At 64.1% G+C, this 115,343-nt stretch carries 92 protein-coding genes, 1 tRNA gene and 6 pseudogenes (2 of these 99 cut by a window edge); 36 read left to right on the top strand and 63 right to left on the bottom strand.

Annotation, left to right across the window (positions count from 1 at the left end; translation table 11 throughout):
• From OG203_RS35045 to OG203_RS35030, 4 genes and pseudogenes are all read right to left on the bottom strand, one after another.
• Positions 1–6,595, bottom strand: partial view of a non-ribosomal peptide synthase/polyketide synthase gene (locus OG203_RS35045; RefSeq protein ID WP_405168107.1) — the beginning only. It extends 13,466 nt beyond the left edge of the window; 6,595 of the gene's 20,061 nt are visible here — the first part of the coding sequence; the start codon lies at positions 6,593–6,595; the stop codon falls past the left edge of the window.
• Between the two features lie 57 nt (positions 6,596–6,652).
• A pseudogene (locus OG203_RS35040) lies at positions 6,653–7,882 on the bottom strand (condensation domain-containing protein); the annotation flags it as partial.
• A gap of 339 nt (positions 7,883–8,221) precedes the next feature.
• A complete protein-coding gene (locus OG203_RS35035; protein WP_405161494.1) occupies positions 8,222–8,449 on the bottom strand; it encodes an MbtH family protein in 228 nt (75 codons plus the stop codon).
• Positions 8,450–8,514: 65 nt separating this feature from the next.
• Positions 8,515–9,195 (bottom strand): condensation domain-containing protein, encoded by a 681-nt coding sequence (locus OG203_RS35030; protein WP_405161493.1) that lies wholly within the window; start codon positions 9,193–9,195, stop codon positions 8,515–8,517.
• A gap of 995 nt (positions 9,196–10,190) precedes the next feature.
• On the opposite strand from OG203_RS35030, the pseudogene OG203_RS35025 reads away from it, so the two are divergent.
• A pseudogene (locus OG203_RS35025) lies at positions 10,191–10,405 on the top strand (transposase domain-containing protein); the annotation flags it as partial.
• Positions 10,406–10,440: 35 nt separating this feature from the next.
• Here the strand turns inward: OG203_RS35025 and OG203_RS35020 are convergent.
• Both OG203_RS35020 and OG203_RS35015 read right to left on the bottom strand, forming a co-directional pair.
• Complete coding sequence (locus OG203_RS35020; protein WP_405168106.1) at positions 10,441–11,679, bottom strand: MFS transporter; 1,239 nt, start codon at positions 11,677–11,679, stop codon at positions 10,441–10,443.
• 29 nt (positions 11,680–11,708) lie between these two features.
• Complete coding sequence (locus tag OG203_RS35015; RefSeq protein WP_405161492.1) at positions 11,709–12,665, bottom strand: ornithine carbamoyltransferase; 957 nt, start codon at positions 12,663–12,665, stop codon at positions 11,709–11,711.
• Between the two features lie 166 nt (positions 12,666–12,831).
• Here OG203_RS35015 and sbnB point away from each other — a divergent pair, with 166 nt between their 5' ends.
• The 9 genes and pseudogenes from sbnB (at position 12,832) to OG203_RS34970 (ending at position 19,520) form a co-directional block, all read left to right on the top strand.
• Positions 12,832–13,830, top strand: coding sequence for a 2,3-diaminopropionate biosynthesis protein SbnB (sbnB, locus tag OG203_RS35010; RefSeq protein WP_405161491.1), 999 nt, complete (start codon positions 12,832–12,834; stop codon positions 13,828–13,830).
• A gap of 1,314 nt (positions 13,831–15,144) precedes the next feature.
• Entirely contained in the window at positions 15,145–15,417 is a 273-nt protein-coding gene (locus OG203_RS35005) for a hypothetical protein (RefSeq protein WP_405161490.1), read from the top strand.
• A 6-nt stretch (positions 15,418–15,423) separates the two neighbouring features.
• A pseudogene (locus OG203_RS35000) lies at positions 15,424–16,416 on the top strand (tyrosine-type recombinase/integrase); the annotation flags it as partial.
• Positions 16,417–16,474: 58 nt separating this feature from the next.
• Positions 16,475–16,675, top strand: a pseudogene (locus tag OG203_RS34995) (transposase); the annotation flags it as partial.
• Positions 16,676–16,917: 242 nt separating this feature from the next.
• A complete protein-coding gene (locus OG203_RS34990; RefSeq protein WP_405161489.1) occupies positions 16,918–17,280 on the top strand; it encodes a DEAD/DEAH box helicase in 363 nt (120 codons plus the stop codon).
• Positions 17,281–17,284: 4 nt separating this feature from the next.
• The gene (locus OG203_RS34985) at positions 17,285–17,575 is read left to right on the top strand and encodes a hypothetical protein (RefSeq protein WP_405161488.1); all 291 of its coding nucleotides are present in this window, start codon (positions 17,285–17,287) and stop codon (positions 17,573–17,575) included.
• Positions 17,576–17,752: 177 nt separating this feature from the next.
• A complete protein-coding gene (locus OG203_RS34980) occupies positions 17,753–18,322 on the top strand; it encodes a hypothetical protein (RefSeq protein WP_405161487.1) in 570 nt (189 codons plus the stop codon).
• A 33-nt stretch (positions 18,323–18,355) separates the two neighbouring features.
• Positions 18,356–18,901 carry a hypothetical protein gene (locus OG203_RS34975; RefSeq protein ID WP_405161486.1) on the top strand — a complete coding sequence of 182 codons (546 nt, stop codon included), beginning with the start codon at positions 18,356–18,358 and terminating at the stop codon, positions 18,899–18,901.
• 328 nt (positions 18,902–19,229) lie between these two features.
• Positions 19,230–19,520: a hypothetical protein gene (locus tag OG203_RS34970; RefSeq protein ID WP_405161485.1), complete on the top strand. Its 291-nt coding sequence runs from the start codon at positions 19,230–19,232 to the stop codon at positions 19,518–19,520.
• Here OG203_RS34970 and OG203_RS34965 read toward each other — a convergent pair.
• The 25 genes from OG203_RS34965 to OG203_RS34845 all read right to left on the bottom strand — a co-directional run bounded on the left by OG203_RS34965 (position 19,500) and on the right by OG203_RS34845 (position 59,576).
• The gene (locus OG203_RS34965; RefSeq protein ID WP_405161484.1) at positions 19,500–19,775 is read right to left on the bottom strand and encodes an RraA family protein; all 276 of its coding nucleotides are present in this window, start codon (positions 19,773–19,775) and stop codon (positions 19,500–19,502) included. The genes OG203_RS34970 and OG203_RS34965 overlap by 21 nt on opposite strands.
• Positions 19,776–19,960: 185 nt before the next feature.
• Complete coding sequence (locus tag OG203_RS34960; RefSeq protein ID WP_405168105.1) at positions 19,961–21,676, bottom strand: CocE/NonD family hydrolase; 1,716 nt, start codon at positions 21,674–21,676, stop codon at positions 19,961–19,963.
• 512 nt (positions 21,677–22,188) lie between these two features.
• Positions 22,189–22,437 (bottom strand): phosphopantetheine-binding protein, encoded by a 249-nt coding sequence (locus OG203_RS34955; protein WP_405161483.1) that lies wholly within the window; start codon positions 22,435–22,437, stop codon positions 22,189–22,191.
• A gap of 201 nt (positions 22,438–22,638) precedes the next feature.
• Positions 22,639–23,382, bottom strand: coding sequence for a DUF4097 family beta strand repeat-containing protein (locus OG203_RS34950; protein WP_405161482.1), 744 nt, complete (start codon positions 23,380–23,382; stop codon positions 22,639–22,641).
• Complete coding sequence (locus OG203_RS34945; protein ID WP_405161481.1) at positions 23,379–24,041, bottom strand: response regulator; 663 nt, start codon at positions 24,039–24,041, stop codon at positions 23,379–23,381. The genes OG203_RS34950 and OG203_RS34945 overlap by 4 nt, the downstream gene beginning before the upstream one ends.
• A complete protein-coding gene (locus OG203_RS34940) occupies positions 24,032–25,309 on the bottom strand; it encodes a sensor histidine kinase (RefSeq protein ID WP_405161480.1) in 1,278 nt (425 codons plus the stop codon). Before OG203_RS34940 ends, OG203_RS34945 begins: the two co-directional genes overlap by 10 nt.
• Before the next feature lie 579 nt (positions 25,310–25,888).
• On the bottom strand, positions 25,889–27,046 hold the full coding sequence (locus OG203_RS34935) for a homoserine O-acetyltransferase (RefSeq protein ID WP_405161479.1): 1,158 nt from the start codon (positions 27,044–27,046) through the stop codon (positions 25,889–25,891).
• Positions 27,047–27,070: 24 nt separating this feature from the next.
• The gene (locus OG203_RS34930; protein WP_405161478.1) at positions 27,071–27,937 is read right to left on the bottom strand and encodes a hypothetical protein; all 867 of its coding nucleotides are present in this window, start codon (positions 27,935–27,937) and stop codon (positions 27,071–27,073) included.
• Positions 27,938–28,333: 396 nt separating this feature from the next.
• Entirely contained in the window at positions 28,334–29,137 is an 804-nt protein-coding gene (locus tag OG203_RS34925; protein ID WP_405161477.1) for a thioesterase II family protein, read from the bottom strand.
• 40 nt (positions 29,138–29,177) lie between these two features.
• Entirely contained in the window at positions 29,178–30,119 is a 942-nt protein-coding gene (locus tag OG203_RS34920; RefSeq protein WP_405161476.1) for a TauD/TfdA family dioxygenase, read from the bottom strand.
• A gap of 164 nt (positions 30,120–30,283) precedes the next feature.
• Complete coding sequence (locus OG203_RS34915; RefSeq protein WP_405161475.1) at positions 30,284–43,324, bottom strand: amino acid adenylation domain-containing protein; 13,041 nt, start codon at positions 43,322–43,324, stop codon at positions 30,284–30,286.
• Complete coding sequence (locus OG203_RS34910) at positions 43,324–48,342, bottom strand: amino acid adenylation domain-containing protein (RefSeq protein WP_405161474.1); 5,019 nt, start codon at positions 48,340–48,342, stop codon at positions 43,324–43,326. The genes OG203_RS34915 and OG203_RS34910 overlap by 1 nt, the downstream gene beginning before the upstream one ends.
• A 50-nt stretch (positions 48,343–48,392) precedes the next feature.
• Positions 48,393–48,611, bottom strand: a complete 219-nt coding sequence (locus OG203_RS34905) for an MbtH family protein (protein WP_405161473.1) — start codon at positions 48,609–48,611, stop codon at positions 48,393–48,395.
• A gap of 201 nt (positions 48,612–48,812) precedes the next feature.
• Entirely contained in the window at positions 48,813–48,938 is a 126-nt protein-coding gene (locus tag OG203_RS34900; protein WP_405161472.1) for a hypothetical protein, read from the bottom strand.
• On the bottom strand, positions 48,932–49,921 hold the full coding sequence (gene sbnA / locus OG203_RS34895; RefSeq protein WP_405161471.1) for a 2,3-diaminopropionate biosynthesis protein SbnA: 990 nt from the start codon (positions 49,919–49,921) through the stop codon (positions 48,932–48,934). The genes OG203_RS34900 and sbnA overlap by 7 nt, the downstream gene beginning before the upstream one ends.
• Before the next feature lie 440 nt (positions 49,922–50,361).
• Complete coding sequence (locus tag OG203_RS34890; protein WP_405161470.1) at positions 50,362–51,426, bottom strand: fused (3R)-hydroxyacyl-ACP dehydratase subunits HadA/HadB; 1,065 nt, start codon at positions 51,424–51,426, stop codon at positions 50,362–50,364.
• 356 nt (positions 51,427–51,782) lie between these two features.
• The gene (locus tag OG203_RS34885; protein WP_405161469.1) at positions 51,783–52,802 is read right to left on the bottom strand and encodes a beta-ketoacyl-ACP synthase 3; all 1,020 of its coding nucleotides are present in this window, start codon (positions 52,800–52,802) and stop codon (positions 51,783–51,785) included.
• Positions 52,803–53,625: 823 nt separating this feature from the next.
• Positions 53,626–53,883 carry an acyl carrier protein gene (locus tag OG203_RS34880; protein ID WP_405161468.1) on the bottom strand — a complete coding sequence of 86 codons (258 nt, stop codon included), beginning with the start codon at positions 53,881–53,883 and terminating at the stop codon, positions 53,626–53,628.
• Between the two features lie 46 nt (positions 53,884–53,929).
• Complete coding sequence (locus tag OG203_RS34875; protein WP_405161467.1) at positions 53,930–54,883, bottom strand: beta-ketoacyl-ACP synthase 3; 954 nt, start codon at positions 54,881–54,883, stop codon at positions 53,930–53,932.
• 34 nt (positions 54,884–54,917) lie between these two features.
• Positions 54,918–55,670 (bottom strand): 3-oxoacyl-ACP reductase FabG, encoded by a 753-nt coding sequence (gene fabG / locus OG203_RS34870; RefSeq protein WP_405161466.1) that lies wholly within the window; start codon positions 55,668–55,670, stop codon positions 54,918–54,920.
• Positions 55,671–55,737: 67 nt separating this feature from the next.
• Positions 55,738–57,117 carry a condensation domain-containing protein gene (locus OG203_RS34865; RefSeq protein WP_405161465.1) on the bottom strand — a complete coding sequence of 460 codons (1,380 nt, stop codon included), beginning with the start codon at positions 57,115–57,117 and terminating at the stop codon, positions 55,738–55,740.
• Between the two features lie 282 nt (positions 57,118–57,399).
• Entirely contained in the window at positions 57,400–58,191 is a 792-nt protein-coding gene (locus tag OG203_RS34860) for a BTAD domain-containing putative transcriptional regulator (protein ID WP_405161464.1), read from the bottom strand.
• Between the two features lie 54 nt (positions 58,192–58,245).
• Entirely contained in the window at positions 58,246–58,773 is a 528-nt protein-coding gene (locus OG203_RS34855; RefSeq protein ID WP_405161463.1) for a hypothetical protein, read from the bottom strand.
• A gap of 73 nt (positions 58,774–58,846) precedes the next feature.
• Positions 58,847–59,062 (bottom strand): hypothetical protein, encoded by a 216-nt coding sequence (locus tag OG203_RS34850; RefSeq protein ID WP_405161462.1) that lies wholly within the window; start codon positions 59,060–59,062, stop codon positions 58,847–58,849.
• A 190-nt stretch (positions 59,063–59,252) separates the two neighbouring features.
• Complete coding sequence (locus OG203_RS34845) at positions 59,253–59,576, bottom strand: LysR family transcriptional regulator (protein WP_405161461.1); 324 nt, start codon at positions 59,574–59,576, stop codon at positions 59,253–59,255.
• A gap of 742 nt (positions 59,577–60,318) precedes the next feature.
• Between OG203_RS34845 and OG203_RS34840 the strand changes: the two genes are divergently transcribed.
• A complete protein-coding gene (locus tag OG203_RS34840; protein ID WP_405161460.1) occupies positions 60,319–60,963 on the top strand; it encodes a nucleoside deaminase in 645 nt (214 codons plus the stop codon).
• Between the two features lie 696 nt (positions 60,964–61,659).
• Here OG203_RS34840 and OG203_RS34835 read toward each other — a convergent pair.
• The 3 genes from OG203_RS34835 to OG203_RS34825 all read right to left on the bottom strand — a co-directional run bounded on the left by OG203_RS34835 (position 61,660) and on the right by OG203_RS34825 (position 65,070).
• Entirely contained in the window at positions 61,660–62,757 is a 1,098-nt protein-coding gene (locus OG203_RS34835; protein ID WP_405161459.1) for a group II intron maturase-specific domain-containing protein, read from the bottom strand.
• A gap of 6 nt (positions 62,758–62,763) precedes the next feature.
• Positions 62,764–64,026, bottom strand: coding sequence for a site-specific integrase (locus tag OG203_RS34830; RefSeq protein WP_405161458.1), 1,263 nt, complete (start codon positions 64,024–64,026; stop codon positions 62,764–62,766).
• 201 nt (positions 64,027–64,227) lie between these two features.
• Positions 64,228–65,070 carry a reverse transcriptase N-terminal domain-containing protein gene (locus tag OG203_RS34825; protein WP_405161457.1) on the bottom strand — a complete coding sequence of 281 codons (843 nt, stop codon included), beginning with the start codon at positions 65,068–65,070 and terminating at the stop codon, positions 64,228–64,230.
• Between the two features lie 1,136 nt (positions 65,071–66,206).
• Here OG203_RS34825 and OG203_RS34820 point away from each other — a divergent pair.
• Positions 66,207–70,154, top strand: coding sequence for a hypothetical protein (locus tag OG203_RS34820; RefSeq protein WP_405161456.1), 3,948 nt, complete (start codon positions 66,207–66,209; stop codon positions 70,152–70,154).
• A gap of 275 nt (positions 70,155–70,429) precedes the next feature.
• Entirely contained in the window at positions 70,430–71,491 is a 1,062-nt protein-coding gene (locus OG203_RS34815; protein WP_405161455.1) for a glycosyltransferase family 4 protein, read from the top strand.
• Positions 71,492–71,743: 252 nt separating this feature from the next.
• Here OG203_RS34815 and OG203_RS34810 read toward each other — a convergent pair whose 3' ends face one another.
• From OG203_RS34810 to OG203_RS34795, 4 genes and pseudogenes are all read right to left on the bottom strand, one after another.
• A complete protein-coding gene (locus OG203_RS34810; protein ID WP_405161454.1) occupies positions 71,744–72,187 on the bottom strand; it encodes a hypothetical protein in 444 nt (147 codons plus the stop codon).
• A 134-nt stretch (positions 72,188–72,321) separates the two neighbouring features.
• On the bottom strand, positions 72,322–72,708 hold the full coding sequence (locus tag OG203_RS34805) for a transposase (RefSeq protein ID WP_405161453.1): 387 nt from the start codon (positions 72,706–72,708) through the stop codon (positions 72,322–72,324).
• 189 nt (positions 72,709–72,897) lie between these two features.
• On the bottom strand, positions 72,898–73,380 hold the full coding sequence (locus tag OG203_RS34800; protein ID WP_405168205.1) for a hypothetical protein: 483 nt from the start codon (positions 73,378–73,380) through the stop codon (positions 72,898–72,900).
• Between the two features lie 112 nt (positions 73,381–73,492).
• Positions 73,493–73,861 (bottom strand): annotated as a pseudogene (locus OG203_RS34795) (recombinase family protein); the annotation flags it as partial.
• A 466-nt stretch (positions 73,862–74,327) separates the two neighbouring features.
• Between OG203_RS34795 and OG203_RS34790 the strand changes: the two are divergent.
• From OG203_RS34790 to OG203_RS34775, 4 genes are all read left to right on the top strand, one after another.
• Positions 74,328–74,597: a hypothetical protein gene (locus OG203_RS34790; RefSeq protein ID WP_405161452.1), complete on the top strand. Its 270-nt coding sequence runs from the start codon at positions 74,328–74,330 to the stop codon at positions 74,595–74,597.
• Positions 74,598–74,609: 12 nt separating this feature from the next.
• Positions 74,610–74,849, top strand: a complete 240-nt coding sequence (locus tag OG203_RS34785; RefSeq protein ID WP_405161451.1) for a hypothetical protein — start codon at positions 74,610–74,612, stop codon at positions 74,847–74,849.
• Between the two features lie 61 nt (positions 74,850–74,910).
• Positions 74,911–75,123 carry a helix-turn-helix domain-containing protein gene (locus OG203_RS34780; RefSeq protein ID WP_405161450.1) on the top strand — a complete coding sequence of 71 codons (213 nt, stop codon included), beginning with the start codon at positions 74,911–74,913 and terminating at the stop codon, positions 75,121–75,123.
• 66 nt (positions 75,124–75,189) lie between these two features.
• Positions 75,190–76,509: a hypothetical protein gene (locus tag OG203_RS34775; protein WP_405161449.1), complete on the top strand. Its 1,320-nt coding sequence runs from the start codon at positions 75,190–75,192 to the stop codon at positions 76,507–76,509.
• Positions 76,510–76,609: 100 nt separating this feature from the next.
• Here the strand turns inward: OG203_RS34775 and OG203_RS34770 are convergent.
• A tRNA-Ala gene (locus OG203_RS34770) sits at positions 76,610–76,682 on the bottom strand.
• 122 nt (positions 76,683–76,804) lie between these two features.
• On the opposite strand from OG203_RS34770, the gene OG203_RS34765 reads away from it, so the two are divergent.
• A complete protein-coding gene (locus tag OG203_RS34765) occupies positions 76,805–78,235 on the top strand; it encodes a DUF222 domain-containing protein (RefSeq protein WP_405161448.1) in 1,431 nt (476 codons plus the stop codon).
• A gap of 896 nt (positions 78,236–79,131) precedes the next feature.
• On the opposite strand, the gene OG203_RS34760 is transcribed toward OG203_RS34765, so the two are convergent.
• From OG203_RS34760 to crcB, 7 genes and pseudogenes are all read right to left on the bottom strand, one after another.
• Positions 79,132–79,935, bottom strand: a complete 804-nt coding sequence (locus OG203_RS34760) for an SAM-dependent methyltransferase (RefSeq protein WP_405161447.1) — start codon at positions 79,933–79,935, stop codon at positions 79,132–79,134.
• 108 nt (positions 79,936–80,043) lie between these two features.
• Positions 80,044–80,781: a DsbA family protein gene (locus OG203_RS34755; RefSeq protein ID WP_405161446.1), complete on the bottom strand. Its 738-nt coding sequence runs from the start codon at positions 80,779–80,781 to the stop codon at positions 80,044–80,046.
• 815 nt (positions 80,782–81,596) lie between these two features.
• Positions 81,597–82,799 (bottom strand): annotated as a pseudogene (locus tag OG203_RS34750) (MFS transporter); the annotation flags it as partial.
• The gene (pgm, locus tag OG203_RS34745) at positions 82,792–84,432 is read right to left on the bottom strand and encodes a phosphoglucomutase (alpha-D-glucose-1,6-bisphosphate-dependent) (RefSeq protein ID WP_405161445.1); all 1,641 of its coding nucleotides are present in this window, start codon (positions 84,430–84,432) and stop codon (positions 82,792–82,794) included. The pseudogene OG203_RS34750 and the gene pgm, both read right to left, overlap by 8 nt.
• A gap of 47 nt (positions 84,433–84,479) precedes the next feature.
• Complete coding sequence (locus OG203_RS34740) at positions 84,480–84,842, bottom strand: fluoride efflux transporter FluC (RefSeq protein WP_405161444.1); 363 nt, start codon at positions 84,840–84,842, stop codon at positions 84,480–84,482.
• Positions 84,839–85,180 (bottom strand): DUF190 domain-containing protein, encoded by a 342-nt coding sequence (locus tag OG203_RS34735; RefSeq protein ID WP_405161443.1) that lies wholly within the window; start codon positions 85,178–85,180, stop codon positions 84,839–84,841. The genes OG203_RS34740 and OG203_RS34735 overlap by 4 nt, the downstream gene beginning before the upstream one ends.
• Positions 85,180–85,653, bottom strand: coding sequence for a fluoride efflux transporter CrcB (gene crcB / locus OG203_RS34730; protein WP_405161442.1), 474 nt, complete (start codon positions 85,651–85,653; stop codon positions 85,180–85,182). The genes OG203_RS34735 and crcB overlap by 1 nt, the downstream gene beginning before the upstream one ends.
• A 343-nt stretch (positions 85,654–85,996) precedes the next feature.
• Between crcB and OG203_RS34725 the strand changes: the two genes are divergently transcribed.
• The gene (locus tag OG203_RS34725; protein WP_405168104.1) at positions 85,997–87,106 is read left to right on the top strand and encodes a lipase family protein; all 1,110 of its coding nucleotides are present in this window, start codon (positions 85,997–85,999) and stop codon (positions 87,104–87,106) included.
• A 66-nt stretch (positions 87,107–87,172) separates the two neighbouring features.
• Here OG203_RS34725 and OG203_RS34720 read toward each other — a convergent pair whose 3' ends face one another.
• Positions 87,173–88,672, bottom strand: coding sequence for an MFS transporter (locus OG203_RS34720; RefSeq protein ID WP_405161441.1), 1,500 nt, complete (start codon positions 88,670–88,672; stop codon positions 87,173–87,175).
• 117 nt (positions 88,673–88,789) lie between these two features.
• Between OG203_RS34720 and OG203_RS34715 the strand changes: the two genes are divergently transcribed.
• Together OG203_RS34715 and OG203_RS34710 are read left to right on the top strand one after the other, a co-directional pair.
• Positions 88,790–89,461, top strand: a complete 672-nt coding sequence (locus OG203_RS34715; protein WP_405161440.1) for a TetR/AcrR family transcriptional regulator — start codon at positions 88,790–88,792, stop codon at positions 89,459–89,461.
• Between the two features lie 53 nt (positions 89,462–89,514).
• Complete coding sequence (locus OG203_RS34710; protein ID WP_405161439.1) at positions 89,515–90,813, top strand: D-arabinono-1,4-lactone oxidase; 1,299 nt, start codon at positions 89,515–89,517, stop codon at positions 90,811–90,813.
• 84 nt (positions 90,814–90,897) lie between these two features.
• Here OG203_RS34710 and OG203_RS34705 read toward each other — a convergent pair whose 3' ends face one another.
• Complete coding sequence (locus tag OG203_RS34705; RefSeq protein ID WP_405161438.1) at positions 90,898–91,650, bottom strand: SIR2 family NAD-dependent protein deacylase; 753 nt, start codon at positions 91,648–91,650, stop codon at positions 90,898–90,900.
• 124 nt (positions 91,651–91,774) lie between these two features.
• Between OG203_RS34705 and OG203_RS34700 the strand changes: the two genes are divergently transcribed.
• The 3 genes from OG203_RS34700 (at position 91,775) to OG203_RS34690 (ending at position 94,134) form a co-directional block, all read left to right on the top strand.
• Positions 91,775–92,677 carry an oxygenase MpaB family protein gene (locus OG203_RS34700; protein ID WP_405161437.1) on the top strand — a complete coding sequence of 301 codons (903 nt, stop codon included), beginning with the start codon at positions 91,775–91,777 and terminating at the stop codon, positions 92,675–92,677.
• A 511-nt stretch (positions 92,678–93,188) separates the two neighbouring features.
• Positions 93,189–93,602, top strand: coding sequence for an arsenate reductase ArsC (locus OG203_RS34695; RefSeq protein ID WP_405161436.1), 414 nt, complete (start codon positions 93,189–93,191; stop codon positions 93,600–93,602).
• 130 nt (positions 93,603–93,732) lie between these two features.
• A complete protein-coding gene (locus OG203_RS34690) occupies positions 93,733–94,134 on the top strand; it encodes a VOC family protein (protein ID WP_405161435.1) in 402 nt (133 codons plus the stop codon).
• A gap of 242 nt (positions 94,135–94,376) precedes the next feature.
• On the opposite strand, the gene OG203_RS34685 is transcribed toward OG203_RS34690, so the two are convergent.
• The gene (locus OG203_RS34685) at positions 94,377–95,150 is read right to left on the bottom strand and encodes a helix-turn-helix domain-containing protein (protein ID WP_405161434.1); all 774 of its coding nucleotides are present in this window, start codon (positions 95,148–95,150) and stop codon (positions 94,377–94,379) included.
• A gap of 15 nt (positions 95,151–95,165) precedes the next feature.
• Positions 95,166–95,561, bottom strand: coding sequence for an alpha/beta fold hydrolase (locus OG203_RS34680; RefSeq protein ID WP_405168204.1), 396 nt, complete (start codon positions 95,559–95,561; stop codon positions 95,166–95,168).
• On the opposite strand from OG203_RS34680, the gene OG203_RS34675 reads away from it, so the two are divergent.
• Both OG203_RS34675 and OG203_RS34670 read left to right on the top strand, forming a co-directional pair.
• Positions 95,461–95,763, top strand: coding sequence for a helix-turn-helix domain-containing protein (locus tag OG203_RS34675; RefSeq protein WP_405161433.1), 303 nt, complete (start codon positions 95,461–95,463; stop codon positions 95,761–95,763). The genes OG203_RS34680 and OG203_RS34675 overlap by 101 nt on opposite strands.
• A gap of 18 nt (positions 95,764–95,781) precedes the next feature.
• Positions 95,782–96,363, top strand: a complete 582-nt coding sequence (locus tag OG203_RS34670) for a dihydrofolate reductase family protein (protein WP_405161432.1) — start codon at positions 95,782–95,784, stop codon at positions 96,361–96,363.
• A 3-nt stretch (positions 96,364–96,366) separates the two neighbouring features.
• Here OG203_RS34670 and OG203_RS34665 read toward each other — a convergent pair whose 3' ends face one another.
• Positions 96,367–96,873 (bottom strand): hypothetical protein, encoded by a 507-nt coding sequence (locus OG203_RS34665; RefSeq protein WP_405161431.1) that lies wholly within the window; start codon positions 96,871–96,873, stop codon positions 96,367–96,369.
• A gap of 229 nt (positions 96,874–97,102) precedes the next feature.
• Between OG203_RS34665 and OG203_RS34660 the strand changes: the two genes are divergently transcribed.
• From OG203_RS34660 to OG203_RS34640, 5 genes are all read left to right on the top strand, one after another.
• A complete protein-coding gene (locus OG203_RS34660; RefSeq protein WP_405161430.1) occupies positions 97,103–97,873 on the top strand; it encodes a dienelactone hydrolase family protein in 771 nt (256 codons plus the stop codon).
• Between the two features lie 213 nt (positions 97,874–98,086).
• Positions 98,087–99,478, top strand: a complete 1,392-nt coding sequence (locus OG203_RS34655) for a bifunctional lysylphosphatidylglycerol flippase/synthetase MprF (RefSeq protein WP_405161429.1) — start codon at positions 98,087–98,089, stop codon at positions 99,476–99,478.
• An 8-nt stretch (positions 99,479–99,486) separates the two neighbouring features.
• A complete protein-coding gene (locus tag OG203_RS34650; protein WP_405161428.1) occupies positions 99,487–100,428 on the top strand; it encodes a threonine/serine dehydratase in 942 nt (313 codons plus the stop codon).
• A 105-nt stretch (positions 100,429–100,533) separates the two neighbouring features.
• Positions 100,534–101,079 (top strand): thioredoxin family protein, encoded by a 546-nt coding sequence (locus tag OG203_RS34645; protein WP_405161427.1) that lies wholly within the window; start codon positions 100,534–100,536, stop codon positions 101,077–101,079.
• An 88-nt stretch (positions 101,080–101,167) separates the two neighbouring features.
• Complete coding sequence (locus OG203_RS34640; protein ID WP_405161426.1) at positions 101,168–102,091, top strand: hypothetical protein; 924 nt, start codon at positions 101,168–101,170, stop codon at positions 102,089–102,091.
• Here the strand turns inward: OG203_RS34640 and OG203_RS34635 are convergent.
• Positions 102,088–103,263 carry an MFS transporter gene (locus OG203_RS34635; protein ID WP_405161425.1) on the bottom strand — a complete coding sequence of 392 codons (1,176 nt, stop codon included), beginning with the start codon at positions 103,261–103,263 and terminating at the stop codon, positions 102,088–102,090. The two genes, OG203_RS34640 and OG203_RS34635, sit on opposite strands and share 4 nt — an antisense overlap.
• 83 nt (positions 103,264–103,346) lie before the next feature.
• Between OG203_RS34635 and OG203_RS34630 the strand changes: the two genes are divergently transcribed.
• Positions 103,347–103,787, top strand: coding sequence for a MarR family winged helix-turn-helix transcriptional regulator (locus OG203_RS34630; RefSeq protein WP_405161424.1), 441 nt, complete (start codon positions 103,347–103,349; stop codon positions 103,785–103,787).
• A 43-nt stretch (positions 103,788–103,830) separates the two neighbouring features.
• Entirely contained in the window at positions 103,831–104,544 is a 714-nt protein-coding gene (locus OG203_RS34625; RefSeq protein ID WP_405161423.1) for an SGNH/GDSL hydrolase family protein, read from the top strand.
• Here OG203_RS34625 and OG203_RS34620 read toward each other — a convergent pair.
• The 3 genes from OG203_RS34620 to OG203_RS34610 form a co-directional block, all read right to left on the bottom strand.
• Positions 104,538–105,149 (bottom strand): dihydrofolate reductase family protein, encoded by a 612-nt coding sequence (locus OG203_RS34620; RefSeq protein WP_405161422.1) that lies wholly within the window; start codon positions 105,147–105,149, stop codon positions 104,538–104,540. The two genes, OG203_RS34625 and OG203_RS34620, sit on opposite strands and share 7 nt — an antisense overlap.
• 79 nt (positions 105,150–105,228) lie before the next feature.
• Complete coding sequence (locus tag OG203_RS34615; RefSeq protein WP_405161421.1) at positions 105,229–105,942, bottom strand: class I SAM-dependent methyltransferase; 714 nt, start codon at positions 105,940–105,942, stop codon at positions 105,229–105,231.
• A gap of 108 nt (positions 105,943–106,050) precedes the next feature.
• Entirely contained in the window at positions 106,051–107,007 is a 957-nt protein-coding gene (locus OG203_RS34610) for a GlxA family transcriptional regulator (RefSeq protein WP_405161420.1), read from the bottom strand.
• 153 nt (positions 107,008–107,160) lie between these two features.
• Between OG203_RS34610 and OG203_RS34605 the strand changes: the two genes are divergently transcribed.
• Positions 107,161–107,610 carry a hypothetical protein gene (locus OG203_RS34605; protein WP_405161419.1) on the top strand — a complete coding sequence of 150 codons (450 nt, stop codon included), beginning with the start codon at positions 107,161–107,163 and terminating at the stop codon, positions 107,608–107,610.
• 3 nt (positions 107,611–107,613) lie between these two features.
• Here OG203_RS34605 and OG203_RS34600 read toward each other — a convergent pair whose 3' ends face one another.
• From OG203_RS34600 to OG203_RS34575, 6 genes are all read right to left on the bottom strand, one after another.
• Positions 107,614–107,967: an HPF/RaiA family ribosome-associated protein gene (locus tag OG203_RS34600; RefSeq protein WP_405161418.1), complete on the bottom strand. Its 354-nt coding sequence runs from the start codon at positions 107,965–107,967 to the stop codon at positions 107,614–107,616.
• Between the two features lie 132 nt (positions 107,968–108,099).
• Positions 108,100–108,759 carry a VC0807 family protein gene (locus OG203_RS34595; RefSeq protein ID WP_405161417.1) on the bottom strand — a complete coding sequence of 220 codons (660 nt, stop codon included), beginning with the start codon at positions 108,757–108,759 and terminating at the stop codon, positions 108,100–108,102.
• Between the two features lie 117 nt (positions 108,760–108,876).
• The gene (locus OG203_RS34590) at positions 108,877–109,692 is read right to left on the bottom strand and encodes a mycofactocin-coupled SDR family oxidoreductase (protein WP_405161416.1); all 816 of its coding nucleotides are present in this window, start codon (positions 109,690–109,692) and stop codon (positions 108,877–108,879) included.
• 25 nt (positions 109,693–109,717) lie between these two features.
• Entirely contained in the window at positions 109,718–111,247 is a 1,530-nt protein-coding gene (locus OG203_RS34585) for a flavin-containing monooxygenase (RefSeq protein WP_405161415.1), read from the bottom strand.
• A 14-nt stretch (positions 111,248–111,261) separates the two neighbouring features.
• Entirely contained in the window at positions 111,262–111,867 is a 606-nt protein-coding gene (locus OG203_RS34580; RefSeq protein WP_405161414.1) for a TetR/AcrR family transcriptional regulator, read from the bottom strand.
• A gap of 105 nt (positions 111,868–111,972) precedes the next feature.
• On the bottom strand, positions 111,973–112,311 hold the full coding sequence (locus OG203_RS34575) for a hypothetical protein (RefSeq protein ID WP_405161413.1): 339 nt from the start codon (positions 112,309–112,311) through the stop codon (positions 111,973–111,975).
• A gap of 142 nt (positions 112,312–112,453) precedes the next feature.
• Between OG203_RS34575 and OG203_RS34570 the strand changes: the two genes are divergently transcribed.
• Entirely contained in the window at positions 112,454–113,209 is a 756-nt protein-coding gene (locus OG203_RS34570; protein WP_405161412.1) for an AAA family ATPase, read from the top strand.
• A 6-nt stretch (positions 113,210–113,215) separates the two neighbouring features.
• On the opposite strand, the gene OG203_RS34565 is transcribed toward OG203_RS34570, so the two are convergent.
• Both OG203_RS34565 and OG203_RS34560 read right to left on the bottom strand, forming a co-directional pair.
• Positions 113,216–113,620 (bottom strand): hypothetical protein, encoded by a 405-nt coding sequence (locus OG203_RS34565; protein WP_405161411.1) that lies wholly within the window; start codon positions 113,618–113,620, stop codon positions 113,216–113,218.
• A gap of 101 nt (positions 113,621–113,721) precedes the next feature.
• A complete protein-coding gene (locus OG203_RS34560; protein ID WP_405161410.1) occupies positions 113,722–114,645 on the bottom strand; it encodes a phosphotransferase family protein in 924 nt (307 codons plus the stop codon).
• A gap of 361 nt (positions 114,646–115,006) precedes the next feature.
• Here OG203_RS34560 and OG203_RS34555 point away from each other — a divergent pair, with 361 nt between their 5' ends.
• Positions 115,007–115,343, top strand: partial view of a hypothetical protein gene (locus OG203_RS34555; RefSeq protein WP_405161409.1) — the 5' portion only. It continues 275 nt past the right edge of the window; only the first 337 of its 612 coding nucleotides appear in the window; it begins with the start codon at positions 115,007–115,009; its stop codon lies off the right edge, out of view.

Genomic DNA, 115,343 nt, shown 5'->3' with positions numbered 1-115,343 from the left:
CCTGCGCCTCGAACAGATCCGGAATCGTCACCGCCGGCAACAACACCACGGTGTCGTTCCAAACCCGCAGGATCCGGTCACGCTCCTCAGCATCGAGCAGATCGACACTTCCGACCACACCCGCCGGATCGGTAGTGATCTGAGACAACACTCGCACGAACCGGGCCACCAGTGTCTGGATAGTTTCTCGGTCGAACAGGTCGGTCGCGTACTCGACGAACCCACCCCACCCACTGCTGGATCCGTTGCCGGTAGGTGTGTCGGTGATGTTGAAGAACAGATCGAACCGCGACGTGCCGGTCGGGGCCGCGATCCATTCGATCTGTGCCTGCGGGAACCGCAGATCGGGCAGGGTGTTGTTCTGGAAGGCCAGCGACACCTGAAACAACGGGTGGTGCGCGGGAGACCGGACCGGGTTGAGTAGTTCGACCAGCAACTCGAACGGTGCGTCCTGATTGTCGTAGGCGGCCAACGCTTTCCGTTTGACCTGCGTCAGGACCTCGGCAAACGACATCGCCGGGGTCAAGGTCGTGCGCAGCACCCATGTATTGACGAAAAACCCGACCAGATCGTTCAACGCCTCGTCGGTACGACCGGCGATCGGGGACCCGATCGCGATGTCGTCCCCGCCCCCCAGCCGCGACAGCAACACCGCCAACCCCGCCTGCAACACCATCGATACCGTGGCGTTGTGTCGCCGCGCCAGTTCTTCCACCGCTGCCCGGGTCCGGACATCGATCTCGAACGCCACCAGGTCTCCCCGATACGAGGCCACCGGCGGGCGCGGCCGATCGGTCGGCAACGCCAGCACCTCGGGCAGTCCTGCCAGCTCATCTCGCCAGTAATCGAACTGTTGGGACAGCAGCGACTCCGGATCGTGACGGTCACCCAACAACTCCCGCTGCCACAGCGTGTAATCGACATACTGCACCGGCAACGGCTCCCACCCCGGCGCCACACCCTGCCGCCGCGCCACATACGCCTGGACCAGGTCCCGCATCAACGGCGACAGAGACCACCCGTCACCGGCGATGTGATGCACCAAAAGCAACACCACGCACTCGTCGGGCCCGCACCGCAACACCGCGACCCGCACCGGCACCTCGACGGCCAGGTCGAACTCGTACCGCCCCGCCTGCACCAGTGTCGTTTCCATATCCGCCGGGTCGACGTCGACCACCGACATCGGCACCGCGGTATCGGTATCGGTATCGGTATCGGTATCGGTATCGGTATCGGTATCGGTATCGAGGATCTGCTGTACCGGCACCCCGTCGTTCTCGACGAAGATCGTGCGCAGTGCCTCGTGCCGGGCGACCACATCTCCCACCGCCGCCCGTAGCGCCGATACATCCATCACGCCGGTCACCCGCAACGCCATAGGCATGTTGTAGGTCGCCGACACGTCTTCCAACCGATGCAGGAACCACAACCGCCGCTGAGCAAACGACAACGGAATCCGTTCCGGCCGTTGCCGAACCGACAGTGCCGGACGCACCCGAACGCCGGTGTCGAGGCGTTCGGCCAGTTCTGCCGGTGCCGGTGCCTCGAACAGCACCCGGATCGGGACCTCGACCCCCAACACCGCCCGGATCCTGCTCACCAGCCGGGTAGCCAGCAGCGAATGTCCACCCAGATCGAAGAAGTTGTCGTCGATACCGACCCGCGCCAGGCCCAGCACCTCGGCGAACAAACCGGCCAGCACCTGTTCCTGCTCGGTACGCGGAGCCCGATACTCGACCCCCGACACGAACTGCGGATCCGGCAACGCCGCCCGGTCCAGCTTCCCATTCGGTGTCAGCGGAAACCGCTCCACCACCACAACCGCCGCCGGCACCATGTACTCCGGCACCCGCGACGACACAAACCGCCGCAACCGCGCCACCAGCTCACTGCCACCGCCACCGGCCTCGACGGCGTCGGCAGCGGGGTCAGCGGGCACCACATATCCCACCAACTGCTTACCCAGCTCACCCGCATCGCGGGCCACCACCACCGCCTGCGCTACCAGCGGATGCGACGCCAACACCGCCTCGACCTCACCCGGCTCGACCCGGAACCCCCGCACCTTCACCTGATCATCGACACGACCCACGAACACCAACACCCCGTCTGCCCGCCACCGCACCAAATCCCCCGTGCGATACAACCGCGACCCCGCAGGACCATACGGATCGGCCACAAACCGCGCCGCGGTCAACCCCGCCCGACCGTGATACCCCCGCCCCACCTGCGCACCACCCACATACAACTCACCCACAACCCCCACCGGAACCGGACACAACCCCGAATCCAACACAAACACACACACATTCGACAACGGCGACCCAATCGGCACTGTGTTGATGTCGGCGTCGACGACCGTGTGGTGGGTAACGTCGACAGCGGCTTCGGTCGGGCCATACAGATTGTGCAATTCGGCGCCGGTTAGCTCGCGCAGGCGATGGGCGAGCTCCGGTTGCAGGGCCTCACCGGAGGTGAACACCATCCGCAGCGAACTGCACTGCGATGCGGCCGCCTCAGCAACAAACGCCGCCAGCATCGACGGAACGAAGTGGGTGACGGTCACGCCTTCGGTCGCGATCAGCCCAGCTAGATACACCGGGTCGCGGTGCCCGTCCGGCTTAGTAACCACTAAGCGTGCACCGTTCTGCAACGGCCAGAAGAACTCCCAAACTGACACGTCGAATGTTGCCGGAGTCTTCTGCAGCACCACATCGTCGCCAGCAAGACCGTAGGCAACCTGCATCCAGATGAGACGATTGACAATCGCGCGGTGACTGACCGCCACCCCTTTAGGGCGGCCAGTCGAACCAGAGGTAAAGATCATGTACGCGGTGTTGTCCGCCCGCACCAGAGTCCGCCGTTCCACGTCGGTCACCGGCGCGGCTGAATAGCCGGACAGGTCGAGCGAATCGATGCGCACCTGTGTGCTATCGATGAGAATGTCGTCGCTGGAAGTGAGTACGCATGCTGGTGCTGTGGCTGCGAGGATGTATGCGGTGCGCTCGATTGGATGATCCGGGTCCAGGGGCACGTAGGCACCACCGGCTACGACCACTGCATATACGCCGACCGCTAGATCAATCGAGCGGCGTATGCCCAGGGCTACAAACGATTCCGCGCCGACGCCTCGCTGTATGAGCCAGCGTGCCAGCTTATGTACACGTGCGGAGAACTCCGCGTAGGACAAGCTCGTGCCCTCGGACGTGACTGCAATCGCGTCGGGGGTGCGGGCGACCTGGGCTTCGAACAAGTCGGACAGAGTGGCCTCAGCCGTCACGGGGATGGCGGTGTCGTTCCAAACCCGCAGGATCCGGTCACGCTCCTCAGCATCGAGCAGATCGACACTTCCGACCACACCCGCCGGATCGGTAGTGATCTGAGACAACACTCGCACGAACCGGGCCACCAGTGTCTGGATAGTTTCTCGGTCGAACAGGTCGGTCGCGTACTCGACGAACCCACCCCACCCACTGCTGGATCCGTTGCCGGTAGGTGTGTCGGTGATGTTGAAGAACAGATCGAACCGCGACGTGCCGGTCGGGGCCGCGATCCATTCGATCTGTGCCTGCGGGAACCGCAGATCGGGCAGGGTGTTGTTCTGGAAGGCCAGCGACACCTGAAACAACGGGTGGTGCGCGGGAGACCGGACCGGGTTGAGTAGTTCGACCAGCAACTCGAACGGTGCGTCCTGATTGTCGTAGGCGGCCAACGCTTTCCGTTTGACCTGCGTCAGGACCTCGGCAAACGACATCGCCGGGGTCAAGGTCGTGCGCAGCACCCATGTATTGACGAAAAACCCGACCAGATCGTTCAACGCCTCGTCGGTACGACCGGCGATCGGGGACCCGATCGCGATGTCGTCCCCGCCCCCCAGCCGCGACAGCAACACCGCCAACCCCGCCTGCAACACCATCGATACCGTGGCGTTGTGTCGCCGCGCCAGTTCTTCCACCGCTGCCCGGGTCCGGACATCGATCTCGAACGCCACCAGGTCTCCCCGATACGAGGCCACCGGCGGGCGCGGCCGATCGGTCGGCAACGCCAGCACCTCGGGCAGTCCTGCCAGCTCATCTCGCCAGTAATCGAACTGTTGGGACAGCAGCGACTCCGGATCGTGACGGTCACCCAACAACTCCCGCTGCCACAGCGTGTAATCGACATACTGCACCGGCAACGGCTCCCACCCCGGCGCCACACCCTGCCGCCGCGCCACATACGCCTGGACCAGGTCCCGCATCAACGGCGACAGAGACCACCCGTCACCGGCGATGTGATGCACCAAAAGCAACACCACGCACTCGTCGGGCCCGCACCGCAACACCGCGACCCGCACCGGCACCTCGACGGCCAGGTCGAACTCGTACCGCCCCGCCTGCACCAGTGTCGTTTCCATATCCGCCGGGTCGACGTCGACCACCGACATCGACGGATCGATCTCCTCGATCGGAAGGATCTGTTGCATCGGTACCCCATCCACCTCCGGGAACACCGTGCGCAATGTCTCGTGCCGGGCGACCACATCTCCCACCGCCGCCCGTAGCGCCGATACATCCATCACGCCGGTCACCCGCAACGCCATAGGCATGTTGTAGGTCGCCGACACGTCTTCCAACCGATGCAGGAACCACAACCGCCGCTGAGCAAACGACAACGGAATCCGTTCCGGCCGTTGCCGAACCGACAGTGCCGGACGCACCCGAACGCCGGTGTCGAGGCGTTCGGCCAGTTCTGCCGGTGCCGGTGCCTCGAACAGCACCCGGATCGGGACCTCGACCCCCAACACCGCCCGGATCCTGCTCACCAGCCGGGTAGCCAGCAGCGAATGTCCACCCAGATCGAAGAAGTTGTCGTCGATACCGACCCGCGCCAGGCCCAGCACCTCGGCGAACAAACCGGCCAGCACCTGTTCCTGCTCGGTACGCGGAGCCCGATACTCGACCCCCGACACGAACTGCGGATCCGGCAACGCCGCCCGGTCCAGCTTCCCATTCGGTGTCAGCGGAAACCGCTCCACCACCACAACCGCCGCCGGCACCATGTACTCCGGCACCCGCGACGACACAAACCGCCGCAACCGCGCCACCAGCTCACTGCCACCGCCACCGGCCTCGACGGCGTCGGCAGCGGGGTCAGCGGGCACCACATATCCCACCAACTGCTTACCCAGCTCACCCGCATCGCGGGCCACCACCACCGCCTGCGCTACCAGCGGATGCGACGCCAACACCGCCTCGACCTCACCCGGCTCGACCCGGAACCCCCGCACCTTCACCTGATCATCGACACGACCCACGAACACCAACACCCCGTCTGCCCGCCACCGCACCAAATCCCCCGTGCGATACAACCGCGACCCCGCAGGACCATACGGATCGGCCACAAACCGCGCCGCGGTCAACCCCGCCCGACCGTGATACCCCCGCCCCACCTGCGCACCACCCACATACAACTCACCCACAACCCCCACCGGAACCGGACACAACCCCGAATCCAACACAAACACACACACATTCGACAACGGACCACCGATCGGGCTGTCGCTGCGGGCAAAGTCGTCTACGGTCAGTTCCCGTTTCGTCGCGTGCACCGTGATCTCGGTGATGCCGTACATGTTCACCAGAACAGGACCGGTGAACGAAGCAGACGAATACCAGCGGCGCAGCCTGAACGGATCCAAAGCTTCGCCACCGAATATCACCATGCGCAGCGCAGACTGGTTGATTGCGGTTTCGTCGAGTGTTTCGGTCAGTGCATAGAAGGCAGACGGGGTTTGATTCAGGATGGTCACGCCCTGCGCGACGACAAGCTTCCACAGGTCGATGACCGACCGCACGGTGTCTCGCGGTACTACCACGAGCTTGCTCCCGTGCAGGAGCGCACCCCAGATCTCCCAGGTCGAGAAATCGAACGCCGCGGAATGACACCACGCCCACACATCCTCCGGCCCCGACCACCGAGCCGTCCCTTCGAACAACGACACCAGGTTGTGGTGGGTGATAGCGACGCCTTTGGGGGTGCCGGTAGAGCCGGAGGTGTAAATCAGATAGGCCAGATTATGCAGGGACAACCCGGTACGGGTGTCGACCTCGACACGGTCTTGACCGCTATCGTGGTCACCGCCAACGTGGAATCGGTCGAGGAGTAGCCGGGGAGTGTCGGTATCGGGCAGTGTTGTTACCGTGGCCTGGTCGGTGAGCACGACAACCGGTACGGCGTCGGTGAGCATGAACTCGAGCCGTTCGACCGGATACTCCGGATCCAACGGCAGGTAGGCCCCACCGGCCTTCCACACCGCCAGCAACGCCACGACCAACTCCACCGACCGCGGCAACGCCACCGCCACGATGCTGTCGGGACCCACCCCGTGCCCAATCAGCTCACCGGCCAAACGGTTCGCCCGGGCATCGAGTTGCCGATAACTCAACCGCGCCCCACCGGAGATCACCGCGACCGCGTCCGGTATCCGCCGGGCCTGCGCCTCGAACAGATCCGGAATCGTCACCGCCGGCAACAACACCACGGTGTCGTTCCAAACCCGCAGGATCCGGTCACGCTCCTCAGCATCGAGCAGATCGACACTTCCGACCACACCCGCCGGATCGGCACCTGAGGCCAGAGTTCGTAACAGTCGAATAATCCACAGATGATGGCCGATAACACTATCTTCGTGACATAGCTCGTCGTTAGCTTCGAAGTCTACCCGGGTACCAGCATCTCCTCGCCGATCGTAAATTGTCAGCGCAGAACCATGTATGTATCCTATCGAGATATTGTGCTCAAGAACACGATGACCTCCGAAAGTGAAATCGTAGTCGAATGCCATGAAATTGACGTCGAAACCAACCAGGCTGCGAATACCACCCTTCAAACCAAGATCACGTGCAATATCCTCAGCTCTATAACGCTGATGACGAATCGCATTGCGAATCTCTTTGTCGGCACTACGGATCGCATCCGATATCATAGTATCTGCACGCACCTGGAGACGTAGCGGCACCATATTGGAGACCATTCCAGGGATACTCTTCAATGCAGCCGTTGGTCTGGCGGTGACGGGAAGGCCGAGCAGAATATCCGACTCGCCTGTCATACGATGCAAGTATATGGCCGCCACCGCAACGATCAATGACGAATACCGAGAGCCGCACTTTGCAGCTAAACGGCGAAGTGAACTGGTCTCTCCGGCGGTAAGATATCCCGTTTGCCGCAGCGAGGGCCGCGCCGATAGAATTCGATTGCTTCCGAGCGAAAAATCTTTGGAGGCGCCGGCTAAATAATCATGCCAATAGTCACGATCTAACTCCAATTGCCCTGAGGCGCGATACGACTCATCTTCACGAATCAGCGTATGAAGCGAGTCGAGTGATGCTTCCTTCACAGGCATCGGATCGCCCTTGGCTAATGCCGAATAGATACCAGCGACCCGTCTAGCAATCAAGGCTGCTCCGGCACCATCAACGACGAGATGATGATACCCATGGTACCAAATATAATGATTGCGTCGGATCTTGAACAGCGCGAATGTGAATAGTAAACCACTTTGCGGTTGCATCGGATTGCTCACCTCTGAACGCATCCAAACCTCAGCCTCAGTCAACGGATCTTCGGCCTCGCTGAAGTCGAATACACAAAACGGCCAGTCAAATACGCGGGAGGCGTACTGATAGATCTCACCATCTTCTTCAACAAAGCGAACCTGAAGACTATCCGCTTCCGAGACTGCCATCCTCGTCGCTTGTTCGATTAGAGCCGGATCAACCTCGCCGCAAATATCAAGATACTGCCCGATACGATGAGCAGACGATTGGGGATCCAGCTCATGATCTATCCATATCTCACGCTGAGCAGCGGTTACCGAAAGTCGGGCGACAGACATCTCTTAACTCTCCCAATGCGCAAACTACACCGATAATGAGCAACAGAAAGTGATCGATATTAACGCCAATACAGTCAACGATACGCAGCTACACCTACAGGTAACCAAATCACCGGACTCTAGGCGCCCGCGACCGCAATACCATGACTGTTATTCACTCAGCCGATTCAGCGAGAAACTGGTTGCCTTCGTGTCGGGAGCAATGCCATCCGACTGCCGCAACGGCATCGTCCGCAGCAGATTGCCTCCACGAAACCATATATCTTGCGAGCCTCTCGCACGCGATATCCAGCTCCTCAACTATGGATAATGGTTCTCTTGACCTAAGATCTCTACACGTCAGGCTCTGGTCAACGCCGCATGCATAGCTTCCCTCAGACTCTTCGGTCGCATATCTTTCCAACTCTTTTCGACATATTCGATACAGTCAGCACGACTGGCTTCGCCCAATACGATTTTCCACCCTGAAGGCACCTCCGCAAAAACTGGCCACAGTGAGTACTGTTCTTCCTCATTCGTCAGCACATGAAAGATGCCAGACTCGTCGTCGAACGGATTCGTATTCATTTGGAAGCTCCTACTCTCCCGCGTCCGGCCGCTGTTTCTTCCGGACCTACGCTTATTTACGGGCACTAGAAATACTTGGCGGGACATCGTCCAGTTGCATGATGTCGGTATCGAGGTTGGGCGGCGCAACGCGGACCGCGGTCAGCTCCATTAGCACGTTGCGGCAGCTCGGCGGCCAGCAGCCCGTCGTATAGCCCACGCCGATATCGCTCTAGACGTTCGGCGCGGTCAGAGGGCAGCAACTCGGCTTCCCCAGCGTAGGTCGCAGTGGGCGTGAAGAGGGTGTTGCCGTCGTTGTGGGCCAGTCGGTCGTAGACGTCCAGCAGGCCGCCCATGAGTACCGTGTTGGATGTGGCGTCGGTGGGGATGTGGTGGCCCCTGATGAGGAGCACGGACTCGATGCGCGCACGCCCCAGCAGCACGAATCGGAACGCACCCTCCTCGCGCAATGCAAACACCGTGATGAACTTGACATACACGGCCCGCCGCAGCTCCTCGTCAGTGGCGCTCGGAAGGTTGCGGACCGAGGGGGTAGTGGTCATGCCATGCTCGGCGGTAACCGGGGTCGGTTTCCCATCCATTTCGGTGATGCTGGTGCGAACCGGCGGGTGTCGCTCGGCTGTCACCATGACCGCAGCCGCCAAGACGTCCAGGGCAATCGCCGACCGCCCCCTCAGGGCCACGCCGATGTTGAACGCGCCGCTGGTAGGCACCATCTTGTACAAAAACCAGAGTACCTGCTGCACGTACGAGAATTGGCAGCTAGACGTTCCGCCCGCTGACACGCCGACCTGAGCAGGACGACCCGGCCGTCGCCTTGTTCGCATAGGCCGGACAGTAATGACCACGGCTATATTCGACCCATACTCGCCGGTATCAGCGTTCAGTGTCGCAGTGCGCAATTTCTAGCCCCAGGACGACAATCCGCTGTCTGTCGGCACTTTCGATGATCTTGGCGGGTCGATCCGGTTAGCATGCAACAGGTTGCCTGCGGTGAGAAGCCGAACCGCAATCGTATGGCCACCCTCGCGGCGGTCTGCGACGCGCAGCCCGCGCCCGCCGACAAGTTGATGGATTCGGCGTTGGCACCAGGCATTGTGCCTGGCGGCGGGAGGGTCTGCGGGTTGTGCCGAGGCGTTGCCACGTGCGCGGCGACCCGCATCAACTCCCCGGCCAGCACCGCGCGCTCGGTATCGCTGACCATCCAGCGCCGCTTCGACGACCGCGGGATTAGTAGGGCCGATTCGCCGAATATCCACCAACAGATCGTTTTCCCAGCAAATGGCGTCGTCCAGCATGGTGCCCCTCATTCCGTCGTCGCAGTATTGACTCCGCTGAGGTCCGGCACTCGGCGGAAACCTCAGAAACCATGTCGCCGTAAGCAACTGAGGGTTCCGCCAGCCGCTGCCAGGCGTAGTGACGCTCAACCTCAGAAGTTGAACTCACGAGAACCACGTGCGCGGCGACACAGAACCGAGCCAGACGATCGACGACTGCACCGACGGTTGCAGCATAGTGGTTGTTATCATCGAACCGCGTGGACTCCGCGGCGAGCATGTGGACAATCGCACTAAAAGTGTCTTTCCGATCTGGTCTTGATTGTTGCGTAAAGAACATCAATCATCCCAGTTCAGAAACCACTTTCCCTATTTCAAGACACCCTCACCCGCACATTTCCACGTTGGATCGAGGCTAAATTCAATACCGTTCAGTTAATGGCACGGATGATAGGATGATCGCCATGCCTCGTTCAGGATGGGTGAAGCCGGAATCGGATCGCCGATTGTCAGATTTGGTATCAATCGGCCTCTTGACCAGGGTCTTCCCTGCTGATGTCGTCGACGAGGTGATTGCGGAGGCAGGCCGCACCGAGCAACGCAACCGGCACGGGTAATGGCGTACTTCTCGATCGGGATGGCGTTGCATTCCGAAGGTTCCTACGAAGGCGTGTTCGCGCACCATCCGAGTTCCTTAACTGAACGGTATTGAGGCTAAATTGCTTGACAGCCCGGGCCCCGGGCTTCGACGGCGTCGTCGCGCAGTGCGGGGGCGACAACAGCGGTCAGCGCCAGCAAGCCCATCGCTGCGGCGACGGCCAAGGCCGTGGCACACGTGCCGAAGGCGCTCAGCAGCAGTCCGCCAACGAGCGCACCGGCCGACCCCAAGCCGGAACCGAGGAGCGCGAATACGCTGGTGACTCGTCCCTGCAGCGCGTTCGGGGTGACTCGCACCTGGCGCACCCCCGCCACCACGTTCATCAGCGCACCGGCGAAACTCATCCCAGCCAGTAGCAGTCCGAGCAGCCATGGGTCGCTGGTGAAGGCGACTGGCACCATCAGCGCCGTCCAGGCGCCGAGCGATCCGGCGAGCACGGTGAACAGCCGCACCCGGTCGACCGCCCACGCCCCTGCCAACGCCCCTACCACGCCGCCCAGCCCGGCCACCAGACCGATGAGACCGACGGTCAGCGCCGATCCGCCGTGCTCCTTGACGATGAGCGCAAGGGTCAAGACAAGGACCTGGAATAGCAGATTGCTCCCGGAGATCAGCCCGACGGCGGCCCGCATAAACCGCTGCCGCCACACCCACTGCACTCCTTCGGCCACTTCAGACCGGACGTTTCGGGTGGGTGCGGTCCGCTCCCCTTGGAGGTCCTTGCGGATGAACAACAGGGTGACGAGGGCGATGAGATGGGACACGGCGGTGAAACCGAACGGCACCCAATGCCCGAGGGTGAAAAAGCCGCTGCCGGCCGGCTGGCCGAGCAGCCCGGCCGCCTGTCCGCGCGCCTCGTTCTGCCCCAGGGCCCGAGGCAGCTGGGAGGAAGGCACAACATGGCTAATGGCAGCCCGCTCGGCAAGCCGGTAGGTGAGCCCCGCCGCTCCGTCGACGAACGCCGCCCCCATCAGTGCAGGCAGCCACAGCCGCCCCGAGGCCAGCATCATCACGACGGCGCCCATAACCAGCATCCCGGCAATGTCGCATCCGATCAGCAGCCGCCGCCGGTCCCAGCGGTCGACCAGTGCGCCAGCGGGCAGTTGCACCAACAACTGCGGCAACAGGACGGCGAATCCGACCATCCCCGCTCCTATAGGGCTGTCCCCGTACCAGAGCATGAGCAGCGGGTAGGCAACTACGCTCGTGCGGAGGCCGAGGAGCGAGACGCCAGCGCCAATCCACAGCAGGAGGAAGTCACGATTGCGGCGCAGAGGGAGTGTCTCGGCTTGCACCGCACCCTGTGCGGATCCGTCGAGCAGACTCACCGGGGACCGCCGGCGGCTTCGTCCGCGATGCTGCCGGCCCGACACCACTCCAGCACCGCCATCGCGCTGTGCATCTTGTTCTCGGCTTGGTCGAAGGCGATACTGCGCGGACCGTCCAGCACCCCCGCCGTAACCTCCTCGCCCCGGTGGGCGGGCAGGTCGTGCAGAAAGACGGCCTTGGGGCTGCCCTCCCACAGTGCCTCCGTGACCTGGAATGGCGCGAAGGACCGCCGCCAGCCGGGATCGGGCTTGCTGGTGCCCGTGGTCTGCCATCGCGAGGTGTAGATGACGTCCACGTCTGCAGGGAGGCCCGTCATGTCGTGCCGCTCGCAGATGGCCGACCCATGTGTGGCGGTCAGGGCCGCGGCCCGCAGCCGCACGTCTTCGCTGACCCCATAGTCCTCCGGCGTCCGCAGTTCAAGCTCGGTGCCTGGGAAACGGGTCAGCCCCAGGGCGAGCGCGGCGGCGGTGTTGTTGCCCTCGCCGACGTAGAGCACACGCAGTCCTTCTATCCGGCCGAAATGTCGCAGCAGCGTGGTGAGATCGGCCAGTCCCTGGGTGGGGTGTTCGTCCGCGCTCATCGCGTTCACCACCGACATACGGTCCTGAGCGGCCCAAGCCCGCAGCTCGGCCGGGTCGCCTGAGGTCCGGGCCACCAGCGTGTCGAGCATGCGTGAGAAGACCCGACCGGTGTCCTCGCTGGTCTCCCCGGTGTTCGTCTGCAGATCGTTGCCGTTGTACGCGATGATCTGCGCGCCGAGCCGCAGAGCACCGGAGGAGAAGGCGGTACGGGTCCGGGTGGAGGTCTTGCGGAAGTAGATTCCGACGACCGTCCCCTCCAACGGTAGCGCGGGCGCCAACGCGCCCGATGAGAACCCGGCACCGCGGGTCACGATCGAACGCAGGTCAACATCGGTCAGGTCATCGAGAGAGATGAGATGGCGGATGGCCACAGCTTGCTCCTTGTCTCCAGCATGTCCGTCCTCCAGCGTCGGGAACGGCTCTATCCGCTTTCTATTTAAAGACGCGGTATAGGCGGCGGAGGCAGGGTCGGCACAGGACTGGATTGGGCTGTTGATCGTCCAGTCACAACCGTGCTATCGAGAGGAACGAACCGGCATGCTTATCCTTCGGCGATCCGACGTGGTGGAGACCCTGAAAGGCCGGGAACTGGACATCATCGACCTTGTCGCCGAGGCATACCGGCTGCACGATGAGGGCAGCACGGCGCTACCACACTCGACTTTCCTGCGCTTCCCCGAGGAGGAACACGAGCGCGACCGCATCATCGGCCTGCCCGCCTACCGGGGCGGCGCCTCGCCCGTCGCGGGGATGAAGTGGATCGCTTCCTTCCCCGGCAATGTCGCAGCCAACCTAGAGCGGGCGAGCGCGACCGTCGTCCTCAACTCCCTGGAGAACGGCCGCCCTTCGGCGTTTCTCGAGGGTTCGGTTATTTCCGCCAAGCGCACGGCGGCCAGTGCCGCCCTGGCCGCGCGCGTCCTCAGCGGCCACGCTCCGCCCACCGGAGTGTCGCTCGTCGGCTGTGGTGTGATCAACCTCGAGATCCTGCGCTTTCTCAAGGCTGCCCTGCCCAGCCTCGGTCAGGCCGCACTCTACGACCAGGATCCAGCGCGTACCGAGGCGTTCGCGCAGACCTGCGCCAAGGCAGTGCCAGGAGTGCGAGCGGTGACCGTGACGGACCTCGACGAGGCCCTCGCCACACACCCGCTCATCTCCCTGGCCACCACCGCAGCCGAGCCTCACCTGGACCTGTCGCCCTGCGCACCGGGCACCATCGTGCTGCACATCTCGCTGCGTGACCTGACCGTGGAGACCATCCTTGACGCGGTCAACGTCGTAGACGACACCGACCACGTCTGCCGTGAGCGCACGTCACTGCACCTCACCGAACAGCACACCGGGAACCGGGACTTCGTCGCGGCGCAGATCGGGGCGTTGCTGCGCGGCACCGCGCACATCCGGCATAATCCAGGGCAGCACGTGGTCTATTCCCCCTTCGGGCTGGGCGTACTCGACATCGCACTCGCGGAATTCGTGCGGGAGCAGGCGGAGCACAACAGGCTGGGCATACAGGTGGACGACTTCCTCGCATCCTGACGTACGCTCCGGCATGGCTGTCGGCGGGCGTGAACATGCCCCGGACAACGTCAGCCTGCAGAGACCACGACAGATCGCCACCGTTGGACCGGACCGTGATCTTGTGACTGGAACCGGGATCGGTCTTGACGCCCACCTGCTGGCTGACTGAGCCTGGATCCACCGCCGTAATTCGGGTATTCATTTGAGTGAGATCGGCTGGTTTCGGGCGAGGTGGGGGCTGCTGGCTTCGAATCCAACCTGTCCACTGTGGTGTTCCGGCTTGTCGAGGGGGTGGCCGTTTCGGTGCGCGGTCAGGCTGCGAGCGCGGCCTGTTCTGCATCATGTGTCCAAACGCGGGGTGAGCGGCGACGATCAAGCTGAAGGCGCCGCGGTCTTTACCGAAAGTCCTTACCGTCCAACAGGTTCAGGCGGGAAAACCCTACCCCGGATTGGTCGGTATTCCTGGCTGACTTCCCCATCCGAGATCACCAGACTGGAGAACATGCTGATTTGGACAAAGCACGGTCCTACCTCAACCCGCACTGATCCGATAAGAATCACGAAGTCTGCAACTTCGGTATCCCATAAGGGACGGCGGACGATTCGGAAGCGTTGGTTCCACAACCGACCGCGGGGGGCCGCGCTGTCGCCGGTCCACAGGTGGGCGGTGGTGGGCGCCGGGGCTGTTGCGGTGTTGCTGATCCCGTGGTGCGTCTTCGTTGTTTGTACCCTTCCGCGGACCATGAACGTGGTGCACTGGCCTCTGCTGTGGCTTGGTCTCGACACAGCAGAGGCGGTCAGTGCGTCAGTAACGCTGCTGCTGCTGCTGCGCCGAAGTCCCGCTGCTGCACTTAGCGCGGCGGTCGGCGCCGGGCTGTTCTTCGCCGACGCCCTGTTCGATGTCGGAACATCGATGTCCAGCGGCGGGCTCCCTGTGTCGATTCTGATGGCGGTATGCGGGGAAATCCCGACCGGTGTCGCCGCACTGTGGTTCGCTGTCCGGGCGCTGCGGCAACATACAGTGCCGACGGGCCGTCAACCGCATCAACGCATGCCGATCGGCGGTACAAGCAACCTAGCGCCCAGCGGTGAGGTCGCCGACGAGGTTCCGCTGGTAGGCGAGTGCGAAAATCCGGGCCGCGATCGACCCCGAATCCCTCAACGAACAGGCGGCAGCCGGCGAAGTATGCCTCCAAGGCCTCCGCTGCCGCTCGCTGCGCCACAATGTCAGCATTCAGCGCCCGCAGCTGCTCCACATCGGGGGAATGCTAACCAGTTCCACTGGATAGGCGTCGCGTGAGCCGCCTACGATCTAGTTACCGTCCTGGGCGAATGCCCCAACACCATCGCGAGCAGTGTTTTGTACACAACAGCCGCTCCAACCAGCTCACCGCCACCACCGACAGCGGCGAAGTCCTGGCCAGCTTCTCGACAGCCCCCACCACGGTGGCCGCCGGTCACATCAACCTGACTATCTCTCAGGCCGACTACTACATCGACGCCACCAGCGTCGTCGGCACCCCGACTGTCACGATCCCCAGCAACCGCTATGCGGGCAACACAATCACAGTCAAGACCCAAACTGGCGGCATCGACATCCACTGACCCAACATGGGCGTGAGGTGCCTGCGATTCCTCTCGCACCGTGAAGGCTTGACTAGGATGACCGGCAATCGTTATGCCGTACAGCAGTGCGGATTCGGGGCTGGAGCTGGTGATCGCGCCGCAACGTTCGGATTCACAATGGCCGATCAGAGGCTGTTCAGGAAGATCCCGTTTCCACCACCGCAAAAGGAGAGCCCTGCCATGCCCACGCTCGCGCCGCTTCTCGAAGCGTTCTTCACCGACCATCTGATGACTCAGCGGCAGGCCAGCCCCAACACCGTCACCGCCTACCGCGACACCTTCCGGACGTTGATCGTGTTCACCCGTGACCGCACCGGCATACCACCGAACACTATCGACATGACCGACTGGGACGTGCCCCTGATCAGCGCGTTCCTGCAGCACCAGGAAGCCGACCTCGCCAACAGCGTGACCACCCACAACGCTAGGCTTGCCGCCATCCATTCCCTGTTCGCCTTCGCCGGTCTGCGACATCCCGAACACGCCTGGCTCATCCAACGAGTTCTGGCCATCCCGCCGAAACGGTACGGCCATACCGGCGTCTGCTTCCTCACCGACGAGGAAACCAGCGCGCTATTGGCCGCCCCGGATCGATCGACCTGGACCGGTCGCCGCGACCACACCCTACTGCAAGTGGCAGTGCAAACCGGACTGCAAGTGTCTGAACTGATCGGACTCCGCTGCCAGGACGCGCACCTGTGCGCCGATCCGCACCTGCGCTGCCACGGCAAGGGGCGCAAGTACCGTGTCACCCCGCTGACCATGACAACCGTTGCCGCGCTGAGTATCTGGCTGGTGGAACGCGGCGACGCCGACACCGACCCGATCTTCTGCACCCGATCCGGCCGACCACTCAGCCGTGACGCCGTCGAGCACCTAGTCACCAGACACGCGGTCACCGCTGCGCGCACCAACCTCACGTTGCAGACCAAACACGTTTCGCCGTACACCCTACGTCACACCGCCGCGATGGCGTTGCTGCACGCCGGGGTCGACCCGTCGGTGATCGCGCTCTGGCTCGGACACGAAACCATGAATCACCGAGAAAGTGATCGAGGAAATGACCGACTGGGTCAACCGGCCCCTCGACAGTGTGCATGCCGCGATCTTCATCGATGCCATCGTGGTGAAGGTCTGCGACAGTCAGGTGACCAACCGTCCGATCTACGCCGCGATCGGGGTCAGTGTCGAGGGCCGCGAGGACGTGCTCGGGTTGCGGGCCGACGCCAGCGGTAAAGTCCTGGAGGGGCGCGCTCACCGACCTGAACAGCCGTCGCTGCTGATCGGTGTCGCTGAGGAGGCGGCGCGTGACGCATTCGAGCTGATGTGGCCCGATCACTCGGGTCCGGCGGGCACGGTCGATCGGCTGCCCGCCGAACGGGTCGTGCCGCCGGACTGGGTGCGTTTTCTTCCGTGCCCGGTGGTGAATCCTGCTCAGGCAGAGGCGATTCCCCGTGTCGTCACGGCAACGATCATCTGGTGGTGGTGGTGGTACCCACCGGTGCCGGTAAGACGGTCATCGGCATGGTCGCGGTGCTCCACACAGTGTTGGAACAACACCGGAAAGCGGCGTGGTTGGTGCCGCAGCGCTCGCTCACCGACGAGCTGAACACCGAACTCGACAGCTGGCGCCGGCGCGGGCTGAGGGTCGAACGCCTCTCCGGTGAGCACCGAGTCGACGCGCAACGGATCCGGGATGCGGATCTATGGGTCACAACCACTGAGAAGTTCGAGGCCATCTGGGGGACCTCCCCCCTCAAAGAAGAGCCACTTGAGCAGACGGATCTGGTAGCGGCGCTGCCAGCCCCCGCAGGCCGTGGACAGGCTGCTGTGGATGTGTGAACAGATGACGACCTCCGCCCACGCCGACGACATAGTTCCCGCCCTCTGGCATACTGCGCGGGCACGTGACCTCACTCACCTGGATTCGCCGGAAACCGCAAGACCCCAAGGGTGCCGATTGAGCCAGCCGGAATACTCGGCCCTATCGCGTAACCGCATGACCGGCACGGTACTGGAAGGCGATAGCGCCACCGTACATCTGACCTACCCGGCCACCGCCGTGTTCGCCGTCTGGTCGGGGGCGAACGCCACCACGGCTCAGGGCAGTGCCACTGCGGTGTTCGCGGTCGGGTGACGTGGGCGAACGAGGAGCGGCGGGTGCACCTGGCGCGGCGACTACGGCGCGGCCGGGGGCCCGACGAGTAATCCGGATGCGAGCCGGCACCCGATCAGGCGTTTGCTCCGGCATCGCAGGTATGTTCGATCAACGCAACCCCCCAGACTCCGACGCGACCGCGAGGACAGCACCTTAATGGGCAAGTACACGATAACCATCACCCCTGAAGCGTCAGACGGCACAGGCAGTGCCGGTCAACCGAGCCTGACCCTGCACATCGATGCCGATACCTCCGAGCCCCGGGTCACCGGTGTGGCCGTGCACTCGAATGCTCCGGAAGGATTGACAGCGACGAACTTTCCCCACATCGATCTCACGGCGATAGCGCGGGCACTGGCCACCCGGACAACCTCTGCGGCTACGGAGTCGCAGTTGACCCTGTTCGCAAGCAGGCCGGATACGGCAAGTATCGCACGGAAATCCACCACCGATAGCGCGCGTAAACCCTTGCCGAGAACCGACGATCGGAAACCGAAAGATACGGATTCTGTCGCTGTCGAGTCATCCGGTTCAATTAACGAGAGCAACGAGCGAGCCTACCGGCGTATGCCGGACCCCCACGAAGTGCGCGAGAAGTTCCGCAGTATCGGCACCGTGACTGGCCTGGCCAAACATTACAATGTGCCACGCCACACCGCCCAGGGGTGGGTCGGCAGGCTGCGTAAGCTCGACAGCTCAACGTCGGCAACACCGACAGGCATGTAATAGGGCGAGTCGAGAGGAGGTGGGTCGAGGTACATGGATAACCTTTACAAGATCAGCATTTCGGTAGTCGAATCGAACAAGATCCTAGCCACGGCCACCGTGGAGGTCAGTGACAACTGGGCGAAAATCGTCGAGGTCCATGCCGAGGTCAGCGAAAATTACGTAGTCCCGACAGAATTGGCGGCAGTCGATTTCTCGGTGCTGGTTCGAACCGCGTCATTGCTGGCAGGAAATCCGATGCTCGATGAACCGGGCGATGTCACCGTAACGGTATCGGTGGCACAGGAAGAAGAGGCAGACGAAGAGTCGGCCAACGTTTCGGAGTCACCAGGCAACGAAAAATCATCGGATGAGATGGCCCCGAGCGAAGTCGAACAGCCTGATCATGGCAATCGCTCCGTAAAAACCGATATGCCCTCGGACTTCGGGGTGACATATTGGAGATTGGGCAGTATCGCAAAAGTCGCGAAACATTATGGTGTTCCTCATCGTATCGCGCAGGACTGGATAAGATCTCTCCAGCGAGAAGGCAAAGTTGCCAGTCCTTGGCCGAAAAAGGCTGCTCGGCCATATCGGTGACCATCGGACTCATCCGCGCCCGAACCAGATCCCTGCCCGCTCTGCGCAGTAGACCAGCCCGTCACCAGCTGATTTCTCGGGCAAGGGTAAGACCGCTCGACTACAACCTGGCTCGCAGGAGTGTTCGCGATGAGGTTGAGGGCCTGATGGTGAGTGGTAGCCAGGCTGCCAGCGATGCTGGGTGAGGTATGTGATGCAACTGCCGGCTTAGGGCCTGCAGAGAGACAACACGTAATTGTTGCCATGTTGCGCCGTGTCCGCTTGTTTGAGTGACAAATTCGCACTTCTCGGTTGTAGTGTTGAGCGTGGTTCCGGTCGGTTCACATGGGTGGCCGCTCTCGTCGAGCATGGGCCGGGTACGTTTGATCGCCTTGAAGATGGCGGTAGTGCTGACTCCGCCTCCTGTTGGTGTCAGCTACTTGTTGTTGAGTCCGTAGCTCAAGGTGAATCCGGTGTTCAATTTCTCGATGAGCCGGGCTTCGGCTTCCCTGATCGCTGCGGCCGAGTCGAACAGATATTCGGCTCGGCCGGAGTCTACGACGATGACACCTTCGTCGTCGGCGAGGATCAGGTCGCTGGGAGCTATCTGGACTCCGCCTCAGGTTATCGGGATCTGTAGTTCGCCGAGTTCGGTGGTGGTGCCTGCCATCGGGGTGACGAAGCGGCTGTAGATCGGGAGCTCGCAGTTTCGCACGTAGGTGATGTCGCGGTATCCGCCGTCGACGACGATCCCACCTAGACCACGGGCCAGCGCCCCGCGGGCAATTAACTCTCCGGCGTATGCGATCTCCTCGCTGCCTCCGTCGACGACGGTGACAGCGCCTGGGACGCCGTTTCGATGGCGCGAAGTACCGCGAAGAAGTCGCCTCGGCATCGGACGGTGTATGCGGGTCCGAAGATCCTCGTATTCGCGGATCGCGCTTGAATCCCGTTGTCCAGCACCCGTGTTGCCTTATCCGCGTCGCAGATCGCAGTGGTGTCGACGGCGAGGAAGTTCGCGACAAGCTCGTTGACCTGCATCGGCAATGCCTTTCGAGACTCGGAGTGTGAGGGCACAGGCTACTTTCCCGGATGGATGTCGAGGGTGTCGGAGCCGTTGTCCTTGGCCGCGATGATGGGCAACGATACCGACGACGGGTGTTCGGCATCCTTGTAGATGGTTTGAGTGGCCGGGACGGCGCGGGCATTATCGCCGAAGGGGTCGCCCGTGTTCGGGTTCGGCGCGTACTGCGGATAGTCGCTGCTGGCAATCGCGATGCAGATTCGGTCGCCCGCCTTGAAAAGATAACTGGTTGGCCAGACTTTGATAGTGAAGAGATACGGCTGGCCGGGGACGAGCGGGGTTGGGGCGGTGAGCGAGTCGCGGTAGACGGCGCGCACGATGCCGTTGTTCAGGTTGACAGCCGAGCCGTCGGGGGAGACCACTTCCAGGCGCGCGACGAAGTCTGTGTCAGTTGCGGTCGAGGAGGCCCACAGCTTCACGGTGATCGGGCCGGTCACTTCGATGTCGGAGCCGAGCGGGTCGGTGCTGTAGGTGAGCACGTCGGAACGTTGCTCCACCGCCGTTTGGTCGAGGGGACCCTGTGGTGTTTCTCCGATGCCGCAGCAGGAATGGCCGCCTATGCTTGGCACCGGGTTAGCGGGGTCGTAGATGTATCGGTCGGTCGGCGCGAGCCCCTTCGGTGCGTCCGTGGTGAGTTTGCCGACCCGACCAGCGAGTCCGTTAACCCCGCTGCCGTTGAAATAGTAATCGGTCCAATGAGTTTCGGGCAGTGGCCAGCTCGGCGCCGTCTTCCACTTATTGGCGCCCATCAGGTAGTAGTCGACGCGCGGCGTGGTGGACACGCCGTTGTCGATCCCCTTGAGGAAATGATCGAACCACGCCAGCATCAGTTCATTGATCGGGCTATCCGCAACCGGGCCCAGCTTTCCGAGCTTGGGCGCGATGTTCGAATTCGGCCGTCCCCAACCCCGGTGGTCCCACGGTCCGATCACCAGTCGCTGGTTCGCCCGCGCTTGCGGGCTACCGCCGTGATCGACCATGCCGGTGAAATTCTCGACGCCGCCCGCGAGGAATGCGTCGTACCAGCCTTCGATATCGAGCACCGGCACCTGGACGTTCTGGTAGCGATCGCGGATGCTCCACTGCTTCCAGTAGTCATTGCGGGTCGAGTTGCGGATCCAGTCGTAGAACCACGACGCGACCGCCGGGTTGCCGGGTTGCAGTGGCGGAAAGTCTTTGTAGGGGCGGTAATTCATCCACTCAGTCACATTCGGAATGTCCGCAAGCAGTTGGTCGGCCGCGGCATTGTCCTTGCGCTGCTTCGCTGCTTCCAACCCGATGGTGCCCATCGCCCACGGCTCGACGAATCCGAGCCGGAACTGGCCGCCCTCGTAGGTCCAGCCGTCGTAGTAGTCCGATGCCGTGTTGGCGGGAACGATGGTCGTCAGATGTGGCGGCGTCGAGACCGCGGCGAGCCATTGGGTCGCCCCGACGTAGGACGAGCCGTACATGCCCACCTTGCCGTTCGAACCCGGCAGTGCCGCAGCCCATTCCACGGTGTCGTAGCCGTCTTTCATGTCATTGGCGAACTCGGCGAACGTGCCGTCCGACTTGCCGAGACCGCGGATGTCCTGGATCACGAGCATATAGCAGTGCGGGGGCTGTATCTGCGCGGAATCTTTGCCATATTGGGTGCGCATCAGGATCACGGGCACGGGATCTGTCGTCCGCGGGCGGTAGACATCAGCGCGCAGGACCGTCCCGTCCCGCATGGTCGCTGGCACGTCGGTTTGCTTGTCGACCGCACAGTCCCCGCGCCCACTGTCCGGCGGCCCGGCACCGGCGTCTGCCGCCGGTTTCGTATCGCTACTCGCCGTGCAGCCACCCACCAGTGCGCCAACGGCCAGCACCGCGGTAAGCGCCCGGACAACTCGCTTTGCATGATCGGACAAGCTCGTACACCCCACTTCGAGGCAACACCGTTGAGCGATGCATGCCATAGCTGCCAGTACACCGGAACCACCGTGCCGGTTCCTCCTATATTTCTTCGGTATCTGTGCTCTCAGAGCGGCACGGAATCAGTGGATCGATGAGGTCCCTCGCGCCCTGCGGATCGCCGGACTGATCGCGGTGAGTGCGGCAATGGCGACGACGGCCGTTGCACCTGGTGAACGTGCTGAACGAAGCCAGCGGACGTAGCAGGAACAGAATGAGGCGGCCCGGCCTCAGCGAGGGCACTCCAGGAATAAGCGTCGATCACGCCCTCAGGCCAACGGGACCGTCCTCATACATGCCTACGACACCACGGTCGTAGGTCATCTCTGTTGCTCAGAACTGCCCGGGTGGCGAGCACTGCGCTGAGGTCTTCGACCGTGCGATATTCCAGGACATCGCGCACGGCGACGTCGAAGCCCGCCCTGCGCAGCGTGCCGACCAGGTTCACGGCACGGATAGAGTCGCCGCCCACCTCGAAGAAGCTGTCGTGGACACCAACCCGAGGAACCCCGAGGACCTGCTGCCAGACCGTAGCCACCTGATTCTCGGCGTTTGAGGGCGCGTTCGGCGGCCAGAAACGGGTTGCGGCAGGCGATCAGCCGTTTACCGGCGTAGTCCGGGCAGGTGATCTCGGCCAGGTCGTGCTGATCGAACAGGGTCATCTGCAGCCGCCCGGAGTCAGCGGCGAGTTTCGGGATTCGCGAGGGCCCCAGCGCGAGCACCGCACGCCGGGGTCGGGTCAGTGGATGTTGATGCTGCCGGTGCCGGTCTTGACCGTGATCGTGTTATGTGCGTAGCGGTCGTTGGGCATCGCGATGGACAAGGCGCCGACCCGAGCGGTGGCATCGATGTAGTAATCGGCCTTCGGGAGGTTGAGGTCGACCGCACCGACACTGGTGGTCACCGCCGCTGCGGTGGGGACGGCGGCGAAGCTCGCCCGGACTTCGCCCTTGCCGGTGACGGCGGTCAGCCGATCCGAGCGGCTGTCATGCACGACGATCTTGCCTGTATCAGTGCGCAGCTCGACAGCGCTCGCCGGGTTGGTGACCTCGATGTTACCGGTTCCGATGTGCGCGGTGAGCGGGCCGGTCGTGTCGGTGGCGGTGATACTGCCCAACGAGACATGAGCTTGGACCTCCAGGCCCACGGGCAACGCAATGTCCAGGCGCAGCGAGCAGGCGCTCTTGCAGCCGCCGGTGACGGTCGTGGTCGAGCCCTCGATGGATGCCGTCATCGTGTTCGGCGTCGTAGTGTAGGCGTAGTCGCCGGTGGCGGTGACGTGCACCGCCGAATCGGGACCAGGGTGCAGGGTGAGTTCGACGCCCTCGGCCTCTACCTGCAGGGTGGTGCCCGCCGCGACGGTGGCGGTCGCGGAGAACGGCTTGCGAACGTGATCGATGATGGACGGGATGGCGGCCGCGATGATGGCGACGAACACGACCAAACCGCCGATCTTGACCCAGCGGCGAGTGCGGATTGTCATTCGGAGACTCCTAAGTAGTGCAGGACCGCCAGGACGCGACGGTTGTCGCCGTCCTCGGCAGGCAGACCCAATTTGGTGAAGACATTGCGGATGTGTTTTTCCACCGCGGCCGCACCGATGACCAGTTCGGCGGCGATTCCGGCGTTGGAGCGGCCCTCGGCCATCACCGCCAGAACCTGGCGTTCACGGGCCGACAGAGTTGCCAGCGGATTCTGTTTGCGGCTACGAGCGAGAAGCTGTTTGACCACTTCGGAGTCCAGCACGGTCTCGCCGCGATGGACCCGAGCCAAGGCGTCGACGAACTCCTCGACCTCCGACACCCGATCCTTGAGCAGGTAGCCGACACCCGCGGTACCCAGGGACTCGGTGTTGCCGATGAGGTCGAGGGCGTAGCGCTCCTCGACGTACTGGGACAGCACGAGCACGCCGACGTCGGGCCAGCTGGAGCGGATCGTCAGGGCGGCGCGCAGGCCCTCGTCCACGAAGGTCGGCGGCATCCGCACATCGACGACGCAGACGTCGGGCCGCTGGTCGCTGAGGGCGCGCAGCAGGGCGTCGGCATCGCCTACGGCCGCGGCCACCTCGATACCCTGCTCGCGCAGCAGGGCCGCGATGCCCTCCCGCAGCAGGGCCGAATCCTCGGCGATCATCACCCGCATGTGATCACCGCTTCGACGACCGTGGGGCCCCCGGCAGGGCTGGTGATGTGGATGCGGCCGTCGACCCCGGCGACACGATCGGACAGGCCGCGCAGTCCGCTGCCGCAGGCGGGATCGGCGCCACCAACGCCGTTGTCGGTGACGGTGACGGTGAGGCGGTCCCCGGTGCGGGTGATTCGTACCCAGGCTCGGTCGGCCCGGGAGTGCTTGGCGACGTTGGTCAATGCCTCGGTCACCACGAAGTAGGCGATGCTCTCCACCGTGAGCGATGGGCGCGGCGTCACCTGCACTTCGACCTCGACCGGAATGGGACACTGGGCGGCAACCGCGGACAGGGCGGCGTCCAGTCCGCGATCGGTCAGCACCGGGGGATGCAGACCGCGGGTCAGATCCCGGATCTCGGTAATCGCCTCGCCCGCAGCGTGTTTGGCCTCTTCGACCAGGGCGCGGCTGTCGGTGTCACCGGACTTCTTCAGCCGGACGCTGGCTCGGCCCAGTGTGATGGACAGCGCGACCAGGCGTTGTTGGGCGCCATCGTGCAGATCGCGTTCGATCCGACGCCGTTCGGCGTCGGCCGCCTCCACGGTCGCCGCCCGCGTACGCGTCAGATGCTCGACGCGCCGGGTGAGTTCAGTGTGCGGAGACGGGGCGAGCAGCGCCGACGCGAGGGCGGTGTCCAACATCATCAGAAGCCGCATCACAATCGGTACCAACAACGCGGCCAAGGCCAGCGTCACTACCACCACGATTGCCCCGCCGAGGGTGTTCACCACCAGGGGACCGAGGGCGATCCGCCCCGGCGGGCGGGCCACCCAGTACACCGGCAGCGGTAACAACGCCAACGGAACCGACCAGGTGATCACCAGGCCGGTCAGTGTGATCGCCGACACCGGCACCCGGAGGGCGAAGTACCCGATGGTGCGCCACAGTGAGCGATCTGCGACGAGGCGGCGGATGGACCGTGGCATCCGACCGTGCAGGTCCGGCGACGGCGGGGCCGGGATGTCCCAGCCACCGGTGGCGGCGAACCTGGCGCGCTCGATCGCCGCCAGTCGGTCTAGCATCCGCCCCGCCGCCATCACCAGCGGAATCCCGACACCGACCGGCACCAATACCAGTGCCACCGCGAACCCCGCCAACACCAGGACACCCAGTACGGCCATCACGCCGTCGACGGCCAAATGCGCGCAGGCCGACCACAACGCTGCCGATCTCCACCCTCGCAGCAGATGAGCCAAAACCGAGAGCGGGATGTTCCGCGTCGTCATGAGCAACTCCCCCACGCGGCACGCACCCATCCGAACTGGGCGGCCTCCCCATGGCGCAGAGAAGAAGCCGCAGGCGTTGAATGCTGCCACCGTGGCCGACTGACCGGCAACCGAGGTCTCACCGGCTTACTTCGCCGCTTACCGCCAGCCCGCCGAGGAACCCGGGACCGACGCCCACCTGGCCGGGCGCACCCACCTACCAGCTGATTCTTGTCGGTGACCGCACCGCTGGGCGCGGGTGATGTCTGAGGCACGAACTTCGTCATCGGCATCGGATCGCCGTGGATCCAGGCGAAACCGTGCTCTATGAAAGAGAGCATGTTCTCCAGTCTGGCAATCGGAGCACGGGTTGGCAGCCAGGAATACCGACCAATCCGGGGTAGGGTTTTCCTCCTGTCCACGAACCGCGAGTCCGATTCGGCCCGCAACAGCGCCAGATCCGAGACACAGTCACCACCGATCGCCAAGCCGACCCGCTCCGCGGCGCGCAGCAGCAACACCGCCCCAGCCTGCGACACCCCACCCGACCCTTCACCGTCTCCAGCGCACACCGTCACCAATTTCGGTCAATCCCCGAGTCTAGTGACCACAGCCGGAGGTGACCGACGTGCCCAGCGGTGGACGGTTGGTTATGGACCTCCTGTCCAGTTCGACGCGGGCCAGGTCCATGGTCTTGATCAGCAGTTTGCCGACCTGGTCGGTCGCAGTGAGGAATCCGTCGTGCCCGTCGCGTGAGTACACGATCTCCAGCCCCCTGCAGCCGGGTAACAGCTCGGCCAGCTCCTGCTGGGTGCGTAGCGGGTAGAGCCGGTCGGAGTCGACGCCGCCGACGATGCACGGCACCGGGGTCGCAGCCAGCGCGGCCTCCACACCGCCGCGGCCTCGGCCGACGTCGTGCCGGTTCATGGCCTCGGTCAGCAGCACATAGGTGGCCGGGTCGAAGCGCTGAATCAGCTTCTCTGCCTGGTACTCCAGGTAGCTCTGCACCGCATACCGGCCGCCGTTCCACGGGTCCTCGTCACCCTCGGCGTGATTGTCGAAGCGGCGGTCCAGTTCGAACTCGGTGCGATAGGTCAGATGCGCGATGCGGCGGGCGATGCCCATCCCAGAGGTCGGCGCCCGCCCGGTGTCGTGGTAGTTGCCCCCCTGCCAGTCCGGATCGGCCTGGATGGCGGCAATTTGGGTGGTCTGGGTGCCGATCTGGTCAGCGGTGGCGCGCGGCCCCACCGCCAGCACCAGCGCGGCGTTCACTCGCCCGGGGTGACCGACCATCCACTCCAGCACCCGCATGCCGCCCATCGACCCGCCGACCGCGGCGGCCAGCCTGTCGATCCCCAGCAGGTCGAGCAGGGCCGCCTCTGCCGCCACCTGGTCGCGGATGGAGATCTCGGGAAACCGTGCGCCCCAAGGCCTTCCGTCCGGCGCCAGGGACGACGGCCCGGTGCTGCCTTTGCAGCCGCCGAGCACGTTGGTGGCGATCACACACCATTCGTCGGTGTCGATCGGGGCGCCCGGCCCCACGATGCCGTCCCACCATCCCGGCAGCGGATGCAGCACATCGGGCGGGCCGACCACATGAGAATCGCCGGTCAGCCCATGCTCGACCAGCACGACGTTGTCCAGGCTCGCGGACGGCTCGCCCCACTGCTGCACGGCAAGGGTTACGTCAGGAAGGATCGCCTCGTTCTCTAGCTCGACGTTCCCGATGGCGATGGTGGCGAGTTGCCCTTCGGACATGCTCGATTCGATGCTCACGGTCAACTAAGTCCAGAACACAACACGGTTGCCTGGAATGACGCCAAGGAAGCGGCCAGCGGTCACCCGCTCACCAGAGGTCGGGCGGACTCCATGGAGCAACGATGCGTTCATGAAGTAGCAATCCCCCGGCTCGAGCTGCAGCGAGATTGTTTGGACGTCATCGAGAGCGTCAAGCGGATACGGATATCCTCGGTCGAAGACGCCGAGGCTGCGCCGCCATTGCGGCGACGGCCGCAGGTCCCAGATAACGGCTTCTCCACCAGACCCGGTACGCGAGACACAAACGTTGAACGAGATCGTGTTCTCGATCGCCTCGATCTCGAATTCGTCGGCACGGACCTTCTCGATCTGGGAAACGTCCTCGTGTGGATGCAGTGACATCTGACCGTTGTCTAGCCAAGCCCGAACCGTGCAGTGGTTGGCGTAAGCGGATTTGTAGCGCGCAGGCCCGAAGTGGAAACCGCGCCGCAAGAACCCCTGCTGCAGAACATTGTCGAGCATGAACGCCGAAACCTGCGCCGACGTCATTCCGTCGAAGAGGCTCAGCATCTGCTGCTGCACCTGCAGAGTGCTGTCGATGTACTCGCGTCCGCCCTTCTCGAACTGCGTCGAGCCGATCTGATCGGTGCGTACGTGCTGATCGAGGCCGCGCTGCGACCCGATCGATTCGATGGCTCGGGTGAAGTTCTCGTGTACCGACCGGCACAGCTTCGGATCGGCGGCACCGCGAATCACGTAAGCCACGATGCCGTCGCTGTGTCCGTGCAGCAGGAGGTCGAGAACCACATCGATATCGAAATTCAGCATATCTGCTTCAGCGCAACGGAAATCGCGGCCGATCTGCGATCCCCGGATCATGACAGTTGCCACTACGGGCCTCCTTGTTTGTTTTCAAAAGGGTTGGAAATGAGGTATTCGCGTGCCCGCCATACCGCTTTCAATGGGTAGGCGTCGTTGATTTGCGCTGCAACGGCAGGCGAGTACGATCGACGACGGATCGAGAGCGACTCGCAGCCTTTCTGCGTTGCGACCTCCGGCACAGCCGAAGGATTTACAGCCCGGAACGGGCTTCCCATCAGGAAGAATTGGCTAGACTGCCAACGAACTTGCGACTCAGGAGATTGAGCCGCCCATTGCGTGGAAACACGTCGCGATCGCCGTGAATCCATGAATGCCTCAATTAGCAGCGCTGGTCTAGCAACACGGTCGGCGGTTGCGAGGACCAAGGCGTGCGCGTGCGGTGTGCCGCCTAAGTCACTGTGACCGCTATGTCTCGACCTCCTGGGTCTCCCTGCGCGCAGCCCCGGCCAGTGCAGTGATGCCTAGCCGCTCGGTGAGGAGTTTTGTGAGCTGCTCCGGAACCGATTCTGTGTAGAAATGCCCACCGGGCAGGGAATGGGCGTCGAATCCGGCCACGGTGTGATCGGACCAGCGCTGGGCATGAGAAAGGGTGAACCCCGTGTCCCGACTCCCGGAAATAGCGGTAATCGGACAGGTCAAGGGAGCTCCGGGCGCGTAGCGGTAGTTCGCTACCATGCCGAAGTCGCTCCGCATCATGGGAAGGAGGAGCTCCTTCAGGTCACGATCCTCCAAGAGGCCCACGCCCGAACCACCCAATGCGCGCATGTATGCGAGAACTTCCTCATCGCTGACGAAAGACAGCGGCTTGGAGGACGGATCCGAGGGGGCACGGCGCGCCGAGACGAAAAGGCGCATCAGGGGAGACGGGTACCGCGGCCGCAGTCGGTGGGCGACTTCGAAGGCCACGGTGGCACCCATGCTGTGGCCGAAGAACGCCACCGGCTTGTCGAAGCACGTGAGTATGACCGGCACTATCCGGTCTACGAGCGTGACCATGTCCGAGAGCGGCGGCTCATCGAAGCGGTCCTGACGTCCGGGATACTGCACGGCCACGAGCTCCACCGAGGACGGCAGCAGGTCCGCCCACTCCTTGTAGGCCGTTGCTCCGCCTCCGGCGTACGGAAAGCAGACAAGACGCACCCGCGCGTCTGGGCGCGGGACGAACGTGCGCAGCCACAGATCGGCATGGTTCCTTGGTAGCTGTGCCATCAGTAGGTGACTCCTCTTCATCGGGATCTGTCGACCACGTTTAGTCGGACATGGCGACGAGTACGCGGCGCGGTCCGGTGAACGAACGGCGGCCGTGTGCGACTAGAAGGTTGTCGATCAGCAGCAAGTCACCGGTGTGCCAGTCCACGTCGACGGCCTCTTCGAGCCCCCGGTCGCGCACCTGTAGGACGTACTCGGGTGAGATCGGGCTGCCGTCGGCGAATCTGACCGACTGGGGCAGGTCCGCCTCGGGCAAGATCTTCGCCAGCGCAGCAGCAGTCTCATCGCCCAGTGCTGCTGGATGCCACTGGTCGGCCTGGTTGAACCAGACTTCGAGACCGGTGACGGGGTGCTTGATGGCGGCAGGGCGCACCTGTGTCACCCTCAGGCCTCCGTCATTCGTCCACTCCCAAGCAGCATCGGAGCTCCGGAGGAACTCTTCGACGTCTGCCTTGTCCTCGGTCTCGAAGGTGTCCTGCCAGCTCTTGCCGAAGCCCGCGCCGCCGTGCAGGTTCTGGGTATAACGCACACCGCCAGAGAATGCCTCGCGCACCTCGGGATCGAGGGCGGCAAGCCAACGAGCTCCATCGACAACCGGCGTGGCGCCACCAGTCTCCGGCTCTTGGTCGCAGAAAAACAGCAGCCGGGCCGGCCACTGGTGGGCGTAGGACATCTCGTTGTGCATCGAGATGGTGTACTCGGCCGGGTACTCCGTCGAGGTGTAGACATTCGCGCCAACCTTGGTGCGCGGCGAATTGCCGTGGACGTACGCGAGCCGCCGAGGTAACAGGTGGTTCATCACCTCATCCAGCTCGTCTCGCGCCACGCCGAACCCCCGGAATACCACGGCCTTTTCCCGTACCAGCAGCTCATCCAGAGCGTCCAGATCCGCCAGGTACTCGGCCAGTGCCCGGCCGCCGACGCCGCTACCCGCGTCCGCGGGGCTGATCTCCAAGGGCGTCCACTGCTGGTCTCCGCTCATGTGCCTGATCTCCTTCCAAGGGGCCGGGTGGCCTGTGGCTCCCAAACCACCGTGCCGGTGCCTTCTATATTTCTTCCGTATCCGCGGTAACTCCGGAGCAGACAAGGCCGAATTCGCCGATGACGGGCCCCAGGGATCGCCCGGGACCCATCCTCGGCGGTGAACTACGACATTGTGGCCGTCTGTTCATCTCTGTTGCTCAGCACTGCCCGGGTGGCGAGCACTGCGCTGAGGTCTTCGACCGTGCGATATTCCAGGACATCGCGCACGGCGACGTCGAAGCCGGCCCTGCGCAGCGTGCCGACCAGGTTCACGGCGCGGATGGAGTCGCCGCCCACCTCGAAGAAGCTGTCGTGGACACCGATCCGGGGAACCCCGAGGACCTGCTGCCAGACCGCGGCCACCTGGTCCTCGACAGACGTACGAGGCGCGACGTAGCGGCCCTCCCCGGACAGTGCTGGGTCCGGCGCAGGCAACGCACGGCGATCGAGCTTGCCGTTGAGTGTGAGCGGGAACCGGTCCAGGGCCACGAATACCGCGGGGACCATGGCAGGCGGCAGCACCCGCGCCAGATCAGCACGCAGCTGGGCCGGGTCCCACTCCTGGTGACCATCACCGAGGACCAGGTAAGCCACCAACTGCTTGCCACCCAGTGTGTCCTCGCGTACGACTACCACCGCCTCGGCGACATCGGAGCGCTCGATGAGTACCGCTTCGATCTCCTCCGGCTCGATCCGCACGCCGCGGATCTTGACCTGATGGTCGACCCGGCCGAGGAACTCCAGACAGCCATCGGCCTGGTAGAACACCCGATCCCCCGTACGGTAGAGGCGGGAGCCGGCCGGGCCGAAAGGGTCGGGCACGAAGCGGTCCGCAGTGAGGCCTGAGCGTCCGTAGTAGCCACGGGTGACGCCAGTGCCACCGATATAGAGCTCGCCGGGCACCCCGACCGGTACCGGCTCCAGCCATTCGTCGACCACGTAGAGCCGGGTGTTGCGGATCGCACGGCCAATGGTGACACGAACGTCGCCGACCTCATTCGGGTCGGTAATTGTGGCCGTCGTGACGTCGTCAGAGCACTCGGTCGGGCCATATGCGTTGATCATCGGGACGTACGGGTAGCGCCTGAGCCAACGCTGACACACGTCCGGCGAGACGGCCTCACCGGTGACTACCAGCCTGTGCATCGCGGGGAGTTCGGGCGCCTGCGTCCCCGCGTCCCAGCCGTCAAGGGCAACGCGCAGCAACGAGGGCACCACTTCCAGTACCGCGACGCGCTCTGCGGCGACACGGTCGAACAGTTCGTGCGGGTCGAGTGCCGTGTCGGCGTCCACAATGCGAACCCAGCCCCCGACGGCCAGCGGCGCGAGCATCTGCCAGACAGAGATGTCGAAGCTGATCGAGGCGTTCTGCACCACGCCATCAGACTGGGTCAGCGTGAGGTCTTCGATCTTGGACAGCAGGTGGTTTCCCATGCCGCGCCGCGTCACCACCACGCCCTTAGGGCGTCCCGTGGAACCCGAGGTGTACATCACGTACGCGAGATTGTCCGGGTCCGCGACCCGCGCGGGGTTGTGCGTGGGCAGCTCGTCCCACTGACCAGGCTCGTCGATGACGACGTGGGTAGCCGACGTCGTCGGCAGCAGCTGCCCCTGAGTCAGCATTACGGGCAGGTTCGCGTCCTCCATCATGTAGGCGAGCCGGTCCGCAGGGTGGTTCGGGTCCAGCGCCAGGTAACCGCCGCCGGCCTTGAGCGCCGCCAGAATGGCGACAATGAGGTCTGGGGAGCGCGTCGCGCACACACCGACCACCGTGTCCGGCCCCACTCCCTGTGCCCGCAGATAGTGGGCTATCCGGTTGGCCTTATCATTCGCCTGCCCGTAGGTGAGACTCTCGTCATCAGCGACTGCTGCCACGGTGGATGGACTGGCTGCCGCGTGCCGCTCGAACTCCTCGACTACACAGAGATGGTCAGGCATGCGGGCAGTCTCGTTCCACTCCACTAGCAGGCTCTGTCGGTCCTCAGCGGGCAGGAGGGTCACTCGAGCATCACCGTCAACGTCCCGCACTATCTGTTCGATAGCCATGCGATACATGCGAGCCAGGCGGTTGGCATTGTCGCGGCTGAAGGCCCGGTTGTTGGCCTTGAGCAAGAAGCCCGCCCGACGGCCGTAGACCTCCAGAACGAACTCACTTGTACCCGCTCCCAAACTTACCTCGGTGTCGATCTCCTGCTCATCGACGAGGTGGAAGTCCTGGTAGTTGAACAACACATCGAGCAACCGCTGCCCGGTATACGCCAACCGCTGTATCGCCGGCAACGGATAACGACGATGCGACCACATCGCCACCTCACGAGCAAAGACCTGCTGCACCAACTCCCGCCAAGTGCGAGCACTACGGTCCATCGGAAACGGCAGCGTATTGAGAAACATGCCATACACCCGATCCGCACCCACAGCCTCCGGACGCGCATCACACACCAAGCCCGTATGAAACGCCGCCTCCCCCGTCAACTGACTCATCACCTTCAAATGCGCAGCAAGCAACACACTCTTCAACGACACCTGGCACTCCGCCGTGACCGCGCGTAGCTGTGCCTCTAGGTCCAGGACAGGCACCCGCACGGAAAACTTCTCGCCGGTGGCATCGGCGGCCTCGTTCCACGCGGCCGGCAGGGCCAGCGGCGCATGTTCGTCGAGGATGTCCTGCCAATAGGCGCGGTCATCGACGGAGTCCAGCGATTCGAGCTCACCAGCGATGAAGTCAGCGAACCGCACCGACGGCGCCTCGTACGGCTCGAGTTCGAGACCGTCGCGCAGCCGCCGATAGCAGCTAAGGATCTCCATCATGAGCACGCGGGCGCTCCACCCTTCAGAGATGGTGTGCGGAGCAGCGAAGGACAGCCACCAGCCACTATTGTCGTCACTGTCAATCAGAGCGGCGACCCGCAGCAACGGGGCTTGCGCGTGATCGAAGGTGTGGGCATGCTCGGCAACGACGAAATCGTCAAGGGCCATCCGGCGCTGCACCTGATCCAGGTGACGCAGATCGTGGACGGCCAATGGGATCTCGCTGTCGGCGTGGACTAGTTGCAGCGGCTGGGAATAACCGGTCAGATCGAAGGATGTGCGCAGCGCGTCGTGGCGGGCCGTGACGATGCTCAGGGAGGTGCACAATGCCTCTTCGGAGAAGGGGAACTCATCGCGCACCCGGAACACGCCGACGCTGTGGTAGACGTTTCGCCCCTCCTCGGCCATCATCTCCACCAGCATGCCGAGTTGTGCTTGTGATACCGGATAGGCGTCGATTACGTCTTGCGGTAGTCGTTGCCGGTCCTCGGGTGAGATCAGTTCGAACGGTTCCACTCGATGATCGGCGGCAGTCATGACCGGGCGTCCGGTGATCAGTTCACCCAGTGCCGCGACCGTGCGGTGGGCGAACACATCCTTCACGGTCACGTCGTAGCCGGCCTCACGCAACGCACCCACCAACCCGACCGCGCGGATGGAATCACCACCCAGATCGAAGAAACTATCGTGGACACCGACCCGCGACATGGCGAGAACCTGCTGCCAAACCTCGGCCACCTGCTCCTCGACAGGAGTACGTGGCGCGACGAACACCTCTGCGGCGAACGCCCCCAGATCCGGGGCGGGCAATGCCCGTTTGTCCAGCTTCCCATTCGGCGTCAACGGCAACGCATCCACGACCACGACCGCCGCCGGCACCATGTACTCCGGCAACACCCGACCCAACACCGACCGCAACACCGCCACATCCACAGCAGGTGTCACGCTCTCACCCACCCCAGCAGGGGTCACATACGCCACCAGTTGTCGATCACCAGGCCTGTCCTCACGCACCAAGACCACCGCGTCACGCACCGCATCCTGCCCAGCCAGTGCCGCCTCGATCTCCCCCAGCTCGATCCGGTATCCGCGAATCTTCACCTGGTCATCGATACGGCCCACGAACTCCAGCGACCCATCCGCGCGCCGCCGCGCCAGATCCCCACTGCGATACAACCGCGCACCCACCGGACCGAACGGATCAGGCACAAACCGCTCCGCCGTCAAAGCCGCACGCCCCAGATAGCCGCGAGCCACACCCGGACCACCCACATAAATCTCACCCGGCACCCCCAACGGCACCAAATTCCCCCACCCATCCAACAAATGAACCCGCAAATCAGCCATCGGATAACCCACCCGACTCAACGCATAACCCTCCACATCCTCAGCTGTCAGCCGAGAAAAAACATCTTCGGCCGTTACCCGATAAGACGTGGAAACCACTGTTGTTTCGGTGATTCCGTACATGTTCACCAACACCGGAGCGTCGAGCCCACACCGCTGCACCCACGGACCCAGGTCGCCCATCTCCAACCGCTCACCACCGAAGACCACTGTCCGCAGCGCCAGCCGCTCGATCCGCAGATCACCGGCCCCCGCCGCAGCCACCAGCGAACGGAACGCCGACGGCGTCTGCACAAGCACTGTCACCTGCTGCTCCACCAGCAGATCCACGAACTCCTCCGACGAACGCGTCACCTCACGCGGCACCACCACCAGCCGACCGCCGTACAGCAACGCCCCCCACATCTCGAACACCGAGGTATCGAACGCGTACGAGTGGAACATCGACCACACATCCGACTCACCGAAAGCGATGTGCCCCCGCACCGTCTCCAACAACCGCACCACATTCGCATGCGACACCTGCACACCCTTCGGGCGGCCCGTCGAACCCGACGTATAGATCACATACGTCAGATTCTCCGGCGCCACCCCCACCACCGGCGCTACCGCTTCACAAGCGGCGATACCGGTTGCGTCGGCGCCATCGAGGACCACCAGCCGATCCACCGGGGCCCCGTCGAACAAACCCGCCAGCTCACGCGTGGTCACCACCACCCGTACGCCCGAATCCGCGAGCACAAAACTCAATCGTTCTGCCGGATTCACCGGATCCAGCGGCACATAACCGGCCCCGGCCTTCAGCACCCCCACCAGCGACGGGATCAACTCCACGCCTCGTTCCAGGCACACCCCCACCAGATCCTCAGGACCCACACCCAGTCCCCGTAGATACTGCGCCAACCGATTCGCCCGCGCATCCACCTCCGCATACGACAACTCCACCCCACCAGCAACCACCGCCACCGCATCCGGCGACAACACCACCCGCTCCACAAAGACCTCATGCACACAACGCCCCACCGTCGGCGCAGCACTATCGTTCATCGCAGCACCGATGTGCCCGGTCTCAAGCAGCCGCTCACACTCACCCTCGGGGAGATAGACGGCCCGCGCATCACCGTCGAGACCGGCAGCCATCGACTCCAGAACCGCCCGATACATCCCCGCTATACGCTCGGCATTGGCCTGGCTGAGGATGTGGGAGTTACTCCGGACGCTCAGGATGTTACCGACTGCACCGACGGCGAGGGAGAACTCGTCGGAGGTGACCGTGATCCCGGCCTTCTCGTCTATGCGGTCGGTGTCGACGTTGTGGAAGTCGAGATAAGAGAAGAACACATCGATCAGCCGGCCCCCGCCGTTGTCCCGCTGGATCTCGGGCATGGGGAAATGCCGGTTCGGCCACTGTTCGACCTCACGCTCAAAGGCCTCCTGTGCCAGCTCGCGCCAGGTGCGGGCGGTGCCGTCCATCGGGAACGGCAGGGTGTTGAGGTGCATGCCATACACCCTGTCGGCGCCTTTCTCCTCAAGGCGGGTGTGACTCACCACGCCGGTGTGGAAGGCCCGTTCGTCGGTGAGCTGGCTCATCACCTTCAGATGCGCCGCAAGCAGGACGCTCTTGAGCGGAACCTCCGCGCAAGACGCGAAGGACCTCAGATCGTCCAGAAGATCCTGGAACGAGAATATGGCTCCCACTTTCTCGGCCGGAACCGACCGGTCCCCATTCCAGCCCACAGGCAGGGTGAACTTGGAGTACTGGCCCACAAGTTCGCGCCAGTACGCACGGGTCTCGGCGGACTCTAGCGCCCGAATCTCGGTAGCCACGCTGTCGGCGAACCGCACCGACGGCGCCTCGTACGGCTCGGGTTCGAGGCCGTCGCGCAGTCGCTGGTAGCAGTCGACAATCTCCATCAGGAGAAGGTGGTAGCTCCAGCCTTCGAGGATGGCATGGTGCTGGGTGAATGTGCAGCGCCAGCCGTGCTCACCGTGGACATGAATCGCCACGCGCCAAAGCGGCGCACTAGAGGTGAGGTCGAAGGCATCTTCCCGTTCAGCAGCCACAAAGGCGTCGAGCGACTCCGCCTGCTCATGCTCATCCATACCGCTGAGATCACTGAACGCACAGGGGATCTCGGCGTCAGCGTGCACGAGTTGCAGTGGCTGGGAGTAGCCGTTCAGCTCGAACGACGTACGCAGCACATCGTGGCGGGCAGCTACGACCATGACGGCCTGCTGCAGGGCCACGAAGTCGAAAGGTTGCTTGTCACGTATAAAGAAGGACGTGACGCTGTGGTAGATGTTGTGTTCCTCGTCGGCGAGGAATTCCACTAGCATGCCGAGTTGTGTCTGGGATACCGGATAGGCGTCGATTACGTCTTGCGGTAGTCGTTGCCGGTCCTCGGGTGAGATCAGTTCGAACGGTTCCACTCGATGATCGGCGGCAGTCATGACCGGGCGTCCGGTGATCAGTTCACCCAGTGCCGCGACCGTGCGGTGGGCGAACACATCCTTCACGGTCACGTCGTAGCCGGCCTCACGCAACGCACCCACCAACCCGACCGCGCGGATGGAATCACCACCCAGATCGAAGAAACTATCGTGGACACCGACCCGCGACATGGCGAGAACCTGCTGCCAAACCTCGGCCACCTGCTCCTCGACAGGAGTACGTGGCGCGACGAACACCTCTGCGGCGAACGCCCCCAGATCCGGGGCGGGCAATGCCCGTTTGTCCAGCTTCCCATTCGGCGTCAACGGCAACGCATCGATAACCACGATCGCCGCGGGCACCATGTACTCCGGCAGCACCTGGCCCAGCACCGACCGCAACACCGCCACATCCACGCTCACACCAACGGGCGTCACATACGCCACCAGTTGTCGATCACCAGGCCTGTCCTCACGCACCAAGACCACCGCGTCACGCACCGCATCCTGCCCAGCCAGTGCCGCCTCGATCTCCCCCAGCTCGATCCGGTATCCGCGAATCTTCACCTGGTCATCGATACGGCCCACGAACTCCAGCGACCCATCCGCGCGCCGCCGCGCCAGATCCCCACTGCGATACAACCGCGCACCCACCGGACCGAACGGATCAGGCACAAACCGCTCCGCCGTCAAAGCCGCACGCCCCAGATAGCCGCGAGCCACACCCGGACCACCCACATAAATCTCACCCGGCACCCCCAACGGCACCAAATTCCCCCACCCATCCAACAAATGAACCCGCAAATCGCTGATCGGATAACCCACCCGACTCGTCGGGTAGCCCGCCCGGATAGGTGCATGCACCTCCATGTCTTCAGCCGTGACCTGGTAGAACGTGGTGTGAACGGTTGTTTCGGTGATTCCGTACATGTTCACCAGAACCGGTGTTTCAAGCCCGCACCGCTGCACCCACGGTCTCAGCTCTCCCATGTCCAACCGCTCACCGCCGAAGACCACCGCCCGCAACGCCAACCGCTGGATCCGCGGGTCACCCGCGCCCGCCGCAGCCACCAGCGAACGGAACGCCGACGGTGTCTGCGACAACACCGTCACCTGTTGTTCCACCAGCAGATCCACGAACTCCTCCGACGAACGCGTCACCTCACGCGGCACCACCACCAGCCGACCGCCATACAACAACGCCCCCCACATCTCGAACACCGAGAAATCGAACGCATACGAATGGAACATCGACCACACATCCGACTCACCGAAAGCGATGTGCCCCCGCACCGTCTCCAACAACCGCACCACATTCGCATGCGACACCTGCACACCCTTGGGACGCCCCGTCGAACCCGACGTATAGATCACATACACCACATTCTCCGGCGCCACCCCCACCACCGGCGCCACCGGCTCACACGCCGCAATACCCGACGCATCCACACCATCGAGCACCACCACACGATCCACCGCGGCCCCGTCGAACAAACCCGCCAGCTCACGCGTGGTCACCACCACCCGCGCACCCGAATCCGCCAACACAAAACCCAACCGCTCCACCGGATTGACCGGATCCAAAGGCACATACCCCGCCCCCGCCTTCAACACACCCAGCAACGACGGCACCAACTCGGCACCCCGCTCCAGACACACCCCCACCAAATCCTCCGGACCAACACCCACACCCCGCAGATACTGCGCCAACCGATTCGCCCGCGCATCCACCTCCGCATACGACAACTCCACCCCACCAGCAACCACCGCCACCGCATCCGGCGACAACACCACCCGCTCCGCAAACACCTCATGCACACACCGCTCCACCGCAGACGCAGCGTGGTCAGCCACCTCAGCACGGCCATACGCAGCCTCGAGCAGCCGCTCACACTCACCCTCGGGGAGATACACAGCCCGCGCATCACCATCGAGACCCGCAACTATCGACTCCAAAACCACCCGATACATCCCAGCAAGACGCTCGGCGTTGCCGCGGCTGACAAAGCGGGAGTTGGCGGTCAGGATGATGTGTCCGGAGCGCGAAGCGACGGTGAGCGGCAGCTCGGTCGGGCTCACATCGATAACGCTGTCAGGGTCCACCAGCTCGCTGTCGACCTGGCGGAAGTCCTGGTAGTTGAACAGCACATCAAGCAACCGCTGCCCCGTGTACGCCAACCGCTGGATCGTCGGCAACGGATAACGACGATGCGACCACATCGCCACCTCACGAGCAAAGACCTGCTGCACCAACTCCCGCCAAGTGCGAGCACTACGGTCCATCGGAAACGGCAGAGTGTTGAGATACATGCCGTACACCCGGTCCGCACCCACAGCCTCCGGACGCGCATCGCACACCAGGCCGGTATGGAACGCCGCCTCCCCCGTCAACTGACTCATCACCTTCAAATGCGCAGCAAGCAGCACACTCTTCAGCGACACCTTCGCAGCGGCGGCCAGCGAGCGCAGGTCGTCTTCAAGGTCGCTCCAGGAGGCCGCAATCTTGTAAGTCTCACCGTCGCTGTCCGAGGCGTCGGCCCAGTCGCTGGGCAATGTGAACTTGGCGTGCTCGTCGACGACGTGCTGCCAGTAGGCGCGGTCATCAGTGGAGTTCAGCGATTCGAGCTCACCGGCGATAGAGTCGGCGAACCGTACCGACGGCGCCTCGTACGGTTCGAGGTCGAGGTCGTCGCGCAGCCGCCGATAGCAGCTGAGGATTTCCATCAGGAGGGAGTGATAGCTCCATCCCTCCAGGACAGGGTGGCACTCGGTCACCGAGAGCCACCAGCCGTCGTCGGTAACGTGGGCGAAGTACCGCAAGAGCGAGGGCACGCCGATATCGAAGAGGTCAGCCCGCTCTCGGGCAGTGAACTTGTGCAGCTCCCGCTCGACCGCCTCTGAGTCGAGACCGTTCAGCATCTGCATGCCGATTGCCAAGTCGGCCGCCTCGTGTACGAGTTGCAGCGGCTGGGAGTAGCCGTTCAGATCGAAGGATGTGCGCAGCACGTCGTGCCGAGCGACGACGAGGCGTACGGCCGCTTGGAGAGCAGCGAAGTCGAAGGGTTGCTCGTCACGAATCCGGAAGGTGCAGACGTTGTGGTAGCTGTTGCGACCCTCCTCGGCCATCATCTCCACCAGCATGCCGAGTTGTGCTTGTGATACCGGGTAGGCGTCGACTACGTCTCGGGGTAGTCGTTGCCGGTCCTCGGATGAGATCAGTTCGAACGGTTCCACTCGATGATCGGCGGCAGTCATGACCGGGCGTCCGGTGATCAGTTCACCCAGTGCCGCGACCGTGCGGTGGGCGAACACATCCTTCACGGTCACGTCGTAGCCGGCCTCACGCAACGCACCCACCAACCCGACCGCGCGGATGGAATCACCACCCAGATCGAAGAAACTATCGTGGACACCGACCCGCGACATGGCGAGAACCTGCTGCCAAACCTCGGCCACCTGCTCCTCGACAGGAGTACGTGGCGCGACGAACACCTCTGCGGCGAACGCCCCCAGATCCGGGGCGGGCAATGCCCGTTTGTCCAGCTTCCCATTCGGCGTCAACGGCAACGCATCGATAACCACGATCGCCGCGGGCACCATGTACTCCGGCAGCACCTGGCCCAGCACCGACCGCAACACCGCCACATCCACGCTCACACCAACGGGCGTCACATACGCCACCAGTTGTCGATCACCAGGCCTGTCCTCACGCACCAAGACCACCGCGTCACGCACCGCATCCTGCCCAGCCAGTGCCGCCTCGATCTCCCCCAGCTCGATCCGGTATCCGCGAATCTTCACCTGGTCATCGATACGGCCCACGAACTCCAGCGACCCATCCGCGCGCCGCCGCGCCAGATCCCCACTGCGATACAACCGCGCACCCACCGGACCGAACGGATCAGGCACAAACCGCTCCGCCGTCAAAGCCGCACGCCCCAGATAGCCGCGAGCCACACCCGGACCACCCACATAAATCTCACCCGGCACCCCCAACGGCACCAAATTCCCCCACCCATCCAACAAATAGACCTGCAAATCGCTGATCGGGTAACCCACCCGGCTCAGCGCATGGGCCTCCATGTCCTCGGCCGTGACCCGGTAGAACGTGGTGTGAACTGTTGTCTCGGTGATTCCGTACATATTCACCAGAACCGGTGCTTCGAGCCCGCACCGCTGCACCCACGGCCCCAGCTCTCCCGCCTCCAGCCGCTCACCAGCGAAGATCACCGCCCGCAGCGCCAGCCGCTGGATCCGCGGATCGCCAGCCTCCGCCCGCTGGATCCGCGGGTCACCCGCGCCCGCCGCAGCCACCAGCGAACGGAACGCCGACGGTGTCTGCGACAACACCGTCACCTGTTGTTCCACCAGCAGATCCACGAACTCCTCCGACGAACGCGTCACCTCACGCGGCACCACCACCAGCCGACCGCCATACAACAACGCCCCCCACATCTCGAACACCGAGACGTCGAACGCATACGTATGGAACATCGACCACACATCCGACTCACCGAAAGCGATGTGCCCCCGCACCGTCTCCAACAACCGCACCACATTCGCATGCGACACCTGCACACCCTTGGGACGCCCCGTCGAACCCGACGTATAGATCACATACACCACATTCTCCGGCGCCACCCCCACCACCGGCGCCACCGGCTCACACGCCGCAATACCCGACGCATCCACACCATCGAGCACCACCACACGATCCACCGCGGCCCCGTCGAACAAACCCGCCAGCTCACGCGTGGTCACCACCACCCGCGCACCCGAATCCGCCAACACAAAACCCAACCGCTCCACCGGATTGACCGGATCCAAAGGCACATACCCCGCCCCCGCCTTCAACACACCCAGCAACGACGGCACCAACTCGGCACCCCGCTCCAGACACACCCCCACCAAATCCTCCGGACCAACACCCACACCCCGCAGATACTGCGCCAACCGATTCGCCCGCGCATCCACCTCCGCATACGACAACTCCACCCCACCAGCAACCACCGCCACCGCATCCGGCGACAACACCACCCGCTCCGCAAACACCTCATGCACACACCGCTCCACCGGGGCACCGGGCCGGTAACCATCCAGGGCACCACTGACCACCGCACGTTCAGCGGCACCCAGGAACTCCAGGCGGGAAACCCGCGTGTGCGGATCGAAAGTGGCGCTGTCGAGAAGTGCGAGGAAGTGGCGCATGAAGCGTTCGACGGTGTCGTGGCCGAAGAGCGACGTGGCGTACTCCAGACGCCCGTTGAAAGCGCCTTCCGGGCCTTCCTCCACTTGCAGCGTGAGGTCGCACTTGGCAATACCTCCGATGAAGCCGAATGGCTCGACCGTCACACCGTCCAGTTCAAAAGCGTCCGCACGCCATTCGTGCATGGTGAAGCCGACCTGGTACAGAGGTGTCCGCGACATGTCTCGCTCCGGCTCCAGCGCGTCTACGAGGCGCGCGAAGGGGACCTCCTGGTGATCGAAGGCGTTCAAGACCGCGCCACGGGCATGGTCCACGAGATCGGCAAAGGTCGGGTCTCCGTCCCAGTGTGCGCGCAGCACCAGGCTGTTGATCCCATAGCCGATCATCTGTTGGAGCTCGGGGCGGGTACGGCCGGAGATCACGGTCCCCACGCAGATGTCGGTCTGGTCCAGGTAGCGGGACAGCAAGACCTGATAAGCCGTCAAAAATATGACGAAGGGTGTGGTGTTGTGCTGCTGGGCTAGCTCACGCACCCGGTCCGCCACCTCCTGCCGCAGAATGAAGCGCACCTCATCACCAGCGACATCCCGCACAGCGGGGCGTGGGTGGTCCGCCGGAAGGTCAATCGGTAGCGCGTCCGCGAGCTGGGCGCGCCAGTAGTCCAGATGGCGCTCCAAGGAAGGGCCGGTCAGCTCCCGGCGCTGCCAGGCCGCATAGTCCGCGTACTGCAGCTGAAGTTGGGACAGCGGTGACGACTCCCCCCCAGCGAAGGCATTGTAGGCAACGGTCAGCTCGGAGCCGAAGATGCGCGTGGACCACGCGTCGCAAGCAATGTGGTGGAAAACGATCGCCAGGACGTGATCGTTGTCCGCGAGGCGGATCAGAGCGCCACGCACCGGCCATTCGCTGTCCAGAGCAAACGGAACCGACGCCTGCTGAGCAACCAGGTCAACGGCGCGCTTCTCGCGTTCGCTCGGCGGTATGTCGGTGAGGTCCGTGAAAGACAGAGGACCTGCGCCGGGGGAGTCCACGATCTGCGCCGGCTCGGCCCCATCCAGGACATAGCGGGTGTGCAGGATCTCATGCCGATCACACACGTGCGCCCAAGCCGCGTCGAGTGCTTCCGTATCCAGCGTGCCGCGCATCCGCAGCGTCAACGGCACCAGGTACTCGGGGCTGTCTGGGTCGAGGCGGTTGAGGATCCACATCTGCTGCTGTCCGTACGACAGCGGCAGGGAAGCGGTGCGGTCGGCAGGCTCGATGGCAGGGTGTCCAGGCCAGCCCTTTCGGCTGGCCAGGCGGCTGCGCAGAAGTGCATCACGCTGGGTGTCAGCGGTGGGTGCGGTCCGGTTGTTTCCCTTGGTATCCATCAGTTCCACTCCTTCAGCATCGAGTCCGTCACCTCGGAGTCGGACATCTGCGCAATCTCGTTCTTGATGTACTGCTCGACCGCCTGGCTCATCCCGGCGACGGTCGGTGCCTCGAAGATGTCGCGTACCGCCAGGTTCACGCCGAACTCAGCCTGGATCCCCGCGATGAGGCGAATAGCGAGAAGGGAATTCCCGCCGCTGCGGAAGAAGTCGTCGTGGACGCCGAGTCGGGTGTCGAGGAGGTCGTGCCATATGTCGGCGATCCGCTCTTCGACGACGGTGCGGGGGGGCGCCGCCTGGTCATGAGCGCTCTCGGGGGCAGGCAGCCGAGCACGGTCGAGTTTGCCGTTGATGTTCAGCGGCACCCGCTCGAGCAGGGTGAATGTCGTCGGCACCAGGTACTCCGGCATCCGTGCCCCGCAGTACCCCGCTAGCTCTTCGAGCACCGCGGGGTCGTTGGCCACGACGTAGGCCGCAAGGCGTACTTCTTGCGTGCCTTCCCCCACCGCCACCACAGCCGCTTCGCGGACCTGGGGGTGCGTGACCAGGGCCAACTGTACTTCGCCCAGCTCGACCCGGTAGCCGCGAATCTTGACCTGGTGGTCGACCCGCCCGAGGAACTCCGCCTCACCGCGTGTGTTCCATCGCGCCCGGTCGCCCGTGCGGTACAGCCGCGTGCCAGGTGCCCGCCCGTCAGAGTCGGGGACGAACCGCTCCGCCGTCAGTCCAGGCATCCCCGCGTATCCGCGGGCAACGCCGGTCCCACCGACGAACAGCTCACCCTCTGCCCCGACTGGCACCGGCTGCAGGTCCTCATCGAGGATCTTCATCACCAAACCTGGCAGCGGGCGCCCGATCGGCACCACTCCCGTCCCGACCACACCGTCGTCGGTTACCGGCAGCACGCAGGTACCAACCGAGACCTCCGTCGGCCCGTATTCATTGATCAGGCGCTCTGGCCCCAGCAGCTCGGCCCAGCGACACGCCAGCGCTTCTGGGAGCGCCTCGCCCGCCACCACGATCACGGCGGCCAGCGCGGCCGCCTGCTCGTCCGACACCTGATGGGAGAGGATCTCCAGGTGCCCCGGCGTCAGCTTGAGGAAGCTGAACGGACCGGCCTCGACGAGGCGGCCTCCCAGCTCCGCGAGGTCCAGGTCCTGCGGAAGCACCACTACGCGCTGGCCGGATACCAACGGCGCCCAGATGTTCGGCACCACGAGGTCGAACGCCACTGACGAGAACAGCGCGCTGCCGCCAGCGCCACGCCCGGCCAGTTCGGCTGCCGCCCACGCCACATGGTTGGACAGGCCACGGTGAGTGACCGCAACGCCCTTCGGACGCCCTGTCGACCCCGACGTGAAAATCACGTACGCCAGTTGGTCCGGGTCTGTCTGTACCGGCGGTGCGCTCGTCGGCTGCCCAGCGATGCGCGAGGCGTCCTCGGTAATGTCCACGCACAGCACCTGGCCCGCGAAGCCTTGGGCCATCTCCGACCCGTAGCGCTCCTGACTGACCAGTAATGCGGCTCCGGCGTCTTCCAACATCGCCGCCGACCGCACCATTGGATGGCCGGGATCCAGCGGTACGAAGGCGGCACCGGCCTTCCACACCGCGAGCAGCGCCACCACCAGCCTCACGCCGCGCTCCAACAGCACCCCTACGACCGACTCCGGTCCGGCGCCCGCGGCACGCAGCTCCCATGCCAGCTGGTTGGCGCGTGCCTCCAGCTCGGTGAACGATAGCGATTCCCCCTCGGCGGTTATCGCCACGGCGTCCGGGGACTCCGCAGCGCGGGCCGCGACCTCCTCGGGAATCGACCGCTCGACCTCGGGACCCGCTGCCCGACCCCAGAGGTCGAGTTGGTGTGCTTCCTCAGTACCAAGGACACCGACATCGCCCAGCGGGGTGTGCGAGTCGGCCGCAAGTGCGGTTAGCAGGCGCACGAAGTTGTCGGCCAGCCGCTCGACCGTGGTCCGCTCGTAGAGGCTGGTGGCATACTCGAAGCCGCCGGTGACCGTTCCGTCCGGACGCTGGCGCATCAGGAGCGTGAGGTCGGTGTGCGCGATCTGCCACGACTCCTGGAGAGTGTGTACGTCGACCAGTTCCATCGCAGCGTCGTTGAAGCTTTCGTCGTGAAGGTCGAAGGCGACCTGGAACAGCGGAGTGCGGGACAGGTCCCGCTCCGGAGCGAGTTCCGCGACCAGGGAGTCGAAGGGAAGATCCTGGTGGGCAAAGGCGTCCTTGCACGCATCGCGGACGCGGTCCAATGCTTTGGCGAAGGTCAGCTCACCGTCCAGTGCACAGCGCAGCACCAGGCTGTTGAGGAAGAAGCCGACGATCTGTTCGGTCTCTGGCCGCTCCCGGCCCGCGACAGGGGTGCCGATAGGGATGTCCCACTTGCCGGTGTATCGGGCCAGGAGTGTGCTGTAGGCAGCCAGCAGCGTCATGAAAACTGTGGCCCTGTGCCGCTGGCCGATATCGGTCAGGGCACTCGCGACATGCCGGGGCACCACGAAGGAGACTAAGTCGCCTTGGCCGTCACGGACTGCCGGGCGGGGCCGATCGGTGGCTGGCGACAGAGGTGTCGTACCGTCCAAAGTTTCGCGCCAGAAACGAAGTTCGCGCTGCAACTTATTCTCCGTCAGCTGCTCGCGCTGCCAGAGGGCGTAGTCGGCATACTGCACGGTCAAGGCCGGAAGATCGGCGGCCCGCCCCTCATGCGCGGCGCGCAGCAGCTCGGTGAACTCACTTTCCAGGATGGAAGTGGACCAGCCATCGCACACAATGTGGTGAACGGTGAGGAGCACCATGCGGGTGCCGTCGGCCACGTCGACGAGCACGGCGCGCACCAGCGGTCCGCACTGTAGGTCGAAGCTGCGGCTGAACTCCTCTTTGAAGAAGGCCGAAAGCTGCTCACGCTCGACCTCCACTTGACGAAGCATGGCGGTTGTAGGCGCATCGATGTGCTGCACCGGCTCCCCGTTGCGGAAGGCGAAGCGGGTACGGAGCGACTCATGCCGGGCAACCAGCTCATCCAGAGCTTGCTGTATGGAACGGAGGGGGGAGTCGGCAGGCACCGGCAGGAAAACAGCGGACGCATACTCCGTGCCGCCAGGGTTTGCCCGATCCATGAACCACAGTCGGCGCTGCCCGTAGGACAGCGGTAGCACGCCGTCGCGCGGTACCGGGCGAATTGCGGGGGACAATGCGGCGTATGCGGCACGGCTCTCGGGAGTGTTCGCTTCGGGAGTGATCAGCCTCGCCTGGGCCTCCACCGTTGTGGCCGTGAGCAGTTCACGCGGATGAATTGGCTGCCCGGTGGCCGACCCGAGCTGGCCCGCCAGACGGGTGAGCTGCAACGAGGTGCCGCCGAGTGTGAAGAAGTCGTCCTGCACACCGAACCCGTCGATCTTCAGCAGCTTCTGCCAGATGTCGGCAACAAGTTGCTCGGTGGCGTTCCGCGGCGCAACGGCGCCTTCACTGCCATCGTCCATGGAGCCGACTGCGGGCAAGGCCGACCGGTCGACCTTGCCATTGATGTTGAGGGGAAACTCCGCCATTTCTACAAAGGCGGACGGTATGTGGGACTCGGGCAGCCGGTCCGACAGGTACGTACGGAGCTCGGCGAGGACACCGGGTATCCGCGGTTGTAGATACGCGGCAAGCCGCTTGGACCCATCAGCGGTCTTGTACGGAGCTACAACGGCGCCGCGGACGTCCGGATGTGTGCTCAGCGCGGTCTCGATCTCACCCGGCTCGATGCGGACGCCGTTGACCTTGACCTGGTGATCGACGCGACCTAGGTACTCGAGAACGCCGTCCTGCTGCCAACGTACCCGGTCCCCGGTGCGGTACAGCCGCGCTCCAGGCGTGCGGCTGTAGGGGTCGGGTACGAATCGCTCCGCGGTCTGCCCTGGTCGCCGCAGGTACCCGCGTGCGACGCCGACTCCTCCGGCGTAAAGCTCGCCGGGAACACCGATGGGGGCGGGTGATCCACTGGAGTCCAGGACCAGGACACGCATGCCGCTGATGGGCCGACCGATGAGCACCGGGCCAGATGCCTGAGCCGGGTCGAAGCGATGGGCCGTGATGTCAATCGAGCACTCGGTAGGGCCATAGGTGTTCCACAGCTCGGCCGAGGTGGGCCGCAGCGCTTTCTGAGCGAGTTCGGCGTACAGAGGCTCCCCGGCGCAGAACAGCAACCGCAGCGAGGTGCACCGCTCCCAGCCCGGCTCCTCGACCAGCAGCCGCAGCACCGACGGTACGACCTGGAGGACGGTGATCCGATGCTCGCCTACAGCTCGCACGAGTGCAGCGGGATCACGCTCGGACCCCACTGGCGCAAGGACAAGCGTGGCTCCGCAGGTCAGTGGCGCGAAGATCTCCCAGCACGCAGCGTCGAAGGTAAGGGCGGTCTTCTGCAGAACCCGGTCCTCGACCGTTAGGTTGTGCTTGTCGACCGCCCAACGCACACGGTTGGCGATTCCCATGTGGCTGACCACCACGGCTTTGGGTGTGCCGGTGGACCCTGAGGTATAGATGGCGTACGCCGCATTGTGAGTGTCAATGACGGCCGGGACCTGGCAGGTAGCGTGGACCTGCAACGAGGACAGCACTACCGGCTTGGCACCCGCCTTCGTCACCAACCCAGCCAGCTCCTCTTCGGTGATCACATAGCTGACGGCGGTGTCCTGGAGCATCCAGGACAACCGCTGGGCGGGTTGACCCGGATCAAGCGGCACGTACGCGGCACCGACCCACAAGATGCCCAGCAGCGCCGCCACCAGGTCGGTGCTACGAGGCAAACACACTCCGACCAATGCGTCGGGCCCGACTTCGAGATCGCTCAGCAGCGCGGCAATCCGGTTCGCGCGGGCAGCCAGTTGCGCGTACGTCAGTGTGGAGTCGTCAGCAACGACTGCGGTCGCTTCCGGAGTCGCCGCCGCCTGACGCACGACGAGCGCGGGAATCAACAGAGGCACCTCGACGGAACCATTCGGCGAAGAATCGGGGAACACGGGGCTACTCCTGGGATGGTGGCGGTTTCTGACCGGCGATGGTTAGCCGCTCAGCCGACGGCGTTTTGCTCCATACGACGGCGCAGGCTCAACGGACGCATATCGGTCCATACCTCGTCAATGTGGTCGAGGCACTCCTGCCGGGAGCCTTCCTTGCCCTCGACACGCCAACCGGCCGGCAGCTCACGGTCGGCCGCCCAGATCGAGTACTGCTCTTCATCGTTGATGACCACGCGGTGAGTACGGTCGTCCTGCTGCTTGTCAGCCATGGTTTTCTCCTGACATACGTTGGATATTCTTTGGGCATTTACTGAGCGACTAGTGCTGCTTGGAGAGTCGTCGCCCCCAAGTGGGAAACTTCGCCGAAAGACCGTGCAATCCAGGAATCGGAATAGATGGGGCTCAGGTACCGATAACCCTCTTCTGGGAAAATGGGGACGCAGTTGGAGCCCACCGATTTCTACTTCTATTCAGATAACGGCGAGTTCACGGACAAGTTGGGACGGCAGGAAGCTGTCGAATTCGATACCCACGCCCAGAGCACGCTCGGTGTCGATGACCAGGCGGCACAGGGCCCCATGCCCAACGATCAGCATGGGAGGGCATCGTGTAGCTCCTCGGCCTGCGAGAGGTTCAGATTCCGATCCACCCAGTCATCCGAGTAAACGGTCTGTAAGTACCGGTCACCACGGTCCGCCAGAATCAGCACACAGTTGGACCCGGCCGGGATCTCCCGCACCTTGCGCAGCAACGCGGCCATCACCGCTCCTGAGGACGCGCCTGCGAGGATCGCCTCGGTGGCGACCAGCCGTCGGCAGGCGGTGACGCACTCGGCGTCGGTAACGTGCATGACTTCGTGTGCGACGTTTGGGTCAAACAACGCGGGCCGAATTGCGGCACCATGCCCGGGCAGCAGCCGTTTCACGTGAGGTTGCCCGCCGAAGATGTGGCTACCTACCGCGTCCACCGCGACCAGCCGGGTTGACAGCGACTGCGCGGCAACGTACTGGGCGCATCCACGTAGAGTGCCGAAGGAACTAACGGCCGAAAACAGGTAGTCGACCTGTCCGCCCATAGCGGACACGATCTCGTGCATGGTCTGCTCGTGGGCACGTGGGTTGAGCTGGTTGGCGTACTGGTTGGGCCAGTATGCTCCGGGCAGCGTGCCGACGAGTTCGCGAACCCGTCGAATGCGCGCCGGGAGGTACTCCCCATCGGCATCCGGCCGATTCACCATCTCCACTTCGGCGCCGTACGCGTGCAGCATGCCGATGTTGTGGGAGTTGGTTTTCGCGTCAACTACACAGACGAATCTGATGCCGTGATAGCCGCAAATCTGGGCGAGCCCGACAGCGAGGTTGCCGGAACTGGACTCGACCACGGTAGACCGGCCGGAGATCAGCTCACCGGAAGCGATCTTGTCGGCCAGCATGCTCAGCGCGGAGCGATCCTTGATGCTGCCGCCGGGGTTGGCCATTTCCAGTTTCGCATAGATGGAAAAGTCAAGTCCTGACGACAGTTTAACCAATTCCACAAGAGGCGTCTCGCCAATGGTAGAGAGAATCCCCTTATGTTTCACGCCCATTAGAATCCCCCAGTCCGTTGTAATTGCCCTGTGATCACAGCTTGATGCCAGCGCCTATACGGGCCCCATACTCCCTCTACTTTTAGGTAAATCCCCTGTATGGGTAGCGGGCCTGGGGCTCGCTGGGGATGCGCGTGCGCACGACCGTACGGGAACGGGTTGACCATCAGCCCCTGCCGCCCTCGAGATGAAATCCATAGAAGCCGCGTACCACCGTCTCCGAATGCGCCCTCATGGACGCGATACTGGATCTGCCCAGCGCCGGCGCCGTCACAGCCGCTCTCATCCTCGCCGTGTGGTCAGATCCGCGCCAAATCAAAACCAAGGCCGGGCTGGCTAAGATCACCGAAACATGCAATTGCCCGGTGACCAAATCGAGCGCATCGAACAGATACCACACATAGTGACATCACGAAACTGAGCTTGGTAACCGCTCAGGGCGAGAGCAGAACCTCGGCGAACGCCCGGCCGAAGAGTTTCTCCCCCGCCGCACGAACACCCAGCACCACTGTGGCGACATTGCTCTCGGGGCCAAGGGCCTGGATACGCCCATCGAGCTCGAGCTCTATGGGGACCCGTTCCTCGACCTGCGCCAACCGAGAGAACCGCACGCTGAACTTCTGGATGGCAGTCGGATCGTCCAGCCACGACGTCAGATATCCGGCGGTCAGCCCCATGGTCAGCATTCCGTGCGCGACTACCGTCGGCAGTCCGGCGAACTGAGCCGCCGCGTCGCTGAAGTGGATCGGGTTTGGGTCACCGGATACGCCGGCGTAATTGACCAAATCGCCGCGAGCGAGCCGGATCGTCCGCAGCGGCAACACGTCGCCGACAGCCAGTCGACCGAATCGCGGCACTGTGTCAACGCTGGTCCCCCTGCGTGATTCGGAGACGTCAGCGACAGGGTTCGCCGCGGCAGCGGTGATCGGAATCAAAACTGGCGCCAAGTCATCGGTAGCATTGCTATGCATGACCACGCCCTCGACGAGCTGCGCGATGTCCGAGAGCACTTTCTCTCCCCGCCGGGCCACGATAGTCGTCGACGCCACCTGGACAACCGCCCCGGCATCGTCGGTGATGGTGAATCCAACGACCACGAAATCCGCGTCGCGTACAGAGCGGATCGACTCTATCGTCACCATGCTGCGCAACCGATCGCCCGCGACGACAGGCCGATGAATCTCGAATATCTGATCAGTATGCAGCACCTGAGACAGATCATAGTCGGTGAGTACCGTATTCAACAGTGCCTGTATGCCGGTCATAACAATAATCGAGGAGAAGGTGGGCGGTGCAAGCACGCTGGTGTAGCCGAGTTGTCGAGCATGGGCCTCGTGTCGATGTGCCGGGTGGCGATTCTGTACAGCCCGAGCGAATTCGCGAACCTTCTCCCTGCCCACCTCGTAATGGTCGCGCACCTGGAAGGTTCGGCCGGCCAGCGCCTGTGCTCGGGGCAACGTGTCGGATTCCGGGTTCGGCAATTCTGTTCCTCTCCTCACCTGTCGACAGAGTCCTCGGCCCAGGGCTCGATCGGTGGGGTGATCGCCTCCGACTCTCTCCGGCACCGATCCACTTCCGGCTCCACACCGGTTGTAGGACAAGCTCTTCCACACAAACTCGCAGTGCGTTTCGGCTGGGAAGGGCCTCCCAGTTTCCCGCCGCCGCCATCTAGGCTTTCCGCGCCCTCTCTCGCCGGGGAGTCCTTGACGTCTGCATCTCCAGGATCGTCACCGCTCCTATGGCCTTCACTGTGAATCGGTCCGGACTCACACGAGCCGGCGACAACAAGCTTCCGACCAAGTTCATGACCGCAACGCGACACCTCCTGATCTCCGAGGCCGCACCGGCTGGAGCACTAGGGGATCGTCACCACCTGAGCGGCGTGAACCAGCCCGGAACCGAAGCCGATGATCAACGCCAGATCTCCTCGGGAAACAGCATCGTCGGCTCTCAGAGCGTGCATGGCCAAGGGGATCGAGGCCGAGGAGGTATTGCCCTGGGTCACGACGTCCTGAGCAATGGTCACAGAGGACGGTAGCTTCAATGCGCGGGTCAGGGTCTCGGTGATCCGCAGGTTCGCCTGATGAGGGACGAAAGCTCCCAGGTCATCCGGGGTGACCCCGGCCGCCTCCATCGCCCGCTCGGCCACCGGAACCATGGCACTCGTCGCCCAACGGTAGACGTCCTGACCGAGCATGGATAACGCGGGGAAGCGGAATCCGGGCTGCTCGAACACCGACGGATCCCGCAACGCGTCCCATGGGGTGTGTTGCCAAACCACCGAGCTCTTCGAACCGTCCGAACCCCACACCACTGGCCCGATCCCTGACTCCGATGAAGACCCGACCACGACAGCGCCAGCGCCATCGGCAAACAGGAACGCGGTCCGGCGGTCTTCGAAATCGGTGACGTCAGAGAGCCGCTCAGTCGACACCACAAGGACCCGCCGCGCGGTGCCACCACACACCATGTCGCTAGCAATGGACACGGCGTAGCTGAACCCGGCGCACGCGGCACCCACGTCGAATGCGCCGACCCGTAAGCCGAGTTCGTGGGCGATCTGTGTGGATACCGACGGCATGCATCGCATGGAAGTGGTAGTCGTGACGATCACACAGTCGATATCCGCGCAGACGAGTCCTGCGTCGGCCACCGCAGCACGTGCCGCCGAAGCACCCATCTCAACCAGGGTTTCCTTCTCCGAGGCGTGTCGTCTGGCCATTATGCCGGAGCGCGACCTGATCCACTCGTCATCGGAATCGATGCGCTCACAGATCTCCTCGTTAGTCACTGTCCGATGCGGGCGATAAACCCCGAGCCCTTCAATGCGAGTGAATTGTGCATGATGGTCAGTCCGAATGCATCGTGGCGACATACTATTATTCAATCACCGTGTACCATACAATTTCCATATTCATTTGGGTAAGACCCACCGTTCTCCCCAGGACGCATGAGTACACCCCATGACGGCAAGCTGGCCAGGCGGCGTCGAGTAGGTGGATCAGGCGGCCCCCGACGAGTTCGAATCGGATGGAGGACCCGAGCGAATTGACTCGGTGCGCAATCGTACGAATTTCTATATCGGTCTCGGCGATCATGATCTCGACCACACCCCTAACGACGTCTGAAATGGTCCAGAACATCCGCTGAGCAGAGTCCGGCATTCCGATGACGTCGATCTCTGCCGTCGACTTCCCGCATCATGTACGTCGCTGTGGTCACAGCTGCTCGGGCGCAGCTCAATATTTCACTTGCCAGGGACAACTCGGATTGATTCAGCAATGCCACTCCGTCCATGGCACATCGAACAAGTTGAGTTGCCGCCGCAGTCAAGGGTTCGTCAGCTGGTATTGTATTCAACTTCTCATATGCACTGCGGAGTAAGTCTTCCACCTCTCCGAAGGAACTTCCAGACATCTCCAACTCTTTTCGGTCGCAGCACAGGAGCCGAGCCCGTCCTTGCGTTCGGCTACCCGCACTGGATGGTCGACCTTCGATTCGATGACAGTGATCCCGCAACCACATCGAATGTTAATCAATTGTTGACTTAAAGCCGCTCGACTATTCGGTCGTAGTCGAATCTCAACGTGTGGGCCACCTCAATATGATTGCGGACCTGCTTCGCGATGCGTTTACATGCCGCCCCGTGATCGGACCCACTTTAGACCCCCAGAGCTCGCGGGTTGAGCGAACTTTCATCACGCAGCCCCGGATTTATCGTTTTCGTGCTGCATGACGTAGTCAGCAAGGTCGGCGACGGTAGTCAGCTTCGGTAGGGCCGAGTCCGGAATCTCAATGCTGAACATAGATTCAGTCGCCACTACTAGGTCGACAGTGGTCAGCGAGTCGACGCCAGCCTCGGCGAAACCGATCGAGGCGTCGTTGTCACCTTCGTATTCGGGCACGAGCTTCTTAATAAGAGCGAAAATCTCGGCGACAATCTCGGTGCGTTTCATGGCTAATAACCCCATTACTGGATGTGTTGACTGAATAAACTGTCATCTATGACAAGCGGACGACCTGAGCTGCGTGGCTCAGGCCGGATCCGAACCCAATGAGTAGGGCCAAGTCCCCATATTGGACTTCGGAATTCTCATAAAGGCGGTGCAGGGCGAGCGGAATTGTTGCCGACGACGTGTTTCCGGTGTCGATGACATCCCGTGCCACCTGAGCGGAGACAAAACCCAGCCGCGATGCGAGCATATCCACGATGCGTCGGTTAGCCTGGTGCGGCACGAACCACTTGATCTCGCCGAGGCTCACACCGGCGAGTTCGCATGCATGCTTGGCAACTTCGGGCATTTTACTCGTGGCCCACCGATATACAATCTGACCGTCCATTGTCGCCAGGTCTTTGGTTCCTTCGCGCACCTGAATTTCGATCACCGATGCTCGTGAGCCGTCGCTGCCCCAGCTAACCGGGCCGATACCCCACTCATTGGACGGCGAGACGACAGCCGCGCCGGCGCCGTCGCCGAAGATGACGAAGGTGTCCGGATTTTCCGGGTCGATCACATCGGTCAGTCGTTCCGAGGATGTGATCAGCACGTTTCGCGCCTGGCCGACGGCCACTGCATTGGAGGCCATGGACAGCGCGTAGCTGAACCCTGCGCACACTGCTCCGAGATCGAAGGCACCAGCGGCCGGAATGCCCAGCCCAGTCGCGACTTGCGGCGCTCCAGCGGGAGCCAGCTGCCGCCTGGTTGCTGTGGTTAGGATGACCAGGTCTACCTCATCCGGGGCTACTTTCGCAGCTTCCAGGGCCTGTTTACCTGCGGCAATGGCCATGGAGACGACGTTTTCGGCCGCATCGGCGTGGTAGCGAGTCGCGATGCCAGTGCCGCCTTGAATCCATTCCGGATCCACTCCAGCTCTGGCTGCCAGCTCCTCGTTTCCCACCAGACGACCGGGACGATAAACGCCCAGGCCACTGATCCTCGTTCCCTTGACACTCACTGCATGCCCCCTGCCCGATCCGGTTCAGCCGGAGTCACAGCGTCACTCCACCATCGATCTGAAATACCTGGCCGGTGATGTACGAAGAGCGGTCGGAGGCCAGGAACACGACCAGCTCGGCGACTTCCTCGGCGGTGCCCGACCGTCCAAGAGTGATCCCGGCGAGTATCTTCTCGGTGCGTTCGGCGGTCAACACCGAACTCATGTCGGTGTTGACCAGGCCGGGTGCCACGACATTGGCCCGTGCGCCGTAGCGCCCGATCTCTTTAGCGAAGGACTTGGTGAACCCGATCATCCCGGCCTTGGATGCCGAATAGTTGGTCTGTGCGAAATTGCCATGAATACCGGCCACAGAGGACACAGTGACCAGCGAACCCGCGCGGCGCCGCATGAAACCACGCACCACGCTGCGAGCGATGTTGTAGAGCCCGGTGAGGTTAACCTCGATGACATCGTGCCAGTCCTGGTTGTCCATGACGACTAGGGGGCTGTCTTTGGTGATGCCCGCGCTGTTCACCACGGCAGCGATCGACCCGACGTTGCGCTCGACGTGCTGGACAAACTCCTGCACCTGGTCGAAGTCGGTAACATCTAGCTTTCGGGATACCACGTTGGCGCCTTTGTCGCTGGCCTCATCGACCACGGCCAGAGCAGCGTCGGTGTTAGATCGATAGACGAAAGCGACGTCGTAGCCATCCTCGGCCAGGCGGTTTACCACCGCCCGACCGATGCCACGCGATCCTCCGGTTACCAGAGCAACCGGTCTTCTCTGGGCTGGTCCAGACACATTAACCCCATGCTCGCTGGTTGTTTCTATTGTCGGGATCAGCCTGCGTCGTGGTTCGATACTGAAGCTATACGCCGGACGAGAAAGCCAGCAATCTGGCTTTTTCTGCCTGGTCCACCATGGACAACCGATCGATGAGCTCGTTGGGGTTGTTCACTGCTGCTTTGATCAGGGTGGTGTAGTGCCGGACCATCTGCTCTGCCGTGACCCTGGTGAAGATCTCATCATTGAACTTCAGTCGCCCCCGGACGGCCTGTGGGGTCTGGTAGATCTCTACCCCAAGGTCGAACTGGCCTTCTTGCTGTTGCAGGTTTAATGCTTCCAGCCGGTGGCCTTCGATTACGGTGTATGCCCCCGTACCTTCCGCAATCGCACGGATCACCTCGTTGTCCCGGCCGACAGCAAGCATCGTCATGAGCACCTGAACCAGCGGTGTTCTGCTGAGGTCACGGGGAACACCCAAGTCACCGGGAAGCAGAGAGAACGGGTACCTGGCGTGCTCGGAAGAAATGGCGATCTGCTCGGCGAGTGACTTACTGAGCTCGGCAACGGTCAGGTTCGCCCTGGGCCCGGCCTTGATCGGCATGGTGTTCACAAAGGGGCCGACTACGTGAGCATTTCGGCGGCCGCGGGTGCCAAAGGCCGAGCCGAGCACGAACTCACGTTGGCCGCTGTACCTCTGCAACAGGACAATCAAGGTAGTAAGCAGGAACGTGAACGGGGTGACACCGCACTCCCGGCAGACGGCTTTGAGATCGGCGACGAGCTGGTGGGAGAGGTCGAAATCGACGGTGTCACCGACTAGGCGGTACCCCGCGGGCCGCGGCAGATCGCCTGGCAAGTCCAGCACCGGATTGACGTCCTCGAGCAGCGACAGCCAGTGTTTGCGCGCGCTCGCGGCCTCCTCGCAGTCGAGCCACTGCCGCTCAGAGCGAACATAATCAGTGAACGAGTGCTCCACGGGAGGCAGTTCGAGGTCCGGTCTGATTGCACTGGTGATCAGATCCTCTAAGATCACGCCGAATGAAAGGAAATCCCCGGCGATGTGGTGCACCACCAGCACTAACAACGCTTCTTCCGCACTTCTGGCGACCAGCAAACAGCGTACGGGCAGTTGCTGACCGAGCATGAATGTGCGACGGACGAATTTCTGCGCCAATTCGTAGATCTGCTCGGTATTCAAAGTCGTTCCGTCGACGAGTTCCGGTTCGATTGCCGCGTCCTCGCTGATCACCCGATGAGCTCCAGCCGGGTCGGCGTGGAAGGTAGACCGGAGCAGATCGTGCCGGGAGAGCACCGTACCGATACCGCGTTGCAGTTGTTCAACGCTGATACTGGGGCAGACGATGAACCCTGCAGCCATGTTGTACGCGGCGCCGTCAGCCGCAACCGTGTTGAGCAGCAACGCCGATTCCTGCTGGACAGTGAGCGGCAATCCGGTAAGCATACATTCCCCTAAGTTTTATACGACAAACTGACTCAAAATGCTCCAACATTATGAGTTCAACACGATGATCGAAACCTGCGAATGACCGAGAGGGAGTCTTCACGCATGGCAGTTGTCACGCGACCGGTCAGAATCTCCCGGTGCGACACCCGAATTTCGGAAATTCACAGGGTGAGTCTCGACTTACCTATAAACTCCTCGGTCATTATGTGCATCGGGTGCCGACAGCGTCGGCTTCGCTCCTGCTCGAGCCGCATGCGGTGGCACCCTCCAGAACATCGATCACGAGTTCCGGAGGGCAATTGAAGTCCGCTCGGAGGGCAGTGCAGGCAGTGGGAGGAGCTTCGGATCGCCGTCGAGCACCGCCTGGAATGCCCGCACGAGATCGAAACCGGGGTCGACCCCCAGTTCCTCCGCGAGTAGAACACGCCCCTTTTCGTAGACGGCCAGCGCATCGGCTTGCCGGCCCGACTGGTATAAAGCAGCCATCAGCTGTACACGAAACCGTTCCCGGAACGGGAAGCGGTTGACGAGGCCGATGAGTTCCGGGATTAGTGTCCGGTGCAGGCCCAGCGCCAGCTCGGTGTCGATCCGGTACTCGGTTGTCGTGGTCCAGGCTTCCTCTAATATTGGTAGTTCTGTTTCGGTCAGATACTCCATGACATTGGTGAGCGCCGAACCGCGCCAGAGCCGGAGTGCTGCCCGAAGCGATTCCGACGCTTCGTCGAATAGCCCTGCGGCCAGCATGTGGCGACCCCGATCGGTCAGCTGCTCGAACACTTCGATGTCCACCCAGGCGTTCTTCGTGTTGATCTGATAGCCGGGGGGCTGGCGGATCAGATCGACATCCGGACTCAGGCGCTTCCGAAGCCGGGATATATACGTGTAGATCTGCGCATCCACCGTCGTCGGCGGACTCCAGCCCCACAGCAGGAAGCTGAGCCGGTCGTCAGAAACGACCTGCCCACGAGAGAGCAGCAAAGCTGCGAGCATCGTCTGTAATTTCTTTCCTGGTAACGCCAGCGCACGATCGTCTCTCGTCGCTATTACCGGACCGAGGATTCTCAGTTTCATATCGTCCCTCTTCTCTCGCGAACACAACAAGATTGTGTAATTCCAATACTGCCGTCACATGTTGCGTGCAATCCGCTCGGTCGATTGGAGATTCTCTCCAGTCGACCGCCTACGGAGTACGCCAGCAGTCTTGTGAGAGATTCCGGCGACAGCTGCGATAGCCCGATCCGACCACTGTGGATATAACGACAGCATACGGAGCGTGGCAACCTTCCGGTCGGCAAGCGACAACGGCAACCCGTGTGCGGTATTCAGTTTCATCGCCAGAACGAATGCCCCTGCGGGACCGCCGTCGAAAAGCGCCGCCGCAATGGTCGTTTCACCGCGCAGCTGAGCCGTACACAGCCGATGCCAGCCGTCCACGACATGCATCGTTTCCCGATGGATGACAATCGGGGGAAGCGCGGCCGCCGATTCGGCAAGCATACGTATCTGACTCGCGTTCACTCCTGCCGTTCGCGGCGGCGAATCCGACGGCAACGCATCGGAGATCGGAAGGTCGACGATATTCGAGCAGAACGGCATTTCATGGATTGATCTCGTCACGGAAAGGGTTCTCTCCGCGGACGAACCGACATTCATAGCATTGCTCATTGATCCCCCTGCGGATCCATAGGGTGAAGCCACCTAACCATGCTGCGGTCGAAGACCGGCGCTAGCCTCCTGTGAGAGATTCGGATTCCGACAGCAGAAGATCAAGTTCGTTCAGCTCGCGCTCGATTGCCCTCGCGGCATGGCGACATCCACTCATACGGAGTGTGGTGATGCGTGCGACCACAGCATCGGTCCCATAAGCGATAACGATATCCAGCAGGCTGATCCGGCCGGTGAATGTCATGTTGATAGTTGCCGAACTTGTACTGACAGTCACATTCTCCCCCATAGATGGAAATGACGGCTAATATGGAACGCTCACCGCCCAAATTGATTTCGGGCGACAAGCATGCGATCCAATCGTGTCGCCGCGACCTGTTTCGTGTTGGCTATATCCAATTGACTTGTGTAGCATGTAGATTGATAGTGCGTCTGAGCGGCGCACCGATCTCTCCCCTCCATATTGTTCAGATCGGTGCGCCGCTCAGACGCACTGTTCCGAACATAGGACTACCGATCGCCGGCGCAAGATACTGCGCATAACACTTGGCGAGCCGTTGAACCTCTGCGGCGTGCGCAAGCAGCCGTTTCTCCTCGGGCAGCAGTGCGCACCCGAGGAGATGAGCGCCATGCGCTGACGGCTGCGCTCGAACAGCGGGGTCGATCTCCCGCTCCAGCGCTCTGATGCTTGGCGACAGTCCCGGTTGGCTGATGAGCAGACGTTTAGCAGCCCTACCGAAGTTGAGTTCTTCAGCGACGGTTAGAAAATGACAGAGACTTCTCAGTTCCACTGCTTATCCTCCCCAAGCCGATGGTCGATCAGACGATACAAACAACGGATGCACGCCCGTGAGACGTATTCGGTCCAGTCACGGGTTGGTGGGCACGCGGGTGAGCGTTCCCTCCGAGAATTCCCATACGGGATATTTCGCGATGAACCGAGGGTTGGTGCGTGCGCAGGTGACGCCATCAGATGCGTCCAGCACCCAACCGGGTAACCATGGCCAACACCAGCGCAGTCAATCTGCCGTCAGCGTATTGCGAACATAGGATCGATGGAACAGCGCTCACCGCCCCATGCCGGGAAACTCCCTTTTCAGTGGGTTGGAACTAATGCCCGGACCGGCCGTCAACCGTCAACCTCCATGCCCGGACCGGGCACCACGCCGTCGACGAACTCAGCTAGGCGAACCTGCGGCTGGACCTCGATGACACTGGACCGTGCGACGCACTCATGTACCCAGGGTGTGCAAACGAAACGTGGCTGCATTCCTCCTGTTTCGTCTCAAAGTCGACCAGGGAAGTCTCGGGACGCATTCGTATTGGTGTTGTGCCGAAAGCTCGTCCGACACCGTGATTCAGGCCGATGGCCAGGCATCATCCGGGCTAGATCGTGCTGGGTCGAGGGTGGCGGTTGCAGTAACGCACCTGAGTTCACGCGGGGTTGTCGACCCGTTCGCACACCCATTTATGGCTCAGAGCCAGCCCGCCATCTACAGTCCCAACCGAGCATCAACTGGCAAACTATAAGCCATGGATCTAGCTACTTCCAATCCCTCCTCGTCATCGATCTCTCGGCGCACGGCGGCATTGGCACTAACCGCCTCGGTAACGGCACTGGTGACAGCCACCTCGAGCGCCAGTTCAGCGGCAGACACGTGCGACCTCGATGAGCCAACACGTATCGCCCTGAACCGGCTTGACAACTATCGGCCGACTGCGGCTGAATGGCAATTCCATGAACTGCAGATGACTCATGCGATCCGCAATGCGGCCAGTAACCCAAAATACCCGTTCGGCACCGTCATCGTCGACACCGGTGGACGACTAATGGCGGAAGGCGTTAATAACAGCTCGGTCCACCCGGGCTATCATGGCGAGGTTGTCGCCATCAATGCATACATCGAACAGTACGGAAATACCGGTTGGGCGAACACCATACTGTATACGACAGGCGAACCCTGCGCCATGTGCCTTAGCATGATCGCCTGGGCTCGAATCCCACGCGTGGTCTGGGCCAGCTCTGTCGATACGATCCGGAATTCAGGAATAGGCCAGATCGCTATCGGTGCAATCGAGCTTGCAGCACGGGCGCATGAGATTTACCAACCTGAATATCTATTGGGCGGTATTGGCGCCGAAGTGATGGACTTCGCATTCCAAACGCGTCCCCGATAATTCGATCATGTCTCCGTCTGCGCATTCGACGAAAGTCGTCATGTGCTATTAGCCCGAATCTTTCCCGCGGTTGACTTGCTGGCCTGAGTGATTTCGGATTGGTGTTTTACAGTCGGGTTTCGACCGTTGGGTCTGATCGGGTGGCCCGTTCAGCGGGTTGGCTGCCGGGTTCCACAAGCCCGGATGGTTGAACCTTTCGTCTGCGGTTTGGTGCTGGTCAGCTGGGTTGCAGGTGCCAGCACGGTGGTGCTCAGCGCGGTATGGGGCCAGTGCGCCGGGAACCGCAGGTGAGTCCGCCGGGCGTGGCGGGCCAGTCGTGCCGCGATAGGAGAACAGGTGCAGGCTGATGCGTTTGGGTTCCCAGGTCGGGCGAGGCGGTCCGCCAGGGTGAGCATCTACATCCAGGCGGTGAGCTCACTCGCGAGGCAAACGATTTCGCATCAGATCTGATTTTGACCTAAGCCGTACGGGGGCAGGCTGGTCACGCCGGTGCCCCCTCATATCTAGCGACACCGCAGGCTTCGCTCCCGCTACAGACCGCTGAGTCGCTTCCCCTACAAGGGCTTTCGACGCTGAGCTTCGACTCGACCCGCTTCCAGGCCGGGCCGCCAGCCTGCTACCGGTCGGGTAGGACCGGCGGGTTGCCCCGCCGATCCCCCCTCAGAACCGTACGTGCCGGTCGTCCCGGCATACGGCTCAAGCAAGCCCCGAGGGCGCTCGCGGAGTGGCGGTGGTTGCTGCTGCTGGGCCTCCGGCCTGTCGCGCCCGGACGGCGCGATGGCAGGAGGCGTGGACAAGGCGTGTTCGACTCCCGTCCGACAGACCCGCTCGGCCCTGATGGGTGAGATGGTCGGCGGCTATCGCCTTCCTGACGACGGACAGCCACCAACGTTCCCAATCCCACGGGGTCTGCGGGGGTTGATCGGCGGCCAGGACATGATCCCCGCACAAGGGACAGCGCCCGTCCTGCTCGGCGAGCAGACGCAGGTTATAGCCGTCCAGCGCGGGTTTGACCTTGCGCCGCCGTGTGGCCCAGTAGTCGCGCAGGTCGGGGTCATCAGGAGACGCCCCGCCCTTGACCACCGTGTGTCGGACGATGGTGGTCCAGGAGAACTTGACCAGATAGGCGATCCTGTCGCCCCGGTCGCCGTAGCGATGTCCGGGGTCGCCGAACACCCATCGGTCGTTCCTGAACCTGTTGAACCGGCCGAAGTAGCGGTTGACGATCCACTTCCTCGGCTTGTTGGGGTGAGTGTGGCAGGCCCACCGCCAGGTCAGCTGCCACACATAGGCGTCCAGCGACGCGAAGATCTTGCTGGACACCACCCCTCGGTAATAGGCGGCCCAGCCCCGAATAATCGGGTTGAGCCCAGCGATTACCGCCCCCGCGTTGGAACCACGCGCACGACGCGTTTCCTCGGCGAGCCTTTTCCGAATTCGCCTGACCGCGTCCGGACTCGGTTTGATCAACAGCTTGCCGAGTCGGCGACCGCCCTGGTCGTAACGGCGGATATTGAACCCGAGAAAGTTGAAACCCTCGGTGAGGGACACGATTCGTGTCTTGTCCTCGTTGAAGACCAACCCTCTCGGAGCCAACCATTCAGCGTGCCGTTCCTTGACCTGTTCGGCCTGCTGCCGCGAATGACAGCATACGGCCAGGTCGTCGGCATACCTCACCAGAACCGGAGTACCGGGCACCGATTTACCGGCGTAAGCGCCGTTTTCGCGGTACCGGACTCCCGCGGCCTCCTCCAGACCATGCAATACCACGTTCATCAACAACGGACTGATCACACCACCTTATGGGCAGTGCTGGGTTATGTGCAGTGGCGGCTGTCGGGCCTGGTGACGGCAGTGCGGGGGCCGAATCACTGTGCATAACGCTGCTGGTCGGGTCATAGGCCGTTCAGCCAGTTCAGGAGTTCGGTGTCGTGGTTCCATTCGGGTAGTTCGTCGGTGACGATGTCGGTGTAGACGGCTTCGAGGGCTTTGCGTTTGGCCTCGGTCGAGGAAAACGCCGGTCGATTCGACCGATTGGTGACCGAGAACATCGGCGATCTGCTCGATCGGTGTGCCGACTTCCATCAACCGTGTCGCCAGCGTGTGGCGCAGGGAATGCATGCCGTGTCGGCGTTTCTCGCTGACCGGGACGTGCGCGGTGCGGGCGTGTTTGACCAAGATCTGATGCAGATGGTCCTGGTCGGAGAACGGGCCGATCGGGGCGGTGTGACGGACGAACACCTGCCGGTGTTCGCAGTCGGGCCGGCCGTGGCGGATGTAGTCGATCACCGCCCACCCGACTTCCTTCAACAGCGGAAGCCGCACCCGGTGACCGGTTTTCGCTTGCGTGAGCAGCAGTTGGTTGCCCGGCCAGTCGAAATCGGCGAACTCCAGCCGCTTGATGTCGACCCCGCGCAACCCGAGCCGGGTGATCAGCAGGATGATCGCGTAATCCCTTTTCCCGCACGGATTGTCACGGTCGATCGCGGCCAGGATCGCGGTGACCTCACCAGGATCCCAAACCGAGGGGATCCGGGCCTGCCGCGTCGAGCGGGCCGCCGGTACCGCGTCCAGACACGACTCGTCGACCAGGCCGACGGTAGTAGCGAACCGCAGCAGCGACCGCACCGCGCACAATTTCTGCTCGACCGTCTTGGCCTGGTAACCGGTCAGCGTGGCGACGAACGCGGAGAGCATCGCGGCATCGCAGCGGCCGAGCCCTCCCCGAGTGTCGGTGAACGCCAGGAACTCTCCGGCCAGCGTGCCGTAGGTCCGCACCGTCGACACCGGCCGGCCGCTCGCGCGGAGATGATCCTGGAACCGTTCGACCGTGCGGGCGCCGGCCTCGTCGAGCTTGCTGACCGACCGGTTGTAGCGGCGCAGCACCGCCCCGTGGACGGCGTACTCCTCGAGCATCGACGCGACCCTGAACAGGTACACATCGGTCTGGGACAAGGCTCCGGCCCGTTCCTTGGCGAAGAAGCCGCAGACGTCATCGACCCACGTCATCGCCGCGTCCAGGGAGAACTCCTCGATCCCGCGCGCGGTGAAGTATTTCTGCATCCGCCGCCAACAGCTCCGTTACCAGACAAGCGTGGAGTCCTTGTAACCCAAGCGCTGTAGTTCGGCCTCCAGGCCCGACACCAGCACGGACAAAGTCGTCATGACGGCTGACCTCCGATCCCGGCGGCCCCGCGCCCTGCCGGACCGACTGATCGGAGAATTCCCTTGGTTATGGGTAGTGATTCGGCCCCCGCACTGCCGTCACCAGGCCCGACAGCCGCCACTGCACATAACCCAGCACTGCCCATAAGGTTCGTTATGCGCAGCTGCGCATAACCCGCCCTGGGGCGAACCCTGTTCGGTCGGCGCGAATTCCCCGTTCTCCATCACCCCAGCTTTCAACCAGCCCCCGACCAGTCCCCGCGCGGGAAAGGAGCCGAGCGTTTCGAGAAGCCGAGAATGATCAATTTTGTCGAATGCGGCAGCCAGGTCGGCATCCAGAATCCACACCCGTTTGGCTCGTGGCCCTTTGAGCGTCGAATACAGGGAACCGATCGAATCGGCACAACTACGCCCGGGACGAAACCCATAGGAGCGGGACTCGAACCGGGCTTCCCACTCGGGTTCCAATGCGTTGCGGACCCGCGCTTGATGACACCGATCCATCACAACGGGGATACCGAGCGGTCTTTGTTTGCCATTGGCTTTCGGAACATACACACGCCGGACCGGCACCGGCTCCCACACCGAACGCGAACGATGCACTCGCACCGCCACATCCGCGCGAGCCTCAGCGGAAAGTGCTACCTCCCCGTCGATACCGGCCGTTCGACGTCCAGCATTGCGCTGGGTCACCTGCCGCACACTGACCAGCGTGTTCGACCAGGAACCCAGCATCAGTTTCTGCAACGACCGGACCGAAGCCCAGTCCTGCTTCCGCGTCGCCTGAAAGATCCTGCGCCGCAACCTCGCTACGTTCTGCTCATGGGCACGCCAATCAATGACGTCCCAGCTCACCACAGCAACGTCCTCGGGTCCGTTCACCTCAACGGCGTCCAACTTGTCCCTTCGGTTCGCGATGCCGTCGGCACCCAATACTTCCAAGGCTCACCTGCCCACGTCAGCGCTCTTTCGAGCCCAGTCATCGGGCTGGTATCCGACCGGTTCCCCACGACCCCCACCGGAGCAGCAGTCATCGGCCGCGGGTCCCGCTGCCTTTCGGCCGTCGGCATTCGCTTCTTGGGCATCCTGTTCCCACCGGGGACTTCCGCCCCTCTCACGATCGGCCTACCAGGCTCGAAAGCCCGGACCCCGACGGGGTTTCCACGTTCCACGCACACGAGACACGACCGGGTAGGGCGCCCTCTCTACCCCGGGACCAGCGGTGTTCACACAGCCGACGAAGCCTCTCAACCGCCGCTCGCCGCCTCCTCCAACGGCAAGGTCCTCAACCCGGGTATCCATCCCGTCTCCCCGGGACTGCCTGACGAGGCATCACAGAGGATTCACTCACGTTCGCCCTTCCCGATCTTCCCCTCGCCCGGTCGCTCCTGCGGACGGAACGCAGGCCCTTGGGCTTCTTCCCTGAGCTTCGCACCCCAACCGGGCAGGACCCGGCGAGGCACGTCAAGGCGGGGACCGACCTTGAACACTGATCGAGAACTACCCGTCCGGCACAGCCGGCCTCCTCCCCGAGAGTTCACTCATGCGCGCGACTTTCGTGTCGCACGGCCTCCTGGCAGCTACCCGGACCGGACTCACACCAGCAGGCGACGACGAGCTTCCAAACAGGTCATGACCGTCTCACAGTCACCTCCCGGTCTCTGGGCGCACCCGTCGCAGTATTAACCCACGTTTTGCTCCGCGTGAGCCGCTCCGATTTTCTCGCCGCGTTCGATCAGGCGGGGCGAAGGGTCCTGCGCGCGCCTGGCAGGCAGATTGCGGATCTGAGCGATGGACACAGTGATGGACAGCGCGTCTGGAGATTCCACGTGACTCAGGAGGGTCTGCTAGAACCAGTCACATTGGGCAAGGTAGATCATACTGCCCAAGATGTCAGCTAATGCGGCCCCTGTCCTGTGCATCGCGCTCAGTCGAGCGTCGAGAGGTTGCGCAATACGGCGGGAACTGGTGTTGTATTTCACGTCACACAAGGCGCTACTTTGCGGGGGCTGTCGTTGGCCACGCGATGCATCGACGCGCATCATCGGGACTAACGTTTCACGAGTAGGGGTGTACTGATGACAGGGGGGGATACTGCAGCGTTGGATGGGCTACAGGCGGCGTCGCGGAGAGAGGTTTTTGCACACAAATTTGCCGAACTGTTCGCGGCGGCGGCTAATCCCTCGATGAGGCGCGTGGCCACGCTAGCCAACACACGGGTACAACAAACGAATAGCAACGGTCGTGGTATCACCGTGTCATCGCAGCGAATAAGCGACTGGACGGCCGGCCGAAATGTGCCTGCGCGATTTGAATCGCTCGCACCGGTCCTGGTGACATTGATCAACATGGCCAAAAGAAAGGGATATCCTGCAGAACACCCATTGCTCGACCTGCGGCAGTGGCGGCATCTGTGGGCGGAATCAAATGGCGCGATCCCGAAGTCCACGAAGATTGGTGAAGCTAGTCCATATCTGGGCCTGAAGCCTTACCATCGTGACGACTTCGAGTTGTTCTTCGGCCGTAGATATGCCACGAAGGCGCTGGTGCAGGAAATCGCCTACAGCTACGAGCCCAGCGGGCTTGTTGTGTTGGTGGGAGCCTCCGGAGCGGGAAAGTCCTCGTTATTGGAAGCAGGGCTGATCCCGGCCCTTGCTGATTCCACGAACGAGTGGGCGATCGCGACCGTGAAGCCTGGAAGTTCGCCGATGGTCTCACTACGAACGGCCATCGACGGCATCATGGGCGAGTCGGTCGTGCCTGCGGTCTCGTCAGCCTCACCGTTGCGCGAGGATTCGATCACGGTAGCGCTGGATGGATGGGCGACAGATCGTCGGCGGCTGCTGATTGTGGATCAGTTCGAAGAGCTGTTCACCATATGTGAGGACGAGCAAGAGCGCGACGCCTTTCTTACTGTCCTCGAGCACGCTGCGGCCCTTCGTCCAGACCATGCATCGATAGTGATAATTGCCGTTCGGGCCGACTTCTACGCGCGATGTCTGGACTATCCGATTCTGGCGAGCGCGCTCAACCGGCACAGCTACGTGCTCGATTCGATGCGTCTGGATGAGCTTGCCGAGGTCATCGCACGCCCAGCGGAGTTGGCCGGGCTCGTACTGGAGTCCGGTCTCCAAGAGCTAGTGATCAGCGAGCTGTACGGAGTAGGTGCACATCGCTTCGGCACAGTCGCAAATGCTGGCACACTGCCCCTGTTGTCGCACGTTATGGAAGCGGTGTGGCAAAGACGCGAAGGCAAGCGTCTGACTATAGCGGGGTATCGCCAGTCTGGCGGTGTCATGGGCTCGGTGGCGACGACGGCCGAACGAGCCTGGGATGACTTGACACAATCGCAGCAGGCAGTCGCCAAACAAATTCTCCTCAGTTTGGTGGCGATCGGACATAACTCCCGCGACACAAGACGAACTATCTCACGCTCGGAGTTGTTGCATTCCATCGAAAGTGTCACCTCGGCGGAGACAGCGCTGGAAACGCTGACCGGGGCGCGTCTGATTACCATCGATGGCGACTCGACGTATCTGACCCATGAAATCGTATTGGACGCGTGGCCGCGGCTCCGTAGATGGATCGACGAGGATCGTGCTGGATACTTGGTTCGACAGCAGCTAGAGGCCGACGCAGCACAGTGGGTGGCGACAGGTCGTGACGCGTCTTTGCTATATCGCGGAGCCCGGCTGGAGTCAGCACAAAACCCCTCCGCTAACCCGCCTGCATCGGGGGACACCAAGGAATTTTTGGCGGCGTCCAACACGGCGAGGCGCAAGGCGCAGCGGCAGGCGTTGATCACCAAATCGATGCTGGCAATACTCGTGGTCGTCGCTCTGGTCATGACCGACGGTTTCTTCGACAGGAGCCAAAGGGCCGAAACACAGCGCGCCGACGCTATTTTCAGCGCGGTACTAGCCAAGGCAGACAGTCTTCAGGACACCGATCCGTCATTATCGGCCCAGCTCGACCTCGTCGCGTACCGACTTCGGCCCGACAGTCCTGACGTCACGGCGCGCCTGCTCGGCACTCAGACCATGGCGCTGGCCACCCCGCTGAGCGGACCCGACAGCCCCGTCTACTACATCGCATTTTCCCCCCGCGGGCTCCTTGCTTCGGCCTACGGAGACGGAAGCGTCCAGCTATGGAACACCAGCGACCCGCTGCACCCATACCGGATTGGGGACCCGATCACTGGAATCAGAGGGTTCGCGTCCGCGGCACAGTTCAGCCCCGACGGCAAGATACTTGCCGTCGGCGGCGAAGATCACACAGTAAGACTGTGGGACGTGGACGATCCGGCGATGCCTCGATCGTTAGCCGCACCATTGATAGGGGGAAACGGCGCGATCTACAACGCGGTTTTCAGCCCGGACGGTCGTACGCTGGCAGCTTCCAACGATGATCACACCGTGGCGTTGTGGAATGTCGGCGATCCCACCAAGCCAACCTTGATCGACCGAATCGGTAATCAGGGTGGCCCGATCCGGTCGATAGCTTTCAGCCCGAATGGTCGTTTGCTGGCGACCGCCAGCGACGACAGGACGGTGCAATTATGGAATATCGCTGATCCGACCACATCGATGCCGATAGGCTCGGCACTCGGCGGATTTACCGCCGTTGCGCACGCCGTCGCGTTCAGCCCTGACAGTCTCAAGCTTGCGGCTGGCAGCAATAACGGGGTCGTACAGATATGGGATTTGACTGATCCGGCAGCACCGCGTCCGGCCACAGCACCGTTCTTGGCCCAGACCGACGCAATATGGTCGCTAGCCTTCGGCCCTGGGGGGCAAACTCTGATAACCGGCGACACCGACGGCACCGCAAAGTTATGGAATTTGAGAGATCCGCGCCCCCGAATTATAGGTAGACCTCTTGCCAGCAAAGCAGGGGGCGTTTACGGCGTCGCGATCAGTCCAGATCAGCGAACGGTAGCCACAGCCAGCCAGGACGGGGTCGTCCGATTGTGGTCATTACCCGGCGACGACACCTTCAGCCATGTCGGCGCTCTCGACTACCTGGCATACGACCCACCGAGCAAGATTCTGATCACCACTTCGGTTGACGGGACAATCCAGACCTGGGACACCCGCAATCCCCACGCCACGCGTCGCCTGGGAGAGCTGGTGACGAACGCACGCATCACAAACATCGCGATCGATCCGCGAAGCCAGACTCTGGCCACCCTCAATCAGGATCCGTCCGAGTTCCGGCTGTATGACATCTCCGATCCGGCAACGCTACGGTTGAATGTAAAAATACCACTGGCCAACTATTTTACAGTCAATGCAGTGTTCAGCCCGAGCTCACCGCTACTGGTCACCAGCTATGACGACCATTCGATCCAGGTCTGGAACATCACTGATCCCAAGACCGCTGTCCCACTGGGGGTTCCCCTGCAGGTATCCGCCGATTGGGTCACCACCGTGCGATTCAGTTCCGACGGCACGTTACTGGCAACCGCCGACAACGTCGGGGCGGTCAAGTTGTGGGACATGTCAAATCCTGCCCAGCCTCGCCAAATAGGTCACACTCTCCAGGTCGGCACCGCCCCGATCCACAGCATCGCGCTGAGTCCCGACATGCACACGTTGGTCTCTGCAGGTGAAGATAAGATTGCTCGAGTCTGGGACATCAGCAGACCGACCGAGCCGGTCCAGATTGGCGATCCGCTCATCGGGCACAATTCTGCGATCAACTCACTCGATTTCAGTCCCAACGGGAAGCTCCTGGCATCGGGTACTCACAATGGGGAAGTCCTATTGTGGGACTTTTCCCACCGTGAACATCCGAAGCCGATTATGCTATCGCCCGTGCTATCGACCGCCCCGAAGAGAAGGGTGGTATTCGACTCGACAGGTGAATACTTGGCTGTCAGCGGGCACGACGAAGGGCTACTCATATGGGACCTGAACGTTGATCACGCAATTAGACGAATATGCGACGTAACCCAGACCATGATAAGCCGAACGTCATGGGCACAAGCCTTGCCGGAACTGCCCTATCGACCGCCGTGTGACTGACAGGCGTCGAGTAGCAATGCGACCCTACGTATGCGTCGAAGGGTGACATCAGCGAGCCCATACCCGAACCCGAAACGCAGATCAACTGATCAGCACTGTCGCATTTGACTTGACAAATTCCGCGGCGATGATAAGCCCCGAGCTGTGGACGTAACATCTTCCATAGCTGCCCTACCGGGCGCCGCGCGGATAAGCAATGCTCAGATGAGGGAAGGAACCGTAGATTGCGGGTCTGTATGGTGTCACACCGGCTCGGAGGCGTTGACGGTGTCAGTGTGGAAGCTGCCAAATGGATAACGGCGCTCCGCGACATCGGCGCTGAAGTGACCAGGGCGGCCGGCCACTTCGACGACCACGAGGACGCAGACGTCACCATTCGGGGGATGTGGGCTGCGGTTCCGGGCGGTACACCTCCCGACGTCGACACCAGCGCGATTGACCGATTATGCTCTGGCCACGACTTACTGATCCTCGATAATGCCGCAACGCTACCGAGTGCCCCTGAAGCATCGCGCGCATGGGAAACTGCCGCCATCGCACATGCCATACCAACGATCGTCCGTCACCACGATCCGCCTTGGCAAACCAAGTCGATGAGGCCGGATCTCGACGGCTCGGTCCCGGTGACCAATTCGCGATTCCTGCATGTGGTTATCAACCAACAGACGTTGCATGAATATGCACAGCGGTGGCCGGAATTGGACTCGATCGGAGCCCTGCGGGTAGTGACCAACCGAGTCGACACTATTCGCCTGTCGAAAGGAGGAGACCGGGAACGAACCAGGCAGCTGCTCGGCGTCGATCCCGACAGCGTGCTGCTGGTGCACCCTGCGCGGGCCGTTGCCAGAAAGAACATCCCTCGGGCGGTCGAGTTCGCAAACACGCTAAGCACGTTGGTCGACCAACCGGTGCGCTACTGGCTGACCGATCCGTCAGTCGTGTCGCAGGAGGATCCGATCGCCGAGGCGCTGAAGGACGCTCCTGGCCTCCTCCGAGGGCACGTGCCCGATCAAGCCGATATGTACGCCGCCGCAGACGTGGTCCTATTGCCCTCGACCTGGGAAGGATGGGGCCTACCGGTGGTCGAGGCGGCTGCAGCGCGTCGCCTGATTGTCGCTGGTCCGTACCCAATCCTCGACGAGATCCGCGCGGCGGTCCCGGTCATATTCGATCCGAGCCAAGCCCCCCAAGTGGCGTCGATCCTGCGGTCGAGAGGAAAGCTCGACGAGTTGCTGCACCATAATGCAATCGCCGCAGCCAAACATTTCGACCTGGCAGAATTGCCCAGCATCCTGACAGAGCTCGCCACGGATGCGCACCGCCTTGCGAAATCATGACCAATAGCGACAGTACCGATCACGTTTGCGCCCATGACAACATCTCCCCATCGACTCACTCGCTAACACCTCCGACACCACCAGCGATCGATCTGATCCTGCGGCGGTGTCTCCCCAGAAATCCCCAACCAGGCTGGATTTCGTGCGTTCCAGGTCAGTCAAGACCTGGATCGGCGCCGACGCTCGGCGTCGGCGCGTGATCGACTCGTCATCGGTGGGGGATGAAGATGTCCCCATGCCGACAGCGCCCCCTCAGGCATCGACGGCCACGTCATCTACCGACCCACGACATTCGATCCCCCTTTTACGGCAACGCCGGGTCTGGTCCATTTTGCCCGCGAATCTCCACCCCTGCTTGCCAATCACCGATGTCAGTCGGGTCTTTCGGCTAGGTTCTGTGTCGAAGTAGGTGAGGGTGGCCGGGCGGCTCCGTCGCTCAATCGTGTCGGAGCCACTGATTGATCGCGGCGATATGGTGGCTACGGCCCGATGCTGTTTGAGCTGGTTGATTCCTCGTTCGACTGCATTGCGATCGCGATAGAGGACCGTGTCGAACGCTGGCGGGCGACCGCCGAGGCCGCCGCGGTTGCGGCGATGGATGAGCTGGTCGGCCGGGACTGGGATGGTTGCTTTGATTCCGTGCCGGCGCATCCAGTCCCGGTTGGCGCGACTGGAATACGCCTTATCGGCGAGCACCCGATCCGGGCGCACCCGAGCTCGCCCGCCTGCGGGTTTGGCAACCTCGATCTTGGTCGAGCACGGTCGTGAACTGCGGGCTGTCACCAGCCTGACCCGCTGTGAGCAGCATTGCCAGCACCCGGCAGCCCTGCTCACACGCCAGGTGCAATTTGCTTGACCAGCCCGCCCCGCGACCGTCCCAAACCATGATCGGCAGGCTCGGGCCCGCTGCTCGCGCCCGGCGGTTCGGCCTGAGCGGCACCGTCACGGCGGGCACCGGCGGCGTGCTGATGAGCTCGCATGATCGTCGAGGCCACACTCACCTGCCATCTGATCGCACCCGCTACATCGGCGAAGACCTGCAACAACTTCCAGATCGCCAACCACGCACCGCCGCGCTGCCAGCGTCGGAACAACCCGTAGATCGCCGACCGGGATCCGTACTGTGATGGCACATCCCGCCACGGACAACCGACCCGAGTCCCCCACCGGATGCCATCGATGAGCTGCCGTTTGGTCCAGATCGGCGGTCGGCCCACCTTCTTACCGCGAGGCAGCAACGGCTCCAACCGCGCCCACTGGGCATCGGTGCTGTCGGGTGTCTTTCGGCTAGTTGTCGGGTGTCGAGTTCCCGCCGGCAGCAGCAGTACAGAGCAGTCGGCCTAGTCATGCCCTGCTTGACCACCTGCCGCTCTGAGAGCTACCGTCGAGCACATGAACACTCCCAGTCATGCTGGGGGACGAGAAACCGTGTTCAAGTCCCCTCCGGACACGACCACTGTGCACACGGGTGGTGGTGGCTGAACTTCAGCTACCACCACCCGTGTTTTGTGGTTGTAGGTCATCTTGAGACCGAGTTGTCGGTAGACCTCGAGTTTGTCGGTGGAATCGGCGGCTCGCAGGATCTTCACAAGACCGCCGAAGGATTTCACGAGTTCGTGAATCTCCTTGCGGCTCAATGCAGGACGCGCGTCTGTCGAGGCTTCCATGGCGGCGATTTGAGCGGCAGCGACTTCCCGTTCGCGTTGGACTTGCTGGGTCCAGGTCGCGATCAGTTGCGGGTCGGCGCCAGCTTCCAACGCGGCCCGGTAGCTGTTGAGTTTGCGGTCGTATTCGGCGAGTGAGTGCCGCATCGAATCTACGGAAGCGATCGCCGCGGTGTTGTCGGATTGGGCGCCTTCGAGCATCGCAAGGAGTGCTCGATCCGGCATCGGCGAGCCGGTACCCGTGGGGTGGGCGCCCGCCGAGATATCGGCCTTCGACTTGCGCCTGTGCCGCCATGGCCGCGCGGACGCGAATCTTGATCCGCGTGCGTTCGCCTTTGGACATGCCACCGAAGACCGACACGATCAGATCGTGGGCTTCGGAATCCGGGTCGACCGGGCCACCGACTTCGGGGACCCACAGCTGGACCCCATAGTGGACGAAGACGGGGAAGGTCAGACCGAACTGGTTGCCGTAGAAGGCGCGTTGAGGTTCACCGATGACGACCGCGTCGAACCTGCGGTCGGGGCGCGCGAGCATGTCGAGTAGCCGCGAGCCTTGCGGGCGACGTTTCCACGGAATCGACCGGGACTGCCCGATGTCGAAGAACTCGGCGACGATTTGACCGTGCCGGTCGATCAGCGCCCGTGCCCGCGCGAGCTGCCAGTTGCGCGACGCGTCGGGGTCCTGTTGATCTTCGGTCGACATCCTTACTCTGACTGTATAAAACAGACACCGCTCGATCCGGCTTCGACGAACGCGCCGATGCCGCAGCTACCCGCAACGAGGTCGACGAGTAGCTCCACACTCGTGGTCGGGGGACCCGGGGCGTGAACCCGACCATGGCCTTCCTCGGCAACGAATGCGCGATTGCCACACCGAGTGCGGCGGCAAGATCAGCTCGAGGCATTCCGATAGCCATGCGGTTGCAGGTGCAATACCGCCTGGTCTACAATTACGATCGCGCCCCTGTTCAGGGAGTTTCCCGGTAACCGCTGGCAGCGAATCCGGATGCAGCGCCGTCGACCTGAGCAGTTTTCTTGCGACGGTTCCCGATCTTGATAACTACGGCACGTTCGCCGTCACGGATCGGGTCTACCCGCTACCTCCGGCGGCCCACCGGCTGATGGTCAGCCCTACTAGGCCCGTCGGATGCCCCTGTGAGGTGTTTCCTATGGCGCACATCCAGCAAGACCCGGCTTCGATCCGCGAACAACAGATTGCCATGTCCGCGCTCGCTCACACGGTGCGCGGAGATTTCAAGGCCGTGACCGCTCTGGTCGACATGATCCAGGACCCCGACGAACGGGTGCGGCCCGCCTTCGTCATCGTCGCCTTGCTGGCCGAGTTCAAGAAGGGCATAGACCAGCACGACGCGGAGGAGTTGGCACTCTGGTTCTCCCACGAGGCCCAAGCCCTCGCCGCGCAGGCCGATCTCACCTGACCCGGCCTCGACATGGAATCCACCCAAGCCCGCCCTGGTGGTGGTCGCGGACGAATTCTGCGAATCCACCAGGTCTCGGCCCGAACCGGACACAGCCCCGACCGCATTCGTCATCTGCGCGTAAAGGGGCACGAGCTCTACGACAGGGCTTGGAAAGCCGGCGCCGCACCCAACTCGCCGCTGCTCTTCGACGAAGCCGACGTCGACGAATGGGTCGCTACCCACAAGGCCGACACCGACCAGCACGGTTGATGACCCGGCAATCCTGTGGCTATCACGCTGGTCTGGACAGCAGCATGAAGGGCACAACACGATGAACGAGCACCGTGACCAGGTCGAAGACGAATGGCTCACCACCGAGGAGGTCGCCCGACGACTCAAAGTCCCGTGTAAAACATTGGCGACGTGGGCATGTTCCCACAAAGGGCCGCCATACGCGAGAATCGGACGCTTCCGCCGGTATAGGCGGCTCGACCTTATCGAGTGGGAGAGCCGTCAGGTCCGGGGTACCCAGTCCTCCGACTAAGTTCGCTCGGCCCATGCCAGTCAATCCATTCTGCCGCTTTGGCAAATATGTTGCAAAGGAATGGGCATGCCCAGACCCGAGATATCGCTTGGTGGACTCGGTAATGTGAGTTGTACTCTACAAAGGTCGGGTAGATACAAAGGAAAATATCGGGCCCGAGGAACGTTCCGGCATCCTTACACAGGTCGGGACTATCCGCTTGATTTCGTCTCCGAGTCCGATGGCAAAGCCAGGAAAAAGCTTCAGGACGATTATCGCGAGCGACTGCAAATCGCGGATAAGAGCCTGGGTGTTGTCAGCAAGTCGATCACCAGAAAGTCCAAGTTCTCCAGCTTGATCGACGCGTTCATCGAGGAGAAGGCTCTCGAGGTCCAGGAAGGCACCCTGGACCAGACTACATTCGAGGGCTACCTCGCCGAGATCAACGACGCCGAGCCCCGCCGCCGGAAGGACGGGACTCCGGACCTTCGCTACAGCAGGAACGCGATCAAAATTCGACCTATGCTCGGCGATCTGAGGAACTGGGAGGTCGATGCCAACCGCCTCGACGGGCATCTCAAGTCCATTCGAGCCAACGGTAATCAGCGCAAGGCTCAATTGCACCACCTGATTCTCACGGGCATCGTGCGGCTGGGTGTCAAACTCGGCGCGATGCCCGTGGATCCCATGAGCGTGGTACGCAAAGGCGGAAAAAGACGCCGCAACAAGGCACCAGCCATGGACGAGGAGACTCGCAATGGTTTACAGGCCCAGTTGAAGAAATGGCTTGCCGGAGAGGAAATTCCGGGAACCCCCGCTTACGCCCATGGTCCGAAACGCGACCCGGACATCCTCCGGATTGCTGACATCCTGTTGGCGTCAGGCTGTCGTCCCTATGAAGGTCTCGCATTTCGCAGATGCGATCTGCTCATGAAGACCGACGACGGCGAGGGAACGGATAAGTGGCGCTTGGTCGTGTGCGGCACCATCAAACGAAAGAAGGGAGAAAACGGGCTCTACCGACAGAACTGGACCAAGACCGACGCGGGATACCGCATCGTTGTCCTGCCGCAGTGGGCTGTAAACACCCTCAAGGAAATGGGAGCAGAGAAATGGCGCGACGACGACGAGTCTCCACTGTTCCCGTCCAGGTCCGGTGGGTGGCGAGACCCGCACAACACGGCACGCACATGGCGAGCCGCACGGGGCACTGAATATGCGTGGATAACGGCTCGAACGATGCGCAGGACGAATCTGACTACCGTTGCTGAAGACTACGGAACCGAGCAGGCGAGCCGTCAGGGTGGCCATGCGGTCATCAGCACCGGTGCCGACATCACCAACATCTACCTCGACCGGCCACGACAGGCTCCCGACTCCACACCCGCTCTCGAAAGGCTCCGATGAAGCAAACCATGGGGGATCGAACCATGGGGGAAACCATGGGGAATCGACCAGTTGGGACGGGTCCGGCCCGGTGTATACCGGGCCGGACCCGCGAAAACTGTGGAGCTAAGGGGACTCGAACCCCTGACCCCCACACTGCCAGTGTGGTGCGCTACCAGCTGCGCCATAGCCCCGAGTGGGTTGCTTTCAGGTTTCCCTGACTGCCTGAACGAAGTTACACCACGGGTGTGGTGGCGGCCAAATCGCGTGGAATGGGGGGTGGCGGCGGGGGGCTGATGGTCGTAGACTCGAACGCATGTTCGAAGGAAGCGATCTCTCGGTGCTTGACTTTCAGGCCATGAGCGATGAGGGGCTGATCGATGCCCTTCGGACTGCGCATGGGGCTTCGGCGGCGGCGCAGGCGGCGGAGGTGTTCGCGGTGCGGGAGTTGTATCGGCGGCATCGGGCGGCCAGTGCGGAGCCGGGGCCCGGTGGGGTGCGGGCCGGTGAGTTCGCGGCTACGGAGGCGGCGGTGGCGTTGCAGGTCGATGAGGGGTCGGTGGCCGCGATGATCGATGTCGGGTTGGCGCTGGAGGATTGGCTGCCGCGCACGCGGGCGGAGTTCGCGGCGGGGCGGATCGATGTGGCGAAGGTGCGGGTGATCGTCGATAACACGCGTGCGGTGGCCAGGGATGTGCTCGGCGAGTTGGAGCCGAGGTTGCTGGAGACGGCGGGGCGGACGACGCCGGTGCGGCTGCGGCAGGCGGCGCGGCGGTGGGTGGCGCGGCTGGATCCCGTTGGGGCGCAACGGCGGCGGGAGCGGCGGCAGGATGATCGGGACGTTCGGATTCGAGCGGTGCAGGACAGTATGGCCGTATTCGATGGGGTGCTGCCCGCGCCGGGCGCGCAGACGGTGGCGATGCGGCTGCGGGAGATGAGTCTGCAGGTGTGCGCGGCGGATCCGCGGACGATGCCGCAGCGGCGGGCCGACGCACTGGTGGCGTTGGCCGATGGGTCGGGGCGGTTACGGTGCGCGTGTGGGCGCGGTGCGCGATGTCCGAAGGGGGAGGTGGCGGGTGCGGCGCCGCGGCGGCCGCTGATTCAGATCGGGATTCCGGCGGACACGCTGCTCGGGATGCGGGAGGCGCCCGCATTTCTGGCCGGATACGGTCCGATCGATGCCGCGTTGGCGCGGATTCTCGCCGAAGATGCTCGGTTCCAAGTGATTCCGGAACGGTCGGCGGCCGACGATCCGGCCGCCGACGATCCGGTCGCGCGTTCGCCGCTGCTGGATCGGGAGGTGCGGGCGCTGGACGGGATGTGCCGATTCCCGGGATGCACGATGCCCGCCGCCGAATCCGTACTGGCTCAACGACAGTCGGCATCGCGCGCCGAGGCGACCGTGTTGTGCCCGCGTCACCACCGCTTGAAAACGTTGTCAGACAACAGGAAAGTGCCGTGGGAGACTTGGTTGGCCGACCCGGACCGGTTGCAGTGGACCGCGCCCACCGGTGACATACACACCACTGCCCGCGAGGGTGCCCGATATCTGTTCCCGCACAAAGACATCGACGTGCCAGCCGGTCTGAACGAGAACCCGCCCCAGACCGAACCCGCCATCGACCTCCCCGACGATCTCGCCTACCCCTTCCGCGGCCACGCCCTGGTCAACCGTCAACTGTGCCGGATCGCTCCAGAAGACGAAATCCCCGATGACGCAACAACTCCCGCGATCAACCCCGCGTAAGGCATGGGGAAATGCGGAAACCAACTCATTCCATCAAGCACCCGGAGCCGCCCTCCACTGACCAACTGAAACTCGACGTGCCGCGGTCCCGGCTGACTGGGGAAGCAGGACCGCGCCGTCGAACGGGCCGAGCCGTCGACTGGTGGAGTCGGCGGCTCGGCCCCACGAACCAACCAACTCGACGCGCCGAGATCCAGAGATGTCGGACCGCATCATCGAACGGCCGAGCGTCCGGGTGGTGGACACGAGGGCTCGACCCCACCATCAACAGACTCGATGCGCCGCGATCCAGGCGGACGTCCAATCGCGCTGTCGAGGGGCCGAGTGTCTGTCGGGCCCAACCCGCCAACTCCACGCGCCGCGATCCGGCCCCGTCAGCCCGCGCCGTCGAACGGGCGCGGCCATCAGGTGATGGACGCGATGGCTCGGCGCCACGGACCATCCGACTCGACGCGCCACCGTCCAGTTCCGACCGCGCCGTCGAACAAGGCCAAGCGCCACGAAGGCTCGACCCACAGAACCGACAGACGCGGTCCAGGTCGTACCGCGCCGTCGAACGGGCCGAGCTATCGAAGGATAGACACGACAGCTCGGCCCACCGACCCATCAAATCGGCGCGCCGCAGTCCAGGCCCTACCGCGCCCTCGAACGGATCGAACCATCAGATGGTGGATACGGCGGCCCACCGACCAACCGAATGCTCGGCCGGTCCGGCTGACTGGGGACGCCGGATACCCCGCCGAGCGGGCGGGGTCTTCGACGAGTTCGTTGGCTCGGCCCTCGAACCAACCGAATGCTCGGCGTGCGTGATCCCGGGGAACTCCTGGAGTCGGATCGCCCGTCGAGCGGGGCCGGGCCGAGGCAAGGTGGTGTGCCCGGCCCGGCCCCACCCGAACTCAGGACTTGACGGCTATTCCGCCGACGATGATCTCTTCGACGAGCGTCAGCTTGTCCCGCACGATGCCCGACGGTCGCCAATGCGACAGCGGCACCAAGCCGGGCTCCACCAGTTCGCAGCCGCGGAACAACCGGAGGATCTCCTCGCGGGTCCGGAATCGCCCGGTACCGAGGAAGTCGAGGAACGACTTCTCCAAGGCACGCGATTCATCGCCGGTGTCGAGGAAGTGGGTGATGAACAGGTGGCTGCCGACGGGCACGGCATCCAGGTATCCGTCGACGACACCCTCGGGATCCTCGTCGTCGTGCAGGTGATGCAGCATGCCGACGAGCATGACGGCCACCGGCTGCGAGAAATCGATCATGTTCTGGACGTCAGGATGGGCGAGTACCGCGGCGGGGTCGCGCAGATCGGCCGTGATGACGCGCGTCTGACCGTTCTCGCCGAGCAGCGCGCGCCCGTGCGCCAACACGATCGGGTCCTTGTCGACGTAGACGACCTTGGATTCCGGCACCAGTGCTTGCGCGACCTGGTGGGTGTTCTCCATCGTGGGGAGCCCGGCACCCAGGTCGAGGTACTGTTTCATGCCCGCTTCACCGGCTAGATACTTCACGCCGCGGCCGAGGACGGCTCTGTTCAGCTTGGCCAGCTCGTCGACCTCGGGCATGGTCTCACGCAGGTGCTCTAGGACGTGTTCGTCGGACGGGTAGTAGTCCTTGCCGCCGAGTAGCGCATCGTAAACTCGCGAGATGCTCGGCTTGGACACGTCGAACTCGACTGGGGCCGACTCGGAACTCGTCATCGTTCATCCCTTTACGCGCGATACCCGGACAATTGACCGCTTTTGAAAAGCCTAGCCACGCAAGTGGATCTCGCGGGGCGCAATTGGCCGATCTGTGTCAAGTCGACATCAGCGCGTGAGGACGTCCACCCAGTCCGCGTTATTGACGTCGATTTTCGTTTTCCCGTCGAACACGGCGGGTGTGGCCGCAGAGCCGCCGAGCGCCGCGTCGAGGGCGTCGGTCGTGGCTTTCGCACTGGCGCGCGCCGTGTCGACCTTGGCGCCGGTCGATATGCACTGCAGCACCGATTCGGGGGCGCCCGCGACGCGCGCTACCGCAGCGAGTTCGTCGTTGCTGAGGTCGGCGCCGCCCTCGCTCGGACGCTTGGTGGTGAACGCCTCGGTGTGGAACTTCGAGTACACCGGGCCCGAACCGCCTTCTGCGACACACTGATTGGCGGCTACCCCGCGGGTCGAGTAGTTCTTGCTCCGCGAGCGGTCATCGAGGAAGTTGACCAGCCGGTAGCGCACCTCCAGCTTGCCCTCGTCGATCTTCTGCGCGATCTCCTGGCCGTAGATGCGCTCCATGTTGCCGCACCCGGGGCAGATCGGATCCTCGAAGATGTCGATCGTCTTCGGCGCGCCAGATTTGCCGAGCAGAATCGAACCATCCGGCTCGAGCACCACGTTGACGCCGGGGTCGTGCGCGGACCCGTACCCGTCGTTACGGACGCTCACCTCGTCGTGCCCCCAGTTGATCGCCGCGATAACGATCACCACGATCAACGCGAGGGCGACGGCGCCCAACGCGTAGGTGGTCTTGCTGGACATGGGCCTCGGGGTGTAGTTCGAACGCGATTCGCTCACCCCCAACACTCTGCCGCAACCAACCCCCACCCCCACCGCCAACCCCCACCAGCTGCGGCGCTTCACACACTTGGTTGCGTCCGCGCACAGCCGTCAACCACCCGATCGCTATGCGAAGCCGCAACGAACTGTGCGAAGCATTGCCTCGCGCCGCCTGTCCAGCGGCCCTCGATGCATCTGCCGCCCACGAACTCTCGCCCCGCGCACGGTCATCCAGCACTTTCGTACGCGGGGGGCGAATCAGTGCGCGGGCTCGTGCCTGCGCAGCGCTAGACGGGCGCTGCGCCGGGTGGTTGGCGTGCGGGCCGTTACCGCGCGATCGAATCGCGGGCGGTCGGCTCGGTGTCGACCGGTTCGGCATCCTGCCGCGCAGGGGTGCTTGGCACTGTGCGGTCGGCGTGAGGTTCGGCGGTCGACGGGACCGGGCTGCTAAACACTGTGCGGTCGGTCTGAGGTTCGGCGGTCGACGGGACCGGGCTGCTAAACACTGTGCGATCGGCCTGAGGTTCAGCGGTCGACGGGACCGTGCCACCGAGCACTGCGCCGTCGGCCTGCGGCTCCGCGATCAACGGAACCGGGCCACCAGACCCAACGCGGTCGGCCAGTGGCGCGACCGGACTACCGGTGACGTGCACAGCGGGATCAACCTGTGGTTCGGCGATCGACGGGACACCAGACCCCACGCGATCAACATGTGGCTCCGCGATCGGCGGAACCGGACTGTCCGCGATAGGCGCACCCGCCGCGTCGTTCACCGCGTGATCGATCTCGGCCGACTGATGATCGGCACCGTCCTCGCGTTCGACCACAGCAGCGTCCTCGGGCGCTCGTTTGCGCAACGGCTCCGGCACCAACGCCCACCCAACGGCCGCGACGGCGAGCAATGCCCCGGTGACCGCGAGGGCGAGCCCATAGGACGCCTTCTGTGCCAGCGCGCCCACGGCGATCGGCCCGAGGACGGTGCCGAGATCGGCCGCCATCTGGAATCCGGCGAGCACCGGTCCACCGCGGGCGTTCGGGCCGATGATATCGGCGACGGCGGCCTGCTGGGTCGGTGTGAACATGCCTGCACCGAGCCCGGCGACGAACGAGGTGGCGAGCAACCATGGCAACGTGTCGGCGATGCCGAGCCCGGCGGTGCCGAGCGCGCACACCAGTGAACCGGCGATCAGGAACGGCTTACGCCCCCATCGATCCGACAGTCGGCCGGAAAAGAACAGCACCGCGACGTTGCCCGCCGCGAACACGGTCAACGCCACCCCGGCCATGCCCGACGACTGGTGCAGCACTTCGACAACCAGCAACGGCACCAACGCCATCCGTACCCCGAACACCGCGGCACCGTTGGCGAAGTTCGACCACAGCACCGCCCGGTACTCCGGACGGGCCCACCCTTCGGCGAAGGACATCATCCGCAGTCCGCCAACGGGTTCCGGCGCGGCCAGTTCGGAATTGCGCAGACTCAGATACACGGCAACGGTCACCAGGAGCAACGCCGCCGCGTAGATCACGAACGGCACCCGCAGCCCGAGCCCGGACAGCGCCCCGCCGACCATCGGCCCGCTCACCGAGCCGATCAGGAAGCTGGTCGACCACAGCGCGGACACCCTGCCCCGCTCGGCGGACGGCGACATCCGGATCACCAGCGCCAGCGACGACACGGTGAACATGGTCGACCCGATCCCGCCGAGCGACCGCAAAACCATCAGCTGCCAATAACTTTGGGCAAGCGCGCTGGCGCCGGTCGACACCGCGACGATCAACAGCCCACCGAGGTAGACCGACCGCTCCCCAAGCCGCTGAACCAGCCGCCCGCTCACCGGCGCGAACAACAACCGCATCAACGCGAACGCGCTCACGATCGCCGACGCCGCCGCAAGCCCGACGCCGAAGCTGCGGGCGAACTGCGGCAGCACCGGCGCGACCAGGCCGAAACCGATGGCGATGACGAACGCACCGCCGACGAGCACCCAGATCTCGATCGGCAGCGGCGCGGCCTTGGTCGATCTACTACTCACCGGCTAGCGCCTGTCCCACCACTTCCTCCGCGGCCGCCTGCACCTGCGCGAGGTGCTCGGGTCCGTGGAACGATTCCGCGTAGATCTTGTATTTGTCCTCGGTGCCGGACGGCCGGGCGGCGAACCACGCGTTCTCGGTGGTCACCTTGAGCCCGCCGAGCGGCGCGCCATTGCCCTTCGCCCTGGTGAGCACGGACGTGATGGGCTCGCCGGCGATCTCCTTGGTGGTGATCATGTCCGGAGTCAACTTCGCGAGTAGCGCTTTCTGTTCCGTCGTGGCCGGCGCGTCGATCCGCGCGTAGGCGGGACTGCCGTAACGACGTTCGAGTTCGACGTAGCGCGCCGACGGGCTCTGGCCGGTGACCGCGGCGATCTCGGCGGCGAGCAGCGCGAGCAGGATGCCGTCCTTGTCGGTGGTCCACACGGTGCCGTCCATCCGCAGGAACGACGCGCCCGCGCTCTCCTCGCCGCCGAAAGCCAGACTGCCGCTGAACAATCCGGGCACGAAGAACTTGAAGCCGACCGGCACCTCATGCACGTCGCGGCCGAGCACGCTGACCACGCGATCGATCATCGACGAGGTGACCACCGTCTTGCCGATCTTGGTGAGCGCGTCCCAGCCCATCCGATTCGCGACCAGGTATTCGATGGCCACCGCGAGGAAGTGGTGGGGGTTCATCAGCCCGCCGTCGGGGGTGACGATGCCGTGCCGGTCCGCGTCGGCGTCGTTGCCGGTGGACAGGTCGTAGTCGTCCTTGATCGCGATCAGCGAGGCCATCGCGTAGCGCGAGGACGGGTCCATCCGGATCTTGCCGTCGCTGTCGAGGGTCATGAACCGCCAGGTCGGGTCGACGAACGGGTTGACGACCTCCAGCTCGAGGTCGTAGCGCTGCCCGATCTCCTCCCAGTAGTCGACGCTCGCCCCGCCCATCGGGTCGGCGCCGAGCCGGATGCCCGCGCCGCGAATCGCGTCCAGGTTCAACACATTCGGCAGATCGGCGATGTAGTGGTCGAGGTAGTCGTAGCGCTGCACGTTGGTCTCCAGCGCGTGCTGCAGCGTGGTGCGCTTGATCCCGGCGAGCCCGCTGCGCAGCAGTTCGTTGGCACGCGCGGCGATGGCGTCGGTGGCGGTGTTGTCGGCCGGACCACCGTGCGGCGGATTGTATTTGAAGCCGCCGTCGCGCGGCGGATTGTGCGACGGGGTGATCACGATGCCGTCGGCCTGGTTCCTGGTGCCGCCCCGATTGTGGCGCAGCACAGCATGACTCAGCGCCGGCGTCGGCGTGTACCGGTCGCGCGCGTCGATCATCGCGGTCACGTCGTTGGCGGCGAGCACCTCGAGCGCGGTCACCATGGCCGGCTCGGACAGCGCGTGGGTGTCCCTGGCCAGATACACCGGACCGGTAATCCCGCGCGTCGCACGGTATTCCACGATCGACTGGGTGATCGCCAGGATGTGCGCCTCGTTGAACGCGGTGTCCAGGCTGGAGCCGCGATGCCCCGACGTGCCGAAAACCACCTGCTGTGCCGGATCCGACGGATCCGGAATACGGCTGTAGTAGGCCGTAACCAGATGTGCGATGTCTTCCAGGTCGGTGGGACGCGCGAGTCGCCCTGCTCGATCATGGGCCATGCTCGGGTCTCCCTTCCGTATCGGCTGCGCCCTGCTCGTCATCAGGATCATGACCACAACCACTGCGTCGTGGACGCGGCGACGAAGACCGCGCTCAGGCTGGCCGCGACACTGATCACGACGTTGCCAACGGCGTAGGCGTAGGCGCCGTCCGTCACCAGCCGGATCGTCTCGTAGCCGAACGTGCTGAACGTGGTCAGCGCGCCGCAGAAACCCGTACCGGCGGCGGCCAGCAGCCAATTGCCCGCGCCCGCGCCGATCAATCCACCGAGCAGCGCCGAACCGACAATGTTAACGGTCAGCGTGCCCAGCGGCAGCAGAGACTCGAAACGTGCTGCTACGACACGGTCTACGAGGTAACGCACGGGCGCGCCGAGCATCCCGCCGAGCACGACGAGCAGCACTGTCATCGGGCGGCTCCCTGCCACAGTTCCAGTGGCGAGAGTGCGACATTGAGAGTGGTGAACAGCTCGGCGTTCTGTTCGACGAACGCGCGCAGCCTGGCGGGTTCGTCGACGAGCATCAGTACCAGCGGCAGATGGTCGGCCATGTCGAGGACGCGCGTGGTGTGAATACGCGAGGACGCGCCGTAGCCTTCGATGCCGCGCCACACGCTGGCCCCGGCCAGGCCGGTGTCGCGGGCTCGCCGGACGATCTCGTGATACAGCGGCGTGTGCCGCCATTTGTCGTCCTCGTCCAGCAGCACCGTCAGTCGCGCCGCCGGTTGCCACTGTCCTGTTTCGCCCACTACCTGGCCCCCTTCCGTCGTGCCGTTGCCGTTGACCGCCGAGCGATTCCAGTTGTCCACCGTGTCATGCCCATGGCGAGCACAACAGCCCCTAGCGACGCCACCACTGTTCCCCCGAGATAGCCGAACGCCTGCACCTCGGCACCCGATTCGAGCAGTCTACGAACCTCGAGACAGTAGGTGGAGAAAGTGGTGAAGCCGCCGAGCACTCCGATACCGAGAAAGGGACGCAGCAGTCTGTGGGCTACCCACACCTCGGTAATCAGAACCATCAGAATCCCGATAGCAAAGCATCCCATGACATTTATCGTGAGCGTCGACCAGGGGACCTGGCCTGGCCGCACGGGCCAGCACACGCCGAGGCCGTAGCGGGCCAGCGCGCCGAGGCCGCCGCCGAGCGAGATCACCACGAGCACCAATGGTTCGACCAACGGGCCGCGCCCCACGTGCTGACCTCCCGAGCCGAACGTCACCTGCGCAATGTTATCGGTTGGACCGAACAGTCCGTTCAACCGGACTCGACAGATCGACACACTACGAACAGCGTTGTTCATTGACATCCTGGCAAGTTCCGCGTACGAATGGCCTGAAGGTTTGGCCGAAGTTGCTCCCACCCCCTCACTCACTCAGGTCGGAGCAACGATGGCGGCACAGCGGGCACAACCGAATGCGCACCCGGAGACGGCGGAACCCAGCCGACGGGGGCGTCAGCAAACCTCGGGCAGACGGCAGCTAGCCGTCGGCCGGACGATCCGTCGGCTCTCCATCGTCGCGCTCGCGACGGCAACGGCCGGGCTCGGCCATCTGGCTCCCGCGGTGGCCGCGCCGATCTATCCGATACCCGATGGCGACGGCTTCTACAGTGCGCCACCGGATGTCGCGAACTTCCAGCCGGGCGATGTGATGCGCAGCAGGCAGGTGCCCGCGGCCGGTTTCCCCGGCGCGACGGCATGGCAGCTGCTGTACCGATCGACCAATTCCGCCGACGCGCCGATCGGCGCGGTGACCACGCTGCTGCTTCCGCCGGGTGGCGGCATGAGCCGTCCGCTGGTGTCGTATCAGCCGTTCGTCAACGCGCTCGGCATGCAGTGCGCGCCCTCGCACAGCATCTTCGACGGCACCATGCAGGAGGCGCCCGCACTGAACCTGCTGCTGGCCAGGGGCTGGGCGGTCGCGGTTCCCGATCATCTCGGACCGACCAGCGCCTACGGTGCCGCGCGCCTCGGCGGCAGGCTGACCCTCGACGGCATCCGCGCCGTAAAGCGTTTCGGCCCAGCCGATCTCGGCGGTAGCCCGGTCGGCATGGCTGGTTACTCGGGTGGCGGCATGGCGACCGGATTCGCCGCGGCGCTCGCGCCCGAGTACGCGCCGGAGTTGCCGATCGTCGGCACGGCGCAGGGCGGTGTCCCGATGAACATCGGCAAGCTTGCCCTCGATGTCGGGTTGCAGCGCAGCCCGCTGTTCGGCCTCGGCTTCGCGGCCGCCATCGGACTGGAGCGGGAGTACCCGGCCGAGTTGCAGATGGACCGGATCCTGAACCCCGCCGGTTACGCGCTGCGCGACCAGATCGCCAACGCCTGCACCAACGAGATCATCAACGCTGGCGCGAACAAGAGCTTCAACGATGTCTTCTACGGTGCGATGGATGCCGACCCGACGGTGGTCCGGATCCTGCACGAGAACAGCATCGAGATCTACCCCGGCGTCCCGCGCACCCCGATCTACGAATGGCACGGCGCCAACGACCAGGTATCCCCGCAGCTGGTACGCGACGTCCTCGGCCGATACTGCGCCCAGGGCGTCCGGGTCCAGCTCGACATGATCCCCGGCGCCGACCACGGCACCGCGATGGCACCGGGCGCGGTCAACGCCTTCAACTACCTCGGCGACCGCTTCGCCGGAATCCCGGCACCCAGTAACTGCTGAGTCCATACACAGCACAGCGCCCGCATTCGGCATCGAATGCGGGCGCTGTGTCGTTCGAGCGGAACGTCAGTGCGCGAGCACCGGCTCACCCTCCGACGGCACCGGCACCGTGTTCGGCATCAGCACCGCGGTGATCAGCGCGCCTGCCACGAAGATCGCCGTCGCCCACCAGAAGCTGGTGGTGTAGCTCTCGACCGCGGACTGCGCCACGGTCAACGGGTCCGGCGAGCGGGTCGACAGGTAGTTGGTTGCGGCCGAGGCGGCGATGGTGCTGAGCAGCGCCGTGCCGATCGAGCCACCGACCTGCTGGCTGGTGTTGATCATCGCCGAGGCCACACCGGCGTCCTCGTGATGCACCCCGGAGGTCGCACCCTGGAACGCGGTCGACATCGCACCACCGAGGCCGAGGCCGAGCAGGATCAGCGCGGGCAGGACGTGCGAGGAGTATCCGGTCTCCAGGCCGATCTGGGTCAGCCAGGCCATACCGCCGGCGGCGATCAGGAAGCCGCCCGACATGACGACCTTCGGGCCGAGCTTCGGCAGCACGAACGAGGGCACCGTGGTGGAGGAGACGACCATGGCCGCCACCATCGGCAGGAACGCAAGGCCGGTCTTGATCGGCGAGTAGCCCATGCTCAACTGCATGTAGTAGGTGAGGAACAGGAAGATCGCGAACATCCCGATGCCCATGACGAACACGGTCAGGAACGACCCGCCACGGGTGCGGTCAAGCACGATGCGCAGCGGCAGCAGCGGATGCTTGACCTTGGTCTCCAGCCAGGCGAAGACCGCGATGAGCACCGCGCCGCCGATGAGGAAGCCGAGCGTGACCGGGTTGGTCCAGCTGGTCGACTCGGCGTGCGAGAAGCCGTACACGATGCCGAACAGCGCCGCGGTCACCACGAGGGTGCCGGGGATGTCGAGCTTGGGCCGGTCGGTGGTCACGTGCTTGGCCAGCAGCAGGATCGCACCGACCAGCGCGACGGCGGCGAAGGCCAAGTTGACGAACATCACCCAGCGCCAGTTCGCCCACTCGGTGAGCATGCCGCCGAGCAGCAGGCCGATCGCGCCGCCCGCACCGGCGACGGCACCGAAGATGCCGAAGGCCTTGGCCCGTTCACCCGGTTCGGTGAAGGTAACGGTGAGCAGCGACAAGGCGGCCGGAGCCAGCAACGCGCCGAACACACCCTGACCGACGCGCGCCGCGACCAGCATCTCGAAGCTGGTCGCCGCGCCGCCGACCGCGGAGGCGCCAGCGAAGCCGATCAGGCCGATGATGAAGGTATTGCGGCGGCCGAAGAGGTCACTGAGCCGACCGCCGAGCAGCAGGAGGCTGCCGAACGCGAGCGCGTAACCGGTGACCACCCATTGCCGGTCGCCGTCGCTGAAGCCGAGGTCGCGCTGGGCAGCGGGGAGGGCGATATTCACCACGGTCGCGTCGAGCACGACCATGAGCTGTGCCACGCCGAGGACGGCGAGCACCCACCAACGCAGGGCGTGCGAGCCGCGACGGCCCTGATCCGTTGTAGCGGGGGCGGGTGCCCCACGGTCGAACGTGGTAGTCATGTGTCCCCTTTGTCTCGAGTATTGATGCGGAGTTGACGCCTCCGGTTATCGTAAGAAGCTACCACCATAACGGAGAGAACGCCTCCGCTTAATCCCGATACTTGATAGGATGTGGGTGTGAATCACGCCACGGCCCTCTCTCCGCCCCGCCGCCTGCGTGCCGATGCCGCGCGAAATCAGCAGCGGATCATCGCCGCTGCGCGCGAACTGTTCGCGGACCACGGACTCGAGATCACCCTCGACGACGTCGCCGAACGCGCCGGTGTCGGCGTCGGCACCGTCTACCGCCGGTTCGCCAACAAGAAGGAGCTGATCACCGAGGTCTTCGAACAGAGCATCAGCGAGTTCGCCGAGGCGGCCGACACCGCCTACCGACACGCCGATCCCTGGTTCGGACTCGTCGAGTTCTTCGAATACGCCTGCCGGCACATGGCGATGAATCGCGGCTTCAGCGAGGTGATGCTCGAGCTGGAAGACGATGTCGACCGGTTCGTCATCGTCCGCGACCGGATCAAGCCGACCGTCATGGCCATCGTCGATCGGGCCCGTGATGCGGGCGTGCTCGCCCCCGGCATCGAACCCTCCGACTTCTTCGCGCTGATCCACATGGTCGACGGCATCGCCGAATTCGCGCGGCCGGTCAATCCCGATGTCTGGCAGCGCTACATGGCGATCGTGCTCAACGGCGTCCGAGCCGACAACACGCCACGCCAGCAGCTGCTGGTGGAACCGCTGAACGATACCGAGGTAGAGCAGGCAAAAGGCGCCTGCGCGGGACGCAAAAGGTAACAACTGCGTTATTAGCAGGCCGTAGCACACGCCGATCCCCTACAGTTGGTCACATGACCAACTCGTGGGTGAACTGGGCTGGCGATCAACACTGCGCACCGGCGACCATCGCCTCCCCCCGCACCGCCGATGAGGTCGCCGAGATCCTCGGCCGGGCCAGCGACGCCGGACAGGTCGTGCGCGTCGCGGGCGCGGGACACTCGTTCACCGACACCGTCCTGACCGACGGCGTACTACTCGACCTCGCGAACCTCAACCGCGTCCTCGATGTGGACGCCGGCACCGGACGCGTCCGAGTCGAGGCTGGCATCACCCTCAACGCCGCGAGCAACGCGCTGCACGAGCACGGCCTCGCCTTCCCCAATCTGGGCGACATCGACGTGCAGACCGTGGCGGGCGCCACCGCCACCGGCACCCACGGCACCGGGGCAACCCTGCAAAACCTTTCCGCCGCACTGTATTCCATCGAACTCATGCTCGCCGACGGCAGCCGGGTCGAGTTGAACGCAGAGACCGATCCCGAGGGCTGGCGAGCGGCCAGGGTGAGTATCGGCGCGCTCGGCGTGATCACCGCCGCGACACTGCAACTGGTGCCGTCGTTCGTGCTCGAAGGTATCGAGCGACCGGTCGCGGTGGACGACATCCTCGCCGACCTGGATTCCTACGTCGACAGCAACGAGCACTTCGAGTTCTACATGTTCGGGCACAGCCCGCTGGCGATGACCAAGCGCAACAATCCCGTCGAACTGCCCGAACAGCCGCGCGGCAAGGCCGTCGACTGGTTCACCGACATCCTGATGTCGAACTACACCTTCGACGCGCTGTGCAAGCTCGGCCGCTGGCAGCCGCGGCTGGTGCCCTACATCCAGCGCGGCGCCGCCTACGCGGGCAGCTACCGCCGCCAGGTCGACCGCTCCTATCGGGTCTTCGCCTCGCCGCGCCTGCTCCGCTTCACCGAGATGGAATACGCGATCCCGCGCGAGCACGCCGCGACGGCGATCCGCGAGATCAAGGATCTGTCCACTAAATTCCATACGGCGATGCCGATCGAGGTCCGCTGGGTCGCCCCCGACGACGCGTTCCTCTCCCCCGCCACCGGCCGCGACACCTGCTACATCGCCGTGCACCAGTACCGAGGCATGGCCTACGAGCCGTACTTCCGCGCCTGCGAGGCCGTGTTCGACAAGTACAACGGGCGGCCGCACTGGGGTAAACGGCACTTCCAGACCGCGGACACATTGCGCGAGCGCTACCCCGACTGGGACCGTTTCGCCGAGGTACGCCGCCGCTTCGACCCAAAGGGCCGCTTCAGCAACGCCTACCTGAACCGCATCCTCGGCCCCGTCGACTGACCGCACGCTTCTTGATGTCCCGCACCGAGATTCGCATGCGATTTCCGGCGCGGGAAATCAAGAGGCGTGCGGCGGGTCGGTGGGTTATGCGCTCGCGGCGAGGATCTCGGCGACCAGTCGCGGGACGGCGGTGCCGATGGGTTCGCGGACGATCTCGCTGGCCATCGAGTCGTACGGCGTCGCTTCGTTGTTGACGATGATCAGGTCGGCGCCGTCCTCGACGGCGATCGCGCACATCGAGGCCGCGGGCTCCACCTGCAGCGAACTGCCGATCGCCAGGAAGACGGCGCTGGTCTGCGCGGTGAGCGCGGCCTTCATCATGGTGCGCCGGTCCATCTGCTGGCCGAACATGATGGTCGCCGATTTCAGGACGCCACCGCAGTTGGGGCACGGCGGGTCCGCCTCGCCCGCCGCGACGCGGTCGAGGGTGGCGGCCATCGTTGTCTGGTAGTCGCATTCGACGCAGACCACCTCGAACATGTTGCCGTGGATCTCGATCACCCGGTCCGCCGGGAAACCGGCGCGCTGGTGCAGCCGGTCGATGTTCTGGGTGATGATCGTGACCGTGCGCCCGGCCTGTGCCAGCTCGGCGAGCGCGGTGTGCGCGGCGTTGGGTCGCGCCTGCCAGGCCGGGTTGTCGCGGCGGGCCAGCCAGGCGCGTTGACGCAGGTCCGGATCGGCCAGGTAGTTGTCGTAGGTCGAAAGCAGTTCGGCGATCGGGTCTTTCGTCCACACGCCGCGCGGGCCGCGAAAGTCGGGAATGCCGGAGTCGGTGGAGATGCCGGCCCCGGTGAGCACCCCGATGCGGCCGTCGCGGCTGCGCCACTCGCTCGTCATAGCTGCAAAGCCTAGGGCGCACGGCAACACCGAACCACCGCACGATTCGAGCTACACAAGACGATGAGAGAATGTTACGCTAATCCTCTCATCGCTTTAGAGGTGCTGATCAAAGGAGATCACGATGACCGTGTCCGCCCTCGAATCCACCAGCGCGCGCACGCCGCGCCGCCCGTTCGAGCCGGGCACCCGCCTCTGGGATGAGACCGGCCTGATCACCTTCTCGCTGACCGCCGGTTCGGCCTTCCTACTGCAGACCATGGAGCCGAGCATCGCCGCGGTGGTCGACGAGCACTCCACCTTCCGCACCGATCCGATGGGTCGCGCCCTGCGCAGCATCGCGTCGGTGATGATGTGGATCTACGGCGGCGAGGAGGCACTCGCCGAAGCCGACCGGCTGCGCGGCATGCACGCCTCGCTCAACACCACCGACGCGCACGGCGTGCGGCACAAGGCCCTGGCAGCCGGGCCGTGGGCCTGGGTGCTGCACACCGGAACGTTCGCCTTCGCCGAGAACGCGAAGTACTTCGCCCGCAACCCGCTCTCCCCCGCGGAGAAGGAGGCGGTCTACCAGGAAATGGTGCAGTTGATGCGCAACTTCTCGGTGGCACCCAAGGAGATTCCGGCCAGCTACGCCGAGTTCGAGACGTTCTTCGCCGACATGGTGGCGAACCAGCTCGAGCCCACCGGGACCGCGCGCGACTACCTGCGGGTAATCCGGTCCGTCGCGCCGCCGAAGCAGCTGCCACGCGTTTTCGCCCCGATCTGGCGGCGTGCCGTTGCCCCGGTCGGGCGGATGCAGTACTTCGTGACGGTCGGCACTACGCCCGAGGTCGCTCGGGAAAAGCTCGGCCTGACCTGGAGCGAGTCCGATGAGCGCAGGCTGCGGGCGCTCGGTTGGGTGATCGCGCGCGCTGTTCCGCTGCTGCCGGAGCGGGTGCGGTACTTCCCGATCGCCTATGAGGCGCGGCGGCTCGAGCGTGATCGCGCGCGGCTGCGGAAGATGATCGACTTCCGTCCGATCTGAGCATTTCCTTCGACGGCGCTGTGGTCATTTCCGACTACAGCGTCGTTTTTCGTTGGGCAGCAACAGCTTTCAGAATCAGCGTGCGAGTTCTCGGCCCATAGTCAACGCGGGAGAGACCGTCCAGTTTGAATGTCAGGCAAACTCACGATGGCAACCCGTTGTGCGCCAACGACTCTCGCCCAGTCTCGACTAGCCTTACCGATATAGATACCGGCACCCCGACAAACCGTCCAGTCCGGAAACAGTGTCCTGTCGAGCCGCTCAGAGGCTATGTCGCGGCAACCGACGACTATCCTGATAGGCAATGCGCAGCAACAACTTTCGAATGCCTTCGACAGAACCGCACCGGGCGTCAATGCGGACGAGGACCTGTCCGCAGTAACGATCTTCGCCACGCTGGTATACGTATCCCGTACGCTTCGACAGCGTTTCGGCCCCAACACGCCGGATAGCCCTTATCTGGCAGCACAGACAATCCTTGCTTCAGCTCCGCTCACCGAAAGGCGCTTCTATGCCGCACAAGCCCAGCGTGCTGTTCATCTGCGTGCACAACGCGGGCAGATCGCAGATGGCCGCCGGGTTTCTCAGCACGCTCGCGGGCGAGCGGATCGACGTCCGGACCGCGGGCAGCGCACCGGCCGCCGCGCTCAACCCGATCGCCGTCGCCGCCATGGCCGAGGTCGGCATCGACATCTCCGGCCACACCCCCAAGCCGCTGACCATGGACGCGGTCGGCATCTCCGATGTGGTGGTCACCATGGGCTGCGGCGACGCCTGCCCGTTCTTCCCCGGCATCAGCTACCGCGACTGGCCGCTGCCCGATCCGTCCGAACAGACCATCGACGTGGTCCGCACCATCCGCGACCGCATCCAGATCCTCGTCGAAAACCTCATCGCCGAACTGGTTCCCGCGCTCGCCCGCTGACCTTCTTCGCTGCGTACTTCACATATCCACCGCACAGCTGGCGGGTATGTGAAGCACGAACCGCGCAGAAACCCAGCAGCTGTCCGATTCGTTCAAGACCGGTGCCGCCCTGGCTGGTTACGGTGCGGGTATGACTCCACAACTCGACGTCATCGGCATTGTTGTCACCGATATGAGCGCCTCGATCGCCTTCTACCGTCGGCTCGGCCTCGACTTCCCCGCCGGCTCCGAAGAACGGCCGCACGCTGAAGCGGCCCTGCCCAACGGTTTCCGGCTGACACTCGACACCGAGGCCACCATCAAGTCCTTCCACCCCACCTGGCAGCCACCGACCAGCGCGGGCCGCGTCGGCCTCGCCTTCCGCTGCGTCGACCCCGCCGAGGTCGACGCCGTCTACACCGCCATCGTCGACGCCGGCTACCACGGCGAGATGAAACCGTGGGACGCCTTCTGGGGTCAGCGCTACGCCGTCATCCAGGACCCCGACGGCAACGGCATCGACCTCTACGCCGCCCTGCCGGCCACCGACTGAACCGACGCCGTCCACGCGGTGCTCGCGTACATGGGTGAGTACCGCCGTGAGCACCTGCGCCCTCGGGCCCAACGGATTCCGCTACCTCTGGAACAGCCCGTGCTCTGCCTAACCGAGGCGGCACGGCACCGCTTGCCGGCCCGCCTCGGCCAGCGAACCGACTGGCCACGGTCTCAGCCCTGCGTTCTCGGTCCGGATCCGCCCCAACGGATTCCCAGACCGAGAACGCATGGCACGACTGGTCAGCCCACCTCCGCCAGCGAGCCCGACACCTGCCCGCCCGACCGAATCAGCACCTGCCCCAACGACATTCCGGTGAGATCACGCACCTCCCGCGCCAAATGCGCCTGATCCGCGAACCCGGTAGCCGCCGCGGTGTCGGCGAACGACGCCCCGCCCCGCGCCGCAGCCAGCGCACGCTGCATCCGCAACACCCGCGCCAACGTCTTCGGCCCATAACCGAACGCCGCCAGCGAACGCCGATGCAACAGCCGCGCATTCAGCCCCGCCGCCTCGGCGGTCGCCCGCACCGACCACCCCGCCGCCAATGCCGCGACCACCTGCCGCAACACCGGATCCGGCGCCGCAACCTCCCCCGCCCGCCGCACCACGATTCGCTCCAACGCCACCACCGGATCGTCGGCCTCCCCAAGCTCCGCACTCAACCGCCGCACCACCCCCGACGACCACACATCCCCCAATTCCACCCGCCGATCCCGCAATTCAGCCGCGGGCACCCCCAACAACGCGGGCGCCGTCCCCGGAAAGAACCGAATCCCGACATACCGCGTCCCCACCGCAACCACTGGCCGATAAGCCCGAGTATCCGGCCCAGCAACAACCAACCGCCCACCAACCCACAACAAATCAATACACCCATCCGGCAACACCGGCACCCCCGCGTCCGCTCCCGTCACCGTCCGCGTCCACACCACCGCTCGCCCAAACCGCGACGGCCGCTCCCGATACCCCCAGGCATCCTCCACGCCCCCGACGCTACCTCCACCCCCTGACATGTTCGTCCGCGAAGTTCAGCGGTCGTGCCCGGCTTCCTCCTCAAGCCTCTTCGATGCACCGCAACCGGCTTGCTCGCTCGGCGTATCAAAGAACTCGAGCAATCGATCGACAAGGACGTCCGGCCGTTCCTCAGAAATGAAATGGCCGCAATCGGCCACCAACTCGAGGCTCATCTGTTCGGCATAGTCGCGATAACTCTCCGGCACGCCCGCCGATAGCGGATCGCACGCCTCACCCGCATGCCGATCGTCGAGCCCGTCGACCCGCGAATCATCCAGGCGGTCAGCATGCGCCGGGCCGATCCGAGCCATGTCATCAGCGCCGGGGCGATGGCGGCCCGATTCGTTCACCCGGCACACCGGCACCAGCTTCCGCCGATATCGCCAGTGGGCTCGAATGCTGAACGTCACGGAGGGCGTCACCGCCGGACATGATCTGACCCGCTGTGCGGTCGACGCGGGCTTCGCAACGCTGTCCCACTTCAGTGAGACCTTCCACCGCATGTTCGGCCTGTCCGCCACAACCTTGCTCGCCACCGGAGTCCGGTTCGATGTGCCAAAACTCTGCGATGAGTTTCGGCGCGCACCATCGTCTTACGTGGGACCGAGGTAGTCGAGGAGAGGAAGCACCATGCGGATCTTGGCTCGTTTGGGTATGAGTGCCGATGGGTATGTCACCACGCCGAGTGGGTGGCCGCCGCAGGTGGTGGATCCGGTGCACGGGCCGGGTAGTCATGGCGTCGCGGAGTTTCTCGAGGGGTGTGAGGCAGCGCTGATGGGGCGCACCACCTTTGAGCCAGCGCTCAGCAATGATCGGTGGCCGTGGCCGGATCTGGCGGTATTCGTGCTCGGATCGCATCGTCCGGCGGGCACGCCCGATCACGTCACCCTCGACAGCGATCCGGTGCGCCTGCTCGAGCGGCTGCGCGCGGCCAATCGCGGCGGCGACGTGCACCTCATCGGCGGGCCGCGCACCGTGGAGACGTTTCGTGCGCTCGGCGCGCTGGACAAGCTCGAATTGGTGGTGCTGCCGTTCCTGCTCGGCGGCGGCATGCGGCTGACCGATTCGCTGGATCCGAATATCGGACTCACCTTCGAGAGCTCCCGCGCGCTGCCGGGCGGCTCCGTCGAAATCGTCTACGCGGTAGACCCGCACCGCGAGTTCGCCCGCGCCAACGATCCGAACTGGGCTCCCGCCTCCCAGCAGCGCTGAGGCTCAGCGCTGCGCGGGAACGGGTGCCACGCCACGCGGGACGACGCGGACGAACGCGTCGGGATGCGCGGCGGCGATTTTCGAATCCGGGTCTTTACAGCCGACCGTGACATCGCCGACCGGCGCGGCGGAAAACGTCCACACCGTCACCCAGTCCTTACCATTCACCGATTCGGTCTTTTTCACATCCGAGGACCGCAGATCTTCGTTCCGGCCGGAACTGTCGACCACGGTGCAGCGCAGCTCATTCGCGGCCGGTCCCCACTCCGCAGGCACCCGGATATCCATCACCGCGTCGGCGGGTACCGCGACTTTCTTGCTCTCGCCGAGCGCGATCCGCACGCCGCCACCGGTATCGCCGTCGTCGCCGGCGTCGGGCGTCGCCTCCGCCGAACTGGATGTCGCCGCATTACTCGACGAGGTCGATTCCTTACTCGACGACTTGCCGTCGGCGCACCCCCCGACCACCACGGCGACCAGCGTCGGACCAACCAGCCAGATCATTTTCACAGATCAAACCCTCTCGTCGCGCCCACTCTCCAGGCGATTGGTTACGGATCAGCGATCGAGCACTGCGGTGTGCGCCTCGTGATCACCTGCACGCCGCCAATAGACAGAGCATGACAACTACGGAGTCGAATGGAGACTACACGCGCCCGAAATCGGCGATTTTATGAGTAATTTGCCGGAGTAATGTTGGCTCGTTCGTTGTCACCATTACTCCACGGAGACTCAGCTGATGACTTCACCTGTCGCGTTCGACGCGGTCGAAATTCCACTGCCCGACGGCACCGCCGACGCCTACTTCGCCCATCTCGACGACGGCCGCGCATATCCGGGCCTGCTGTTCTATCCGGACGCGTTCGGCCTGCGACCGTGGTTGGGCGAGATGGTGCGAACCATCGCGGCTCACGGATTCGCCGTGCTCGCACCCAACGTCTTCTACCGCTCCGGCCGCGCCCCCGTGCTGCCCGTGCCGGATTTCAGCGAACCGGATGCCGCGATGAAGTTCTTCACCGATCTCGGCCCGATGCGGGAGGCGCTGACCCCCGACAAGGCGATGCAGGACGCGCACGGCTATCTCGCGTGGCTGTCGGCCAACGATCTGGTCGCCCCCGGCGCCCTGGCGACGACGGGGTACTGCATGGGCGGCAGGCTCGCATTGCGCACCGCCGCGACGTTCGGTGCTCAGGTGGCCGCCGCGGCCAGCTTCCACGGTGGCTTTCTGGCGGCCGAGGACCGACCGGACAGCCCGCACCACACCGCGGCCGACATCACCGCCGAACTGTTCATCGCGCACGCCGACAACGACTCGTCGATGCCGCCCGAACAGATCACCCGCCTCGAACAGGCCCTCGACACGGCCGGTGTGCGCTACACCTCGGTCGTCTACCCCGACGCGCCGCACGGTTTCACCCAGCAGGACACCCCGGCGTATCGCGAGGACGCTTACCAGCGTCACCTGCACGATCTTCTGACGCTGCTGCATCGCGCCTTCGACAAGGAATAAAGGCCTTACCATCCGATGTTTCGGCTGGAGTCGGCTTCGACTCCAGCCGCCCGGCCGGATTGTGCCTACACGCGACCAACCGGCCGGTTTCTAGGGGCCGTTGCCGCTGGAACCGCCGGTTCCGCATAGTGTTGTGAGTAAGCGATCATCGGGAGGACCACATGGCGAAGCTGGTGTGGATGGAGGAACGCGACAACGGGGCGGAGTATCGGCGTGAGTGACGAACGGGCAATGGCAGCGGCAGCTCAGCGCTACTCGGCATTCAACGGGTACCGCCAGGCGGCACTCACGACAAGCCCCGCTACCCGCCCGGTCTTCATCGGCGTCGCGCTCGTCGTCAGCGTACTGCTGGTGTACGCGGCGCACCCGGCCGCGAAGGACGGCGCGGACCACGCGTGGTTCGTCGGCATCGCGGTAGCCGGCGTATTCGTGGCCCGCGGGCTGCATCTACGGCGTCCGATCACCTTGGCGCACTTCGCGGTCGCCGTCCTGGTGCTGGCGATCGCCAGCCTGGCCTACCGCGCGGAGCATTCCGGCATCGGTTTCGTACTGCTCGCCTCGAGCGGGCTCATCCTGGTGCTGCCGCAGTCGAGTAAGCCGCAGCCCGATCAGCTGTATCGCGTCGCCGAACTGGTCGGCCGCACCGAGCGTGATCCCCTGGCCCCGTTCGCACTGCACTCCTCGAAAACCTACTTCTTCAACGCGAATTCGACCGCCGGGATCGGCTACCGCACCCGCTTCGGCATCGCCGTGGTCGCGGGCGATCCGATCGGCGACCGCGCGGCATTCCCCGAATTGCTCACCGATTTCTCCGAATTCGCGATCAACCAGGGCTGGCGCATCGCGGTGCTCGGCGCGAGCCCCGAGCTGGCCGAGCTGTGGGGCCGTCGCGCACTGGACCACCGTGGGCTGCATGCCGTCCCGATCGGGCGCGACGTGGTGATCGACGTCGACGAGTTCGCCATGGTCGGCAGGCACTTTCGCAACCTGCGCCAGGCCGTGAGCCGCACCCGCAATTTCGGTGTCACCACCGAGATCGTGGACGAGTCCGCGCTCACCGACGCGCAACGCGACGAGCTGCTCGCCATCGTCGACTCGTGGGGCCACGGCAGGCAGACCCGCGGTTTCTCGATGATCCTCGACCATCTGCTCGACGGGCGAAACCCGAACATGCTGGTGGTGATGGCCAAGGACGAGGACGGAACGCTGTCCGGCTTCCAGCGGTACGGCGTCTCCAACCGTGGCCGCGAGCTCAGCCTCGACGTGCCGTGGCGGCGCAAGGACGCCCCGAACGGCCTGGACGAGCGGATGATCATCGACCTGGTCGACTATGCCCGCGAACACGATATCCACCGGATCTCGTTGGCGTTCGCGCCCTTTCCCGAACTCTTCGCCGACAAGCAGAAGTCGCGCACCGCGAAGCTGATCTATGTGGCTGTGCACCTTGGTGATCCGCTGATCCGGCTGGAGTCGCTGTACCGGTTCCTGCGCAAGTTCCACGCGCTGTCCGACCAGCGGTACGTGCTCGTCCGATGGCGTGAGGTGGTCATCGCGGCCGCCGCGCTGCTTACCCTGGAGTTCGCACCGCACCGCCGCGAACACTGAGGAAACCAATGGAACTGACCCACAGCGATATCAAGGCCGCCGTCGAGCGGGTAGCCGGCCGGGTTCGCCCGATTGCCATCGCCCCAGCCGACGAGGGACACCTGTGGTTCGCGCTGGAGTTCTTACAGCACACCGGCAGCTTCAAAACGCGCGGCGCGCTGAATTTCCTGCTGGCGCATCGGGAGAACGGCACGCTGCCGGACGCGGGCGTGACCATCGCCTCCGGCGGCAATGCCGGGCTCGCCTGCGCCTGGGCCGCGCGCAGTCAAGGCGTCCGTGCCACGGTGTTCCTGCCGACCACCGCGCCGAAGGTGAAGGTGGACCGGCTGCACTCCTATGGCGCCGAGGTCACGCTGATCGGCACGCAGTACGCCGACGCGCTCGCGGCCAGTCGTGAATTCGCGGCCACCACAGGCGCGCTGCTGTCACACGCCTATGACAACCCGCTGATCGCGGCGGGTGCCGGCACGCTGATGGAGGAGATCCATCAGCGGCTGCCCGATCTCGACACCATCGTGGTCGCCGTCGGCGGTGGCGGGTTGTTCGCCGGAATCGCCACCGCCGCAGATCATTACGGTGTTCGGACGATCGCGGTGGAGCCCGCGCGCTGTCGTACCCTCAACGCCTCGATCGAGGCGGGGCAGCTGGTGGATGTCGACGTCGATTCGATCGCAGCCGACTCCCTCGGCGCCCGCCGGGCCACCGCATTGGCGCTGTACGCCGCGCAGAACTACCGCGTCGACTCGGTACTCGTCGACGACGCGGACATCGTCGCGGCCCGCCGCGCCATCTGGGAAGACCGCCGCCTCGCCGTCGAATACGGTGCCGCCACAGCGCTCGCCGCGTTGCGCGGCGGTGCCAACCCGCCGGTTTTCCGACCCGAGCCCGGCGAGAAGGTGTGCGTCGTGGTGTGCGGCGCGAACACCGACCCGTCCGATCTGACGACCTAGATCGATCTCGTGCACGGCCGACGATCGCACCGCCGCGGATTCCCGGCGAACACCACCGAGCGGAGTTAGGCTCGTACCGACTTCGATCCCGACGGAAGCACTTCCATGGCGCTCGCATCCCTCATGGTTCCCCTCGGCACACCGGCACCGGATTTCGCGCTGCCCGACCTGGACCACCGGACACATTCGCGCGCGGACTTCGAGGGCGGGCCGGGCTTGCTCGTGGTCTTCGCGTCGAACCACTGCCCCTACGTCAGACACCTCGAATCGGCGCTCGGTGCGGTCGTCGACGCGCTATCCATGCCAACGGTGGCGATCTGCACCAACGACACCGACAACTACCCCGACGACGCACCGATCAGACTGCGCGATCAGGCTATTCGCGCAGGCTGGACGTTCCCCTACCTGATCGACGAGTCGCAGGAAGTAGGCCGCGCGTTCCGGGCCGCGTGCACCCCGGACTTCTTCCTCTACGACGCGACCCTCGCGCTCGCCTATCGAGGCGCCTTCGACGAATCCACCCCCGGCAATGGAAAACCGTTGACCGGCAACGAATTACGTGCCGCCATCGAGACCGTCCTGGACGGCAAGCCGGTGCCAGAACCACACCGGCCGAGCATGGGCTGCTCGATCAAGTGGCGCGGGAACTGAACCGGCGCGCGACAACCGGAGCCGGATCGGCGAAGATAGCGCCGGACAGCGTCATCGGACCCGACCGTCCAACGAAAGGGGTGCGACGTTGGCAACCATCGTCCTCGTACACGGGATCGCTCAGGAGCAGGCCGCGGCCGACACCCTGGAGGCGCAATGGCTGCCCGGGCTCGCAGGCGGGGTGCGCAACCACGGCGACAACGAACTCGCTGATCGCCTGTGGCGCAACGGCTTACCCGGCGACATCTCGACCAGAATGGCGTTCTACGGCAACCAGTTCCTTGCCAAGGGCGCGCAGGGCACCGCGGTGGGCGAGCTCGATGACGAGCAGCTCGAGCTGATGGAACAGCTCGCCGAGGTGTGGTTGGCCACGGCCGCCGACTACGCGGGCGACGAACGCGACCGGGTGACCGCCAAGCGGCTGGCCGCCGTGCCACCGCCGGACGCCAGGGCGCAGGGCGCCAAAGCCGCACTGCGCCCGGCACTCAACGCGCTGGTGCGGCTGCGCTGGTTCGCGCCGTTCGGCATCGGTCTGGCCGAGAAGTTCGTGGTGCGCGCCCTGTCCCAGGTGAGCCGCTACTTCACCGATCAGGCCGTCCGGGAGTACGCCCAGCAGCAGGTGCTCGCCCATGTCGGCCCCGACACCAAGCTCGTCATCGCCCATTCGCTCGGCTCGGTGGTGGCCTACGAGGCGCTGCATCGCGTCGATCAGGAGGTGACGCTGCTGACCATGGGCTCGCCGCTCGGCCTGCGCACCGTCATCTACGACCGGCTCCGCCCGCAACCCTCGACCGTGCCCAAATCCGTTGCCAGCTGGCACAATCTGGTCGACCGCGACGACCTGGTCGCCGCCCACCTCGACCTCGCCCCGTACTTCCCGCCGTTCCCCGGCGCCGACGTCACTCCGGTCACCGAGGAGCCGCTGGACAATGGTGCGAGCCCGCACGATTCGACGCACTATCTGACGAAGGCGATCACGGGCGGCATCGTCGCCAAAGCGCTGGCGGGTTAACGCTTCTCGGCAACTGCGAGCGTCGGCGTGCCGACACGGTCGCGCCACCACAGGTACAGCGCCAACATCAATCCCGCCGCGGTGAGCATCGCGCCGACCAGGGGAATCGACCGCAAGCCCGACCCGTCGCCGATCACCGCACCGCCCAACCGTCCCGCACCCGCCGCCGCGAGCTGAAACCCCGACGCGTTGACCGCGACAGCCAGCGTCGGCGCGGCGGCGGCCGCCGCGACAACCCGCGTCTGCATCCCGGGAATGATCGCGAACGCCAGCGCGCCGATCACGAAAGTCATTACCGCCGCGCCCATTTGGCTACCACCGACCAACCAGAACAGGAACAACGCGCCGACCAGAGCTGCCAGCAGACCCGTCACCGAGGGCAGCAACGCCCGATCGGCAAGCCACCCGCCCGCCTGGTTGCCGACGACCGCCCCGACGCCGTACACCAGCAGCAGCACCGGAACCGTACTCGCGGCGAAGCCACCGATGTCGGTGAGCAGGGGCGCGATGAACGTGAAAACGGTGACAACGCCGATATTCCCGAGCGCGGTGAGCGCGATCGCCGACCACACCGCACGGTCACCGAACACGCGCAGCTCCCCGAGCACCGCACCGCTCGCCGCACCGGGCTGATCCGGCATGAACCGAACCACCATCGGCAGCGCGATCGCCGCGCACAAGGCCACAGCCACGAAAGTCGCACGCCAGCCCAGACTTTGGCCGATGACCGCACCGATCGGCGTCCCGAGCACGATCCCGAGATTCATGCCGAGTGCCACCCGCGCCACCGCGGTAGCTTCCCTGCCAGGCTGCGCCGTCGACACCGCGGTAGCGATCGCCACCGCGAAGAACGTGGCGACAACCAGCCCCGCGGCACCCCGCATCACCAGCAGCGCAGGGTAATTCGGCGCGATCGCGGAGCCGAGGTTCGCAAGCATCGAGAACAGCACCAGCCCGACCACGAGCGGCTTACGCGCCACCCGCGCCGTCAGCACGGTGACCACCGGGCCGCCGACGATCATGCCGATCGCGTACGCGGTCACCAGCATCCCCGCCGAGGACACCGAAACATCCAATCCCCCAGCGACTTCCGGCAATATTCCAGCGATCACGAACTCCCCGGTCGTGAGACTGAAAACCACCAACATCAACGAATACACAGCAGGCCGCATCACAGCATCCTCATGTAGTTCTAACTCAAATGATACGAACTAGAACTATCACAGTTCGAAGCACGAGCGCTAGACTCGGAGCAATGACGCGCCAGCCCCCGCCGACGGTGGACACCGAACTCGATCGGGACGTCTGCAAGCTGGTGCACCAGTTCACCCATCGGCTCGACGTGCACGTCCGTCGGGTCGCCGAACAGCTGGACCTCACCCCGTCGCAGGTCATCGCCCTGCGCGAGCTGTCGGAGCCGATCACCGCGCGGGAACTGGCCACCCGCATGTCCTGCGAGCCGTCCAACGCGACCTTCGTTCTCGACCGGCTCGAACAGCTGGAACTGATCCGCCGCGAACCGCACCCCACCGACCGTCGCGCCAAACAGATCGTGCTGACATCCGCCGGCAAGCGCCGCCGCGCCGCCGCGGTCGAGCTACTCGGGGCCGACTCTCCACTCACCTCGCTGACCGCCACCCAACAGCAAGCTCTGCGCGACCTACTGCACGCCATGACATCCGACAGCCGGGGCTGAAAACCGCTTGAATTAGACATACATACGGACGTATTGTCTTTTCATGACCGTCGCGATCCCCACCGCCGAAGAGACCGACCCGTTCTGCCTGCCACCCCTGGAGGCCGCGGCACTACTCTTCGATGCACCCTGGCAACGATTCGGCGTGATCGGCGACAGCCTGTCCGCGGGCACCGGCGACCCGAGCCCGGGTTACGCGACCCTCGGCTGGGCCGATCGCGTGGCCGATGTGCTGCGCCGCGTGCGCCCCGATCTCGCGTATCTCAACACCGCGCAGGACGGCGCCACCACCATGGAAACCCTACGGCGCCAAGCGGATCGGATGCGCGAGTTCGCTCCCGACCTACTGCATCTACCGTCCGGCGCGAACGATATCGTCCGCCGCACACCGGATTTCGACGAGATCGAGCAGATCATGCGCGATATGTACCGGATGGCGGCAAGCACGGGCGCCGAGCTGGCCACCTTCACCCTCGGCAAAGCCTATGTGGTGCCGGTCTTTCCCGACTGGCGCGACCGCGTCCGCCGCGTCAACGACATCACCAGGGCGCTGGCCGCGGAATACGACGCGACCGTGATCGACATGTACGACCACCCGATCAACGATCGCCCGAACCTGTTGAGCGCGGACGGAATTCACTTCGCCGCCGCCGGGCAGGCGGTGCTGGCGGCCGAGGTCGTCAAGCAGCTCGCGCACCTGCTCGGCACCCCGGCGATGCGGGCCGTCCAGGACGGCCCGCATCGACTCGACTACTGATCCTTGGACAGTGCGGCGGTGGCTTCCTCGTAGCCGCCGGTGGGCGCCGCCTCGTCCTTGGTGTAGACGAGGTGCAGCACGCCGGTGGTGAAGGTCTCCGAGGAGAGCAGCCGCAGCGGCAGCATCGGCTCGTTCTCGTCGAACAGCCGCAGACCCTTGCCGACCACGATCGGGTGCACCAGCAGGTGCAGCTCATCGAGCACCCCGGCGGCCAGCAGCTGGCGGACGATGGAGACCGAGCCGCTCATGCCGATATCGCCGCCGGGCTCGTTCTTCAGCGCGGTCACCGCCTCGACCAGATCCCCCTTCAGCGCCTCGGAATTACGCCAGGTGAGGTCGAGGTCCTGATGCGAGACGACGATCTTGCGGGCATCGCCGAGCGACTTGGCCATGCCCGCGTCCTCGCCGCCCGCATTTTCCCGGTCCGGCCAGGCTGCCGCGAAACCTTCGTACGTCACGCGCCCGAGCAGCAGCGTTTCGGCGGTCCCCAGCTGCGCGCTGACCGCCGCGCCCATCTCGTCGTTGAAGTACGGAAAGTGCCAGTCCTGCGGGTCGGCGACGACGCCGTCGAGCGCCATGAACATCCCCGCGGTGATTTTCCTCATCGTCCATCTCCCTTGATCAGTAATGCCTGTGTTGCCTGATCTGACGGGGCGGCGATCGGAAACTCATCGGTCGCCGGGATCAGACCCGTTCAGCCTCCACTACCCAGATCGGCAGCAGCATCGAGCCCTCCTCGTCGAACTCGAGTCGCGCACCGCTGCGGTCCATGACCTCCTTGAACTCCGGCGACGGCTTGATCGCGGTCAGCTTGCCAAGGCGCAGCTCGGTGAGATTCCAGTCCGGGGCCTGGAAGGTGGCCCGCAGTTCGTCCTCGCTGATCGAGTACGGGGCGTACTTCTCGCTGTAGTCGGACTGGGAGAAACAGAATTGGATCAACCGCGCACCGGGCCGCATCACCCGGCGCAGCGCGGCCACATGCGCTTTGCGCTGCTCGGGATCGAGGCAATGCGCGAGAGCGCTGCTGACGACGGTGTCGAACCGTCCGTCATACCCGGTGAGCACGGTCGCGTCCGCGACGGCGAACGACGCCGTGACGTCGCGTTCGGCCGCACGGGCCCTGGCCTTCTCGATCGCCGTCGGCGCGAAGTCGAGCCCGGTCACGTGGTAGCCGAGTCCGGCCAGATAGATCGTGGTATCGCCTGGGCCGCAACCGATGTCGAGCACGTCGCCGGTGATCCGGCCCGCCTGCTCGAACTCGACGAGCAGCGGTTGCGGTCTGTCGATCTCCCACGGCAGCCGGTCCATGGCCAGGCCCTCGACGATGGTGCCGCCCTGATAGGCCTGTTCGAAATCGATGGTTGACGGGTCGAGCTGGGGTGTTTGGTCTTCGGTCATGACTAACCTGTCCCTCGCCTTGATGGTGGATCGGGAATTCGACGGATGAATTCTAACCAGAAACGGAGTAAGTGTCTCCGGTTTGACATGACAAGTTTTCGGCGCGATTCAGCCCCCGACGGTGGACCCGTGGAACGCGGCGCGATAGCTGTGCGGACTGGTGCCGACCACTCGCTTGAAGCGGTCCCGGAACGCGGTCGGCGAACCGAAGCCGACCTGCCCCGCGATCCGGTCCACCGGGTGCGCGGTCGACTCGAGCAGATACTGCGCCTGCCGAATCCTGGCCCGCAGCAACCACTGCAGCGGGGTGGTTCCGGTCTGTTCGCGGAAGCGGCGGTTGAGCGTTCGGGTGCTCATCCCGGCTTGCGCGGCGATGTCGTCGAGGGTCAGGTCCTTCGCGAAATTGTCCTGCAGCCACCGGGTTACCGGTTCCAGCACCGAACCGCGCGGGGTAGGCGGCTGGTCGTGCACGATGAATTGTGCCTGTCCCCCTTCGCGTTCCAGCGGCACGACGGACAGCCTGGCCACGTCCGCCGCGACGGCGGAGCCGTGATCACGGCGAATCATGTGCAGGCACAGGTCGATTCCCGCTGCCGCGCCCGCCGAGGTGAGCAGTTGGCCGTTGTCGACGTAGAGCACGTCCGGGTCGACGTCGATGCCGGGATAGCGGGCCGCGAACTCGGCCGCGGCGGCCCAGTGCGTGGTCGCTCGGTGACCGTCGAGCAGCCCGGTGGCGGCAAGGACGAAGGCGCCGACACAGATCGACGCGATGCGCGTGCCCGCGGCGGCGGCCAGCCGCAGCACATCGAGGACCTCTTCGGGGACCGTCGCCGTGGTGTCGGCGAGGCCGGGCACGATGATTGTGTCCGCGTCCGCCAGCGCCGACAGGTCCCACGGCGGCCGCAGTGTGAAGGCACCGGCGTCCACCGTCGGCGTCGCGCCACAGACCCGGACCCGGTAGGCGGCCCGACCGTCGGGCAGCCTGGCACAGCCGAACACGTCGACGGGGGTCGTGAGATCGGAGGGGATGACCTTGTCCAGCGCGAGCACAGCCACGACATGCATGGCATCAGGATAGGTGGCCACCGGATTCGAGCCAATACCCATGAACTGCGCATCAGCAGCAAATGACGACGTCAGTACGGTTGGCGAGAATCAACTGGTGTATGGCAGTTTCGCCTATTTCTCGTCGGCCGGATCGCCGCTAGCCTCGCCGCTGTGACGAAGTTTCTGCTGTCGGTCCATGTGCTGGCCGTGATTCTCGCCGTCGGGCCGGTGACGGTCGCCGCGAGCATGTTCGCCCCGACCACGCGCCGGGCGCTCGCCGAGCCGGGCAGCGAACCCGCCGTGCTCGCCACGCTGCACCGCATCTGCCGGGTCTACGCCTACCTCGGCATCCTCGTCCCGATCTTCGGCGCGCTCACCGCGCTCAGCCTCGGCGTACTCACCAACACGTGGCTGATCATTTCGATCGGTTTGACCGCGGCCGCCGCTGGCGTGCTCGCGATGCTGATCCTGCCCGGCCAGCACAAGATTCTCGCCGACTTGCCCGGCGCGACACCAACACTGATCCGCCGACTCGGCATGGACACAGGCATTTTCAACCTGCTGTGGGTCGCCGTCACCGTGCTGATGATCGTCCGGCCCGGCTCGACGACCGGGGCCTGAGCCTTACTCCGGCGCGGCCATGTGCCTGATCGTGTCGCCGCCCTTGGCGTGATGCAGTCGACCGAACTTGCTGTCGAGCAGGTGCGCCATGCTGTCCGCCGCGCCGCGAATCGCATCTTCCAGGGTCTCCGCACGATGAGTGGCCGCCACCGGATGCTGTCCGGTCGGTCGCGCCTCCAGCACGCACTGCTTGTCTTCTGGCCCGCCCTTCTCCCCGTTCTGGTCGGTGAGGTGGGCCTCGACCCGCGTCAGCTGAGCGCTGAAACGGTCGAGCACCGAAGCGATCTCGGCTTCCGCCCACCGGTTCAGGTCTTCGCCGCCGTGGATGCCGCTTCCGGTATTGATCTGGATCTGCACAGCTTTCTCCATTCCGTTAGGTAGCAAACTCCACGAACCCGACACTACCTGCGCGAAACCTGTGGTCGGTGTCATACGGAAAGGCCCGGTCCACCTGGACCGGGCCGTTACCGCTGTTGTTCAGTCGTGTATTCAGTCCTGCGGTGCGCGCTTGCGGGCCAGCACGCTGACCGCCATCAGCGGTCCGATCACCGCGATCATCAGCACCGGCGACAGCCACGCCATGGTGTGCACCGGCAGCTGGTAGGCGAGCACGATCCGGATCGTCGCCTCGGCGAGCAGACCCGCACCCCACATCACCGACAGCACGGTGAACGCCTTGCGCTTGTCGGGATTGGTGCGGTAGGCCTGTTCGAAAGCGGCCGCCTTGGCCGGGCCCTGCGCGCTGATCGCCTTGCGCGCCGCCAGGTAGATCAACGGCTTACCGATCAGGACGCTGAGCAGAAACGCCAGACCGATCAGCGCCGTCGACGCGGAATCCTTGACGATCATCACCCGGGGGTCGCCGGTGATCAACGAGGTAACAAGCCCAAAGACGAAGCCGCCCAGGATAATCGCCGACATCACCTCGAGGCGCCGCGACCGGATCGCCTGGGCGATCAGCATCCCGGCCGAGAACACGGTTCCGGCGAGCAGTCCGGCGAAGTCGCTGTAACCGAGCGCGTGCAGGGCGAAGTAGGCGCCCACCGGGATCGCGATATCGCGGGCGACCGACGCCACCCAGCCGAACTGGCTTGCGGGTGCCTCGGTGGGCTGGTCGAGCTTGCTCGGATCGGATGCGGTGGTGGTCATCGGGTGCTCCTCGTCGGCGTATTCGGCGGTGCGCTACGAGAATTGACGCTACGGACGCCGACGAGCGAGCAGATCTGTCATCCATCACGACTGCGGCATGACAGATGTCATGCCGAGCTACCTGGCCAGGAAGCCCTTGTCGACCGGGATCTGGGCACCGGTGATGACGCCGGACGCGTCGCTGGCCAGCCAGGCGATGACCTCGGAGATCTCCTCGGGTTCCACAAGTCCGTCGGTCTTCAGCAGGTTCGGCTGGAAGCTGTAGACGTAGGTCGGGTGCTTTTCGAACAGCGAGTACATCGAGGTGTCGTTGCCGAGCGGGGTGTTGGTGCCGTACGGCAGCACAGTATTCGCGCGTATGCCGTATTCGCCGAGCTCGACGGCCAGCGATTTGGTCAGGCCGACGACGCCGAATTTGCTTGCGGAGTAATGACCGCAGCCGGGCGGCGCCTTCACCCCCGCCGAGGAACTGACGGTGATGATCGATCCGCCGTTGCCCGCCTCGATCATCGCGGGCACCGCCGCCTTGATGGTGTTCCACACCCCGACCAGGTTCACGTCGATGGCCTCCTTGAACTGTTCGGCCGAGATCTCCCAGAGCCGACCCCAGCTGCATACCCCGGCGTTGGCGACCACGATGTCGAGGCGGCCGAAGGCAGAGATGGTGTCGGCCACGACCTCCTGCTGTCCGGCCAGGTCACGCACATCGACCTGGTAGGTCAGGATCTTGCGCCCTTCGGCCTCGACCAGGCGGGCGGTTTCGGCAAGATCCTCGGGTTCGGACATCGGATACCCGCTGAATGTCGCGGCCTGCGCGCAGACGTCGACGGCGATGATGTCGGCCCCGGCGCGGGCGAGCCGGACGGCGTGCGAACGCCCTTGTCCCCGAGCGGCTCCGGTCACCAGCGCGACTTTTCCGGCGAGTGCGGTCATAGTATTCCCTCGATTCTCGATGGATTCAGTTGTGTGCGGTGAAGGAGTAGTCGTCGATCGACGAGAACCGGCTGAACCACAGTGCGCCACTGATGGTTTGCGGTCGGTAGTAGAGCGCCTCGTTCTGCGAGTTGACGAAATAGGTACGCAGACCGGGATTGCAGTCGACGGTGTAGGTGCTGATCACCTTTCCGTGCCTGCGCATCTTGCGCACCCAGCGACCGAACGCCTCGGTACGCACCTGTGCAACAGCGGCTTCGCGCCGCTTGGCCTCGATGATGACCCGCACGGCGTGCCGCGCGGTGAGGTCGACGAAGGTATGCCAGGCCGCCCCGACGAATCCCTGCGGCGCGACCAGCGACCAGCGGTTGGGCAGGCCGGGATGGGCCGAGCCGCCATAGCTGCGCAGGCCATTGCTGCGGTATTCGTCGGCTAGATCGAAGCCGTTGGGGCCCAGTGTTTTTCCGGTCTGATAGGTCTCCGGATCGGTGAACAGCTCGTAGCCGGTCGCCAGCACGATGAGGTCGTACGGACGTTCCACGCCGTCGGCCGTCCGAATACCGTCGGTGGTGATTCGCTCGATCGGATCGGCGACCAGCGACGCAGAATCCGACTCGAGCGCGGCGAAGAAACCGCTCGACAGCACGGGCCGCTTGGCGAGGATGCCGTAGCGCGGTACCAGCGATTTCCTATCGGCGTCATTGCTGACCTTGCTCCGCAACAGAATTCGGTACAGGCCGCGCCAGATCTTGTCGTACTGCGGCAGTGCCGTCGCGAGCAGTCGGCGTGGCAGCAGGGGAAACACATTGCAGATCAGTTGCAGCGGAAGCTCCATGGCGGCCAGCACCGCCCCGTTGATCGCCGCAGCGACGCCGGGTATCGCCAGAATCCGTTGCGCGCGTGGCGAAAACGCGAAGTCGGGCTTGGGCAGAATCCATGACGGTGTGCGCTGGTAGACGTCCACCCGCTCGGCCTCGTCGACGATCGCCGCGACGATCTGTACCGAACTCGATCCGGTGCCGATTACCGCTACCCGCTTGCCGCGACAGGAGTAGCCGGCGTCCCAGGAGTTCGGCCGCAGTATCGTCCCGCCGAATTCGTCTGTGCCCGTGATGGTGTCGGTCGCTTTCGCGTTGATGTATCCGCCGACGGCATTGATGACGAACCGCGCACGGACCGGCTCGTCCCCGGCGATGTCGAGCACCCAGACCTGGTCTCGGTCGTCCCACACCTCGCGCTCGACCGCGCAGCTGCCGCGAAAGTACTTGTACAGGTTCAGATCCGTGGCAACCTGCTGGTTGTACCGCTGGATCTCGGCGCCCTCGGGGAACAGCCGCGACCAATCGGCCTTGCGCGCGAAGGGAAATTGATAGAAGAGGGTCGGTATGTCGACGGCGAGGCCGGGGTACACATTGTCGCGCCAGCTGCCGCCGAAATCGCCTGCACGATCCAGTATCACGAAATTCGTTATGCCGGAACGTAATAGGTGGTGAGCCGCGGTGATGCCCCCTGGCCCGGCACCGATGATCGCGACCTCGAAGTCGTCACTTGCCATCTGTTTTTCACTCTCTAGTTGTCGCGCGGCGCGAGACCGTGCAGCAGGAACTCGCTTGTGCGCGCCCGCACGTCATCCGCGCTGGCGAAACCGGCGACCGCGAACGGCAAGATCTCCAAACTGAGCAGTACACGCACGATCCAGTCGCCCGCGTGCAACGGCTCGAGCCCTCGGTCGACTTCGCCGCGCTCCTGCGCCTCGGCGACCAATGTCGCCCAGAAGGTGGCCCAGCTGAGGCACAGGTTGTCGCCGTAGTGCTCGAGCAGCGTGACGATGATGCTTTCGGTGCGCAGCGCTGGCGAAAAGGTCTGCGGCGTCTTGACGTGGTCGTAGATCATCCCCGCCGCCGCGCCGATCTGATCGCGCAGCGTCGGCAGTGGCCGCACGCCCGCCGCCAGTCCTTCGATGAAGGCGTTGCACAGGTAGGCCAACCCGGCGTTGATCGCGGTTTCCTTGTCGCCGAAGCCGTTGTACACGGTCCCTCGGGACACCCCGGCGATCTTGGCGACCTCGGTCAGCCGAAACCCGTTGACCCCGAAGCGCCGAACGCATTCCGCCGCACCGATTACCAGTTCGATGGAGGGTTCGCCCCGGGGCGCTTCCTGCGCCGCACTGCTCATGTTGAACATATTGCGTCAATATGTTCAAAGCGTCAAGGGTGCGTCAGCGGAGTCCGATGCCGAAAGCCGAAATTCGTCAGGTCAGCTCAGCGCGACGGCCGAGCGTCAATCCCACAGTGCCGCAACGACTGTCTGATAGTCGCCCACCTCGAGCGTTGGTCGCCCGGTCGCCAGCAACCACCGTTCAACAGCGCGATCACCGTCGGTGCGATAGGTGCGCTGGTCACCGCGCGCGATCTCGATGACGCCACGCTGCACGCGCAGGATCTCCTCGTCCGACAGCTGCGCGACGAAACCCCGGTAGGCACTGTCGTTTTCGACGACGCCCCCGGTCGCGCGCGGTGCCGCGGCGATCAAACCGTGTAGTTGCGCCTCGTCCCCCGGTGCCAACCGCCACCGCGGGTTGGGCTTGTCGGTATGCAGGTCGAGCTCGATCCGGATCATTACCGTCCCCCTGACGACAGTGCGCCGCTACCGTCCCGACCGAAGTCACCGACAGCACGGCCCTCCGTGCGGGCGCCTGAACGCTGCGATCGTAGCCCCGCACCGCCGCGCCCACTAGCGATATCCGCCCTTAGCATGGGGTGTGCGCACGGACGTCGATAGACCGGGATTCATCCGCGAGATGCGGCTCGCGTCGAATGCCGTCGACATGGACGAATATCCGTTCAGCCTGCCCGCCGTGACGCATCTCGCTGCGTCCGGCGGTCTCGCCCTTTCGCCCGGCGTGACCTTTCTGGTCGGCGAGAACGGCAGCGGGAAATCGACACTGGTCGAGGCGCTCGCGGTCGCCCTCGGGATGAATCCGGAGGGCGGTAGCCAGCACTATCGGTTCACCACCCGGTCGACCGAATCGGTACTCGGCGACCATCTGGTGGTGAAGTGGGGCACCCATAAGCCGCGCAGCCGGTTCTTTCTGCGCGCCGAGTCCTATTACAACGTCGCCACCGAAACCGAGGAACTCGGGCCGGACCAGTTGGCCGTCTTCGGCGGGGTGTCGCCGCACGAGCGCTCCCATGGCGAGTCGTTCGTGGATTTGATGCGGCATCGTTTCTTTCCGAACGGGTTGTATCTGCTGGACGAGCCCGAGGCGGCGCTGTCACCGCGCGGTTGCATGGCCGTACTCGCGCTGTTGTCGGATCTGGCCGCCCGGCGATGTCAGTTCGTGGTGGCCACCCATTCCCCGATCCTGCTCGCGCTCCCCGGCGCGACGATCTACGAGATCGCCGAGGACGGCGAAATCGGCGAGGTCACCTATGACCAGGCGCTACCGGTCCGGCTGACCAGAGATTTCCTCGCTGATCCGGACCGCTATCTGCGCCACTTGGTCGATCGGGACTGAGGCGACTCAGCCACCGAAGACATTGCACGCATAACCCAGGTGCACGCCGGTCCCGACGCGCACATCCGCGCTCGCGACAACGATATCGTCGGGCGCTTGCACCGCACTGATCGTGTGCAACCCCTGCGTCGCCGGCACCCAGTCGACCAATGCCACCGCCCCGGACGGCTTGGCCACCGCGAACGGAACCCCGTTGTCATAGAAGACAACCGGCTGCACCACATCGGTCAAAGCCGCCCGCGCCTGATAGGTGCAACCCGTCCCATAATCAGTCGCCGACCCGACATTGACCCCCTGCGACATTCGGACTTGCGTCACCGTCGCTCCCGCACTCGGCATCGCGCACACCGCCGCGGCCCCGATCATTCCCGCAACCGCGCCGACTCGCATCCAGATGGTTCTATCCGTCATGAAGTGGTCCTCGTCCTGGGCGCCGGAGCACCACGCCCCGGCGAGATACCTTGCATCCTCACTCCCCCGGCGCGCCGGTGTGACACAAACGGCCGAATGTTTCAGATCATTCGGCGGATATCGTCGGCGATGCCGGGCAGCGACGCCGTATCGCCGATGGAGGCGAACCAGTCCCATAGCTCGAGGGCGTGGTAGAGGCGATAGAGCGCCGATCTCTCTGTCCAGTCCTCCGGCAGCGGGCCGTAGCCCTGCACGAGCGCGGTCCGCTTTACCTGGCTATCGCGCACGGAGTAGTAGTCGGTCTTGGCGAGGTCGATGAGCGGATCCGCGGCGACGGCGTTCTCCACATCGATGAATCCGGTCACCGTCCAGCCCGCCGCGGCTCGCCCGACGAGAATGTTTCCTTCGTAGAAGTCGTTGTGGCACAACACCGGAGCTTCGCAGCGGCGCAACAAACCAATCCGTTTCGCGAAGTACGCATGGACACCGGTGTGCAGTTCGGGGTCGCCGCCGAGCTCCTCGAATTCGGCGAGCTTCTTGGTGAACTGGCGCGTCATGTAGGCGGTGTTGTCCGGTTCCGGATCGAGAATTCGGGTCGTCAGATAGCCGTAGGAGGATTGCCCGATCCGATGGATCGCCGCCAGGGTCTCGCCCAGCTGCCGGTAGATACGGGCGAGCTGCGCGTCATCGAGATAGGTGCTGATGTGTGCAAGCGGCTGACCGGGAAGCGTCGTCATGACGGTGAAGGCGCGACCAAGCGGCCCAGCGTCCGGCTCGACCCGCAGGATCGTCGGAACCGGCCCGACTCCGTTGGCGCGCAACAGCCGGTATACGTAGACCTCTTTGCTCTGCTTCCAGCGCCACTGATCGGCATAGAACTTCACGATCACCGACTCCGCGGGCTGCTCGCAGCGCACCTCGTAGACCGAACTCAACTGCCCACCCGTCCGAGCGCGGATGTCGGTGACGACAGCATCAGGCCATATCGGCCGGAGCATCTCGGTGGCTTGCCCGTGATCGAACACGCATCTGACGGTAGGTCTGGCGGCCCGCCAAGTCGATCGAATTTCACCAAGCCGCACGTCTTTTGACATCCGCACGCGTGCCAGTGCCCCTGTTCAGCGGCTGCGCCCCGGTGGCGCCTCGGCATGAACAGAGAATCGTCGGGCGCGCTGACATGGCGCTGACACGAGCGAAAGCGCCCCTCGTTATCAGTCGGCAAACAATTCGAACTCCAATAACGTATTCGTTGCCATGACAGTTCTGGATGGGTGTAATTTCCAGTAATTTCACAGTGCGGCACGCACTCTCGAAAACAATGTCTGAGCTGGCATTTTGCCGCACCTCTCAGCATGCGCTAACCTTTGCGCGATCCATCTCGATCCGATGGTCAGGCATGCGGCCGCCGCGCATTGCCTGCCCTTGCAGCTGACGTTCCGTCCTGCAATTGGGCACCAGACAATCCATGACGCGCCGGTAGCCGCAGGCTCAGCTACCGGCGTCGCCGAAACAGCAATGGGAGGTAGCGTTTCTATGCGTACATCGAAGATTCTGGTCGGCAGCGCGATCGCGATCGCCGCGGCAATGCAGATCGGTATGGGCGGCGTTGCGTCGGCCGCGGACGGGGATAGCCTCGGCATCGCCGCCGCGGCCGTCGACAAAGACGGAAACCTGGCGGTCGACGTCCTCTACGTCTGCCCCAAGGACACGAAGCACAAGTCGC

The organism is Nocardia sp. NBC_01499 (assembly GCF_045040275.1).
Lineage (GTDB): Bacteria > Actinomycetota > Actinomycetes > Mycobacteriales > Mycobacteriaceae > Nocardia.
This window is presented reverse-complemented; position numbering and strand designations above follow the sequence as displayed.

Coding starts and splice junctions, on each gene's coding strand:
- OG203_RS34645 (WP_405161427.1), top strand. CDS start 100,534: ATGGCGCTCGCATCCCTCATGGTTCCCCTCGGCACACCGGCACCGGAT.
- OG203_RS34800 (WP_405168205.1), bottom strand. CDS start 73,380: ATGCCGGATCGAGCACTCCTTGCGATGCTCGAAGGCGCCCAATCCGAC.
- OG203_RS34765 (WP_405161448.1), top strand. CDS start 76,805: ATGTTCGAAGGAAGCGATCTCTCGGTGCTTGACTTTCAGGCCATGAGC.
- OG203_RS34905 (WP_405161473.1), bottom strand. CDS start 48,611: ATGGCTGACAAGCAGCAGGACGACCGTACTCACCGCGTGGTCATCAAC.
- OG203_RS34565 (WP_405161411.1), bottom strand. CDS start 113,620: ATGACGGATAGAACCATCTGGATGCGAGTCGGCGCGGTTGCGGGAATG.
- OG203_RS34590 (WP_405161416.1), bottom strand. CDS start 109,692: ATGACCGCACTCGCCGGAAAAGTCGCGCTGGTGACCGGAGCCGCTCGG.
- OG203_RS34965 (WP_405161484.1), bottom strand. CDS start 19,775: ATGCCGAGGCGACTTCTTCGCGGTACTTCGCGCCATCGAAACGGCGTC.
- OG203_RS34650 (WP_405161428.1), top strand. CDS start 99,487: ATGGAACTGACCCACAGCGATATCAAGGCCGCCGTCGAGCGGGTAGCC.
- OG203_RS34880 (WP_405161468.1), bottom strand. CDS start 53,883: ATGAAACGCACCGAGATTGTCGCCGAGATTTTCGCTCTTATTAAGAAG.
- OG203_RS34630 (WP_405161424.1), top strand. CDS start 103,347: ATGACGCGCCAGCCCCCGCCGACGGTGGACACCGAACTCGATCGGGAC.
- OG203_RS34935 (WP_405161479.1), bottom strand. CDS start 27,046: ATGTCCGAAGGGCAACTCGCCACCATCGCCATCGGGAACGTCGAGCTA.
- OG203_RS34760 (WP_405161447.1), bottom strand. CDS start 79,935: ATGACGAGTTCCGAGTCGGCCCCAGTCGAGTTCGACGTGTCCAAGCCG.
- OG203_RS34820 (WP_405161456.1), top strand. CDS start 66,207: ATGACAGGGGGGGATACTGCAGCGTTGGATGGGCTACAGGCGGCGTCG.
- OG203_RS34865 (WP_405161465.1), bottom strand. CDS start 57,117: ATGCTTACCGGATTGCCGCTCACTGTCCAGCAGGAATCGGCGTTGCTG.
- OG203_RS34945 (WP_405161481.1), bottom strand. CDS start 24,041: ATGCGGGTGATGATCGCCGAGGATTCGGCCCTGCTGCGGGAGGGCATC.
- OG203_RS34660 (WP_405161430.1), top strand. CDS start 97,103: ATGACTTCACCTGTCGCGTTCGACGCGGTCGAAATTCCACTGCCCGAC.
- OG203_RS34675 (WP_405161433.1), top strand. CDS start 95,461: ATGTCATCAGCGCCGGGGCGATGGCGGCCCGATTCGTTCACCCGGCAC.
- OG203_RS34720 (WP_405161441.1), bottom strand. CDS start 88,672: ATGACTACCACGTTCGACCGTGGGGCACCCGCCCCCGCTACAACGGAT.
- OG203_RS34690 (WP_405161435.1), top strand. CDS start 93,733: ATGACTCCACAACTCGACGTCATCGGCATTGTTGTCACCGATATGAGC.
- OG203_RS34980 (WP_405161487.1), top strand. CDS start 17,753: ATGGGCAAGTACACGATAACCATCACCCCTGAAGCGTCAGACGGCACA.
- OG203_RS34670 (WP_405161432.1), top strand. CDS start 95,782: ATGCGGATCTTGGCTCGTTTGGGTATGAGTGCCGATGGGTATGTCACC.
- OG203_RS34830 (WP_405161458.1), bottom strand. CDS start 64,026: ATGCAGAAATACTTCACCGCGCGCGGGATCGAGGAGTTCTCCCTGGAC.
- OG203_RS34975 (WP_405161486.1), top strand. CDS start 18,356: ATGGATAACCTTTACAAGATCAGCATTTCGGTAGTCGAATCGAACAAG.
- OG203_RS34925 (WP_405161477.1), bottom strand. CDS start 29,137: ATGGCACAGCTACCAAGGAACCATGCCGATCTGTGGCTGCGCACGTTC.
- OG203_RS35005 (WP_405161490.1), top strand. CDS start 15,145: ATGCCCCAACACCATCGCGAGCAGTGTTTTGTACACAACAGCCGCTCC.
- OG203_RS34610 (WP_405161420.1), bottom strand. CDS start 107,007: ATGCATGTCGTGGCTGTGCTCGCGCTGGACAAGGTCATCCCCTCCGAT.
- OG203_RS34700 (WP_405161437.1), top strand. CDS start 91,775: ATGACCGTGTCCGCCCTCGAATCCACCAGCGCGCGCACGCCGCGCCGC.
- OG203_RS34885 (WP_405161469.1), bottom strand. CDS start 52,802: ATGTCGCCACGATGCATTCGGACTGACCATCATGCACAATTCACTCGC.
- OG203_RS34710 (WP_405161439.1), top strand. CDS start 89,515: ATGACCAACTCGTGGGTGAACTGGGCTGGCGATCAACACTGCGCACCG.
- OG203_RS34595 (WP_405161417.1), bottom strand. CDS start 108,759: ATGACCACCACCGCATCCGATCCGAGCAAGCTCGACCAGCCCACCGAG.
- OG203_RS34900 (WP_405161472.1), bottom strand. CDS start 48,938: ATGCTGATCGTTGGGCATGGGGCCCTGTGCCGCCTGGTCATCGACACC.
- OG203_RS34685 (WP_405161434.1), bottom strand. CDS start 95,150: ATGTCAGGGGGTGGAGGTAGCGTCGGGGGCGTGGAGGATGCCTGGGGG.
- OG203_RS34580 (WP_405161414.1), bottom strand. CDS start 111,867: ATGAGCAGTGCGGCGCAGGAAGCGCCCCGGGGCGAACCCTCCATCGAA.
- OG203_RS34775 (WP_405161449.1), top strand. CDS start 75,190: ATGCCCAGACCCGAGATATCGCTTGGTGGACTCGGTAATGTGAGTTGT.
- pgm (WP_405161445.1), bottom strand. CDS start 84,432: ATGGCCCATGATCGAGCAGGGCGACTCGCGCGTCCCACCGACCTGGAA.
- OG203_RS34790 (WP_405161452.1), top strand. CDS start 74,328: ATGGCGCACATCCAGCAAGACCCGGCTTCGATCCGCGAACAACAGATT.
- OG203_RS34695 (WP_405161436.1), top strand. CDS start 93,189: ATGCCGCACAAGCCCAGCGTGCTGTTCATCTGCGTGCACAACGCGGGC.
- OG203_RS35035 (WP_405161494.1), bottom strand. CDS start 8,449: ATGAATACGAATCCGTTCGACGACGAGTCTGGCATCTTTCATGTGCTG.
- OG203_RS34635 (WP_405161425.1), bottom strand. CDS start 103,263: ATGCGGCCTGCTGTGTATTCGTTGATGTTGGTGGTTTTCAGTCTCACG.
- OG203_RS34855 (WP_405161463.1), bottom strand. CDS start 58,773: ATGAATGTCGGTTCGTCCGCGGAGAGAACCCTTTCCGTGACGAGATCA.
- OG203_RS34785 (WP_405161451.1), top strand. CDS start 74,610: ATGGAATCCACCCAAGCCCGCCCTGGTGGTGGTCGCGGACGAATTCTG.
- OG203_RS34950 (WP_405161482.1), bottom strand. CDS start 23,382: ATGACAATCCGCACTCGCCGCTGGGTCAAGATCGGCGGTTTGGTCGTG.
- OG203_RS34780 (WP_405161450.1), top strand. CDS start 74,911: ATGAACGAGCACCGTGACCAGGTCGAAGACGAATGGCTCACCACCGAG.
- OG203_RS34915 (WP_405161475.1), bottom strand. CDS start 43,324: ATGGATACCAAGGGAAACAACCGGACCGCACCCACCGCTGACACCCAG.
- OG203_RS34705 (WP_405161438.1), bottom strand. CDS start 91,650: ATGACGAGCGAGTGGCGCAGCCGCGACGGCCGCATCGGGGTGCTCACC.
- OG203_RS34860 (WP_405161464.1), bottom strand. CDS start 58,191: ATGAAACTGAGAATCCTCGGTCCGGTAATAGCGACGAGAGACGATCGT.
- OG203_RS34985 (WP_405161488.1), top strand. CDS start 17,285: ATGACGACCTCCGCCCACGCCGACGACATAGTTCCCGCCCTCTGGCAT.
- OG203_RS34625 (WP_405161423.1), top strand. CDS start 103,831: ATGACCGTCGCGATCCCCACCGCCGAAGAGACCGACCCGTTCTGCCTG.
- sbnB (WP_405161491.1), top strand. CDS start 12,832: ATGCTTATCCTTCGGCGATCCGACGTGGTGGAGACCCTGAAAGGCCGG.
- OG203_RS34940 (WP_405161480.1), bottom strand. CDS start 25,309: ATGACGACGCGGAACATCCCGCTCTCGGTTTTGGCTCATCTGCTGCGA.
- OG203_RS34840 (WP_405161460.1), top strand. CDS start 60,319: ATGGATCTAGCTACTTCCAATCCCTCCTCGTCATCGATCTCTCGGCGC.
- OG203_RS34585 (WP_405161415.1), bottom strand. CDS start 111,247: ATGGCAAGTGACGACTTCGAGGTCGCGATCATCGGTGCCGGGCCAGGG.
- OG203_RS34575 (WP_405161413.1), bottom strand. CDS start 112,311: ATGATCCGGATCGAGCTCGACCTGCATACCGACAAGCCCAACCCGCGG.
- OG203_RS34920 (WP_405161476.1), bottom strand. CDS start 30,119: ATGAGCGGAGACCAGCAGTGGACGCCCTTGGAGATCAGCCCCGCGGAC.
- OG203_RS34620 (WP_405161422.1), bottom strand. CDS start 105,149: ATGAGGAAAATCACCGCGGGGATGTTCATGGCGCTCGACGGCGTCGTC.
- OG203_RS34615 (WP_405161421.1), bottom strand. CDS start 105,942: ATGACCGAAGACCAAACACCCCAGCTCGACCCGTCAACCATCGATTTC.
- OG203_RS34740 (WP_405161444.1), bottom strand. CDS start 84,842: ATGACAGTGCTGCTCGTCGTGCTCGGCGGGATGCTCGGCGCGCCCGTG.
- OG203_RS34960 (WP_405168105.1), bottom strand. CDS start 21,676: ATGCGGGACGGGACGGTCCTGCGCGCTGATGTCTACCGCCCGCGGACG.